Origin of the sequence: Tsukamurella pseudospumae (genome assembly GCF_001575195.1) — a bacterium.
Taxonomy (GTDB): Bacteria; Actinomycetota; Actinomycetes; order Mycobacteriales; family Mycobacteriaceae; genus Tsukamurella; species Tsukamurella pseudospumae.
The window spans coordinates 1,172,466-1,286,109 of sequence record NZ_LSRF01000058.1 but is presented as its reverse complement, the minus strand read 5'-3'; the positions used below and the strand labels follow the sequence as shown (position 1 = coordinate 1,286,109).

Here is a 113,644-nt window from a genome sequence, read left to right as displayed (position 1 = left end):
GAGCCGCCGCAGCTCGTCGAGGGTGTGCTCGCCGAGGGCGTGCGCCAGCGCGATCCGCGCCTCCTGCAGCTCGATCTCGATCGCCTCGCGCAGCTCGTGCAGCTCCCGGGCCTCCTCGACGCTCGCGGCGCCGGCGTCGCGGCACGCCGCCAGCAGAGCGCCGTGCGCCGCCTTGACCTCCGCCGCCGCGTCGGCGCTCTCGCCGCGCTGGACCACCTCGATCCGGACCGCGCCGGGCACCTCGATGACCATGCCGTTGCCGGCGACGACCTCCACCGGCTCCTCGCCGATGTTCCGGCCGTCCACGAGGACATCGGAGAATCCCAACCGCTCCAGCTGCAGCGTGGCCGCGAGCGCGGAGAACCGGGCCTGCGCCTTCTCGTGGCGCTGCTCCGCGACGGCGATGGTCTGCAGGGCGCGGCGGTCGATCGGGTTCAGCGCCAGCCGGTTCCGCGCATCCTCGACGTCCTTGCCCAGCAGCTGCGCCTGCTCGATCCGCTTGCCGAGCCGCTGGTAGCCCACGGATTCCCTGGCGTAGTCGACGGCGTACTGCGCCTGCGCCTTCCGCTCCCGCCGGTCCGCGGCGACCGCCGACAGTTCGTGCACCGTGGTCTCCAACCACGACGCCTCGGCGGTGAGGACCTCGCGGTCCGCGAGCGCCCGGTCGCGCAGCACGCGCACCTGCGCAGCACGCTCCGTGGCGAGGGCCTGCTGCTCCACGAGCCGGCGGCGGCGATTCGCGGCCTCACCCGCGTGCTGCTCCCGCAGCGTGGCGGATTCGAGCACGGCGCGGGACTGGGCGACCTGCGACTGCAGGCGGGTGATCCGCTCCTGATCGGCGCCGACCGCCTGCAGCGCCGCGGCGGCGGCGGACCGTCGGTCCACCAGGGCGGACAGACGTGCGGAGGCGAGGACGTGCTGGTCCGCGACCCGGTCGACCTCGAGCAGCGCGGCCCGGGCGGCATCGAGGGCCGCACGCGCCGCGGCCTCCCGGGCGCGCGCGGCCGACAGCTCGTTGGTGGGGCGGCCGGTGGGCGTGAAGTAGCGCGCCCGCTCGGCGGCGACGGCCTCGGCCAGGCGCTCGGCGCCCGGCTCATCGTCTCCCGCGCCGCCGGACGCCGCGTCGAGCGCCTTCGCGAACGCGGCGCTGTCGCGCAGCGAGGGCTGGCCCGGGCCGGGGCCCTGCAGCACCGTCAGCGCTTTGAGCAGGTCGCCGTCGACGTACGTGCGCATCTGCTCCGCCACCCAGGACTCCGCGCTGCCGCCCGTGAGTTGCTGCGGCGCCGGCTCGAGCACCGTCAGCACGGTGCCGGGGCGCCGGTGGTACTGCTTGGCGTAGACGAACCGGTACGGCCCGACGGTGAGCTCCGCCTCGACGAACGGCCCCGCGTCGCGATGAGCGGGGCACACGGCCTCCACGCGCTGCGACTTCGAGGTGGCCTTGACGTCGAGCAGGAGCTGCAACGCCTCGACCATCGAGGACTTGCCGGCCTCGTTGGGGCCGTGCAGGAGCGTGACGCCCGTATCGGCGAAGGAGATCTCCCGCTCCGCGACGCCGCGGAAGTCCTTGATGGCCAGGCGGTGCAGCCTCATGCGCCGACCTCCTGGCGGGTGAGGCGGTAGAGCAGGGCGAGCGCGCCCGAGGCATCGGCCGCGCGGTCACCGCCGCTGCGAGCGACGCCCAGCAGCTCCTCCGCCGCATCGGCGGCCGGGCCCGTGAGCTCGAGCGACTCCAGCTCCGATTCCCCCGGCAGCACCGCGAGATCCGTCTTGCGCTCCCACAGCTCGACCGCGGCGAACCTCGCCCGCAGGGCCTCGATCTCCGCATCCAGCTCGGCCTTCGCCGACAGCCCGACGGTGCCCGTGAACCCCACCTTGACCACGGTGCGGTCCTTGTCCGGCAACGCAGACAAGGAGCCGACAGCCGCGGCGACGTCGCGCTCCGAGGACAGCGGGAACTCCCGCGACGCGAAGCGCCACGTGCCGACCCGGACCGGGGTCACCGTCGCGCCGCCCGACTCCGGGACGTCCACGACGAGGACCGAGCCGGACCCCGTCTCCTTGTGGTCGAAGTTGGTGACCTCGGGGGCGCCGGAGTACCAGATGTCCTGCGCCACTTCGGTGACCGAGTGCCGATCCCCCAGCGCCACGTACCGCAGCTCTCCCGCGGCGATTCGGCCGGACAGCGCGGCCACGTCGATGAGCCGCTGATCCTGCGCGCCGACCGGGAGCGTGCCGCCGTGGCCGACGGCGATGCGGATCACGCCCGCGGCGGGCGGCGCGACCGCGGCGACCGCCTCCGTGAGCGGATCCCCCGCCGGGTGCTTGGAGAACCACGGCGCCGCGAGCAGTTCGACGCCCGGGCGCACCTCGTGCACGCCCGGCGCGTCCAGCACGATCACGTTGGCCGGACGGTGCCGCGCGAACACCTCGGAGGTGTAGATCGACGCCGCGTCGAGCGGATCGTGGTTACCGGGCAGCAGGTAGACCGGGCAGCCGATGCCGGCGATCCGGTCCAGGCTGCGGGCGATGACGGCGGGCGCGAGGCGGTTGTCCTCGAAGACGTCACCGCACACGACGACGAACTCCGCCTCCTGCTCCGCCGCGACCGCCCCGAGCCGGGAGATCGCGTCCAACCGGGCATCGGTGAACCGGGCCTGCGCATCCGCGTCGAGGAAGTGCCGCGTCATCCCCAGCTGCCAATCGGCCGTGTGCAGGAACCGCATCTCTCACCCCCTGAAGTCGTGTCCTCTCAGGGTAGTGACCCCCACCGACAAGTTCCGCCACCGACGCGGCCCGCCCCCGATCCTCAGTCCCCCGCCGGGCTCACGACACGCTGCGCTCGCACATCCGGCAGGTTCCACTCGGCGAGCTCGAAGTCGGCGTCGTCGTGCAGGATGACCAGGCCGCGGGCTGCCGCAGTCGCGCAGATGAGCAGATCCACCGTCGACAGCGCCCGCACCGCTCCTACCCCGACGAGTCGATGCTGCGCAGACTCAATCCAGGACCAGACCGCCTTGGGCACGGGCACGTCGGGGTACATCTCGAAGAACAATTCATTGATCTGGTCGTACTCAACCGAATTCCGGGCCGACCTCCGGAACTCGGCTCGCTGCGGCGCACACGAACCCACCGCCCCCGCGGTCAGCATCCCGAACCACCGATCTGCGAGAGCGTCATCACGGGTGATCCGCCATATCGCCGACGAATCGACGAGGTAGCGGATCACGCGCGGCCCGACTTCTCTTCCTCACGGAGAGCGCGCCAGCCCTCGTAGTCCCAGCCCTTCGCCTGCTCACGTAACCGCGCGAACGCCTCGACCCTTCGGTGCTGCGCGAGGTACTCGCGTAACGCCAGATTGACCGCTTCCTTCTTGGTCCGCACGCCGGCGACGCGCATCACACCGTCGAGAGCTTCGTCGTCAAGATCGATCTGAGTGACTGCCATGTACCCCCTCCTTGTGGGATCTGTACATAGACTACCAACATCATCAACATTTCGCAGGTCACCGCGGGTCGCAGAGGCGGTCGTAGAGCTCGGCCAGCTCGTCGGAGGCCTCCGCCACGTCGGCGGGTTTGGTGCCGGTGCGGCGCAGGGCCATGCGCAGCAGCGCCGGGTCGAGCAGCGTCATCGCGTCGATCGGCGCGGGCTCGGGCAACGGCGGGAGGTCGAGGCCGTCGCCGTAGAAGGCCGCCGGACCCGCGTCCCAAGCCCCGGGATCCCAGGCGTCCCGGGCACCGTCGCCCGACGATGCCGCACCGCCCGGCCCCGGCGCGGAATCGGTGGACACCCGCGCGAGCAGACCGGCCAGGGGCACCCCCGCGAAGTCCAGGACCAGCGAGGGATCGGTGTCCGCGGCGGCGCAGAACTCGTAGGTCAGCGCGAGTGCGTGCACGCAGGCACCCGACTCATCGGGGCACGCGCACTCGACGACCACATCGGACGCCGACTCGGGCAGCACCAACTCCCCCAACGCGCGGCCCAACTCCCCGCGAGTGACCCCCAGCAGCTCGCCGGACGCGCCCTGCCCCACCAGCAGCGAGACCACCGCGGCCGCGTCGCCCGGCACCCGCGAGAGCGCGACAGCGAAGGGATCGAGCTGGCTGCCCTGGACCGTCGCGGTGACCGACCCCGGCACCACGGCCATCGCGTACACCTGGTGCTCGGAGTACAGGCGACGCGCGTACTGGACCTTGCGCCGCTCCGTGACCTCCTCGCGCTGCTGGATCAGCCTGCGCGAGAACCACGTTCCGCCCATCGGCCGCGCAGAATCCCTAGCCTTGCGGGCCACGCCGATCACCGCCTCTCCCTGGCCGTGCGCGCCATCTACGTCACCGCCTCGTCGCGCAGGGCGATCAACTCGTACAGCTCGTCGTTGTTGAGTTCCGTCAGCCACGCCTCGCCGACCTGCACCGTCATGGACGAGAGCTCCTTCTTCGCGGCGATCACGCCGTCGATCCGCTCCTCGAGCGTGCCCGCGCAGACGAACTTGCGGACCTGCACGGCGCGGGTCTGGCCGATGCGGAAGGCCCGGTCGGTGGCCTGGTTCTCCACCGCGGGGTTCCACCAGCGGTCCACGTGCACCACATGATTCGCCGCCGTGAGATTGAGCCCCGTTCCGCCCGACTGCACCGTCGCCACCAGTGCCGGAGGGCCATCACCGGACTGGAACCGGGCCACCATCGCGTCCCGGTCACGCCGGGGCACGGCACCGTCGAGCACCGGGACCTCCGCGCCGAGCAGGCCCGTGAGCCAGGGCTGCAGCATCCGGGCGAATTCGGCGTACTGGGTGAAGACGAGGGCGCGCTCCCCCTCGGCCGCGATGGTCTCCAGGACGTCCGCGAGCAGTTCCAGCTTGCCGGAGCGGTGCTGCCCGCGGCGCAGCAGCGGCGAACCGTCGCCGAGGTAATGCGCCGGGTGGTTGCAGATCTGCTTGAGCCGGGTCAGCGAGGCCAGGACCAGGCCCCGCCTGCCCATGCCCTTCGACTCGCGCAGCTCCCGCACCAGCTCGTTGAGCACCGCCTGGTACAGCCCCGCCTGCTCCGGCGTGAGCGACGCGCGGACCGTGAACTCGGCCTTCTCCGGCAGCTCCGGGGCGATGTTCGGGTCGGTCTTCTCGCGCCGCAGGATGAACGGCGAGGTCAGCGTGTTCAACCGGCGCACCGCGGCGCGGTCCTGCTCCCGCTCGATGGGCATCGCGAACCGGTTCCGGAAGGTGCGCGCCGAGCCCAGCAGACCCGGGTTGACCAGGTCGATCACCGCCCGCAGGTCCTCCAGACGGTTCTCCACCGGCGTGCCGGTGAGCGCCACCCGGTGCCCCGCAGGGATCGACCGCAGCGCCTTGGCGGCGGCGGTGTTGGCGTTCTTCACGTGCTGCGCCTCGTCCACCACGATGCGCGCCCAGTGGTGCCCGGCGAGCAGCTCCCGGTCGCGGGCGGCGAGGGCGAAGGTCGTCAGGACCACGTCGGACTCCCGCGCGATCCGCCCGAACTCCTCGCCGGTGGGCCTATCGCTGCCGTGGTGCACGTGAATCCGCAGATCGGGGGTGAAGCGCTGGGCCTCCGCGACCCAGTTTCCGACCACCGACATGGGGCAGACCAGCAGCGTCGGGCGCACCCCGTCATCGTCGGGCGAGTCGAGCCGCTCGTGGCACAGCAGCGCGAGCACCTGGATCGTCTTGCCCAGACCCATGTCGTCGGCGAGGACCGCGCCGATGCCGGCGCGCCACAGGCTCACCAGCCATTCGAGCCCCCGGAGCTGGTAGGGCCTCAGCTGCGCCTTGAGCGTCGACGGGGCCTCCACGACGGCGGGCGCGATGGTGCCGCCCCGGTACACCGAGTCGAGCCAGCCGAGCCCGTCGACGGCGGCCAGCGGGGCGGGCAGCGCGGCCGGGTCGGCGATCATGCCCAGGAGGTCCTGCAGATCCGTGCCGGACTCCGCCGCCGACCGCTGCTCGGCCACGAACCGCGCGGCCTGCGCCAGGGTGCGACGGTCCGCGCGGACCCACTTGCCGCGCACCTCGACCAGCCCCGACGCGGCGTTCGCCAGGCCCGCGAGTTCACTCGCGGTGAGCACCACGTCGCCCACCGCGAGCTGCCACGCGAAGTCCTTGATCTCGGCGAGCCCGGCCTGCACGGTGAGCGCCGTGCGCCCCGGCTGCTCCCGCCCGACGAGGCGCAGCGCGGGCCGCACCGTCGCGATCGACGCCGGCAGCAGCACCTCGTACCCGGCTTTGGTCAACCCCGGAGCGCCCTCCAGGAACAGCGATTCGGCCTCGGTGGTGGTGAGCAGGAAGTCCAGCGAGGTCCCGTCCTGCCGGGCCCGCTTGAGCGGCGGATACACCGCCAGGGCCCGGGCCAGCTCGCCCGCCAGGTCGTCCAGGTCGACGGGGCTCATCCGTGCCGGATCCGCCCGGACCGGCGCGGCGCCGGGGACGCGGCGGCAGACCTCGAGCCGCCACGGTGTGTCGGACGGCGTGGATCGCGGGTCGAGTGGGTTCTCCCCCGGTGCGCGGCCGTCGGGCTCGACCAGACGCAGCACCAACAGCGTCTCCGCCGACCGGACGCTGCCCGACCACTCGGTCCACGCCGCAGCGGCCCCCGCATCGGCGACGGCGGCGGGCGGGAGGGGCGCACCGTCGACCAGGGCGCGCAGCGCGGGGGCGGCGACCCAGGACCACGGGCCCTCGCCGAGGCGCCGGCGCGCATAGCCATCGGCGAGCTCCGCGCCCATGTCGAGGACGGCGGCAAGGTCGCCGGTGCGGCGCAGCACCGGCGGCATCGCGGCCGCGGCGGTCTGCACCCAGGTGCGCCACTGCACCGACTCGATCGGCGCCCACCGCACGGTCCAGTCGCCGTCGTCGCTGCGCAGCGCGGGACTCACCGCACCCGCCGCGACGAAGCGCTCGACCGACCGCGCGACCCAGCGCAGGAACCGCAGGTCACCGGCACCGTCGGACGGCTCGAGCCGGTCCAGCAGGTCCAGGGCGCGGGTGGGCCCGAGAGTGAGGGCGGGTGCCACGAGACGCCCGCTCGGCCCCGTCAGCGCGACGGTGCGCCGGGGCCTCCGGTCACCGAGGATCTCGGCGATCGGCGCGGGGAGCGCCGCCGGGTCGGGCTCGGCGGTGGGTTCGCCGACCTCGTCGGTGAACCACAGCGCGAGGCCCAGGCCGGGGCGCCACAGTCCGTGTGCCGTCGGTTGCGGTCTGGGCATGGACGTCGGCCTACTCCGGAGTCGCCCGGTACGCCTCGTGCCGGTGGCGCAGACGGTGCCGCAGGTGCGCGCGGACCGAGGGCCACTCGTGACGCAGGATCGAGAACAGCACCGCGTCCTGCAGCGCGCCGTTGCGGTACCGGCGGTAGCTGCGCAGCACCCCGTCCTGCTTCGCCCCGAGGCGGGCGATCGCCTCGCGCGACTGGGTGTTGACCCACTGGGTGCGCAGCCCGATGCACTCGCAGCCCAGCACGTCGAAGGCGTGCTCGAGCAGCAGCAGCTTGGACTCCGCGTTCGTGCCCGTGCCGTGGGCCGACGCACGGTTCCAGGTGAAGCCGATCTCCATGCGCGGAACCGCGGGATCGATGTCGTAGTAGGTGGTCATCCCGAGCACCCGGCCGGCCGCGTCGATGGCCGTGAAGGGGATCATCTCGCCCTTCTCCTGCAGCCCGAGCCGGCGGTCGATCTCCGCACGCAGTCCGTCGGGCGAGGGAACGGAGGTGTACCAGCGGTCCCACAGCTGGCCGTCCTCGAGGGCCTCGACCAGCCCGTCGTACTGGTCGTGCGAGAGCGGCGCGAGCGTGACCAGGTGGCCCGCCAGCGTGACGGGTTCCAGGGGCGAGAGGAAGGTCATGCGTCGCAGGCTACGCGGCGGGGGTGACAAGCAGCCGTTCGAGCGCCGCGCGCAGGCCGTCCGGGGCGCCCGCGGGACGCCGGGTCTCGCGGTCGACGAAGACGTGCACGAACCACCCCTCCGCGGCGGGGGCACCGTCGGCCCCGAACAGCGTGACCGCGTACCGGACGCTGGACCGGCCCAGCTTCGTCACGGCCAGGCCGGCGGTGACGGGCTCCGGGAAGGCGAGCGGGGCGTCGTAGCGGCAGTGAGATTCCACACAGAGGCCGATCACGGGCCCGTGATGGATGTCGAGACCGCCCTCGCGGATCAGGTACGTGTTGATGACCGTGTCGAAGAAGCTGTAGTACTCGACGTTGTTGACGTGCCCGTACACGTCGTTGTCCTTCCACCGCGTGGGAACCACCAGGGTGTAGGGCTGCTCATCGATCGTCGGCATGCCGCCCGACGGTACGCCGCCCACCGGTCCGGCAGGCCCACCGGTGGGAACTTTCCGGGGGCCGTCGGGGGTTAGATGGGGTGCAAGGTTCCACAACCGGCTCGCGTCCCACGGAGGTCATCATGGCGAACAAGCCCGCCCCCATCTCTCCCGAGCAGCCCCGCCTTCCCGCCGTGCAGCACGACGGTGGCGGCGTCGTGGGCTCCGTCGTCGACCGTGCGGCCCGGCTGCAGGGTCCGGCGGTGGCCAAGTACGTGGCGGGCCTGCGGGCCGACAACCCCGACGACTCCCCGGCACAGATCATCGACCGCCTCGAGAAGCGGTACCTGCTGGCGGTGACCGGCAGCGGCGGGGCGGTCGGCGCCACGGCCGCGGTGCCCGGCGTCGGCACCGTCGCCGCGCTCGGCGCCGTCGGCGCGGAGACCGTCGTGTTCATGGAGGCGTCCGCGCTGTACGCGCTCGCGGTCGCGGAGGTCTACGGGATCCCGATCGACGACCGGGAGCTGCGCAGGGCGCTGGTGCTCACCGCGGTGCTCGGCGATGCCGGGCTCGGAGCGCTCCGCGCCACCGTCGGGGCCAAGAACGCGACCCTGCTCAACCTCAAGAAGAACCCCGCGCTCCCCGGCCTGGGCAACCTGAACAAGCAGCTGATGAAGATGTTCACGCGCCGCTTCATGGCGAAGAAGGCACCCTTCATGCTCGGCAAGCTCCTGCCCGCGGGCATCGGCCTCGTCGTCGGAGCGGGCGGTAACCGGGTGCTCGGCAAGGGCGTGATCAAGAACGCCCGCGCGGCCTTCGGACCGGTCCCCACCGCGTGGCCCACGCCACACCTGCGGGTGATCGAGGGGACGGCGACGAATGTGACCGGGACCGCGTTACCGGAGTAACCCGTCCCGCCTTCACAGTGGTGGACTACCCTGAACCGAGCGGACTTGCGCCGTCTGCGATCCAGTGCGGCGCGCGCCCAAGACGACGATGATGAATCGAGGCGAGGACCTGCCGTGAGCAGCAGTTCTGTATCGGATTTCGGCCAAAACGAGTGGCTGGTCGAGGAGATGTACGAGCGGTTCAAGGCCGACCCCAAGTCGGTCGACCCGAGCTGGCACGAATTCCTCTCGAACTACACGCCGGGTGCGGCGTCGAACAACGAGGCGTCCCCGAGCGCCGCAGCCCCCACCGCGGCCGCGGCGCCCGCCACCCAGCCCGTGGCACAACCGGCCGCCACCCCCGCGCCGAAGCAGGCGAAGACCACCGACACCACGCTGACCCCGGCGCCCGCCGCTCCGGTCACGCCGGCACCGTCGTCCCCCGCCAAGCCCGCCCCGGCGCCCAAGGCCCCCGCGCAGACCGAGTTCCCCGCCGAGGAGGAGCGCACCGTGCTCCGCGGCGCGGCGAACGCCGTGGTCAAGAACATGAACGCCAGCCGCGAGGTACCGACGGCCACGTCGGTGCGCTCGATGCCGGTCAAGGTCATGTTCGACAACCGCGTGGTGATCAACAACCACCTCGCGCGCACCCGCGGCGGCAAGATCAGCTTCACCCACATCCTGGGCTACGCCCTGGTGCAGGGCGTCAAGGCCTTCCCCAACATGAACCGGCACTTCGCCGAGATCGACGGTAAGCCCAACGCCGTCACGCCGCCCCACGTCAACCTGGGCATCGCGATCGACCTGGTCGGCAAGAACGGCAGCCGCAGCCTCGTGGTCGCGGGCGTCAAGGGCGCCGAGGCGATGGACTTCGGCCAGTTCGTGGCCGCGTACGAGGACATCGTCCGCCGCGCCCGCCAGGGCAAGCTCGGTGCCGAGGACTTCGCGGGCGTCACCATCTCGCTGACCAACCCCGGCGGCATCGGCACCGTGCACTCGGTGCCCCGCCTCATGGTGGGTCAGGGCGCGATCATCGGTGTCGGTGCGATGGAGTACCCGGCCGAGTTCCAGGGCGCGAGCGACGAGAAGATCGCCGAGCTCGCGGTCGGCAAGCTCACCACGCTGACCTCGACCTACGACCACCGCATCATCCAGGGCGCCGAGTCCGGCGACTTCCTGCGGTACGTCCACGAGCTCACGCTGAGCGATGACTTCTGGGACGACATCTTCCGCACGATGCACGTGCCCTACGAGCCGATCCGCTGGCGGCAGGACATCCCCGCCCACGGCATCGACAAGGACGCGCGGGTCCTCGCCCTCATCGCGGCGTACCGGGCGCGCGGCCACCTCATGGCCGACGTCGACCCGCTGCGCTACAACAACGACAGCCTCGAGTCGCACCCCGACCTGAACGTGCTCACCTACGAGCTCACCCTGTGGGATCTCGACCGCACGTTCAACGTCGGCGGCTTCCACGGCGCCGAGCGGCTCAAGCTGCGCAAGGTGCTCTCCGTGCTACGCGACGCCTACTGCCGGCACGTGGGCATCGAATACACGCACATCCTCGAGCCCGAGCAGCAGAAGTGGCTGCAGGAGCGCGTCGAGACGAAGGACATCAAGCCCACCGTCGCCGAGCAGAAGTACATCCTCAGCAAGCTCAACGCGGCCGAGGCCTTCGAGACATTCCTGCAGACCAAGTACGTCGGCCAGAAGCGCTTCTCGCTCGAGGGCGCCGAGTCGGTCATCCCGATGATGGACGCGGTGCTGGACCAGGCCGCCGAGCACGAGCTCGACGAGGTCGTCATCGGCATGCCGCACCGCGGCCGGCTGAACGTGCTGGCGAACATCGTCGGCAAGCCCTACAGCAAGATCTTCACCGAGTTCGAGGGCAACCTGAACCCGTCGCAGGCACACGGCTCGGGCGACGTGAAGTACCACCTCGGAGCCGAGGGCAAGTACTACCAGATGTTCGGCGAGAACGAGATCACCGTCTCGCTGGTCGCCAACCCGTCGCACCTCGAGGCGGTCGACCCGGTGCTCGAGGGCATCGTGCACGCCAAGCAGGACATGGCGAACCCGCCCGAGGGCGAGCACCCGATCATGCCGCTGATGCTGCACGGCGACGCGGCCTTCGCCGGCCAGGGCGTCGTGGCGGAGACGCTGAACATGGCGAAGCTGCCCGGCTTCTCCAACGGCGGCACCATCCACATCGTCGTCAACAACCAGGTGGGCTTCACCACCTCGCCGGAGCACTCGCGCAGCTCGCAGTACTGCACCGACGTGGCGAAGATGATCGGTGCGCCGATCTTCCACGTCAACGGCGACGATCCCGAGGCGTGCGTGTGGGTCGCGAAGCTCGCGGTGGACTTCCGCGAGAAGTTCGACAAGGACGTCGTCATCGACCTCGTCTGCTACCGCCGCCGCGGCCACAACGAGGGCGACGACCCGTCGATGACCCAGCCCGGCATGTACGACGTGATCGACACCAAGCGCGGTGTCCGCAAGTCCTACACCGAGGCCCTCATCGGTCGTGGCGACATCTCGACCAAGGAGGCCGAGGACGCGCTGCGCGACTACCAGGGCCAGTTGGAGCGGGTGTTCAACGAGGTCAAGGAACTCGAGAAGTTCCAGGCCGAGCCCGCGCCGTCGATCATCGCCGATCAGCCGCTCCCGAGCTCGCTCGTGACCGCGGTGCCGCTGGAGCAGATCCAGCGGGTGGGCGACGCGTACGCCAACGTCCCCGAGGGCTTCACCGTGCACCCGCGCGTGGCCCCCGTGGTCAAGCGCCGCTTCGAGATGTCCCGCGAGGGCGGCATCGACTGGGCCTTCGGCGAGCTGCTCGCGTTCGGCACGCTGCTCGAGGAGGGCCGGACGGTCCGCCTGGCGGGCCAGGACAGCCGTCGCGGCACGTTCACGCAGCGTCACGCGGTGCTCATCGACCGGCAGACCGGTGCGGAGTACACCCCGCTGGACAACCTGGGCCCCGACGGTACGCCGTCCCCCGGGCGCTTCATGGTCTACGACTCGGCGCTCACCGAGTACGCCGGCCTGGGCTTCGAGTACGGCTACTCCGTCGCCGACGAGTCGGCGCTGGTGTGCTGGGAGGCGCAGTTCGGCGACTTCGTCAACGGCGCGCAGTCGATCATCGACGAGTTCATCAGCTCGGGTGAGGCCAAGTGGGGCCAGACCTCCGGCGTCACACTGCTGCTCCCCCACGGCCACGAGGGCCAGGGACCGGACCACACGTCGGCCCGCATCGAGCGCTTCCTGCAGCTGTGCGCCGAGGGCTCGATGACGGTCGCGATGCCGTCGACCCCGGCGTCGTACTTCCACCTCCTGCGTCGCCACGCCCTCGACGGCGTGCGCCGCCCGATGGTGGTCGCGACCCCGAAGTCGATGCTGCGCAACAAGGCCGCCGTCAGCCCCGTCGAGGACTTCACGACGGGCAAGTTCCGCTCGGTCATCGACGACCCGGCCTTCGAGATCGACGGTGGCGACCGCAGCAAGGTCACCAAGCTGCTGATGGTCTCCGGCAAGCTCTACTGGGAGCTGGAGGCGCGTCGGAAGAAGGACGGCCGCGACGACGTGGCGATCATCCGCATGGAGCAGCTGTACCCGCTGCCCTCGCGGCGCCTGCCCGCGACGCTGGACAAGTACCCGAACGCCACCGACATCCGGTGGGTCCAGGAGGAGCCCGCGAACCAGGGCGCGTGGCCGTTCTTCGGCCTCGCCCTCCCGGAGCTCGACGGTCGCCTGATCGGCATCAAGCGCGTCTCGCGCCGCGCCATGTCGGCGCCGTGCTCGGGCTCGTCGAAGGTGCACGCCGTCGAGCAGGCCCAGATCATCGACGAGGCCTTCCTCGTCTAGATCGACTCGGTCACCAGCAGGGCCGGTTCTCCTTCGGGAGGACCGGCCCTGCTCGTTGCGGAGCCCAGACACACCTGCCGCGCCCGGATCTACGGCTCCCCTCGTCCCGTCGACTCTCGGATCGTGTCCACTCCGGACACGCTGTCCACACCGGTCAGAATCCGAGTGCCGCCCGAACGGCGGGAACGGAACCCCAGCGAGAAGTCGGGCACGGCACCAAAGCAGGGACGGGTGGCGGCACCGTCGTCGAGCGCATCGGAGCGAGCGAGCCGTTAGGCGAGAGAGCGAGGTTTAAGCGAGCGGCGGTGCTGCCATCCGGCCCGGCCCTGCGCACCCGGCCCGGCCGCACCCGCCCGGACCACGGCGCACCGTCGGACCTACCCCACAGTGAGATCGAGCCCGACCGCCCCCGCCATCCCCACGAACATCGTGGCGAGATGGTCCACCACCTCGTCGCGGGTCATCGCGGCGAAGCCGGCGTTCTCGTCGAGCCACTGCACGAGGGTCTCCTCGACCACGGCGATCCAGCCGTGCACGGCGAGGACGAACTGCGGCGAGGGCTGGACGCCGATGTTGCCGGCCTGGTCCACGAAGTGCCGGACGATCTGCTCCCGGACGGTCTTGACGGCCGTGCGGATCCGGGGCTCCGACCAGCTCACGCCCGCGAGCATGGGGAGCAGGGACTGCCGGTTCTCCATGATGTGATCGACGTAGGTGCCCAGCGTGGCACTCAGGATCGGCATCACCTCGGCGAGGTCCTCGGGCTCCCGCTCCGGGGTGGCGATCTCGCCGACGATCCGGGCCTGTTCCTCGACGAGCGCGACCTGGAAGTCGAGCTTCGAGTCGAAGTAGTGGAACAGCAGGCCGGCCGACACCCCCGCCTGGCTCGCGATGTCCTCGATGGACACCTGCTCGAGCGCCTGATGTTTGAGGCTGAGTAGGCCCAGGTCGATGAACTGCTGGCGCCGGGCCTGGGGGCTGAGCCGGGTACGCTTGCGCCCCACCGCTGCGGCGACGGACTTTCTGGTCACCTACTGAATCATACTCAATAGGTCGTTGACAGACGCCGGTTCCCAACCCTACTGTCGAGTAAGAACGCCGCGCAGCGGCGCATCCGAGCAGTTCAGCCTGCAGAGCGTGAGGATCACATCATGAAGAGTTTCCGCGGCAAGGTCGCCGTCATCACCGGCGCCGCCTCCGGCATGGGGCGCGAGCTGGCCCTCCAGCTCGCCGAGGAGGGCGCGAAGCTCTCGCTCTGCGACTACGACCCCACTGGCCTCGACGCCACCGCCGAGAAGGCCCGCGCCCTGGGCGCCGAGGTGCACACCAAGGTCGTCAACGTGGGCGAGCGCGAGCAGCTGCTGGCCTACGCCGACGAGGTCGTCGAGCACTACGGCACCGTCAACCTGCTGTTCAACAACGCCGGCATCGCGCACCACGAGCCGATCGAGACGACGTCGTTCAAGGACTACGACCGCGTCATGGACATCAACTTCTGGGGCGTCGTCAACGGCACCAAGGCGTTCCTGCCGGCGCTGATCGCCTCCGGCGACGCGCACATCGTCAACACCAGCTCGCTGTTCGGCCTGCTCGCCGTCGGCGGCCAGAGCGCCTACAACGCCTCGAAGTTCGGCGTGCGCGGCTTCACCGAGGCGCTGCGGATCGAGATGCTCTCGAGCGGCCACAACGTGGGCGTGTCCTGCGTGCACCCGGGCGGCATCAAGACCGCCATCGCGCGCAACGCCACCGTCGCCGAGGGCAAGGATCAGGCAGGCACCGCCGAGCTCTTCGACAAGTACCTGGCCCGCACCGAGGCCTCCGACGCCGCACGCACGATTCTCAACGGTGTCAAGCGCAACCGCGGCCGCGTGCTCGTGGGCATGGACGCCAAGATCATCGACGTCCTGGTCCGCGCCGGCGGTTCGGCCTACGAGCGCGTCAACGCCTTCGTCGACAAGCAGGTCAACAAGCGCCTCTGAGAGATCCCGCTCCGCGACGGCGGCCCCCGGACCCAGCGCGGGCCGGGGGCCGTCCTCGTAGCTGGACGGCCTCAGTGCAGCGGGTGCTCCTTGGCCCAGTCGTCGGTGGCCTGCTCGGCGGTCCGCTCCCCCGATTCGACCTTCGCGACCATCTGCGCGAGGTCGGCGGTGGTGAGCTCACCGGCGATGGCGGACAGCCGCTTCGTCTGGGCCACCGTCAGACCGTCGCGGCGCACCAGCGGGACGACGGCGCGGGAGGGGACGGCACCGTCGGGGTCCGCGACCTGCGTCAGGTCCCGGGCCGACGGCGAGAGCGTCCCGAGCTGCGCGACGGCCGCCCGTCCCTCGGTCACGGCGCGCGCGGCGGCGGCCTCGTCGGGCACGACGACGACCGGCCCCGTCGGGCACCCGTAGCGGGCCTTCAGGTCCGACGGTGACCCCGACGGGATCGCGACGCTCCCCGACAGCCCCTCGCACCCGCGCAGCGTGGCCGCGGGGGCGTCCTTCGACACGAAGAGCATGGGCTGGTCGAGCGCCAGTGTCGGGTCGCCCAGGCCCAGCCCCTCGGGCAGCACTGCGCTCAGGGCCACGAACTGCGCGTCCCACTGCTCCCGCGGGTTCTCGGACTCCGATTCCTTCGCCTTCGTCGGCTGCGCGACGCCGGGTCGGTAGCGCTCCCAGAGCTCGCCGGTCAGCGCGGGCGCGATCGTGATGTCGCCACGCTCGACCGCCGCCACCGCGGCGTCGCCGGGCCCCAGCCCCAGCTTCGTCTGCACGGGCGTCCCCGCGGCGCGCAGCGCGTTCGCGTAGAGGAGCGCCCCGATCCGGGAGGCGGCACCGTCGGACGACCCGACGGTGACGGTGCCCGGCGCGGTCCGCGGACCGAGATCGGACAGGTCCCCCGCGTCCGAGCAGCCCGCGGCACCGAGCGCGACGAGGGTCACGACCGCGGCACCGACCTTGCGAGATCTCACGCCTACTTTCTACCCGGCCGCCGTGCGAGCCGGACACCGGCCCGCCCGCGCGCCGCCGACCGTCGTTCCGCCCGACTACCATCTCCTGCATGCCCTCCATGCCGTCCATGCCCCGGCCTGGTGCGACCCGCCGTGAGGTCCCCGAGGTCGACGTCCCCCGCGTGCCCGTGGCGCGTGCCGTCGTCGACTGCGGTGTTTACGTCGACGGTGAGCGCCTGCCCGGCCGGTTCGGGTACGTCGAGGCCATCGAGGAGGTCCGGCGCCGCGGCGAGGGCTACGTGTGGGTGGGGCTGCTCGATCCCGACCAGCATCAGATGGACGAAGTGGCCCGCGTCTTCGGGCTGCACCCGCTGACCGTCGAGGACACCCTGGTCACGCACAACCGGCCGAAGGTCGACCGGTTCGACGACACGCTGTTCCTCATCCTCAAGACGGTGAACTACGTGGGCCACGACCGCACCGACCCCATGGCCCGCATCGTCGAGACCGGCGAGGTCATGGTGCTCGTCGGGCCGGACCACGTGATCACCGTCCGGCACGGCGACCACGGCAGCCTGCGGCGCGTGCGGCGCAACCTCGAGGGCAATCCCGAGCTGCTCAAGCTGGGGCCGTCGGCGGTGATGCACGCCGTGGCCGACCACGTGGTCGACACCTACGTCGCCGTGTCCGACCTGCTCGAGGACGACATCGATCACGTCGAGGAGGAGGTCTTCCGGGCCCGCTCACGCACCAAGGTCGACGAGATCTATCAGCTCAAGCGCGACATCGTCGAGCTGCGTCGCGGCATCCACCCGCTCTCCCATGCGATCAAGCGGCTGACCTGCGACTTCACCGATCTCATCCCCGGCGAGATCCAGCGCTACTTCTCGGACGTGCTCGATCACCAGTCGATGGTCGCCGACCACGTGGAGACCTACAACGACGTGCTCAGCTCGCTCATCGACGCGGCCGTCGCCAAGATCGGGATGCAGCAGAACGAGGACATGCGCAAGATGTCGGCGATCATCGGCCTCGTCGCGGTGCCCACCATGATCGCGGGCATCTACGGCATGAACTTCGACAACATGCCCGAACTGCATTGGCACTACTCGTACTACGCGGTCGTCGCGATCATGATCGTCGCGTGTATCGTCCTGTTCATCACCTTCCGGAAGATCAAGTGGCTGTAGGCCGACGCGTCGATCCGTGTTCATGAGCTACACCGCGCGGGCCGCGGGTCGGCCCGGATCGGCGGGGTCGATGCCCGCCTCGGCCCACGCCTCACGCAGCGCCTCTGCGCCCTTGAGCCGCACCCAGGCCGCCTCGTTCGCGGTGATCGGGTCGGCGCGCAGGAACCGGACGGGTTCGCCGTCCTCGCGGTGCAGGTCCGGCACCGTCGACTCCCCCAGCAGGACCGCCGTGAACGACGCCCCCGCCCACAGCGGCGCACCGAGGTCGACGAGCGCGTCGGGCGCGAGCACGAGGCCCTCGACGGCCGGCGTCGCGGCGAGGATCGCGAGCGAACGGTGCACGCCGTCGAGCGCGGCGCCCGGCCCGTCGGTGGCGGGCCGGAGCTCCAGCACCACCTCGGCGCGCGGTCCGTCGTCGACGGTGACCAGCGCGTTCGGGTCCGTCATCGCGTGCCGCGAGCATCCGACGCTGGCGAAAGCCACCACGCGGTCGCCCACCCAGCGCTGCACCGTCATCGGCTCGAGGCCGAGGAAGGTCACCGACGCCGATGCGGGCGGCGCGAAGCCGCGCTTCTCGTAGTGCGCAGCGAGGTGCTCACGGGCGGCATCGACGACGGAACTCACGGGGGTCCATCCTACGAGCCCGACCGGCCGACGACCCGCCCGGTGCTGCCGCGGTCGAGGAACATCGGCCCGCTGAGGGCCTGCAGATCCGCGGCCGACTCGCCGGCCACGCGACGGACGAGGAACTGGACCGCGCGCCGGGCCATCGCTCCGGGGTCGGGTCCGACGCTGGTGAGGCGGGGCCGCGTGAGCTCGCCGGTCTCGGTGCCGGAGAACAACGACAGCACGGAGAGGTCGTGCGGGACGGTCACTCCCCCAGCTGCCGCCGCGGAGATCAGCCCCAGGCCCGCGGGTTCGTTGCACACGACGACGGCGGTGACCGGGCCGTCGGCCAGGCCGGCGAAGGCGTCCCACCCGGCGGCGAAGGTCGACGGCACGGCGAGCACGTGCGCCCGGACACCGTGCCGCGCGACGGCACCGTCGACGGCGGCCCGCGACCGGACGTCCACGCCGGGGGCGTGCGCCCCGTCGGGGATCTCCCGGACCAGCACCGCGACGTCGCGGTGCCCGAGGCCCCCGAGATGGGCGAAGGCCTCCTCCGCCGCGGCGTCGAAGTCCGCGTCGCAGAACGCCGTCGCGGTGTTGTCGTCGGTCCTGCCGACGAGGACGAACGGGACGCCCGCCTCGCGCAGGTAGTCCACGCGCGCGTCGCGGTTGTACACCTCCATCACCACGAACCCGTCGACCAGTCCCTGGCGCGCGGTCTCGCGCACCGAATCCGCGTCGTCCGCCGGGCCCGGCAGGAGCATCAGGTGCGAGCCGAGCGCCCGGGCCTCGTCGGCCGCGGCCGTGAGGTAGCCCGCGGTGTCGAGCCCCTGACCGAGCGCGTCGGTGGTCAGCAACAGTCCCAGCAATCCGGTCCGCCGGCCGGCGAGCGCCTGCGCGAGGGCGTTGGGCGCGTAGTCCAGGGAGGCCATCGCGGCGTAGACGCGATCCCGCGTCTCCGCGGAGATCGGACGCGTGCCGCTGAGGACGTAGGAGACGGTGCTCCGCGACACCCCCGCGAGCCGCGCGACCTCGGCCATCGTCGCCACCCTGCACCTCCTCGTCGGCGAAAGCAACGCTCCTGATCCTACGGATCGGTTACGCTGGATCCAGCGTCATCGACGCGCGTCGACGATCGTCGGAATGCAGATGCCTTCGAAGGGAGTGTTGTGGTTCTCAAGGACCTCGGAACGGCCGATTGGTGGCGCCAGGCGGTGGTGTACCAGATCTATCCGCGCAGCTTCTCCGACTCCGACGGCGACGGGATCGGCGACCTTCCCGGCATCACCTCGCGCGTGCCCTACCTGCGCGACCTGGGGGTCGACGCGGTGTGGCTGAGCCCGTTCTACCCGTCCGAGCTGGCGGACGGCGGGTACGACGTGGCCGACTACCGGAACGTGGACCCGCGCCTCGGCACGCTCGACGACTTCGACGCCATGAGCGCCGCACTGCACGCGGCCGGCATCAAACTGATCGTCGACATCGTGCCCAACCACACCTCCGATCAGCACGAGTGGTTCCAGGCCGCGCTCGCCGCGGGCCGCGGCTCCGACGAGCGCGACCGCTACCACTTCTTCGAGGGCAAGGGCGAGAACGGCGACGAGCCGCCGAACGACTGGCAGTCGCACTTCGGCGGCCCCGCCTGGCACCGGGTCGACGAACCCGACGGGACGCCCGGCCAGTGGTACCTGCACATGTTCGCCCGCGAGCAGCCCGACCTGAACTGGGAGCGCGACGACGTGCGCGCGGACTTCGAGCACACGCTGCGCTTCTGGTCGGACCGCGGCGTGGACGGATTCCGCATCGACGTCGCCCACTACCTGCGCAAAGACCTGAGCGAGCCCTTCGCCCCCTTCGCCGTGGTGGGGCTGGGCGAGCTCACGCTCAACCCGGATCACCCGTTCTCGGATCGCGACGAGGTGCACGAGATCTACCGCGCCTGGCGCAAGGTCTTCGACGAGTACACCCCGCCCCGCACGGCTGTCGCCGAGGCGTGGGTGCACAAGACCAGGCTCGCGCCCTACGCGAGCGCCGAAGGGCTCGGGCAGGCGTTCAACTTCGACCTGCTCGTCTCCGAGTTCGAGGCCTCGCAGTTCCGCGAGATCATCGAGGAGAACCTCGAGCGCTCCGCCGAGACCGGCTCGTCGAGCACCTGGGTGCTGTCGAACCACGACGTGACCCGGCACGCCACCCGCTACGGCCTGCCCGCGGGCCTCGGGCACCACGCGGCGGCGTGGACGCTCGCCGGCGGCGCGCACGACGAGGTCGACACGGCGGTGGGCGAGGCCCGCGCCCGGGCGGCGACGATGCTCCTGCTGGCCCTCCCCGGCTCCACCTACCTCTACCAGGGCGAGGAGCTGGGCCTGCACGAGGTCGGCGACATCCCCGCGCAGTCGCGCCAGGACCCCACCTTCTTCCGCACCGAGGGCAAGGAGGTCGGCCGCGACGGCTGCCGCGTCCCGCTCCCGTGGTCCGGTACCGGGTCGTCCTTCGGATTCGGGTCCGACGGTGCGCACCTGCCGCAGCCCGCATGGTTCGCGGACTACGCGGTGGCCGTCGAGGCCGACGATGCCGCGTCGACGCTGAACCTCTACCGCCGGGCGCTGGCACTGCGCGGCGAGCTGCAGACCGCGGAGACGTTGACGTGGATCGAGCACCCATCCGCGTCGGTGCTGGCCTTCGAGCGGCCCGGCGGCTGGCGCTCGTTCACCAACTTCGGCTCCGAGCCGGTGGACCTCCCCGAGGGCGAGATCCTGCTCGCGAGTACGGATTCCGCGGATGGTCGACTGCCCGGCAACGCGACGGTGTGGATGCGCTGATCGACCGAACCGTGCGGGGCCGGAGTGTGCGACGCCGGCCCCGCACCGTCCGGCCTAGAAGAACCTGCCCGGCTGCCAGGGCCGGTGCCGCTCCGACACCTCGTCGATGATCTCCGGACTCCAGACGTGCTTGCGCACCAACCGGTACCGCTCGCACGCCACGAACAGGTACACCTCGGCATCGCTCGACGACGCCATGATCCCCGCGTCGCGCGCCATCGCGACGACCGGCGTGAACTCCTCCTCGTACCAGCGGCGCGCGACCTCCTCCCGGGGGAGGAACTCCTCCAGCTCCTGGCCGAGCCGGAATCCCCACGCCTCCACCGATTCCGCGAGCCGCGAGTAGTCCCAGGCGTTGGCGAACGCGATGCGCTCCCGCGCCTCCCCGGACACCGGCACCCGGTCCAGGAACAGCCGCCGGTGGTCCTTCATCAGCAGGTCCGAGCGGACCGCGATACCGCCGGCGCCGATCCGCGTGATCACCTCCGTGACATAGGCGTCGATCGTCGCGAAACCCCGTGCGAAGGCAATGGACACGCGGTGGTGCCCGTCGACCACGAAGTACAGGTCGCCGACCTTCTTCACCTCGATCGGCGGCATCGACTCGCCGCGCCGCTGCGCCGCAGCCAGTCGCTGCCAGCGTGCCCGCAGGGCCGGCGAGCGCGGCCGGAAGTAGCGATCGAAGTCCCGGGTGCGGTCCACGCTGCCGACGATCTGCGCGACCGGGACCACCTGCAGCCCGAGATTCCGCTCCGAGACGAGTCCCAGCGCCGCGACCACCTCGTCGTACGGGAGCACCTCGGTGACGTCATCCGGTTGGCCCCGGACCCAGGCCGCCAGCCGCGCGACGTTCGCACGCCGCCGGGACCGCTCGAAGTCCGTCCGGGCGTCCTCGTCGGGGAAACCGGTGTCACGCGCCACGTCGCCGCTCCAGGATGTCGAGGCCCTCGGCGCCCGCCGGGCGTCCGGGAGTGATGTCGAAGTAGGTGTACCCGACGGTGTTGAGCACCGGCACACCGTCGATCTCGCGATCCGGCCCCGGCGCGCCGAACGGGTGCACGTGCCCGTGCACGAACGCCTGCGGGCGGATCCCCGCCACCAGCGCGCCCAGCGCGGCGAGACCGCGGTGCGGCCCGTCGTCACCGTCCCCCACGCCGAGCGCGGGCGAATGCGCGAGCACGAGGTCGACGGTACGCCGCCGCGCCGCGAGCCGCACCCGCCAGGCACGGCGCGTGGCCTGCGCCTGCGTCCACTGATTCGGACCGGACCGGTAGCGGATCGACCCGCCGAGACCGGCCACCGTCAGACCGCCCACCCTGACGACCCGGCCGTCCGCGTTGACGCCCCCGCGCGGCCCCGGAGGCTCGGAGGGCATGCCCCCGCGCACGTACCCGCCGCGGGTGCTGCGGTACCCCGCGTAGTCGGGATCGTGGTTGCCGGGGACGAACACGCACGGCACGCCGTACCGGTCCATGAGCCCCTCGAGGTACTCGCCCGACAGGTCGCCCGCGCCCAGGATCAGGTCCGGGCGCAGGGTCGACGATGCCAGGGCCAGGCCCGGCACCTCCTCGTCGCTGACGGCGAGCACCCGCACGGCGACGGCTCTTCCGGCGCCCGGTTGCTACTGGGCCAGGTTCAGTCCGGTCGCGGCGTCGAACACCGCGATCTTCGTGGGGTCGTAGAACAGGTCCACCTCGGCGCCGCGGGCGGCCGTCGAGTCCGCCGACAGTCGCGCGACGACCTCGTCCACACCCGCGAGCGGCTGCTGCTGCGCGGCGTCGAGGTCGGCGAGGGCATCGGTGCGGCCGGCGCCCGCGGGGACGGCGAAGTGCACGAACTTGTCGGAACCCATCGACTCGAGGACGTCGACCTTCGCGGTGAAGGTCAGGCCGCCCACACGCTGGTTCGGGTCGAGCAGGCGAGCGTCCTCGAAGTGCTCGGGACGGATGCCGACCACCACGTCGCCGGTACGGTTCCCGGCTGCCGCGGCACGCTCGGCCAGGCGCGGCGCGTCGAGCAGCAGGATCTCGCCGAGCGCGGTCTGGATGCCCACCGAGGTGAGTCGGCCGGGCACGAAGTTCATCGCGGGCGAGCCGATGAAACCGGCGACGAACAGGTTGTTCGGGCGGTCGTAGAGCTCCTGCGGAGCGCCGACCTGCTGGACGTCGCCGCTCTTGAGCACGACGACGCGGTCGCCGAGCGTCATGGCCTCCGTCTGGTCGTGCGTGACGTAGACCATCGTGGTGCCCAGGCGCTTCTGCAGCCGGGACACCTCGGTGCGCATCTGCACGCGCAGCTTGGCGTCGAGGTTCGACAGGGGCTCGTCCATGAGGAAGGCCTTGGGGCTGCGGACGATCGCGCGGCCCATCGCGACGCGCTGGCGCTGGCCGCCCGAGAGCTGCGAGGGGCGGCGGTCGAGGTGCTGGGTGAGGTCCAGGGTGCGCGCGGCGTCCTCGACCTTGGCGTTGATCTCGTCCTTGCTCAGCTTGGCCAGCTTGAGCGGGAACGCGATGTTCTCGCGCACCGTCATGTGCGGGTAGAGGGCGTAGGACTGAAACACCATCGCGATGTCGCGGTCCTTGGGCGCCTTCTCGTTGACCCGCTCTCCGGCGATCCGCAGCTCCCCGGAGGAGATGTCCTCCAGACCGGCGATCATGTTGAGCGTGGTGGACTTCCCGCAGCCCGACGGGCCCACCAGGATGAGGAACTCCCCGTCGGCGATCTGCAGGTTGATGTCGCTGACGGCGGTGGAGCCGTCGGGGTAGGTCTTCTTGACGTGGTCCAGGACGATGTCGGCCATGTGATTGCTCCTCGAGTACTTTCCGGCGTCAGCCCTTGACCGCACCGGACGTGAGCCCGGCGACGATCCGTCGTTGGAAGATCAGGACGAAGATGATGATGGGGATGGTGATGATGACCGCCGCGGCGGCGATGGACCCGGTGGGCTCCTCGAACTGCGAACTGCCCGTGAAGTTCACGATCGCGACCGGTGCCGTGATCGACCGCTCCGTGGCCGTCAGCGAGACGCCGAACAGCAGGTCGTTCCACGCGGCGATGAACACCAGGATCGCCGCGGTCACCACGCCCGGCACGGCCAGCGGCGCGATCACCTGACGGAAGGCCTGCGCCGGCGTGGCGCCGTCCATCTTCGCGGCCTTCTCCAGCTCCCAGGGGATCTCGCGGAAGAAGGCGGACAGCGTGTAGACGCACAGCGGGAGCGCGAAGGTCACGTTCGGCAGGATCAGGCCGGGCCACGTGTCGAAGAGGCCGACGGCCCGCTCGATGTTGAACAGCGGCGTGATCAGCGAGATCTGCGGGAACATCGCGATGAGCAGCGCCGCCCCGATGAACAGCTTCTTGCCCGGGAAGTTCAAGCGCGCCACGGCGTACGCGGCGAACATGCCGATGATCACCGCGATCACCGTGGAGATCAGCGCGACACCGATGGAGTTGATCAGCGGGCGGATGAAGCCGCTGCCCTCGAAGATCGCCGTGTAGTTGTCCATCGTGAGGGCCTTGGGGATGAAGCTGCCGTCGGTCACCGTCGCCGGGGACTTGAGGGAGAGCGAGACGATCCACAACACCGGGATCAGTGCGTAACACACGACGAAGACGTCGATGACACTCCAGGCGACCTTGCGCCCTGCGGTATTCGATGCCATGCCCCGGCCCCTACCTCTGGTCCTGGTCGGCTCCCGGCACCGCGGTGCCGAACGCCTTGACGAAGATGAACGCGATGATCGCCACGCACAGGAAGATCAACACCGAGATGGCGGAGCCGACACCCAGGTTGAACGCCTTGAACAGGTTGTCGTAACCGAGGATCGACACCGACCCGGTCCCGTTGGCGCCCTTGGTGAGCACGTAGATGTTGTCGAAGATTCGGAACGCGTCCAGCGTGCGGAACAGCAGCGCCACGAGGATCGCGGGCTTCATCAGCGGGATGATGATCTTGGTCAGGCGCGTCCACGGACCGGCGCCGTCCATCGCGGCGGCCTTGATCAGGTCGTCCGGCACCAGAGCCAGGCCCGAGAGCAGCAGCAGCGCCATGAACGGGGTGGTCTTCCACACCTCCGCCAGGATGATGATGAACAGCGACGGGATCTGCTGCGTCAGCGGCGCACTGCCGTCGGGCAGCAGGTTGGCGAGGTAGCCGGTGCCGGGCGTCCAGGCGTAGAACCAGGAGAACGATGCCGCCACCGTCACGATGCCGTACGGGATGAGGACGACGGTGCGCACGATGCCCCGCCCGACGATGGTCCGGTGCATCACCAGCGCGATCGCGAGACCCAGCACGAACTCGATGATCACCGAGATCACGGTGATGAACGCCGTCACGCCCAGCGCCTGCCACCAGTACGAATCCTGCAGCACCGTGCCGTAGTTGCCGAAGCCGATGAACTCGTCCTGCCCCGGCGCCGCGAGCGACGACTTGTGCAGGCTGAGCCAGAACGCGTACACGATCGGATAGGCCGTCACGAGCAGCATCACAAGGGCGGCGGGCGCAATCAGGTACAGGCCCAGCCTGCGCTCCTCGCGCTGCCCCTGGGACAGGACGGCCTTCTTCTTCGCGGGAGCGGGCGCAGCGCCCCCACTCGTCGTCGCAGCGGTCACGGGACCAGCCCCTTCTGATCGATCGCCTTATTGGCGGCGTCCACCAACTCGTCGACGAGGGTGTCCGGGTCCCACGTGCCGACGGGGCTGAGCTTGGCCTGCAGCAGGGTCGACATGGCCTGGTACACCGGCGTCACCGGCCGCACCGAGGAGGTGTTCTCCTGCAACTGGTCCCGGATCAGCTTCGCCATCGGGTACACGGCCAGGTACTCCGGGTCGTCGTAGAGCGACGGCAGCACGGGCGGCGTGCCCGCGTCGAGTCCGTACGCCTTCTCCGCTTCGTCGTTGGTCAGGCACTCGATGGCCTTCCACGCCTGTTCCTTCTTCACCGACGTCGGCGAGACGGCGTAGTTCGCGCCACCGATCGTCGGGCGGGCCGGCACGCCGGGCGCGATGCGCGGGAAGGTGGTGAAGTCGAACTTCTTCTGGATCACCGCGTTCATCTGCTTGAGCTGGTCGTTCGTCGGCTTCTTCACCACGTCGGCGAACTTGGTCATGTCCTTGAGGAAGGGCACGGTTCCGGCGGCCGCGTTCTGCTGCATCGCCGAGAGCACGAAGGGCCAGTTCACCTCGAACAACGCGTTGCCGCGCTCCATGCTCAGCCGGATCTCCGTCTCCATCGTCTGCGTGAAGCTCGGATCCCGCCCGGGCGCGGTCGCCACGGCCTTCATCGTCTTGAGTGCCGTCAGCGCGGCCTCGCGGTTCTTGCCCTCGCCGAGCACGACCTTCTTGCCGGTCTCATCGACCACCTTGCCGCCGGCCGTTTCGAGGAGCGAGTTGAACCACACCGTCAGGCCCTCGTACTGCGCCGCGGTGACGCCGATCTGCGCGGGGCCGCCCTTGGCGAGCGACTGCCCGGTGAGCTCGAGCATCTGCGCCCAGGTGAACTTGGGCGGCGAGGTGACGGGCTTACCCGTCAGCTGGGAGACCAGGTCCTTGCGGTACCAGAGCAGCTGCGTGTTGGTCCACCCCGGAACGCCGTAGAGTTCGTCGTTGAACTTCGCCGTCTTCAGCGGCCCCGCCAGGACCCGCTTCTCGGTGCGCGCCGCCACCTCGGCCGGCACCTTCTCCGCCCAGCCTGCCTGCGCGAACTCCGCGGTCCACGTCACGTCGAGCGCCATCACGTCGAGCGACTTGTCGCCACCGGTGATGCGGCGCGCCAGCTGCAGCCGCGCGTCGTCGGCGGACTTGGGGAGGGCGTAGCCGACCACCTTGTAGTCGGACGTCGAGCACTTCGCCGCCACGCGCTGCACGGTCGCGGCGCTGTCCGCGCCGACGTAGACGCTGATCTCGGTGCCGGACCCTCCGGTGCCGCACCCCGCGAGGAGGGTGGCGCCCAGCGCGGACGTCAATCCCATCGCGCCGAGCCGGGTGGCCCGGCTCCTACGCGTTCGACTCGTTCTGCCCGTCACGCGCCGCTCCTATCCCCGCTACCGACCGGTTGCGTCGCTTCGAAAAACTAGTCGACTCCGCCGGTGACTTGACCCACATTCGGGATAATCGTGCCAGATGCGGACGGCATCCGCGGACCTGCCCGCCCTTCGGCGGGCACGACCGTCAGGTGGGCTCGACGGTGCGCGCGGCACCGTCGGGCACGAGGGTCGTGAGGACCGTGGCGAACTCGGCATCCGGATCGACCGTCACGCCCATGCCGCGGGCGGCACCGTCGAGCACGAACCACGTGATGTCCGTGAGCGATTCGACCACCTCGGCGCGCGAGCTGCCGCGGATCGCCTCCTCGCCGCGGACCCAGCTGGTGAGCGTCGCCTCCACCATCGTGAACAGCACGAACGGGATGCGGGCGAAGGGCGCGGGGTCGAGGCCGGTGACGGCGGCGACGCCGTCGACGGTCTCGTGCGCCCGGGTCACCACGCGATGGCGGAGCTCGGCGACGGCGTCGGGGGCGTCGGGATCCGTGTCGGACGGACCGGACCGCAGGAGGTCGACGAGGCGCGGGTTGTCCTCCATCCAGACGGCGGCGCTGGTGATGGCGCGGCGCAGGATCCCGCGGAGCGTGCCGGCCGAGACGTCGAGGTCGGCCTCCAGCTCGACGGCGAAGGATTCCACGACATAGCCGCGCAGGCCGCGCACCAGGTCGTCCTTGCTCTTGAACTGGCGGTACACCACGGATTTCACGAGCCCGGCCCGCTCCGCGATGTGCCGCACCGAGATCGGGGCACCCGGCGCGGACTCCTCCACCAGTTCGGCTGCGGCCCGCAGGATCAGATCGCGGCGCTGCGAATTGTGCTCGCGCCACCGCAGTCGATAGCCGGAGTCCGGCCGTCCCGCCGAGGTCATGGCTCGTGATGCTACGCCCCGGGCGAGAACCTCCGTCAGGCCGCGGCCTGCGCCCTGCGGGTCGGCTCGCCGCGATAGCGGGCCTTGTGACCGTCGATCTTGAGCACCTTCCACATGAGCTTGCCGAACGGGGTCATGAGCCCCAGATCGTCGGCGAGCGCACGCATCTCGGCGAAGTAGTCGTTCAGCAGCGCACGCGCCGCGGGCCCGCGCCAGAAGGCCTCGCGCTTGACCTCGCGCGGCACCTCGAAGCGCTCGAAGAACTCCTTGGGCGGGGTGAAGATCTCGCCGACCAGCCAGCGCATGGCCAGCGGGAACGCGAACGCGCAGATCCGCTTCTGCCGCTTCGTCATCCCCTGCAGGTGAGCGTGCAGGAACTCGTGCGCGAAGGAGATGTGCCGCGCCTCCTCGGCGACGTGGATCTCCATGGTGCGCAACACCAGCGGCGGGACCTGGCCGCCGTGGCGCATGATCGCCTTCTGGTAGTGGTCGATCGGCTCCTCGCCGCCCAGGATGCCCATGAAGAGGATGACGTGCGCGTAGCCCCCCAGCACGCCGATCATCGGCGACGCCCGGCGGAACCGCTTGCGCATGCCGGGCACGTCCACGTCGATGCGGTTCACCAGTTCCTGGAACATCTGGATGTGGTTGCACTCCTCCGTCATCTCGTGGAGGCAGTAGCGGAACTCCGGAGACTTGTTCGGGAGCTTCATGATGTACTGCATCATCCCGCGGATCAGGATGGATTCGAAGGCCGCGCCAACCTTGATCGTGTTGGCCATCCGCCACTTCCCGATCTCGATCCGCTTCTCCAACGGCAGGTCGCGGTACCACTGCGTGGCGCCGAGCGAATCGAGCGTCGCCGGCAGCACCCAGCGCGGATCGTTCGGGTCCAGCGCCAGCTCGGGCGAGTCCCAGTCGATGTCGAGGTACGGGTCGAACCGGCGATGCACGGAACCGTCGGACAGATCCTCCAGGACATCGAGGTAGCCCTGGTCGAACGGGTCCCGCCGCACGCGCCCCTGGATGTCAGCCATGAGAGTCCTCCTTATGATAACTATCACCTTCTCGCAATTTAGCAGGACTTGGCGTCTCGGTAAACAGGTTCGGGAGACTCTTGCGCGTCCCTCCCGTTCCCCCAGGTCCGACGGTGCGCCGCCCACCCCGGCGTGTCGAGTCCGGAGGGCGCGAACAGCCGCGGGGACACGTGTTTCGCGTGGCCGTGGTCCCGGCGGTGGACTTTCGGGCGCGCTCAACCCGGCGCGCACCAGAAATCACCGGACACAGCAGATTCCTCCGCTCCCCGCGCGGATACACGGGGCGCCCGGGGATATCTGCGGGGAGCGGAGCGACCTGCTGCGCCGCAGGTCAGGTCGTGAGCTCACGCAGGGCTGCGACGTGTCGCGCGAAGGCCGACCGCCCCGTGATCGTCAGTTCCACCCACTGCCGCCGCGAGTCCGCCGAGTCCCGACGGGTAGCGACGTACTGCGCCTCCTCCAGCTTCGCCAGATGCTTGCTCAACGTGGGCGCACTCATGTCCAGCGCCTTCGCGAGCACGTCGAACCGCATGTCGCGCGCCTGATCCAGCGCCGCGCAGATCATCAGCCGTTGCCGCGGGTGGATCAGATCGTTGAACGCCGGCGGCCCGTACCTACCGCCGGTCAACGCTCGGAGCGCACGGCGATGTACCGCGCCAGCAATTGGCCGAGCAGATATACGACCGCCGACAATCCGGCGAGCACCACATACGTCGTCCACGTACCGGATTCCAAGAAGATGGACACGACCTGCACCGTGAACAGTCCTGCCATCATGGACCAGAAGCTCACGCCGCTCGCCCAACTCCCCCGTTCATACGTGGTGGACCGTGCTCCGCGCACCTTCGCCTCGCCGAACAGAACCGCCGTACCGATCCCGAACACACCAAGGGCGATCACGATGTCTCGCCAGCCGTTCGTCCCTCCGTAGGCGATCGACCAGAACACCCCGAAGTTCACGGCCCACGCAACCGACACCCACCACGGCGAGGCGATGCGGCGGAACTTGCGCGCCACCGCATCGACATCAGCCAGAGAACGCGCCGCGTCGGAGTTCGTTTCCATACCGGCAACGATATCCGACCGTTTCCATCGCGGCAACGATCACTGCCGGCCAAGCCACCGGACCGCGGTCCACAGATCAGTCCTCATTCTTCATAGCGCTGCAGCGTTATGAAGAATGAAAACCGATAGCAGGAGTCACAGGCGCCCGGGCAAGCCGAGCCCGCGGCGATTCGTCTCCAGACGACCCGCCCGCCGCGCCGATGCCTTCTGGCGTCCGCGATCATCGCCGCGCCATGCAAGAAACGCATAACCGAACTCAGAAAGATGCCTGCTACCTGCGCAGATGAGGGTATGCACCGGACGCATAGCTTTCGCGAGCACCACATCCCGCGCCGACCTCGAACGCAACCCCTCACGACAGGGTCGCTCACAGCTCACCGTCGAAACTCCCCAGCGGCGTGGCGAGAAAGCCCCTACTGAATGTTCAACCGAGCCAGCATGTCGCGCGCCTGCTCGGCGACCTGGGGATCACACAGCACGTCGTACCGGCCGGCGACCAGCTGCATCGTCGACGAGAAGTCGCGCGTGCCCCGCGAGGCCCAGTACGGCACCGCCGCGCTGATCAGGCCGAAAACCACACCACCGACGATGCCGGCGATCACGGTGGGCAGCACGTTCGCACCGCCACCCACGAACAGACCTACCAGCAGACCGAGGAAAAGGCCCAGCCACGCGCCGGACGCGGCACCCGCGCTGAGCACCCGCCCCCAGGTCAGGCGCCCCGTGATCCGCTCGACCTGCATGAGGTCCACGCCCACGATCGTGACGTTCTGGACCGGGAACTCCTGGTCGGAGAGGTAGTCGACGGCGCGCTGCGCCTCTGCGTACGTGGCGAACGAACCGATCGGCCAGCCCTTCGGCGGCGTCGGCAGCCCGCGGAAGGGCTGCCCGGCGGGCCCTCCGGGGCGATTCTGCGACCCGGGACCGGGTAACGGTTGCGACATTCGACGCCCTCCCTCACATGCGATACGTAGAACGAAACTACCCTGAACACCATGTCGGCTGTCTCCAGAGTATTCGTCGCTCGACTGTCCGGCCTGCCCGTCGTGGGTCCGGACGGGGAGTCGGTCGGCCGCGTCCGTGACGCGGTGATCGGCCTGCGCGCGGATCGGAAGGCTCCACGAGTCCTCGGCCTCGCCGTCGAACTGGCCAACCGCCGCCGCATCTTCGTTCCGATGCTGCGCGTGACCAGCGTCGAACCGGCCGCCATCACGCTCAACACCGGCTCGGTGAGCCTGCGCCGCCTGCACATCCGGCCCGGTGAGGCCCTCGCCCTCGGACAGCTCCTGGGGACCAAGGTCCGGATCGAGGAGCCCGGGGAGCAGTACGACGGTGCCGACGCCTCCGTCGTGGACGTGGGGATCGAGCAGACCCGCACCCGGGACTGGGTGGTGCACCGCCTGGCCGTCAAGATCCGCGCGACGGGGTGGAGCCGACGGGGTGGCGTCCAGGTGGTCGACCTCCCCCACGTCTCCGGCTTCACCACCACCGCGCTCACGGGTGCCGATCACGACATCGCCGAGGCGCTGACCGTGTTCGAGGACATGCGCGCCACCGACGTCGCGCAGGCCCTGCGCGAGCTGCCCACCCAGCGGCGTCTGGCCCTCGCGGCGGCGTTCGACGACGAGCGGCTCGCGGACGTGCTCCAGGAACTCGGCGACGACGACCAGGCCGAGGTGATCGCGCACCTGTCCAAGGCCCGCGCCGCCGACGTCCTCGAGGCCATGGACCCCGACGACGCCGCCGACCTCCTCGGCGAGCTCCCCGACAGCCAGCGCGAGGAGCTGTTGGCCGTGATGGACCCGGAGGACTCGGGAACGGTCCGTCGACTGCTCACCTTCTCGCCGTACACCGCGGGCGGCATGATGACGCCCGAGCCGATCGTGGTCACCCCGTCGACCACCGTGGCCGAGGCCCTGGCCAGGGCGCGCAACCAGGACATCACCCCCGCGCTGGCCAGCATGGTGTTCGTCGTCCGGCCCCCGACCGCGACCCCGACGGGCCGCTACCTCGGCGCGGTGCACCTGCAGCAACTCCTGCGCGAGCCGCCCGCGGATCTGGTGGGCGGCATCGTCGACACCGACCTGCCGCGGCTCGGTCCAGACGATCCGCTCGGCGCCGTTACCCGGTACTTCGCGGCGTACAACCTGGTCACCGGACCGGTGATCGACGCCGAGAACCACCTGCTGGGCGCCGTATCGGTCGACGACGTGCTCGACCACCTCCTGCCCGACGACTGGCGCGACGAGGACGACGACAACACCGTGGAGGTCACCGGATGAAGGACCGCTCCCGGCTCGATACGCCGCGGCTCGGCCGCAGTTTCCACCTGAACCTGGGCGATGACATGATCGGCCAGGGCGCCGAGCGGGTGGCGCGGTTCCTGGGCACCGGCCGCTACCTGGCCATCCAGACGGTGATCGTGATCGTCTGGGTGATCATCAACATCAGCTGGATCGCGCTGCGCTTCGACCCGTACCCGTTCATCCTGCTCAACCTGGCCTTCTCCACGCAGGCCGCGTACGCGGCGCCGCTCATCCTGCTCGCGCAGAACCGGCAGGAGAGTCGGGACCGCGTCTCGCTCGACGAGGACCGTTCCCGCGCCGCGCAGACCAAGGCCGACACCGAGTTCCTCGCGCGCGAGCTGGCGTCGGTGCGCCTGGCCGTCGGCGAGGCCGCGAGTCGCGATTACATGCGCCGCGAACTCGACGAGGTGCACGAGAAGCTGGACGCGCTGACCGCGCTGCTGCAGACTCTCGAACATCGCAGCCACGCGCCGACGGTCTCCGAGGAGCGCACCGATGCGCCCGACTGATCCCCGCGAGCTCCTGCACCCCGTCCTGCCTGCGGAGACCTACCGTCGGCTCGGGATCGCGCCGCCGCGGCCGCCGCAGCAGTTCGCCCCGGGCGGGCCCGTCTCGTCGGCGGGTACGCCCTTCGTGACGGGGCGCGCGGTCACTGGAGTGGTCCCGAATCCGCTGCCGTCCCCACCCCTTCCGACGGTAGCGTCCGCGCCCGTGCCGACCCCGCCGTCCGCGCCCGTGCCGTCCGCGCCGACCTGGCCGGCCGCACCGTCGGGACCTCCGCGGCGCGACCGGTCCGTGGCGATCGTGATGGGCGCGACGGCGCTGATCATCGCGATCATCATCGGCGCCACGTGGTACATCCTCGCGAACCGCGGCAGCGACGACGAGCAGCAGATCCGCGATGTCGTCGCCGCCGAGACGACGGCACTCAACAACCGGGACCTGGCGGCGCTCATCGGAACTCGCTGTTCCGCCGACGCACTCCTGCTGCAGCAGCAGTTCACCGCGCAGACCTTCGCCGCCGAGATCGACTCGACGCTCGGGCCGAGCGGACGCTGGAAGGTGACCGTCGGACAGGTGCGCATCGACGCCGACGCGGGCACCGCGACCGCCGAGGAGACCACGGTGCCGATCGGCTCGGCGTCGATCGTCGCGCAGACCATCACAGACACCGCCACCCTCCGGAAGGAGTCCGGAGGGTGGAAGGTGTGCGTCAGTTCGTCGAGCGTGCGTTAGCTGTCCGACGGTGCCGATCGGCTACGGTCGCGACGGTGCCGCTCAGTAGCGGTAGTGCTCGGGCTTGTACGGGCCCTCGACGTCGACGCCGATGTACTCGGCCTGCTCCTTGGTGAGCTTGGTGAGGTTGCCGCCCAGGGCCTCGACGTGGATCCGCGCGACCTTCTCGTCGAGGTGCTTCGGGAGGCGGTAGACCTCGTTGTCGTACTCGTCGGGCTTGGTCCACAGCTCGATCTGCGCGATCACCTGGTTGCTGAAGCTGTTGGACATGACGAACGACGGGTGGCCCGTCGCGTTGCCCAGGTTCAGCAGGCGCCCCTCGGACAGCACGACGATCGACTTGCCGGTGTCGCCGAAGGTCCACTGGTCGACCTGCGGCTTGATGTTCAGCCGCACGGCGCCCGACTTCTCGAGGCCGGCCATGTCGATCTCGTTGTCGAAGTGGCCGATGTTGCCGAGGATCGCGTGGTCCTTCATCTGCTTCATGTGCTCGAGCAGGATGATGTCCTTGTTGCCCGTGGAGGTGATGACGATGTCGGCGTCGCCGATCGCGTCCTCGACGGTGACCACGTCGTAGCCGTCCATGAGTGCCTGCAGCGCGTTGATCGGGTCGATCTCGGTGACCTGGACGCGCGCGCCCTGGCCGGCCAGCGACTCGGCGCAGCCCTTGCCCACGTCGCCGTAGCCGGTGATCAGGACCTTCTTGCCGCCGATCAGCACGTCGGTGCCGCGGTTGATGCCGTCGATGAGGCTGTGGCGGGTGCCGTACTTGTTGTCGAACTTGCTCTTGGTGACCGAGTCGTTGACGTTGATCGCCGGGAACGCCAGCTCGCCGGCGGCGGCGAACTGGTACAGACGCAGCACGCCGGTGGTCGTCTCCTCGGTGACACCCTTGACCGACTCCGCGATCGTCGACCACTTGGTCGCGTCCTCGGCCAGCGACGCGCGCAGCAGGGCCAGGAACACCTGGTACTCGGCGCTGTCGGCGTCCTCGTCGGTGGGCGGAACCACGCCGGCGGCCTCGAACTGCGCGCCGCGAAGCACGAGCATCGTGGCGTCGCCGCCGTCGTCGAGGATCATGTTGGCGGGCTCACCCGGCCAGGTCAGCATCTGCTCGGCGGCCCACCAGTACTCTTCGAGGGTCTCGCCCTTCCACGCGAACACCGGTACGCCCTGCGGGGCTTCGACGGTGCCGTGCGGCCCCACGACAACGGCCGCGGCCGCCTCGTCCTGGGTGGAGAAGATGTTGCAGGACGCCCACCGCACCTCGGCGCCGAGGTCGACGAGGGTCTCGATGAGCACCGCGGTCTGCACCGTCATGTGCAGCGAGCCCGAGATCCTCGCACCCTTGAGCGGCTGCACGTCGGCGTACTCGCGACGCAGCGCCATCAGGCCGGGCATCTCGTGCTCCGCCAGGCTCAGCTGCTTGCGGCCGGACTCGGCGAGCGAGAGGTCCGCGACCTTGAAATCGATTCCGTTCGCCGTATCGGCGGTCAACGTAGAAGTCACGCGCTCCAGGCTATCGCGACCTGTGCATTCGCACGTCGGCGACCTCGTTTGCAGTCGCATTGCGCGGCGTGGCGGGTCAGGTGTCCGAGGGTCCTCCGCGAACGGAGCGCAACCCTTCGACACGGGTGTTCAGCTGATCGATCTCATCCAACAGGTAGGCCCTCACCGTTCCGGCTGATCGTGTTGTGATGTCACTCGGATCGTCGCCGTACTTGCTGTCGAACGGTAGCCACCGGACGAATCCGTCGACGGGGTCCACGCCGATTGCGCACGGCCCCCACGCCGCGAAGGGAGTCACACCACTCGCCGCCGCCACTTCACCAGCGGAGGGACGGTCCGGAGCCGGCGGCACGGATACGCCGAACTGCGCGAACGCTCTTTCCTTCTCGCTAAGCGCCTGTCGATCTCGGTTGTCGCGCTCAACGAGCGACGCACGCCAGCGCGAGCCGTCGATGATTTCATGTGTGCTGAGGAGGTACGGAATCCCGGGCCACCCGTCGGCGGTCAGCAGCAGCTCGGCGTGCTCCGGATGGAGTGGATGCCCCAGCCGGCTCTCGAGGGCGTCGATCGACTCCTGTGTAGCGGGCGGATTCGGCTGACCCGCGATGGTGCCGTCCACTGCCATCGCCTCGATTTCTCGCCTCAACTCGGCATACTTCGCGACGATAGCCTGCATCGTCGGCGGAGTTGAGTCGCCGCCCCATACTCGCCCCCACGGACCGAGCTCCTCACGGTCGAGCCACTCCGTCAACGTCGCCAACTCGTCTACGAGATAGTTCTCGAACGAGCCGGTGATCGCGTCCCCTGGCCAGAGGTGTACCGACCCGGCCGGCTCGCCCTGACTGTCCCGCATCAACAGATAGGCGGTCCAGTACGAATCCTGCGCCCTGGTGATTTGGGTCCACTCGTCGTAACCGTGCCATTCTCGCGGATCGCCAGCGATCATCACAGAGAACTCGTCCGCGCTGAGGACCCCCGCTCCGATCTCGTCACAGGACAGCAGTGTGTTGCTCTGACTCCAGTCCTTCCAGCCGTTCGCCACGGTGAGGAACTCGCGGTACTGGTTAGGTATCGGCTGGCCGAGCCGCTCCTCCGCGGCCAGCAGCTGCTCCTCCGTCGCACCGGGATTCGGCCGGGTCATCTCGTACAGGTCCGGATGGATCCGGACGAGCCGTTCCTGCTGTACCACGAACGCGTCGATCAGCTCCCGCCAGCGTGCTACCCCCACGTCGGTGTTCACGATTCTAAATCCTACGCCGCCCCTGTCCAAGATGGACGGAATCGGAGAGAGTGCCTGCCGAGTCACCCCGGCATTCGCTCGTTCGAGCCCATGCCCCGCGCCGCGCACCCGCACGGGCGTGAACGTCCACGAACACGGAACCGGGGCCGACGCACGAAGCGTCGACCCCGGTCCGAGAGGAGATGATCAGTCGGCGAGCGACTCGATGACCTCGCCACGCGCCCGCTTACCGACCAGCGAGTGGTTCATCGAGTAGAGGAAGTACACGACCACGCCGAGCAGCATCCAGCACAGGAACCGGAACCAGGTCTCGAGCGACAGGTTGAGCATCAGCCACCCGCAGGCGACCACCGAGAGGATCGGGACCAACGGCACCAGCGGCGCGCGGAAGCCGCGCTTGAGGTCCGGGCGCTTCTTCCGTAGGACGACCACACCCACCGACACCAGCACGAAGGCGAACAGCGTGCCGATGTTGATCAGTTCGGCGAGCTCGCTCAGCGGAATCAGCCCGGCGAAGATCGCGACGACCACGCCGACACCCACCGAGATCCGCACCGGCACACCCCGGTCGGAGGTCTTGGCGAGCTGACGGGGCAGCAGGCCGTCGCGGGCCATCGCGAAGAGCACGCGGTTCTGGCCCATGAGCAACACCATGACCACGGTGGTCAGGCCGGCGAGAGCGCCGATGGAGATGATCGTGGCGGCCCAGTCGACACCGTTGAGCTTGAACGCGTACGCCAGGTTCTTCCCGGAACCGTCTCCCGCGCTGGTCGCGAGGTCCTTGTAGCTGGCCATGCCGGTCACGACCACGGTGACGGCGATGTAGAGCACGGTGACGACCGCGAGCGAGCCCATGATGCCGCGGGGCACGTCGCGCTGCGGATTCACCGTCTCCTCCGCGGAGGTGGCGACGATGTCGAAGCCGATGAACGCGAAGAACACGATGCCGGCGCCGGCGAGCACGCCGTACCAGCCGTAGGACGAGCTGCTGCCGGCGATGGCCTGGAACAGCGTGGACGTCCAGCTCACCCCCTCGCTCTTCCCCGGGACGGACTCGGGGATGAACGGGCTGTAGTTCGAGCCCTTGATGTAGAACGCACCGACCACGATCACGAGAAGCACGACGGCGACCTTGATCGCGGTGATGACGGCTGAGACGCGCGAGGAGACCTTCGCGCCGAAGGTGAGCAGGCCCGTGAGGACGGCGACGATGAGCATGGCGCCCCAGTCGACCTTGAAGCTGCCGATCTCGAACGCTGCGGGCCCGGTCCCGAAGACGGTGCCGAGGTAGCTCGACCATCCGCTGGCCACGGCCGCGGCGGCGATGGAGAACTCCAGCACCAGGTCCCAACCGATGATCCAGGCGACGAATTCGCCGAACGTGGCGTAGGAGAAGGTGTACGCCGAGCCGGCGACGGGCACCGTCGACGCGAACTCCGCGTAGCAGAGGGCGGCCAGACCACAGGCGATCGCGGCGATGATGAACGAGACCGTGACCGCCGGGCCCGAGTAGTCACCGGCGGTCGAGGCACCGATCGTGAAGATGCCGGCGCCCACGACGACGGCGACGCCGAAGATCGTGAGATCCCATGCGGTCAGCTGCTTCTTCAGCCGGGTACCGACCACTTCGGTATCGGCGATGGACTGCTCCACCGATTTCGTACGCAACAGTGGGTTTGCCATCCGATGCTCCTGTGTTCGTCTGTGTGTGACGATTCATCAAACACCACAGGGCCACCACCGCGGGGCATTTCAGGCGTCTGCACCCACTGCGAGCGCCACCTTCCCCTCGACCACTCGGTAGCACCGGTCGGCGGCGTCGCGCAGCACCGGATCGTGGGTGATCACGATGACGGTGCGATGCACGGCGATCGATCGCAGGACCCGCGCCAGCCGCTCGGTGTTCGCCCGGTCCAGGCCGGTACTCGGCTCGTCGAGGATCAGCACCGGGGTCTGCCGCGCGAACCCCCGCGCCAGCGCGATCCGCCGGCGCTGCCCGCCCGAGAGTTCCGGGCCGCCCGAGCTGGTCGGGGTCGCGTAGCCGTCGGGCAGCCGGCGCACGAACTCGTCGGCGCCCGCGAGGTCCCCCGCGACACACGGATCCGCCCCGCTGCCGTAGCCGACGTTGGACGCGAGCGTCCCCGTCCGGATCACCGCGTGCTGCGGCACCAGCGTCACGAATTCGCGCAGTGCCGCGCCGCCCCGGCCCGCGCGGTCCCCGAGTTCGACGGTGCCGTCGACGTCCACCGTGCCCGCCAAGGCGGACCCGATCGTCGACTTCCCCGCCCCGGACGGGCCGACGAGGGCGGTCACGGTTCCGGGCTCGGCGGTGAACTCGGGGCAGTCGAGGACGAAGTCGCCCCGCCGCACCCGGACGCCGGTCATGCGCACCGGTACCGCCGGACGGACGAGCCGGGTGCCGGCATCGTCGGACCGGCTGTCCGGGACCGGCGCACCGTCGACCGACAGGACCCGCACAGGCGCCGCCAACGGCCCCGCGATCTCGACCAGGCGGTCCGCGCTGATCCTGGCGCCCACCAGCGCGAGCCGGCTCTCGGCGATGTCCTGGACGCGGGGATACAGGTAGCCGAGGTAACCGGTGAGCGCGATCAGCGCGCCGTAGGTGAGGTCGCCCGTGCGGACGAGGACCACCCCGGCCACCGAGACGGCGATCAGCGTCAGAGCCTGTGCCGAGCCGAGCACCCCGCCGAACGCGGCGTGCACGTTCGCCTCCCGCATGCGGGCGGCGAACAGTGCGGCGCCGCGGCGATGGACCTCGGCGCGTTCGGCCCACTCCATCGTGTGCAGGCGCACGTGCTCGACGGTGCCCGCGATCTCGCCGATCGCGGTCCCGAGCCCCGAATGCGCTGCGCGCTCACGCTCGGTCGCGCGTTCCTGCGCGCCGCGGAACGCGCGGGACAGACCCATGAGCACCGGCACGGCGACCAGCGCGACCAGCGTCAGCTGCCAGCTCAGCCAGCACGCCACGGCGATCAGGCCACCCGTCGTCAGGAGCGCGACCACCGCCTGGATCACGGACACCGACAGCGCGGTCTCGAGCACCACCACGTCCTCGGTGAGCCGGACCACGACGTCTCCCGTGGAGAGCCGGTGCACGTCGTCGAGCGGCAGGTCCAACAGCCGTCCGAACACCTCGTCGCGCAGGGCGAGGACGGTGCCCTCGGCGGCGCGACAGGTCGCGAGCGTTCCGGCGTACGTGAGGAGCGCGCTGAGCAGTGTGACCGCCACCCAGGCGGCGACGCCGCGGGCGGCGGACGAGAGCGAGTCCGACTCGAGGACCGCGGTGAGGACATCGGCCATGACCAGCACCGCCGCCACCTCGACGAGCGCCGCTGCGACCAACGCGGCCAGGCCACCGACGAGGGATCGTCGGTGGCCCGGCGTGAAGGTCCACAGCAGCCGAAGGAGGCTCGTGGACGTCATAGGTTTCCTCGGGTCACTGCCAGACCCAGTCCCAGCGGCGCGCCTGCGCGTTCCAGCGGCGCACCCGACGACGCTGCGGCTGCTGCGGCTTCGGCGCTCCCGGTCGCTGTCCCTGACCGTTGCCCTGTCCCGGTGCTGCCATGTGTTCATCTCCTTGCGTCGCGGCCTCGCGGCCTGTTTCCGTTGTGCAAGGACCACTCTGGCGTTTCGGCCTGGACGCACTCTGCCGTGAACCTGGTAAACGCTTGGCAATGCGCATGCCACCGACGAAAGTTACCGACGAGTGTTACTCGTTGGTAGTCGAAAACTGTTGGCGTACCGACGAGTAACGCTTACCGTCGGCCCTATGACCAAGACTTTCGCGCATACCACGGACCAGACCGTCGCTCAGCTCCTCAGCATCGTCGAGGGTGGAGACGATGTGCTGCTCACGCGCGACGGCAAGCCGCTCGCCGTGCTCAGCAAGGCCCAGCCGGAGGCCGTCGCGGTGTCGAACATGCAGACCTTCGACATCCCCGAGACCTTCTACGAGAACCTCGGCGGCGTCTAGCCCGTTCTCAGTGCCCGCCCACCAGCGTCCGGAAGAACTCCGCCGCCGGTGAGTGCGCACTGACCACGACGCCCGGATCGGACGCGGCCATCCACAGGCCGCTGCCCGCCGGAACATCGATCGCCCGGCCCGCACTGCGCACCGTCACCGTCCCCGACGTGACGACCAGCAGCTGCGGGCCGCGTGCGTCCAGCTCCACCGACGCGGCGCGCTTCAAGGCCGTCCCGTCGAGCCGCACCCGCGAGACCCGGAACTCGGGCGCGGGTGTCGAGAAGATCACCTCGGGCCCCACGGTCGAGGTGCGCGGTGCCAGATCCGACGGTGCGCGGGGCGTGAAGTCCAGCACGCGCAGCAGTTCCGGCACGTCGACGTGCTTGGGCGTGAGTCCGCCGCGCAGCACGTTGTCCGAGTTCGCCATCACCTCGACGGCGGCGCCGTTGATGTACGCGTGCAGGTTCCCGGCCGCGAGGTACAACGCCTGCCCCGGCTCCAGCACGATCCGGTTGAGCAGCAGTGCGGCCAGGACGCCGGCATCGTCGGGGTACCGCTCCCCCAGCGTCAGTGCGAGTTTCGCCTCGCCCTTGAACGCAGTCGCGCCGCTCTCCAGGTAGCGCACGCATCCGGCGAGCACCGCGGGCACCAGCACCGCGAGGGCGGGCTGCGGCAGCGTGATCCAGGTGGTCACCAGGGCCCGCAGGCCCTGCGAGTCCGGCTGCCCCGCGAGCAGGCCCAGGTAGCTGTCCAGCTCCGGGACGGCCAGCACGCGCAGCAGTTCGACGGTGACCGCCGGGTCCCGGAAGCCGGCCAGCGCCTCGAACCGGCTGAGCGCGATGACGACCTCGGGCTTGTGCGCGGCGTCGCGGTAGTTGCGCTCAGGTGCGTCCAGCGGAATGCCCGCGGCGTTCTCCCGGGCGAAGCCCTCCTCGGCCTGCTCCCGCGACGGGTGCGCCTGGAGCGAGAGCGGCTCGTCCGCGGCGAGGACCTTCACCAGGTAGGGCAGCCGGTCCCCGAACTCGCCACGGCACACGGACCCGAGCTGTCCGGTCAGGTCGGCACCGATCGCGGACAGCAGATCGCCGTCGGGCGCGTCGTCGGCACCGTCGTACAGCTTGGCCGGGTCCGCGGGGTGCGCCCCGAACCACAGCTCCGCCTCGGGGTGGTTCGACGGAACGGACCGGCCCTGCATGGTCGCCAGGACGGTGCGCGAGCCCCATGCGTAGGGGCGGATGACGCCCTCGATCCGCTCCATCACGCCTCCCCGGTCAGGCGCCGGTAGACCGACGCGAGATCGAACCGTACCGCGAGCGCCAGCAGCTCCTGCGCATCGGCGCGCGGACCCGCCGCGTCGGGCGCACGCCGCGCCCCCTCGTCCACCGGCAGCGGCTCCACATCGGGCAGGGCTCGGAGCCGGGCCTGCACCAGGGGTGCACGCTCCTCGGTGGTGAGCACCAGGACCCGCAGCGGAGTCTGCGCGGCCGGACCGTCCAGGAACGGGTCGTGGAACAGTGCGTCCGACCCGCTCAACGCGCCGCCCCGCGGTGCCGCGGCCAGCTCCGGCACGGCCAGCTCGACGTCGGCGAGGCCGACGGCGGCGACCACCTGGCCGCCCAGGGTCAGCGCCTGGGAGGCCGCGTGTTCGGCTACCGCGAGCCCCGCCGCCGTGTCCGCCGTCAGTGCGACCCGACGGCCCGCCATCCGGGCCGCGAGCCGCTTCGCCGGGTTGGATTCGACGTCCCGATCGGGCGCGCCGCGCAGTGCTTCGTCGTCGAGCGCCTCGGCGAGTGCGAACAGGAAGCCCTCGCCGGGTGCGGCCGCCCTGTCGGTACCGGCGATCCGGCCGAGCACCGCGAGCAGGGCGGCGGCGACGCCGATGAAGCCGAAGCGCTCCGGCACGCGCAGGCGCGGTGACAGGTCGACGGTGCGCCCCGCCGCCGCCTCGGCGACCGGGCCCTCGAGCGGAACCGCGACGACGACGGTCGCGCCGCGGCGCGAGGCCACGGCGATCGCCCGCGCCAGCACCAGGTCGCCCGCGTCGAAACCGCAGACGACGACCACGTCGAGTGCGCCCACCCAGGGCGGCAGCTCCGTCGAGCGCACGAGCGGCACGTCGAACCGGCCGGCGGTCAGCGCCTCGACGAATCCGGCGGCCGCGGCGGCCGGGCCGGCCCCGCAGACCACGACGACGGCGCGCGGAGCGATGCCGTCGAGTTGCTCCAGGGCCCCCTCGTCGACGGAGGCGGCCACGGCGCGCGCCTGCGCGCCCGCCAGGGCCGCGGCTCGAAGATGGCCGCCCACGTCGGCCGCGATCAGACCCGCCGGATCGTCGAGATCGGTGACCTGCGGCCCGCTCGGTCCGCTTCCGGCGCCGATGATCTCGGTCACGGCTTCCTCCCGTCCCACATCAGCGCGAAAGCGCGATCAGGCACGTACGATCGCCAGGATCCGCTCGGTCAGCGCGCGCACCTCGTCCGGTGTCGCGGCTTCGACGTTCAGCCGGAGCAGCGGCTCCGTGTTGGAGGCGCGAAGGTTGAACCAGGCGCCCGAAACCAACTGTACCGTCACGCCGTCCAGTTCATCGGTGCTCTGGATTTCGTCTGCGAAAGCATCGAGTACGGCGCGCGTGCGCTCCGCCTGGTCGGCCACCGTCGAGTTGATCTCGCCCGACGCGGCGTACCGGTCGTAGACCCCCATCACCTCCGAGAGCGGCTTGCTCTGCTCGCCGAGCGCGGCCAGGACGTGCATCGCCGCGAGCATCCCGGAGTCGGCGCCCCAGAAGTCGCGGAAGTAGTAGTGCGCGGAGTGCTCTCCGCCGAACACGGCACCGGTCTCCGCCATCTGCGCCTTGATGAACGAGTGGCCCACGCGGGTACGGACCGGCGTGCCGCCGTTCTCGACGATGATCTCCGGCACCGCCTTGGACGTGATCAGGTTGTGGATCACCGTCGAACCGGGGTGCCGGGCCAGCTCCCGCTCGGCGACCAGCGCGGTGACGGCCGACGGCGAGACCGGCTCGCCCTTCTCGTCGACGACGAAGCAGCGGTCGGCGTCACCGTCGAAGGCGAGGCCGATGTCGGCACCCTGCTCGACCACGAACCGCTGCAGGTCGACGAGGTTCTTCGGGTCCAGCGGGTTCGCCTCGTGGTTGGGGAAGTTCCCGTCCAGCTCGAAGAACAGGGCGCGCACGTCGAGCGCCTCGACGGGGCCCAGCACGGACGGCACGGTGAACCCGCCCATCCCGTTGCCGGCGTCGACGGCGACGCGCAGCGGTCGCGAGCCCGACAGGTCGACCAGCTTCCGCAGGTACTCGCCGTACTCGTCGAGCACGTCACGCTCCGCGAGGCGGCCGGCGGCACCGTCGTACGACGGTACGCCGTTCGCGACCTGCTCGGTGATGACGCGCAACCCGGTCTCCTGCCCCACGGGCTTGGCGCCCGCGCGGCACAGCTTGATGCCGTTGTAGGCCGCGGGGTTGTGCGACGCGGTGAACATCGCGCCGGGCCGGTCGAGGAGGCCCGAGGCGAAGTACAGCTCGTCCGTGGAGGCGAGGCCGATGAGGGTGACGTCGACGCCCTGGGCGAGGAGGCCCTCCGCGAACGCGGCCGACAGCGCCGGCGACGAGTCGCGCATGTCGTGGCCGACCACGGCGGCAGTCGCACCCTCGCCACGGACCAGCGCGCCGAACGCGGCACCCACGTCGCGCACGAAGGCCTCGTCGATCTGTTCACCGACGATGCCTCGGACGTCGTACGCCTTGATGACGGCCTGCACGGACTCCAGCGTTCGAACCACGCTCGACGACCTCCTGTGAAACGGCGTGCGGAAACCCTGCGGGCCCCCGTAACGGACGCCCCACCCTATCGGCAATCGGGCCGCGCGCCGGCATCCGGCGCGGGGGACGTGACGGCGCGGTGGTCGACTCTCAGTCGACGGGGTCCGGCAGCACCCGGAGGTGGCCACGGCGACCGGTCGGGGCCGCGTGCTTGGGGCCACCGCTACTGGGCTGAGCCGACGGGGTCGCCCGCGGGGCGGGCGGCGCGTCGTGCACGGGGCGCATCGCGCCGATCGGCGGGAGGGACCGGAGCGGGCCGTCCGACGGTGCCGGGTCGATCCGGCCGCGATCGCGGGCGGCGCGCTCGTGCACGGTGTCCGCCAGCGCGGTCAGGTCGTCGTCCAGGGCGGTGTTGCCCACCGAGGCGGCGCTGTAGGTCGGAAGGTTGCGCAGCATCTCCCAGCCGCGGGGCGCGGTCGTCCGGCCGGCATGGAACTCGCAGAGGTCCCATGCGTGCGGCTCGGCGGTGGTTCCCAGGGGGCCCAGCACGGCGATCGACTGGCGGTAGTCGAACGTCAGCGTCGCCACGGCGTGGTTCCTGCAGCCGGGGCGGCAGCACTGACGGACGGAGTTCACAGTAGGAAGGTTAACCCGTGGCCGGTTCGACGCGCTCCCGACACACCGCACGACCGCGCGCGGCGGCCTCGATCGGCGACCTCCGCCTACACTGAGAACATCATGAGAGCGAGGAGAACGGCGCCGGACAGCGGCGCGCAGCTGCGCCGCCGGGTCTCGAGGGACCGGCGTGGACACGGCCTGCGCGGCCCGCTGGTGCCACGCGGACTCCCGGCGCACCGCAGCCGGTCACAGGGCTTCGACGAGGTCGTCCTCGACGCCTTCGCCGAGATCGACGGGCTCTGGCACGATCGCTTGGCGGATCTCGACATCGCGGTCGACGACGTCCCCGGCATCCTGCCGCACGACCCGGATTCGGTGTCGTGGCCCGAGGAGGTGGAGGCCGACGGGCCGATCCCGCTCGCGCGCATGGTGCCTGCCGGCATCGATCGGCGGGGCAATCGCACGCGCGCACGGTTGATCGTGTTCCGACGCCCGCTCCAACGGCGGGCCAAATCGGAGGCCGATCTGTTGGACGAGATCCTCGCGATCCTGGTTCACCAGATCAGCGGGTATCTCGGTGTGACCGAGGAGACTCTGCTCGCGGGCCCCGACGCACTCTGACCCGACGGGTCAGATGATGCCGCGCTTGAGCTTGCGGCGCTCACGCTCGGACAGGCCGCCCCAGATGCCGAAACGCTCATCCTTGGACAACGCGTACTCGAGGCACTCGTTGCGCACCTCGCAGCCCAGGCAGATGCGCTTGGCCTCGCGGGTGGAGCCGCCCTTCTCGGGGAAGAACGCCTCCGGATCCGTCTGCGAGCACAGCGCGCGGTCCTGCCACTGATCCTCGACGGCCTCGTAGAGCTCCTCGAAACCCGTGGGCACCAGGCTCAGGTGCGCACGGCTGGACCCACCGGAGAAGCTTCCGAACGGTTCACGATGAGCGTCGATCGTCATCGGCCCGCCTCCCTCGTTGCTTTCGTGGTGTTCGATGGTCGTTCTCTTGATGTGCCCGCCGCGAGCGATCACGCCGCACTGAATGACACGGTTGTGATTACACACGCGCAAAGCCGCCACGTCAAGCTGAACCGGAAAATTAGCTAATACCACCTGGACGCCCCGAACGCAGGGCTCGACACGTGGTTGAGATGTGTTCCGCGTCACACTTCGCAGCGGCGATCCGCTCGGCGACCGAGTCGCCCCGCGCCATCGATCATGCCACTCCGAGCACCCCGATTCCCAACATCCGAGGTCATCGCTCGCGGGGCCGCCGGCGCTGCCCCGCGACCCCGTCGGCGGCCCGACCGCGCCGCGCCCACTACCCTCGGTGAGGTGAAGGTGACGGTGCTGGTGGGCGGTGTCGGCGGAGCGCGATTCCTCGAGGGCGCGCGGGAACGGTTCGGGGTCACGCCCTTTCCCGATCGAGACGGCGCACCCCCCGTCGACGGCGCCTCCGCGACCGGTGAGCACACGGTGACGGCCGTGGTGAACGTGGGCGACGACGCGTGGATGCACGGCGTGCGGATCTGCCCCGATCTGGACACGTGTATGTACACCCTCGGCGGCGGCATCGACACCGAGCGCGGCTGGGGACACCGGAACGAGACCTGGCACGCCAAGGAGGAACTCGCGAAGTACGGGGCCGATCCCGATTGGTTCGGCCTCGGCGATCGCGACCTGGCCACGCACCTGATCCGCACACAGATGCTCAGCTCCGGCTATCCCCTCACCGATGTCACCGCCGCGCTGTGCAACCGCTGGCAGCCCGGCGTGCGGCTGTTGCCCGCCACGGACGGGCGGCACGAGACGCACGTCGTGGTCGCGGACCCCGCGTCGGACGACGGCGCGAAGAAGGCCATCCACTTCCAGGAGTGGTGGGTGCGCTACCGCGCGGACATCGAGACCTTCGGCTTCGCGCAGGTCGGCGGGGCCGACGGTACGGGGTCCGGCAAGGCGCAGGCGTCACGGACCGCGATCGCCGCGATCGAGGACGCCGACGTCGTCTTCCTCGCCCCCTCGAACCCGATCGTCTCGATCGGCGCGATCCTGTCGGTGGGCGGCATCCGAGCCGCGCTGCGCACGACCCGGGCCAAGGTGGTGGGCGTGTCCCCCGTGATCGGCGGAGCGCCGTTGCGCGGCATGGCCGATCGCTGCCTGGAGGTCCTCGGGATCGAGACGAGTGCGCAGGCGATCGGCGAGCACTTCGGTGCGCGCAGCGGCAACGGCATCCTCGACGGCTGGCTGGTCTCGAACGACAACGGGGCGGACGCGGCCGTCGACATCCCCGGGCTTCCCGTCGCCGCGGTGCCGCTGCTCATGAGCTCGCCGCAGGCGACCGCCGCCATGATCGACGCCGGCCTCGAGCTGGTGGGCCTGTGAGCGCCCGGCCCGCGCGTGACGCACCGTCGCGACCCGAGCGCGACCACGGCGCACCGTCGTTGGAGATCCTGCCCGTCTTCGGCGTCCCGGAGGTGACCGAGGGCGACGACATCGCCGCCCTGCTCGCCGATGCCGCGCCGTGGCTCGCGGACGGCGATGTCGTGGTGGTCACCTCGAAGGTCTTCTCCAAGGCGGAGGGTCGGGTGCTGGCGGCGCCGTCGGACCCGGACGAGCGGGACGCGTTCCGGCGCAGGCTGATCGCCGAGGAGTCGGTGCGGGTGCTGGCCACGAAGGGGCGTACCTGGATCACCGAGAACCGGCTGGGGATCGTCCAGGCCGCGTCCGGGGTGGACGCGTCGAACGTCGCGTCGGACACCGTCGCCCTGCTCCCCGAGGACCCGGACGGCAGCGCCGCCGCGACCCGCGCGGGTCTGCGGGAGCGGCTCGGCGTCGACGTCGCCGTGCTCGTCACGGACACCATGGGCCGCGCGTGGCGCACCGGCCAGACCGATGCCGCGATCGGCGCGGCGGGCGTGGAGGTGCTGCACGGCTACGCGGGTGCGGTGGACGCCTACGGCAACGACCTGGTGGTCACGGAGATCGCGGTCGCCGACGAGCTCGCCGCCGCAGCGGATCTCGTGAAGGGCAAGCTCGGCGGCGTCCCCGTGGCCGTGGTCCGGGGCTTCGCCGTCCGGCCGCCGGCGGCGGGCTCACCGCTCGCCACCGCCCGCGGCCTGGTCCGGCCCGGCGAGGACGACCTGTTCCACACGGGCGTGGAAGCCGCTCGACGGCAGGCGCTCCTGGTCCGGCGGTCCGTCCGGGCGTTCGCCGCCGAGCCGGTCCCCGAGGACGACGTCCGAGAGGCCGTTGCGGAGGCCCTGACGGCCCCTGCGCCGCATCACACCCATCCCGTGCGGTTCGTGTGGGTGCGCGACCCGCAGCGCCGCACGGCGCTCCTGGACGCCATGAAGGAGCAATGGGCGGCGGACCTCTCGGGCGACGGACGCACGGACGAGTCCGTCGCGAAGCGGGTCCGGCGCGGCCAGTTGCTCTACGACGCCCCGGAACTCATCCTCCCGTTCATGGTTCCCGACGGTGCCCACGCCTACCCCGACGCCCGTCGCACCGCCGCCGAGGAGACGATGTTCACCGTGGCCGTCGGCGCCGCGGTCCAGTCGCTGCTCGTCGCGCTCGCCGTGCGTGGGATCGGAAGCTGTTGGGTGGGTTCGACGATCTTCGCCGCCGAGACCGTGCGTGCGGTTCTCGCACTGCCCGAGGACTACCGGCCGGCCGGCGCGATCGCCGTCGGGTACCCGGCCGATCCGTCCGTGCTGTCCGCGCCCCGGCCGCCGCTCCCGCCCGGCGACATGCTGATCGAAAGGTAGCCCAGTGTCTTTCGCGTCCCTGCACGCCTCCGCCGTCGACCTCCTCGCGCGCTTCGACGCCCGCACCGACGCCGACGACGCCCTGCGGCACACCGTGCTCGCCTTCCTCGACGCGCAACCGAACGCGTGCGCCCGCGCGAACGTGCCGGGCCACATCACGGCTTCCGTGGTGATCCTCAATCAGGACCGCACGCACGTGGTGCTCACGCACCACCCGCGAGTCGGCGAGTGGCTGCAGTTGGGCGGGCACTGCGAGGACGCGGATTCGACGGTGCCCGCCGCCGCCCTCCGCGAGGGGCACGAGGAGTCCGGCCTCGCCGATCTCGTCTTCGACGCGGACCTGCTCACGCTGCACACCCACCCCATCCGCTGTTCGCTGGGGGTGCCGACCCGCCACCTGGACCTCCGTTTCCGCGCCTTCGCGGTGGGCCCCGGGACCCCTGAACTCGCGATCAGCGAGGAGTCGAACGACCTGCGCTGGTGGCCCGTCGACGCCCTCCCCGACTCCGCCGAGCGCACCACCGTGGCCCACCAGGTGCGCGCCGCCCTGGCCCGGGATTGACGACGGAGCCTCACGGACTACGACCGCATGGGTGCCGAGGTGAGCAGCGGCGCCGAGAACCATCACCAGCGACTCTTCTGAGAGGTATTGCGCACTGTTCTATCAATCCGTACGCTCCCAACAATCGTCCGGCGCACCGTCGGACTCCTGCGGGCCCGCCCGCCCCGACCACGACGAGGTGGCACGAGATGTTGGCGTACGAACGATTCGGCTCGGGTGAGCCACTGGTGCTGGTCCACGGGATCGCGCACCGTCGGCAGGCCTGGTACCCGGTGGCGGAGCGGCTCGCGGAGCACCGCGAGGTCATCCTGTTCGACCTCCCCGGCCACGGCGAGTCCCCCGCTCTGGACCTCGCCGGCCGCACGGTCCAGGAGGCGCTGCATCAGCACCTGGTGGACCTGTTCGACGAGCTGGACCTCGTACGGCCGCACATCGCCGGCAACTCGCTGGGCGGACGGATCGCGCTCGAGGCCGCGGCGAGCGGCATCGTCAGCAGCGCGACAGGGCTCTCGCCCGCCGGCTTCTGGCGCGACGACAAGGACTTCCTCCTCATCCGCGCGCACTTCATCGCGCTGATCGCCGCGGGCCGGGCCGCCGCACCGCTGGCACCGCTGCTCACCCGGAGCGGAATCGGCCGTCGCCTGATGCTGGCCTCACTGATGACGCACGGCGAGCGTCTCACTCCGGAGCGCGTGCTCGGCGATCTGACGAACATGGTCGACTCGCGACACACGCTCGCCGACATCATCGGCGGCGCGTTCCCGTTCGAGGACGACATCGCCGCCGACATCCCCGTCACCGTCGCGTGGGGCACCCGCGACCGCGTCCTGCTCCCCTACCAGGGCCGGCGCGCGCGGCAGCGGCTTCCGCGGGCCGAGCACGTCTGGCTCCCGGGCAGCGGTCACGTCCCCATGTCCGACGATGCCGACGCGGTCGTCGAGATCCTCCTGCGCGGCTCAGCCGGCGGCCTCCTCGCCCGCGCCGACGACGCGGCCTGATTGTGACGACGATCACGTAGTCCAAATAAGCGATACTTCTCAGCAAACTTACCCAATGCTAGTATGCCTTAGTGATCATCTGGCGCGGTTGGGGCATTCTCGGCGTTCTCCTCATTCCTGTGGGGATCTTCGTCGGGTTCGGATTAGGCCGAACGAACTTCAGCATCGCCGGCGGGTTGCTGCTCGCCGCCGGCGGCTGCGCAGCACTGGGCTACTGGCTCAACATCGTCCGTCCGCGAGACAGGGCGGCGAAGTACGCCCAGCAACGCACCGCGGAGCTTGCGGGCTACATCGCCTCCGGCAACTATCAGCCGACGCCCGGCTATCAGCCCGGCTCGACGGCGGAGGCTCATGAGCTGGCCGAACGCCAGGTCATCGCGGAGCAGGTCGAGGTTGAGCGCGCGATGCGCAATCAGCACACAGTGTTCTGGATTCCGATGCAGTACTTGTCGATCGGTATCGTCGCGCTCGCCCTCGCCGAGTTGGTCGGACTGATCCACATCCACTAGCTCACACCGGTCGGGGCGCGCCGTCCGCTCCGGGGAAGTCGGCGGACCGGGCGAGATCGGCCCACCTGCGCACGCCGTCGAGGCCCGACGCGTACGCGGCGGTGAGCCGCTCGACGGCCTCGGCGCCGAGCGGCAACCGGAGGGGCACGTCGTCCGAACGGACCAGGTCACCGATGATCCGCGCGGCCCGGGCCGGATCGCCCTCCTGCGCGCCGTCCGAGCCGGTCAGGTCGCGCTGCACGGCTCCTACGGTCCGGCCGTACACCTCCGACGGCGCCGTCACCGCCAACGAACGACCGGTGTTGAAGCCGGTGCGAAATCGCGACGGCTCGACGATGAGCACCCGCACCCCGAACTCCGCGACCTCGGCCGCGAGTGCCTCGGACCAGCCCTCCAGCGCGAACTTGCTCGCCGAGTAGGCGCCGACCGCGGGGAAGGACAGGCGCCCGCCCTGGCTGCTCATCTGCACGACGGTGCCCGTCCCGCGCTCCCGCATCCCCGGCAGCGCAGCCCTGGTCAGCGCGGCGGCGGCGAAGAAGTTCAGCTCGAGTTGCTCCCGAAGCCGCTCCATCGACAGTTCCTCTGCGGCACCGGCGATCGCGCGGCCCGCGTTGTTCACCAGGACATCGATCGAGGTGCGCTCGATCATCGACGTCACCCGGTCGACCGCGTCGGCGTCGCGCAGGTCGGCCTCGATCAGGTCCACTCTCCGCGGGTGCGCGGCGACGAGGTCGGCGACACTCGCCCCGTCGCGGACCACCACGGTCACCGAGTCACCGCGCCCCAGCGCGTCCTCCGCGAGGCACCGCCCGAATCCCTGCGACGCGCCCGTGACCAGCCAGTTCAATCCGTTGCTCATGTTCATGGCCGCAACGGTAGGACTTCGAGCGCGCTCGAACGCAAGCCCTGATCCAGCAGAACTCCCCCGCCCCCGCAGATATCTCCGCTTGCCCCGTGGATTCTCGGGGCGAGCGGAGATATCTGCTGCGTGTGAAGGTTTCGGCGGCGTCAGCCGATCCGGAGGCCCTTTCCGACGGTGACCACACCGCCCGCGGAGACGTTGAAGCGCTCGCGCTCGCGCTCGAGGTTCACGCCCAGGATCTCGCCGCGACCGACCACGACGTTCTTGTCGAGGATCGCGCGCCGCACCACGGCGCCCGGCTCGATCTTCACGCCCGGCATGAGCACCGACCCCTCGACGGTGGCACCGTCGCCGATGGTGACGTTCGCGCCGATGACGGAGTTGCGCACCGTGGCACCCGAGATGATGCTGCCGGCGCCGACCATGGACTCCTGCGCGAGCCCGCCGCGGGCGAACTTCGCCGGGGGCAGGTTGTCGTTCTCGCAACGGATGGGCCACTGCCGGTTGTAGAGGTTGAAGATCGGGTACACCGATACCAGATCCATGTGCGCCTCGTAGAAGGCGTCGATGGTGCCGACGTCGCGCCAGTAGCCCGCGTCGCGTTCGGTGGCGCCGGGCACCTTGTTGTCGCTGAAGTCGTAGACCGCCGCCTCGCCACGAGCCACGAATGCGGGGATGATGTCGCCACCCATGTCGTGGTCGGAGTCCGGGTTCTCCGCGTCGGCGATGATCGCGTCGACGAGGGCCTTGCGACTGAACACGTAGTTGCCCATCGACGCGAAGGTGACCTCCGGATCGTCGGGCGTGCCGGGCGGATCCGCGGGCTTCTCGAGGAACTGCGTGATCTTCCCCGCGTCGTCGGATTCGATGCAGCCGAAGGCCTTCGCCTCGGCCCGCGGCACACGGATGCCCGCAACCGTGACGCCGGCGCCGGATTCGATGTGCGCCTGCACCATCTGCGACGGGTCCATGCGGTACACGTGGTCGGCACCGAAGACCACGATGTAGTCCGGGTCGTCATCGGTGATGAGGTTCATCGACTGGTAGATCGCGTCGGCACTGCCGGTGAACCACCGCTTGCCGACGCGCTGCTGCGCGGGAACCGGGGTGATGTACTCGCCACGGAAGCCGAACATGCGCCACGTCTGGCTGATGTGCCGATCCAGCGAGTGCGACTTGTACTGCGTCAGCACGCACAGGCGCTGGTACCCGGCGTTGACCAGGTTCGACAGCACGAAGTCGATGAGGCGGTACGAGCCGCCGAAGGGCACTGCGGGCTTCGCGCGGTCCGCGGTCAGCGGATACAGGCGCTTGCCCTCGCCGCCGGCGAGGACGATTCCCAAAACACGAGGCTGGTTGCTCACGGGTCCACGCTAACCCCAATCCGGGCGCGCGTGCAGTGTTCTGCGACAGTGCATCCGAACGCACTGCTAAGCACAGACGTACGGGCGGACAACCACAGGCGAACCGCAGCATCCGCGCTGCACGGAACCGCCCACGGACCGGCACCGCAGGCTCTAGCGTGGACGCCATGCGCGTAGCGATGATGACGAGGGAGTACCCGCCGGAGGTCTACGGCGGGGCGGGCGTGCACGTGACGGAGCTCGTCAGCCGGCTGCGCGACCTGTGCGAGGTCGACGTGCACTGCATGGGCGTTCCCCGGCCCGACATGGACGACGTGACCGTCTCCGACCCCGATCCCGCGCTGGCCGGTGCCAACACCGCCCTTGAGATGTTCTCCACGCAGCTGCGCATGGCGAACCTCGCCGCCGAGGCCGAGGTCGTGCACAGCCACACCTGGTACACGGGCCTCGCCGGGCACGTCGCCGGGCAGCTCTACGGCGTGCCGCACATCCTCACCGCGCACTCGCTGGAGCCGCACCGCCCGTGGAAGGCCGAGCAGCTCGCCGGCGGCTACCGCCTCTCCAGCTGGTCCGAGCGCAACGCGGTCGAGTACGCCGACGCGGTGATCGCCGTCAGCCGGGGCATGGCGAAGGACGTCCTGGAGGCCTACCCGAATCTGGATCCGAGCCGGGTCCACGTGGTGCTCAACGGGATCGACTCGCAGGTCTGGCATCCGGCTCCCACTTTCGGCGAGGACTCACCGCTCGTCGAGCGGCACATCGACCCCGACCGGCCGATCGTCGCCTTCGTCGGCCGCATCACGCGACAGAAGGGTGTGAAGCACCTGATCGCGGCCGCGCACCGGTTCGATCCGGACGTCCAGCTGGTGCTCTGCGCCGGCGCCCCCGACACCCCGGAGATCGCTGCGGAGACGGCCGATGCGGTTGCCGCGCTCGCCGAGTCGCGCGACGGCGTGCACTGGGTCCAGGACATGCTGCCCACCCCGAAGGTGCGTGAGATCCTCAGCGCCGCCTCGGTGTTCGTCTGCCCGTCCGTGTACGAGCCGCTGGGCATCGTCAACCTCGAGGCCATGGCGTGCGGCACCGCCGTCGTCGCCTCGGACGTGGGCGGCATCCCCGAGGTGGTCGTCGACGGCGAGACCGGCACGCTGGTGCACTACGACGAGGCCGACACCGCCACCTTCGAGGCGGACCTCGCCTCCGCGGTCAACGCGCTCTGCGCGGATCCGGCTCGCGCGGCGGCGTACGGTGCGGCGGGGCGTGCCAGGGCGGTCGCCGACTTCAGCTGGGAGTCCATCGCCGCGCAGACCCTGGACGTCTACCGGCACGCACTCGCGGCCCGCTCCTAGCGCGGTTCCCGGGCCCGACGGTGCCCCAGGCCCGACAGGTGCCCCGCTACCGCAGGCCGTAGACGCTGACGGTGCCCGATGCCGTCACGGCGGCGGCGCCGGACGCGGTGAGCCTCTCGATCGCCGCGGCGCGATCCCCCGGCGAACCGTGATGCGCGCTGGGTCCCATCGCGACCAGGTCGGTCGCGGCTGCGGCCGTCAGCTCCATGATCCACTCGTGCTTCTCGCGGGAGAGCAGTTCGAAGTCGTGCAGCGCACCGTCGAGCCTGGCGACCTTGCCCTCCTCGACGGAGATCATCCCGAGCGGCTCGACCAGCTGCCGTAGGTGATTCGGGCCCGGGGTGAGCACGACGAGTCGCCCGCCGGGCGCGAGCACCCGTGCGAACTCCGCGGCGTTGCGCGGCGCGAACACCGACAGGACCACGGCGACGGCACCGTCGGCGACGGGCAGGCGCGCCCAGCCGTTGGCGACCACCGCGCCGATCCCCGGCCCGCGCCGGGCCGTGCGCCGGGCAGCGGGCTTGGACAGGTCGAGGCCGATGCCGGTGCCACCGCGCGCCTCCACCGCCCTGGCCAGGTACTCGCCCTCCCCCGCGCCGCAGTCCAGGACCGGGCCCGCCGGGGCGTCGACGGCCGCGGCTGCGACCGCCGCGTGGAACTGCTCGTAGTGCCCGGTGGCGAAGAAGCGCTCGCGGGCGGAGATCATGTCGGCGTCGTCCGCGATGAGGCCGCTCGCGTCACCGGCGAGCAGCGAGACGTAGCCCTGGCGGGCGATGTCGAAGCCGTGTCCGCGCGGGCACAGCAGGGTTCCGCCGTCGGCCTCCAGCTCGCCGCCGCAGTGCGGACAGGCCAGCGCCGGCAGCACCGCGGCCAGACCGGGCGGGACTTGCACCACCGAACACCCCCGAAAAAGCGGAGATCCCGCGCGGTTCGCACCGCGCGGGATCTACGGAGAAAGCAGTTCCACCGACATTACGACGTGACGCCGCGCAGCTCCTCGCCGAGAGCCGCAGCCTCGTCCGGCGTGAGCTCCACCACGAGTCGTCCACCACCCTCCAGAGGTACGCGCATCACGATCCCGCGCCCCTCCTTGGTCGCTTCCAAGGGGCCGTCCCCCGTACGTGGCTTCATCGCCGCCATCCGTTGCTCCCTTCAGATCCTTCACCCGCCCCGAGCACGCCCGAACCGGGTCCGCAGTACATTCTAGCCTGTGCGCTGCGGCGATCGGCGCGGACTAGGGCGACGGCCCTGCTACTCGCGTCCCTCGGAGTCCTCCGGGACGGCCGCTCGCGACTCCGGCTCCGCTGCGAGACGCGCCCGCAGGACGTCGATCTCGCGCGCGAGACGTTCGAGGGCCCAGTCCACCTCGGCGGGCTTGTACCCGCGTACCACCTGTTGGAATCGGAGTGCGCGGACATCGGCGCCCGCCACGTCTTCCGCGGGGAGCACCGTCGGCGTGGCGCCGGTCTCCAGCGGCGGAGTCTCGTCGCCGCGCCCGAACACGAGCGCGGCGACGCCGTACAGGACCGCGGCCACGGCCAGCAGTCCCAGGGCGTACAGCACGATCACCATGGGGCCATCATGCCCGAACCTCGCGGAGGAAGAGCACACCGTCGGTCTCCGACAGGCGCACCGGTTCCAGCGGGAAGTAGGCCCCGCGCTCGTCGCGGTCCTGCCGCGCGGTCGCGTCGCCGAGGCGCCGCACGAGTTCGGCGCCGGCGTACAGGCCGGCCGGGGCGCCCTGGGTGCGGTACAGCTCGCCCTCGACGGTGCCCGGTTCCGGCACTGCCAGGCCGTGCGCCGGGGCACCGCCGATCGCCGTGGCCACGAACCGGTACGCGTCGCCGAGCCGGGCCGCCGCCTGTGCCCCCGCGCTGAACCAGCGCACCGGGTGCGGGCCCATCCGCATCTCACTCGCGCCGCGCTGCAGGTGCAGGTTGTGCGAGAGCACGACGGTGCCTCCCCGCGCGGCCTCCCGGTCCGCGATCGCCAGCAGGTTGTGCCCCATCATCACGTCGCGCTGCGCACTGAGCCGGCCGAACCGGTCGGGCGTGTCCGTCGCCATGATCGCGTGGTAGCGCAGCAGTCCGACGGCGGTGCGGGCGTCGGACTGCAGCCGCCACGCCTCGTCCTCCGCGAGGGCCGGCGCGCACGCATCGAGAACGGCGCACAAGTCGTCGGTCAGCAGACGCAGCTTCTCAGCGCCGACGGTGCGCCCCACGCCCCGGTCCGCCTCGTACATCGCCCGCTCGTCGGTCCAGCGGGAGTCCTCACCGAGCAGGTCGACGAGATCCGCCTCCCCGACGATGTTCTCGGCGTGGTCGGCGAGCGCGGCCCTCAGCGGCAGCAGGTGCTCCCGCGGGCTCGGGGCCGCCGCCATCTCCATCGGGCCGTCGAAGCCGTAGAACCGCACGGGGGTGTCCAGTGTCCGGTTGATCTCGCGGAGGCGGTCGAGCAGTTCCCGGGTCGCCGCGAGCCGGTGGACGTACGGGTGCGTGAATCCGTCGTCGAGCACCGTGTCCGGATCGAGGTCGGCGCCCACCAGGTAGTCGTTCACCAGCGGCGCCCGGTGGAAGTCGGACTCCACCGCGATCGACCGGAAGCCGCCGCGCAGCACCAGATCGACGACGACGGCGTTGCGGGCACGCGCGATCTCCTCCGAGCCGTGCATCGGCTCGCCGAGGCCGAGGAGGCGGACCGGAGTGGGCAGGGCATCGAGGAGGGCGACGAGGTCTACGGGGTGCTGATCCATTCCTTTCACGATATCGTTGAAAGCTCTATTGAAACTTTTCACCGATTGAGCTGGGAGAGGTGCCGTGAACCCTCAATCAGTTCTTCGCCCCGTCGACCTCGCGCGCCCGCACGGGCTCTCCGCTCAGGCGGTCCGCAACTACGAGGACCAGGGGATCCTGCCGCCCGCGGAGCGGACCCCGTCGGGCTACCGGGCGTACACGCCGACGCACCGTCTGGCCCTGGGCGCGTTCTTGGCCCTGATCCCCGGATGTGGGCATGCGCGGGCCGGGTCGGTCCTGCGCGCGGTGCACCGCGGCGACCTCGAGGCCGCCTTCACGCTGCTCGACGAGGCGCACGGCGAACTGGCCGGCGACCGCGACACCCTCCGGCGGGTGCGCGCCGCGCTCGACGGCCTGCACGATCCCGACGACGATCCGGGTTCCGCGCTGTTCGTCGGCGACGTGGCGCGGCTGCTCGGCGTGGTCCCCGCGACCCTGCGCGCGTGGGAGCGAGCGGGCATCGTCGAACCGCGGCGGGATCGGGGGACGGGCTACCGCATCTACTCCCCCGCCGACGTCCGCGACGCGCGGATGGCGGAGCAGCTCCGCCGCGGCGGCTTCGGCCTCGCGCGCATCGCCGAGCTCACCGAGCAGGTGCGTTCCGCGGGCGGCGTGGGGCCCTTGCGCGAGACTCTGGACGGCTGGCAGGCGTCCCTGACCCGACGGGGCCACGCCCTCGTCTCCGGTGCCGCGGCGCTGGATTCGCTGCTGCCCTCGTGACATCCGCCGATGTCGAGGCGGCGATCGACCGCGTAAACGCGACCGGAATCCTGCTGAACCCCCGGAGCTCAGCCCTCCGCGATCGCCCGCAGCGCGGCGAGGTGGGACTGGAAAGCGGTGCGGCCCTGTGCCGTCAGCGACAGCCAGGTGCGGGGACGCTTGCCCACGTAGCCCTTCTTGATCTTCACGTAGCCGGCGGCTTCGAGCTGCGCGGCCTGCTTGGAGAGCACCGAGTCCGAGAGCTCGACGGCGTCGCGGACGGCCGCGAACTCGGCGTTCTCGACCTTCGCGAGCGCCGCGACGATGGAGAACCGCACCGGGGCGTGGATCACCTCGTCGAGGCGGTGCCGGGCGTGGCCGCCCTCCGTCGCAGTCACCGCAGCGCCAGCCGCGAGATCGAGTGTGCCGCAAGCAGGGCGGGGATCATCGTCACGAGTGCTGCGAGCACCGTCCACATCCACGGCACCGCATCGTCGACCCGGACGGACTGGGCGACGACGTAGCCGGCGTAGAGCAGCATCGTGAGCCCGAGCCCGAGGTTGTACCGGAGGGTGAAGCCTCGAGGAGACGCCGCCGCGCGCCGCATCGCGAGAACCGCGACGGTGATCGCCACCACGTAGACGGCCATGACCACGCCGAAACCGCCGAACCGGATCCAGCCGGGCGCATCGAGATTCCCGACGGTGAGCCGCAGCGCCAGGACCAGCGCCGCCACCGCCAGGCCGATCGCGATGAGGCCGCGCTCGAGGCGCGTACGGTCGGCGGACGTCGCGACGGAGGCGCCCGCCGCGTGGGCGAGCGCACGGCGCGCCTCGTCGGGCGTCGGGTTCGAGAACTGCTCGGTCATGACGGATCCCCTTCCACGGTCGATGACGCAACCTTAGAAAGTACTTTCCGAATCGTCAAGTAGTTTCGGTCACGTTCCCAGCGAGTCGACGGGCGGGCGATCCTCCAGGTACAGATCCGTCGTGACCTCGGTGAAGGCGTCGTCGGGCCCGGGATCGACCAGGTACTGCGTGATGCCCGCACCCGAGTCCTCGATGCCGCAGCGCCGCAACGCGGTGCCCATGATCTGGCGGCTCATCACGCCCAGGTCGCGCAGGTCGCGGTTGCGGTGCTTGCGGACCGAGAGGTTCACCTGTGCGATCCCGGCGAGCCCGTAGCGCTCCTCCGCGTCGAGCAGCAGTCCGATCTCCACGCCGTACCCGGGCGCGAAGGGCACCGAAGCGAGGAACGCACGGGTGCCCGCGTACTCGCCGCCGAGCGGCTGCAGCACGGCGCGCAGCGGCGGCCGGAGCGCGGCCAGCAGGGGCCGCGCGACCAGCTCGGTGACGCGGCCCCCGCCGGTCGGATCCTCGCCCTGTTTGAACACGCGCAGCGGCCGCCGGTAGTAGGCCTTGACGAGGTGCACCTCGGGATGGAACAGCATGGGCCCCAACAGGCGCGGCACGTACCGCGGATCCGGCTCGATGAGGTCGGAGTCGATGAAGGCGATCAGGTCGCCCGACGATGCGGCGACCCCGCGCCACAGCGCCTCGCCCTTGCCGGGCACCGGCGGCAGCCCGGGAACCGCCTCCTCCCGGCTGATCACCGTCGCCCCCGCGGCGCGAGCCCGCTCCGCCGTGGCGTCGGTCGACCCGGAGTCCAGCACGATCAGCTCGTCCACCAGGGTGCCCACCAGGGGCGCGATCGTCGCCACCACGCCGCCGACGGTGGCCTCCTCATTGAGAGCGGGCAGCACCACGGACACCGTCCGGCCCCGCTTGGCGGCCACCAGCTCCTCGACGGTCCACGCCGGTTCGGCGAAGAACCGCTCGCTCGAATGCGCCTGCGGCGCCTCGCCGCTCACGCCAGCCCTCGGACCACGCGAGCGGGCGGACGGGCGCCGTCGATGGACGCCACCATCTGGACCACGCGCAGTGTCTCGGCCACCTGGTGCACGCGGAACATCCGCGCCCCCGCGTGCGCGGCGAGGGCCGTGGCCGCCAGGGTCCCGGCGACCCGCTCCTCCAGCCCCGCGTCGAGCGTCTCGCCGATGAAATCCTTGTTGGACAGGGCCATCAGCACCGGCCACCCGGTGTCCACGAGCACGTCCAGGTCGCGCAGCAGCGCGAGGCCGTGGTGGGTGTTCTTGCCGAAGTCGTGGGTCGGGTCGATGACGATGCCATCCTCGCGGACGCCGGCCGCGAACGCCGCCTCCGCAGCAGCGGTGAGCTTCTCGCGCACGTCCGCCACCACGTCGGGGTACCGCACGCGGTAGGGACGAGACCGGGGCACGGCGCCGCCCGTGTGGGAACACACCAGGCCCGCACCGGTGGCGGCGGCGACGCGCGGCAGGTCCGGGTCGGCGCCCGCCCACGTGTCGTTGATGAGATCGGCACCCGCGTCCACCGCGGCCTCCGCGACGGAGGCGCGCCAGGTGTCCACACTGATCAGCAGGTCGGGATGCCGGTCACGCACCTGCGCGATGAAGGGCACAGTGCGGGCGATCTCCTCGGTGGCGTCCACGGTCTGGCCGGGGCCGGCCTTCACGCCCCCCACGTCCACGACGTCGGCGCCCTCGGCGACCGCCGTGGCGACCCTCTCCAGCGCGGCGTCGACGGCGAAGTAGCTGCCGCGGTCGTAGAACGAGTCCGGCGTGCGGTTGATGATCGCCATCACCAAGGCCCGGTCCGTCGGGACCGGGCGGCCGCACAGGGTGGGGCGCACCGGCGGGCGGGAGGCCGGAGGCCGACCCGGGGGTGTCTCGGGATTCGCGCCGGGGGCGGTCATCCTAGGAACGCAGGTCCGGGACCTTGGCGGCCGCGACGTCCGCCGCGTATCCGTCGTAGGCCGGGACGTAGCCGTCCGCGCCGCCGACGAAGACGTAGAGCGGGTCGGCGCCCGTGTCCGCGAAGCCCTGCTTGCGCAGCTCGCCCTTGAGGCTCTTGAACGTGGAGGTGACCTCGAGGCTGGGCACGACCCGCGCGTACAGCGGGATCGCGTACGCGGGCAGCTCGTTCCGCAGCACCGTGGCGAGGGCGGCACCGTCGAACTCCCGGCCCTCGGAAAGCTTCACAGCGGCCATGCCGGCCTTGCCGTCCGCGCCGGGGATCGCGACGCCGTACACGATCGAGCCCTCCACCTGGTCCGCCTCGTCGAGCGCTCCCTCGACCTCGGTGGTGGCCACGTTCTCGCCCTTCCAGCGGAAGGTGTCGCCGAGCCGGTCGACGAAGGCGATGTGGTCGAAGCCCTGCTTGGTGACGACGTCACCGGTGTTGAACCAGACGTCGCCGTCCTTGAAGCCGTCGCGGATCAGCTTGGCGTCGCCCGCCCTACCGTCCGTGTAGCCGTCGAAGGGCGCGGCCTTCGTGATCTTGGTGAGCAGCAGGCCGTTCTGCCCGCGCTTGACCTGCTTCATCCGTCCGCGCGAGTCACGCAGGGGCCCAGCGGTGTCCAGGTCGTACTCGACGACCGCGTGCGGCAGGGGGCACAGCCCGACGGTGCCCTCGATGTCGAAGACGTTGACGAAGGCGATGTTCGTCTCGCTGGCCGCGTAGAACTCCATGATCCGGTCGATCCCGAAGCGCTCCTGGAACTCCCGCCAGATCTCCGGCCGCATGCCGTTGCCCGCCGCCACGCGGATCGTGTTGGACCTGTCACTCGGCCTGGGCGGCTGATTGAGCAGGTACCGGCAGATCTCGCCGATGTAGATGAACATCGTGGCCGAGTTCTCGTTCGCCTCGTCCCAGAACTTCGACGCCGAGAACTTGCGACCCACGGCCAGCGTGGCGCCGGAGACCAGCACGGAGCCGAGCGCCACCAGCGCAGCGTTGTTGTGGTACAGCGGAAGCGGGCAGTACATGACGTCGTCGCCGCGCATCCGGACGGCCGTCGCACCGAACCCGGACATGCCCTTGAGCCACCGGTAATGCGTCATGATCGACGCCTTCGGCATGCCCGTCGTGCCCGAGGTGAACACGTAGAAGGCCCGGGTGCTCGACGGCAGCGCGGCGGTCACCGGGAGGTTGTCGGTGGCGCGGGGGTCCTGCGCCCGCACCTCGCGGGCCTGCGCCGCCAGCTCGTCGATCGTGAGCAGCACCCCGTCGGCGGGGCGGTCCGCGGCGTCGAGCGAGTCGAAGGCCTCGAGATCCTCCTCGTCCGTGACGATGGTGCCGGTCTCGAGGATGCCGAGACTGTGTGCGAGGACGGCACCGCGCTGGTTGTAGTTCACCAGGCCCGCAGTGGCGCCCACCTTGACGATCGCCAGCATCACCAGGACCATCTGCGGGTGGTTGTGCATGACGACGCCGACCACGTCGCCCACCTTCACGCCGCGCTGGAGCAGCACGCGCGCGTAGGTGTTGACGGTGGCGTTGGCCTCGCCGTAACTGATGCCCTCGCCGTGGAAGCGGAGGAAGTCGCGCGACGGGTGCTGCGCGGCCCGCTTCTGGAACACCGTGCCGATCGTCTCCTTGCTGTTCTGCGTGCGCAGCAGGATCGACGGGCCCTCCTTGATCAGGAGGGGCAGGTCGGGCAGCAGCTTGCCGACGCCCCTGGCCAGGTCCGCGATGCCGACGGTGGTGTTCTTATGCGTAGAGCTCACAGCGGCGAGCCTACCGTGGGGCCGCCGTACCACGGCACGCGTCGAGGGCGGCCGTGACGTCGGTCGCCCGCTGCAGCCGGCCGAGAGCCGCGTCACCGACGAACCCCCGCGCCTTGAGGCCGACGATCCAGTCCAGCAGCGGCGCGTAGAAGCCGTCGTGGTCCAGCACCACCACCGGCTTGTCGTGCATGGACAGGTAGCCCGCGGTCCACGCCTCGAAGAACTCCTCGAGGGTGCCCACGCCGCCCGGGAGCACCAGGAAGGCCTCGGCGTTGTCGTCCATGAGCTGCTTGCGCTCGCGCATGGTGTCCACCACGAGGAGCTCGTCGGCGCCGTGGTCCGCGACCTCGCGGTCGACCAGTGCCCGCGGGATCACGCCCAGGGTGTGGGCACCGCCGTCACGAGCGGCCTGCGCGACCGCACCCATCATGGAGACGTGGCCGCCGCCCCAGACGAGGGTGTCGCCGCCCGCCGCGATGCCCCTGCCCACCTCGGTGGCGAGAGCGATGTACTCCTCGGGCACGGGCCGAGACGCGCAGAACACCGCGATCGCCGTCACGACGGGTCCACCGCGCTCGGATCGATCTCGCGAGCGGCATCGGCGTCCGCGATGATCTTGATCGCGTCGTCCACCGAGTCGGTGACCGTGATCAGGTCGGCGTCGCCGGGCGAGACCATTCCCTGTTCGGTGAGCGTGCCGCGGATCCAATCCACCAGCCCGCCCCAGTACGCGGAGCCGAGCAGCACGATCGGGAAGCGGGTCACCTTGCGCGTCTGCACCAGCGTCAGCGCCTCGAACAGCTCGTCGAGCGTGCCGAAACCGCCGGGTAGGCAGACGAAGGCCTGCGCGTACTTGACGAACATCGTCTTGCGCACGAAGAAGTAGCGGAAGTTGATGCCGAGATCGACCCAGTCGTTGAGGCCCTGCTCGAAGGGCAACTCGATCCCGAGGCCCACCGACAGCCCGTCGGCGTCCTTCGCGCCGCGGTTCGCGGCCTCCATCGCGCCCGGGCCACCGCCCGTGATCACCGCGTAGCCCGCACGCACGAGGCCCGCACCGAGCTCGCGCCCGGTGGCGTACTCGGGCGAATCCTCTTTGATCCGAGCGGAACCGAACACGGTGACCGCCGGCGGCAGCTCGGCGAGGGCACCGAAGCCCTCGACGAACTCCGCCTGGATCCGCATGACGCGCCACGGGTCGCGGTGCAGCCAGTCCGCATCGTCCGCGTTCGCGAGCAGCCGCTGGTCGGTGGTCGACGACTCCCCGGCCGCCGCGCCCTGCACGCGCACGGGCCCGCGGTAGCGCAGGTAGAGATCCTGAGGGTTCTTATCCGCTGCCATGACGCACACGCTATCCGGCGAGGAAGGCCCGCAGCACGGCGGCCACCTCGGTGATCTGCGCCGTCTCGACCTGTTCGTCGCGCTTGTGGGCGTAATTCGGGTCGCCGGGGCCGAAATTCACCGCGGGGATACCCAGGGCCGCGAACCGCGAGACGTCGGTCCACCCGTACTTGGCGCGGAACCGGCCACCGGCGGCCTCCACGAGCTTCGCCGCAGCGGGCGCCCCCAGGCCCGGGAGCGCGCCGGGCGCCGCGTCGGTCACCTCGAAGGCGAGGGCACCGTCGGCCAGCGGGCCGGCGAGGACCTCGCGGACGTGCGCGACCGCATCGTCGACGGTGCGGTCCGGCGCGAACCGGAAGTTGACGTCCATGAAGGCCTCGTCGGGCACCACGTTCCCGGCCACGCCGCCCTCGATCTTGACCGCGGAGAGGCCCTCGCGGTACTCGCAGCCGTCGATGTCGACGGTGCGCGCCTCGTACGCCTGGAGCGCGGTCAGCACCGGGCCGAGCTTGTGGATCGCGTTGTCGCCCAGCCACGACCGGGCGCTGTGCGCGCGCACGCCGCTCGCGGTGATCCGCACGCGGATCGTCCCCTGGCAGCCCGCCTCGATGAGCCCGCCGGAGGGCTCCCCGAGGATCGCGACGTCGGCGGCCAGCCAGTCCGGGAGCTCGCGCTCGATCCGGCCGAGTCCGTTGAACTGCGAGGCGATCTCCTCGCACTCGTAGAAGATGAGGGTCAGGTCGTAGGCGGGCTCGGCCATCGTGGCGGCCAGGTGCAGGAAGACCGCGTCGCCGCTCTTCATGTCGACGGTGCCGCACCCGTGCAGGATCCCGCCCTCGCGGCGGCTGGGCACGTTGTCGGCGATCGGCACCGTGTCGACGTGGCCGGCGAGCATCACGCGTTGCGGCAGTCCACGATTCGTCCGCGCGAGCACGTTGTTGCCCACCCGGAGCACCTCGAACCGGCCGAGGTCGCGCAGCGCCGCCTCCACCTCGTTCGCGATGCGCTCCTCGTCGTGGCTCACGCTGGGGATGTCCACCAGCGCGGCGGTGAGGTCGATCGGGTCCGATGCGATGTCCAGAGTCACACCCCCAGGCTATCGGCACGTCGGGCGCCCGCGCGGCACACTGGACGCGTGCCCGAACTCCTCGCGAAGCGTTCGTTCCCCGCGGTGACGGTGCTCGTCGTGGTCGTGTGCGCGACGATCGTGGCGGCCCGACCGCTCGCGGCGGGGATCGACGCCCGCCCCGAACTGCGCACAGCGGCGACGGTGTTCGTCGGGATCTTCGTCCAGGCCACGCCGTTCCTCGTCCTCGGCGTGCTGGTGAGCGGCGCCATCACCGGTTTCGTCTCGGCCGACGCCCTGCGGCGGGTGCTGCCGCGGCGACGCGCCGCAGCCGTCGTGGTCGCCGGGGTCTCGAGCGCGGCGCTGCCCGGGTGCGAGTGCTCCGCGGTCCCGGTCGCGGGGCGGCTGCGCGACCGCGGAGTGCCCGACGGGGTCGCCCTCACCTTCCTGCTCGCCGCCCCGGCCGTGAACCCCGTGGTGATCATCGCCACGGCGGTCGCCTTCCCGCAGGCGCCGATCATGGCCGCCGCGCGGCTCGCCGGATCGCTGACGACCGCGCTGATCGTGGGCTGGTTCTGGCTCCTGGTCGGCAGGCCGGAGTGGATCCGGCGGCCCCCGGACGCCGCGTTGGCCGGGGCGCTTCCTGCGGGCGTGCGCGGGAAACTGGCCCTCGCGGGCGAGACGGCCCGGCACGACCTCGTGGAGTCGGCCGCCTACCTCGCGGCGGGTGCGGCGCTCGCGGCGGCGCTGCACGTGCTGGTGCCCGCGTCGTGGATCGACCACCTCTCCGGGAACATGGTGCTCACGATCGGGGTCATGGCGGCTCTGGCCGTGATCATGGCGCTGTGCAGCGAGGCCGACGCCTTCGTCGCGGCGTCGCTCAACGCGCTGCCGCTGCTCCCGCGCCTGGTCTTCCTCGTCGTCGGGCCCGCCGTCGATCTGAAGCTCATGGCGATGCAGACCGGCGTCTTCGGCCGGCGGTTCGTCGCCCGGTTCGCGCCCCTGTGTCTCGTCGTCGCCGTCGGGTGCGGCACCGCAGCGGGCGCGCTGTTCGTCGGGTGGCGGTGAGATGAACCGACCCGCCCGGAACCTGCTCCTGCTGCTGTTCGGCAGCGCCGTCGCGATCGCTACCGCGACCGGTACCTATCTCAACTACGTGCGACCGGTGATGTTCTGGTTCCTGGCGGCCTCGGCCGTGGTGATCGTGGTCCTCGCCGTCAGCGGGATGGCGGCCGACATCGGCGAGGCGCGTGCGGACGAGGACTTCGAGGACGACATCGGGTTCGCCGGCACGCTCACGCCCGTCGCGCACCGTCCCCACGACGACGCTCACGGGCACGCGCACGGTTCCGGCCGCGTCGGATGGGTCCTGCTCGTGCCGGTACTGCTCCTGCTGTTCTGCGCGCCGCCGGCCCTCGATCCCGGGGCCGCGCAGCGCACCGTCGTCGTGGCTGCGACGACCGACGAGTCCGGGCGCGCCTATCCACCGCTGCCTCCGGGAGTCGCCCCTCACATCGCTCTCAACGACTTCCAGAACCGCGCCGTGTCGGACACGGCGGGAACCCTCGACCGGGACGTGTCGATGACGGCCTACGTCACCCACATCGACGGGCGCCCCTTCCTCGCGCGGGTCATGATCTGGTGCTGCGTCGCGGACGCGCGTCCGATCGACATCGAGGTCGCAGGAACCCCTGCGCTGCCGCCGGACGGCGGTTGGGTGACGGCGGTGGTCCGGCTCGTTCCCGGAACCGCGACCCGTGCCCGCCACTACCGGCCGATCGTGCGTCTAGTGAGCGACCACCCGGTGCCGCAACCGAGCCCGCCCTACGACTCCTAGTCGAGTACCGTCCAGAATCACTCGTTCGGGCTGTCGCGGAGCGCGGCCGCCACCACCCGGTCGAGCGCCACGCCGACGTCGTCGAGCGTCGCCGTCGAGCGTGTGGCCCGGCACACGACCACCGCCCCTTCCACGGAGGTGACGATGAGTGCGGCGAGGGTGCGGGCCTCGGTCGCCGCCACACCCGCGTCGGCCAGAGCGTCGGCGATCCGGCCTGCCCACCCTTCGAACGCCGTCGCCGCCGCGGCGCGCGGAGCGGCCGCATCCGGCGACGCGTCGACGGCCACCGCGACGACCGGACATCCCGCCTCGAAGTCACTGTCCACCAGGATCATCCGCCACGTATCCACGAACGCGGCCAGCCCTCGCACCGGCCCCTCCGCAAGGCTGTCCGTGAGCATCTGCACCGTGATCCGGTCGGCGAGGCGCACCGCCTCCGCGGCGAGTTCCGCCTTGCCCTCGGGGAAGTAGTGGTAGGTCGAGCCGAGCGGTGCACCCGATCGCTTCGCCACCTCCCGCACCGAGGCCGCGGCGAACCCGCGACGGCGGAGCATGTCCGCAGCGCCGATGACGAGCTTGGCACGCGCATCCGATCCTGAGCGGGGCATCGTCGACCTCCTGATCTCGTCACGGGTTGTTATTACGCTTGTCATAGCGTAGCGTCCGACCCGTTCTATAACGACTGTCATAGGAAGATGCGATGAGCAACGACACAGACGATGACGGCCTCGCGAGGGTCCGCGCGCTCGCGATCGACTACGTCACCCGGATCACCGCGTCCCCGCTCCAGTTCGGCGTCTTCCTCCTCGCGGCCTGGCTCACGTCGAACGGCCCCGGCGCCTACCTCCTGTGCCCACAGATGCTGTTCTCCCCGCTGCAGACCTGCACCGTCACGGTGTTCGGATTCATCCCGGTCACGGTCAATGCGGTCCACGCGCTGATGCACCTCATCAGCGGGGCCGTCGGGCTGATCCTGGTGATGGACGCGACTCATGCACGTCTCTACGCGATCTTCGGCGGTCTCTACTACGCGTTCTGGGGAGTCTCGATGCTCCCGGTCGGTGACGAGGTTCGGGACGCGCTCGGCGTCGACGTCTTCGGCAGCTGGGTGCACGTGATCGAGGGCGCACTCCTGCTGGCACTGTTCCTGTTCACTCGGCGGAACCGGCCGACGGTACCCTTGTCGACGTGACGAATCGTGGAGCGAAGGCGTACGGACTGGCCACCCTCACCGACGACGGGACGGTGCTCGACACCTGGTACCCCGCGCCGGCGCTGACGGACGGTGGCGGCACCGTCGGGTCGGTCCAGGACCCGGCCGGCGTGCCCGCCGAGCTGACCGCCCTCGCGGGCCCGGACGCGGACCGCAAGGTGCGCACCGTCGTCGTGGAGACCACGATCGCCGACCTCGCGGCCGCGCCCGTCGACGCGCACGACGTGTACCTGCGCCTGCATCTGCTGAGCCACCGCCTGGTGCAGCCGCACGGCCTGAGCCTGGACGGCCAGTTCGGCCTGCTCGCGAACGTGGTGTGGACCAACTTCGGGCCCTGCTCCCCCGCCGGCTTCGAGGTGGTCCGCGCGGCGCTGCGCAAGCGGGGCACCGTCACCGTGCTCTCCCTGGACAAGTTCCCGCGCATGGTCGACTACGTGCTGCCCACCGGCGTCCGGATCGGCGACGCGGACCGCGTGCGCCTGGGCGCGCACCTCGCCGAGGGCACCACCGTGATGCACGAGGGTTTCGTGAACTTCAACGCCGGCACGCTCGGCACCGCGATGGTCGAGGGCCGCATCTCCGCGGGCGTCGTCATCGGCGACCACTCGGACGTGGGCGGCGGCGCGTCGACCATGGGCACCCTGTCGGGCGGCGGCAAAGAGATCATCGCGCTCGGCGAGCGGTGCCTGCTGGGCGCGAACTCGGGGCTGGGCATCCCGCTCGGCGACGACTGCGTGCTCGAGGCTGGCCTCTACCTGACCGCCGGCACCAAGGTCACCGGCCCCGACGGCACCCAGGTCAAGGCCCGCGAGCTGGCCGGCCGGAGCAACCTGCTGTTCCGCCGCAATTCCGTGACCGGCGCCGTCGAGGTCGTGCCGTGGAAGAGCGAGGGCGTGGAACTCAACGCCGCCCTGCACAAGAACTGACGCTCGACAGCGAGAGCGGCGGCCGACGCTCGTCGGCCGCCGTTCTTCGCCCGTCCTCAGTGAATACTATTTCACGGAGACGCGCGCCGGGGCAGGCGCTCCGCAGCCCAGTCGCGACAGCATGGTGTCGAGGACACCGAGCGTGGCGCGATCGTCGACCGTGACGAGCACGCCGGGCACCGCGCGGGGCGAGCCCGCGCCGCCGCAGTCCGAATCCTTCGAGACCAGGCGCGATTCTACGACCCACAGCCCCACGCCGCACAGCACGACGGCGAGGCACAGCGCCGACACCACGGTGAACCGTATTCGCGTGAATCTCATCTTCACCTCCCGACCACAACCGAACCTCGATATGCTTTGCGATAGCGTATCACGCAATCGCAGAACGTGCAGAAGAGGCGAGAACGGCGCGGTGACCACGCCGCCGTCGTTATCCTGAGCAGGTGCGCCCGGAGATCGAACTGTCGTGGCGCAGGTCCCGGATGTCAGGACTCGCGCCGGCGAACACCGCCGTCCCGGTCGACGAACAGGCCGTCGACCGCAGGTCCGCACTGCTCCGCGCGGCGGCACCGGTCCTCACCGACCTGACAGAGCGGATCGGCGACGCCCCGTACGGCGTGATCCTCTCCGACCGCGACTCGCGCGTGGTGGACATCCAGGCGCGCGCACGGCCCCTGCACCGCGAGTTCGACGGGCTCGGAGCCGTTTTCGGTGGGGTGTTCCTCGAGGAGACGACCGGGACCAATTCGATCGCCACCGCGCACGAACTGCGTAGCGGGGTCGCGGTGCGCGGGGAGGAGCACTACCTCGACCGGTTCAAGCACCTGAGCTGCTACGGCCACCCGATCTTCCACCCGATCACCCGCAGGCTGCTCGGCGTCGTCGACATCACCTGCCGGACCGCCGACGACTCCCCGTTGCTCGCCGCCCTGGTGCAGCGCGCGGTCCGCGACATCGAGGAGCGCGCCCTGGCCGACTCGCCGCGCAGCCGTCGGCGGGTGTTCGAGGCCTTCACCCTGGCCACGACGGGGCACGACCGTGCGGTCCTCGCCCTCGCGGGCGACCTGGTGCTGTCGAACTCCGCCGCGGCCGACCTCGTGGCGCCAGCGGATCACCACCTCCTCGCGCAGCTGACCGCCGGAGCCGGGCCCGTTCGCCTCACCCTGCAGTCGGGGTCGGAGGTGTCCGTCCTGGCGCGCCGCGTCGGCGATGGCGCAGATGGCACCGTCTACGAGTTCCGGCGGATCGACGTGCCGTCCCGTGCTGCGGGGACCGCCGGGACCGGACCGGTGTACATCGGCGGCGGACCCGGCACGGGCCGGACCACGGCGGCCCGGACGGCACTGTCCGCGCCGGTCACCGAGTTCGACGGTGCCGCCGCCGCGGCCGACCCGCAGGCGTGGCTGCGCGCACTCGCGCTCGCCGACCCCGCCCGGCCGCTCCTCGTCGAGGACATCGACAGACTGCCCACCGACTGCGCGACCCGACTGCTCGGCGTCGTCGACCGGCCCGCCGGACTGGTGCTGACCGGGCCCGTGGCGTCGGTCCTGGAGGGCGCCGCAGCGGCGCTCGCCGCGGCGTGCGAGCGGCACGTGGACCTGCTGCCGCTCGCCGACCGCCGCACGGAGTTCGCCGATCTCGCGACCGGCATGCTCCGCCGACTGCCCGGCGGGGACCGGGTCCGGCTGACCCCGTCCGCGCTGGCGGCGCTCTCCGCGCAGGACTGGCCGGGCGAGCTGCACGAGTTGCGCTCCGTGCTCAGCTCGACGCTGCGGTCCCGGTCCGCGGGCGATCTGACCGTGAGCGACCTCCCGGAGCGCTACCGAGTGAGCCCGCAGCGGCGCGATCTGGGCCCGCTCGAGCGCGCCGAGCACGACGCCATCGTCGTGGCCCTGCATGCGGCGGGCGGGAACAAGGCGCGAGCCGCCGCCGCGCTCGGCATCAGCCGCACGACGCTCTACTCCCGGTTGCGGAGCCTGCGGATCGGCTGAGCCGCGGGCCACGGAACCGCGGGCCGCCGCGACGAGAAGTGTCCAACTTTTGAACAGTCCGTCCCGCCCGGCGGTTCCTACCGTGATGGTCATCACGTCCGATGAAGGGATCGCCATGACCACCAGCACCGCCACCACCGCCTACGACCGCCTGTACGTGGGCGGCGAGTGGATCATTCCCAGCACCGCGCGCACCATCGTGCCGATCAACGCGAGCACCGAGGAGCCACTGGGCTCCGTCCCCGAGGCCGCGGAGGCCGACGTCGACCGGGCCGTGGCCGCGGCACGGGCCGCCTTCGCCGCACCGGACGGCTGGGCCACTTGGGAGCCCGACCGTCGTGCCGCCGCGATGGAGCGCTTCGCCGACGAGATCGAGGCCCGCTCCGCGGAGTTCGCGTCCCGGGTGAGCCTGCAGAACGGCATGCCGATCGCCGTCGCCACCCAGCTCGAGGGCGCCTACCCGGCGCTCCTGCTGCGCTACTACGCCGGCCTGATCCGGCAGCCGGCGGCACAGGACCTGCGCGAGGGCGTGTTCGGCGGGACCGTGGAGGTACGCCGCTCCCCGATCGGCGTCGTCGCCGCGATCGTGCCGTGGAACTTCCCGCAGGCGCTCGCGATGTTCAAGCTCGCCCCCGCCCTCGCCGCGGGCTGCACGATGGTGATGAAGCCCTCGCCGGAGACGGTGCTCGACGCCTTCCTCCTGGCCGAGGCCGCCGTCGCCGCCGGACTGCCCGCTGGCGTACTCAACATCGTGCCCGCCGGCCGGGAGGTCGGTGCGTACCTGGTGTCCCATCCCGGCATCGACAAGGTCGCCTTCACCGGCTCGACCGCCGCCGGCCGATCGATCGCCGAGACCTGCGGCCGCCTGCTGCGTCCCGTCACGCTGGAACTGGGCGGCAAGTCCGCGGCGATCGTGCTCGACGACGCCGACCTCGATCTCGGCACCATCGGCGAGGGCCTGTTCACCTCGACCATGCTCAACAACGGGCAGACCTGCTTCCTCGGCACCCGGGTCCTCGCGCCACGCTCGCGGTACACCGAGGTGGTCGACACCTTCACCGCGTTCGCGCAGTCGCTGCAGGTCGGCGACGCCGCCGACGAGAGCACGCAGATCGGTCCGCTCGCCACCCGCAACCAGCGCGAGCGCGTCGAGGGCTACATCGCGCGGGGCATCGCCGACGGTGCGCGGCTCACCGTCGGGGGCGGGCGCCCCGGACGCGACCGCGGCTGGTTCGTCGAGCCGACCGTCTTCGCGGACTCCGAGAACGTGGCGGTGACCTCGCACGAGGAGATCTTCGGTCCGGTGCTCTCGGTCATCGCCTACGACGACGTGGACGACGCGATCGCGCTCGCCAACTCGTCCGAGTACGGCCTGGGCGGCACCGTCTGGACCTCCGACCCGGACCGTGGCGCGGCGGTCGCCCGGCGGGTGCAGACCGGCACGATCGGCGTGAACCGGTACATCCCCGATCCCGTCGCGCCGTTCGGCGGCGTGAAGTCGAGCGGCATGGGGCGGGAGCTGGGCCCCGAGGGCCTCGCCGCGTACACGAACCTGCAGACGATCTACCGCTGAGACACCCCGTCCGACTCCGCCGCGAGCTCGCCGCCGTACCGCGCGGCGAGCTCGCCGCGCGTCGTCACGCCGAGCTTGGCGAAGATCCGGGTGAGGTGGAACTGCACCGTCTTCGGTGACAGGTAGAGCTGTTCCGCCACTCGCCGATTGGTGCCGCCGGCCACCACGAGGCGGGCGACGTTGAGTTCGTGCGGCGTCAGGACCCCCACATCCGCGTCCGTCGGGTCGCCCGTGGTGCCGCGCTCCCGGTCGATCGTCCGCAGAGCGGCCAACGCGCCCAACGACTCGAAGGCTGAGGCCGCCTCGCCGAGATGGTGCGCGGCGTCGCGGCGATGGCCGCTGCGCCGCAACAGCATCCCCAAGTCCAGGTGCAGGCGAGCCGTCGCCACGGGAAAGGGCTCGGCGTCCTCCAGGCAGGCCCGCAGGGTTCTCGCCGCGGCCTCCGCATCCGGCTGCGCGGCCGCCCGAGCGGCGGCCATCCGGATCCGGGCGGGCGCACTCTGCGGGGCGGGCGCACCGTCGAGCAGGACGACCGCTTCGTCGCTCCGCCCCGCGTCCACGAGCGCACGGGCCGCGACGGAGTGCCACGGCCAGAAGTCCGGCCCCACCGCCCGCGCGGCGGGATCCGCAAGGAGGGGCTGCACCGCCGCGAGCACCGCCCGCGGACCACCGGTCGCCGCTGCGGCCTGCGCCAGCGCGGCCGGGATCCGTTGCGTGAGATAGCCGGTCGGGGCGACACGCGCAGCGGCGGCGTGCCGATCCGCGCCGTCGGAGTCGCGTCGGAGCGCGAGGACCTCCGCCGCGGTCCAGTGCGCGAGTGGGGAGCAGAGCACGATCCCGGTGCCGTCGCCGAGCTCCACCGCCTCGCGAGCACTCTCCAGTGCGGCGTCCCAGTCGCCGATCTCGAACTGCACCCGCGCCAGCCAGCCGAGGGCCCACAGCGAGACCCGGTGAGCGCCCCCGACGGCCTCGCGGGCGGCGGTGAGCGCGGTCCGAGCCCGGTCGAGATCGCCGAGCCCGTACTGGATCCAACCCACGCCGAGCATGAGCCGTTGGGACACGGCCACCGGTAGCCCCGTCTCGGCGAGCCCCGCGTCCACGGCGCGGACAGCGCCGACGAGGTCGCCTGCTGCGGCGGCTCCGAGCCCGCGGAACGCCCTGGATTCGATGGCGGGCGGTGCATTCCCGCCGAGTTCGATCGCCCTGTCCGCCCAGGCGATGAGCGCGGGACCGTCCCAGCGCACCAGCGCGTCCAGGCCCCGCCGGTGCGCGATCCGCGCGGCGGTCAGCGGGCTGAGCCGCGGGTTCACCGCGTTCCAGGCCCGCTCCAGCCGATCCTGCGCCTCCGCCGGCCGTCCCGATTGGATCGCGACGTAGCCCAGCACCGAGTCCCGTTCGGGGCTGGCCGGGAGCGCCTCGATGGCGGGCACCAGCTCGCGGGCAGCATCGAGGTCGCCCGCGCTGACATAGGCGTCGACGGCCGCGATCCGCAGCCCGCGGGCTGTCTCGGTGTCGGCCGCGACGCCCGTGGCGGCGGCGAACGCGGTGGCGGCCGAGGACCATTCGCCGCGGGCCGCCAGGGCCGAGCCGTCGTCCGCCAGGGCCGACGCGAGCGCGGCGTCGGTCCCCAGCGCCGCCGCCGCGCGGTGACGGAGGGCGCGATGCGGATCGACCACGTCGGCCGCCGCGGTGTGCAGGCGTGCCCGATCGGCCCACGAGGAGGCCTCCTCGATCGCGAGGGCGACGATCGGGGCCGGCGGCAGGAGCCGCACCCCGTCCCGGTCGCGGCGGGCGGTCACCAGACCACGGGCCGCGAGCGCGTCGAGTACCTCTGCGGTCACCTCGGCGCCGGCCACGGCGGTGAGATCCGCCGGAACACCGCCGCCGAGGACCGCCGTCGCGAGCGCGATGCTCGCCGCGGGCTCGCCGACCTCGGCCAATGCCGCGGCCACCCGCTGCCGCTCGCCGGCGGGCACCGCGTCCGGAAGGTGCCCGCCGGACCGCGCGGCCTCGTCGAGCGCGGCCAGCGTCGCCGCGATCGCGCCTCCGGTCCGACGATGCAGGCGCGCCGCGGTGGCGCCGGAGAGCTCGAGCCCGAGGCTGCGGGCGAGCACGCCGACCTCGTCCGCGGTGAGGACGTCCAGCGCGAGGTGGACGTCGGCGCCGAGAGCGCGGGCGTCATCCGTCCAGAGGTCGGCGACGGGCCGCTCAGAGGTCGCCCGGGCCAGGACGACCCGGGTCCCGCGCTGCGCCGCGGCGGCGAGCTCGCCGAGATCGGCAGGCGCGAGCCGCTGCGCGTCGGCGACCACGACGGTGCCGGCGGCGAGCGCCTCCCGTACCCGGGCACCGTCGTTCGTTCCGAGCCCGCCGAGCGCCTGCACGATGGGTGCGCCCGGGTGCGCCAGCGTCGCGAGCGCCCGCGCGCCGCGGCCGGACGGGTCGCCGACCACGGCCAACCGGGCTCCGCGGATCCGCCGCACCGACCAGGGGTCCATCGCCCCACGATAGGCGGGCGGCGGGGCCGCGAGGCGGCGGTTCAGCCGAGATCCCCGCCGCCGACGGGGAGCACCGAGCCGGTGAGGTAGCCGGCCTCGTCGCTGGCGAGGAAGCAGATCACGGCGGCCTGCTCGTCGAGCGTCCCGTACCGGTGCATCAGGCTCGACTCCAGCGTCTGGTCGATGTGCGCCTGGAACCAGGCCCGCTCGGCATCGGTCTCGGGGACGTCGCCGTCCCGCGGGATGCGCCGCGGCGGCGCCTCCGTGCCGCCGGGCGCGGACGCCACCACGCGGATCCCGCTGTCGGCGTACTCCATCGCGAGTGAGGCGGTGAGGGCGTTGACGCCGCCCTTCGCCGCCGAGTAGGGCACGCGGTGCACGCCTCGGGTCGCGACGGACGAGACGTTGACGATGACGCCGTGCCCGCGGCGCTGCATCGACGGCAGCACGGCGCGGCAGGAGAACAGCGTGGTCAGCAACGAGCGGGTGACCTCCGCGCCGATCTGGGCCTCGGTGAACTCGGTGAAGGGCTTGAACCACATCGCCCCGCCCACGTTGTTGACCAGCACGTCGATCCGGCCGAAGCGCTCGAGCGCCTGCGCGGCGACGTCCTGTGCGCCGGTGAGCGATTCGAGGTCGGCCACGGCGGCGAGCGCCTCCGCCCCGTGCCGCGTGAGCTCGTCCGCGAGCTCCCTGACCAGGTCGGAGCGGTCGACGAGCAGCACCGCACCGCCCTCCGCGTGCACCCGGCGGGCGACGCGCTCGCCGATCCCCTGCGCGGCCCCCGTCACCACGACGACCTTCCCGGCGAACCGGCCGGGATGCACGAACGCCGGCGTGCGGGCCACCTCCTGCTCGTGCATCGCTCGGCGGGTGGTCTCCATGGACCGCTCGGCATGGTCGGCGACCAGGGTCCGCGCCGTCTCCCTGTCGCCGGCGGCGATCGCCTCGACGATGTCGAGGTGGTCCTGCGCGCACCGCGGGTGGATCCACGTCGCGCTGCGCAGGGTCGCGTCCATGTGGTTGCGGACGCCGAGGCGCTGGTACGCGGCGAGGAGGTGCTCGTTGCCGGTGAGGGTGAACAGGTAGTCGTGGAAGGCGGCGTTGGCCTCGGTGTAGCCGGCGGAGTCGGTGAGCCGGTCGCCGTCGAGGTAGGGCACCGTCGCCTCCGCGAGCAGACGGTAACCGGCGAGCTGGGGCGAGCTCAGCCGCCCCAGGATCAGTTCCAGCGCGCCCAGCTCCAACGCCTTGCGGGCCTCGAACACGGCGTCCGACTTACGGATGTCGGGGTGCTCCTCGCCGATCTCGTAGCCGTCCGCGACATCGCGCTCGGGCGGCGCCGTGACCGGCTGCAGGTCGCGTGCGGCCAGCAGCGGTTGTCCGGCGAGACCGCGAGCGTCCGGGTTCTCCACGAGGGAGCCCCCGGCGTCGACGAGCAGGCCGTCGAAGGACAGCACGCCCGAGGTCGGTGCCGAGACGACGACCTCCTCGCGGACCGGCGCGGCGGGCGGGGGTGCGGGGGCAGGCACTTCGGCGGCGGGAGCCTCCGCGACGGGTGCGGGTGCCGCGGCGACGGCGGGCAGGAACTTCTCGTAGTAGAACCCCGTCGGCGTGATGCCGAGGCGGTCCAGTTCCGCGCGGAAACCCTCGATCATGGGCGGCGGACCGCACAGGTACACGGCGACATCACCGCCGTGCAGGTGCGCGGTACGGAGGATGTCGGTCACGTGCCCGCGATGCGCGGCGGTGCTGTCGGCGGCGGAGACGCAGTGCTCGAAATCGAAGGCGGACAGGTCCTCCCGGAGCTGGGCCAGCACGTCGAGCTGCGTGACATCCCGGTCCTGCGAGACACCGTAGAGCAGTTGGACGGTGCGCCCCGGGTCGCGGGTGCGCATGGACCGCAGCATCGACAGCATCGGGGCGAGCCCCGTGCCGCCGGCGACCAACAGAGCCGGGCGATCGGCCTCGCGGAGGAAGAACGAGCCGAGCGGCCCCCGGAAGGTCACCCGGTCGCCGACGGCCGCCCGGCCGGTGAGCCAGTCCGACATCGCGCCGCCGCCGGGGATGAGCTTGACCAGGAACTCCAGTCCCTCGTCGTCGGGGTGCGAGGCGAAGGAGTAGGACCGCTCGGCGTCGGGCGCACCGTCGACCCCCGATCCGGGGACGGCGATGTTGACGTACTGCCCGGGTAGAAAGGCCAGGCGGTCCCGCTCGTCGGCGCGCAGCCGCAGCCCGACGGTGCTCGGGGTGAGGCGATCCAGGCCGGTCACCGTCGCGGCGAACTCGCCCACCTGCGTCTTCGCCACCGCCGAGGTGCTGGCGATCTGCAGCACCAGGTCCGAGGTCGGCGACATGGAGCACGGCAGGCAGTAGCCCTGCTCCGCCTCGGCGGCGGTGAGCGCGTCCTCGACATAGGTCCCGCCGTCGTAGCTCCCGGATTCGCAGCGGGCCTTGCACGTTCCGCAGGCCCCGTCGCGGCAGTCGAGCGGGATGTTGATCCGCTGTCGGTACGAGGCGTCCGCCACCGTCTGGCCCGGGTCGACCGAGATGAACCGGGTCACCCCGTCCTCGAAGGCCAGTGCCACCTGATGCGCCATGATGAGATCCCTTCCGCCCGTTCAGACGTGGTAGATGTCGACGACGTGGTGGATGTAATCGTTCTTGAGCACCACCGTCTTCCGGCGGAACAGCGGTTGCTCCCCCGAGAAGTCGAGCGTCGCCAGGGTGGTGCCGTAGTACGGGTCGACGGTGTCGTACCGGAAGTACATGGTGTGCCAGTTGAACCGGACGTCCACCAGGTCGCCGCGGCGCTCGATCACCTCGACGTTGGTGATGTTGTGGCTGGTGCGCGGCTCCGGCAGCGAGGTGGCGGAGGAGCGCTCGGTGCGGATCCGGAAGACGCGGTCCGTGAGGCCGCCCTTGTCCGGGTAGTACACCAGCGAGATCTCGGTCTGCGGGTCCTCTGTGAGCCTGTCGTCGTCCGCCCAGGCGGGCATCCAGAACTCGCAGTCGTCGGCGTAACAGTCGAGCCACTTCTCGAACTCGCGGTCGTCGAGGTGGCGCGCCTCGCGGTACAGGAACTGCTCGATGACGTGCTGGTCGACGGCGCGCGATCCGGTCACGGCGGCGGAGGTCGACGGGGCGGTCGGGACGGTCGGGACGGTCGGGGCGCTCATCGCACGATCCCCTTCGCGGCGTCGGCGGCGAGGCCGGTCTGGAGGGCTTCCTGCCAGTACTTGTGCTGCACGGGATACAGGCCCTCGTCCTCGTTCTTCACGCCCGAGGAGACGACCCCGGTCATGCCGAGCACGTTCGCCACCTCGTCCGGTCCGGTGAGCCAGTGCTCCGCGCCGCGGCTCATGTCGTTCCACTGGGACGCGGTCGCGAGGAAGGTCTTCTGGCAGCTGCGGAACTCCTCGAGGTCGTCCGGCGTCGCCATGCCCGAGGCGTTGAAGAAGTCCTCGTACTGGCGGATCCGCCAGGAGCGGTTCTCCTTCGACTCCCCCTTCGGGGCGATGCAGTAGATGGTGACCTCGGTCTTGTCCACGCTGATGGGGCGGAAGTGCCGGATCTGCGTGGAGAACTGGTCCATCAGGTACACGTTCGGATACAGGCACAGGTTGCGGGAGCCGCGGACCATGAAGTCGCCCTTGGCCTCCCCGAACTGCTTCTTGAGGGAGTCCATCCGGTCCCAGAGCGGGCGGTCCTGCGGGTTGCCGGCCCAGGTCCACAGGCACAGATGCCCGTTCGGGTACGACCAGTAGCCGCCGCCCGATTTGCCCCACTGCCCGGCGTCCAGGGTCTTGGTGGTGTTGCCCGAGTCGCCCGTGTTGCGGCGGCTGGTGGTGGCCGCGTAGTTCCAGTGGGTCGCGGTCACGTGGTAGCCGTCGGCGCCGTTCTCCGCCTGCACCTTCCAGTTGCCGTCATAGGTGTAGGTGGACGCGCCGCGGAGCACCTCGAGCCCGTCGGGCGACTGATCCACCAGCATGTCGATGATCGTCGTGGTGTCGCCGAGGTGATCCTCCAACGAGAGCACGTCCGGGTTCAGCGAGCCGAACAGGAAGCCTCGGTAGTTCCCGAACTTCGCCACCTTCGTCAGATCGTGGCTGCCCTCCTGGTCGAACTGGGCGGGGTAGCCGGCACCGTCGGGGTCCTTGACTTTGAGCAGCCTGCCGTCGTTGCGGAAGGTCCAGTCGTGGAACGGGCAGGTCAGGGTCTTGCGGTTGTCGGTCTTCTTGCGGCACAGCATGGCGCCGCGATGCGCGCAGGCGTTGATGAGGAGGTTCAGCTCGCCGTCGGCGCCGCGCGTGATCACCACGGGCTGCCGGCCGATGTACGTGGTGTAGTAGTCGCCCGGCTCGGGCACCTGACTCTCGTGCGCGAGGTACACCCAGTTGCCCTCGAAGATGTATTTCATCTCCAGTTCGAAGGTCTCCTCGTCGGTGAAGATGTTGCGGTTCACCCGGTAGACGCCGTCCGCGGGGCGCTCGTCGATCGCGCGGTCGAGCACGTCCGCGGACGGGGTGGGCGAGGGGTCGGTGACGGTCATCGGGGACCTCCGGTCGGCTGGCTGGCTGTGATCCCCATCACCGTCGCGCGCGGCACGCCTTCCGCGCGCCGGGCATATCGCTAGCAACCCACTAGGGTGTCTTTCTCGCATCCTGGGCACTAATCAGGTTGAAATAGGTCCTGGTCTTTCCCAATCGATCCCCTTACCGTGAGATGCAGATCACATCGACATCGGCAGGAGGACATCATGGAGCTGCGGCACCTCCGCCAGTTCCTCGCCGTCGCGCAGACCGAGCACTTCGGCCGCGCCGCGGACGGGCTGCACATCGCCGGACCGGCCCTGTCGCGCACCGTCCGGCAGCTCGAGGACTCCGTCGGCACCCCGCTCTTCGCACGCACCACCCGGCAGGTGGAGCTCACCGAAGCCGGCCGGGTCTTCGCCGGCGAGGTCCGGCGCATCCTCGCCGAGCTCGACGGCGCCGTCGGCCGCGCCCGCCTGATCGGGCAGGGCGCGAGCGGCGTCCTGCGCGTCGGCGTCACCGGCTCCGCCTCGTACGGCGTACTCCCCCGGGTGGTGCGCCGCGTGAAGGCGGCACTCCCGGACGTCGAGCTCACCATCGACACCGAGATGCTCACGCCGCTGCAGGCCGCCGCCCTCACCGACGGCCGGCTCGACCTGGCGCTCCTGCGCACCCCCGTCGCCGTCGAGGGCATCGCGCACCGCGTCCTCTTCGCGGAGCCGCTGATCCTCGCCCTCCCCCAGGGGCACCGCTTCGACGGCGACCCCGAGGTCACCGTCGCCGACCTCCAGGACGAGGCCTTCGTGACCTACCCGGCCGACACCGGTTCCGTCGTCGACGGTGCCGTGGTCCGGACCTGCGCCGCCGCGGGCTTCACCCCGCGCCGCGCGCACCAGGTGTCGCAGACCTCCACCCTGCTCGCGCTCGTCGCGGCGGGGCTCGGGATCGCCCTGGTCCCCCGCACCGCAAGCTCCATCCAGCTCCCGGGCGTGCACTTCGTCGACCTGCCCGCCACAGAGAGCGTCGAGCTCGCCCTCGCGTGGCGCGCCGCCGACGACTCGCCTCTGCTCGCCCGCGTCCTCGAGGCACTGGGCGGGACCGACCTCACCGACGATCGGGAGACCGCGGCATGACCGACCTGCGCATCACCGCCATCGAGGCGATCCCGTACCGGATCCCCTACGTCAAACCGCTGAAATTCGCCTCCGGCGAGGTCAGCCACGCCGATCACGTGCTGGTCCGAGTACGCACCGCGGGCGGCCTCGTCGGCCACGCCGACGCCCCGCCGCGGCCCTTCACCTACGGCGAGACCCAGGCCGGGATCGTCGCCGTGATCGACGGGATCTTCGCCCCGCACCTCGTCGGGCTCGACGCGGACCGGCGCTCGGTCCTGCACGTCCGGATGCACCGCACCGTCGGCAATCCCGCGGCGAAGGCGGCCGTGGACATGGCGGTGTGGGACGTGCTCGCGCAGGCGTGGGGCACGTCCGTCAGTCGCGCCCTCGGCGGCTTCACCGACCGGATGCGGGTGTGCCACATGCTCGGCTTCGACGCCCCCGCCGCGATGGCACAGGAGGCCTCCGCCATCCGGGACCGCTACGGCATCACCACGTTCAAGGTGAAGGTCGGGCGCCGCCCCGTCGACCTCGACGTCGACGTGGTCCGCGCCCTACGGAACACCTTGGGCGACAAGGCCGAGCTGTACATCGACGGCAACCGCGGCTGGACGCCGTCGGAGTCGCTGCGCGCCCTCGACATGCTCGCCGACGCGGGCCTCACCCTCGCCGAGGAACTCTGCCCCGCCGACGACGTGCTCGGCCGGCGGCGGCTGGTGGCGAACTGCCGCATCCCGTTCGTCGGCGACGAATCCGTCACCACCCCCGCGGAGGTCACCCGCGAGTTGCTCGGCGGCGGCGCCACCGCCGTCTCCATCAAGACCGCCCGCACGGGATTCACCGGCTCGCAGGAGATCCTGCACCTCGCCACCGGCCTCGGCGTGGAGGTCGTGATGGGCAACCAGATCGACGGCCAGCTCGGCACCGCCTGCACCGTTGCGTTCGGCGCCGCCCACGCCGCCACCAGCGCCCGGGCCGGCGAGCTGTCCAACTTCCTGGACATGGCCGACGACCTGCTCACCGAGCCGCTGCGCATCGTCGACGGCGAGCTGGCCGTCCCGGCCGGACCGGGCATCGGGGTCACCGTCGACCCCGACAAGCTCGCGCACTACCGGCTCGACGGATGACCCCGTCCACGCCCCGCACCACCCCGATCAGCCGAACCGCAGTATCAGCCCACCCGAGGAGAACATCATGACCACCACCGAATTCGATGCCAAGGCCGCCGATTCCGGAGCCGGAGCCACCGCCGCGTTCATGAACAAGCAGGGCGGCGCGGCCGGCACCCCGCCGGAGCGCGTCTCGCAGCTCGCGACCGAGGTGCTCACCGCCGTGCACGACGTGATCCGGCGCCACAAGGTGACCTACCCCGAGTACGACGCCCTCAAGTCGTGGATGATCGGGGTCGGCCAGGACGGGGAATGGCCACTGTTCCTGGACGTGTGGATCGAGCACGTCGTCGAGGACGTCAACAATGCACACCACAAGGGCAACAAGGGGACCATCGAGGGCCCGTACTACGTGCCCGACGCGCCCGTGGTCAGCGAGAACGGCAAGGGCACTCTGCCGCAGCGCGACGACGAGGCGGGCACGCCGCTGCTGTTCACGGGCCAGGTCCGCGATCTCGACGGTGCGCCCCTGCCCGGCGCCGCGGTCGAGATCTGGCACGCCGACGCGCACGGCTTCTACTCGCAGTACGCTCCGGGGCTCCCGGAGTGGAACCTGCGCGGCACCGTCATCGCCGACGACGAGGGCCGGTTCGAGATCAACACCGTCCGGCCGGCGCCGTACATGATCCCGACCGACGGCTCCTGCGGCAAGCTCATCTCCGCGGCCGGCTGGCACGCCTGGCGTCCCGCCCACCTGCACCTCAAAGTGTCCGCCCCCGGGAAGGACCTGCTGACCGCTCAGCTCTACTTCCCCGGCGATGCGCACAACGACGACGACATCGCCTCGGCCGTCAAGCCCGAGCTGGTGCTCGATCCGCAGCCCGCCGCGGACGGCAACGGCGAGACCGTGGTCTACGACTTCGTGCTCGACCCGGAGACCCGCTGATGGCGCTGTACGCGGTGCGCATGGACGTCGCCATCCCCGACGACGTGGACCCGGCAGTCCGCGCCGAGACCATCGCGACCGAGAAGGCCTACAGCCAGGCGCTGCAACGCGGCGGCGAGTGGGTGCACATCTGGCGCATCGTGGGCCAGTACTCCAACATCTCCGTCTTCGACGTCGCCGACAACGAGCGGCTGCACGAGATCCTCTGGGGCCTTCCGCTGTTCAAGTGGATGACCGTGGACGTCACTCCTCTCGCCGGCCACCCGTCGGACGTCGCGTTCGGTGGCTGAGCGGATCCTCGGGACGCGGCACGGACCCGTCGGCGTCACGACGGCGGGCGACGGCCCGACGGTGCTGCTGCTGCACGGCTTCCTGCTCTCCCGGGACATGTGGGCGCCCCAGCTCGCGACGCTCGCGGGCGCCGGATTCCGGGGCGTCGCGGTCGACCTCCTCGGGTTCGGTGACAGCGCGCCCGCACGGGCCGGCGGCGAGATCCCGCTGCATCACCACGCCGAGTCCGCCCTCGACGTGCTCGACGCGCTCGACGTCGACCGGTTCGCGGCCCTCGGGTACTCGATGGGCGGGCAAGTGGCGCTGGAGATCGCCGACCGCGCCGGCCCGCGGCTCTCGCACCTCCTGCTCAGCGACACCTTCGCCGGCCTCGACACCCCTGACGTCCGCGTCGGACGGCTCGCGCTCGCCGACCGGCTGGAGGCCGAGGGCACCGTCGCCTACGGGGAGGAGTTCCTGCCGGCCGTCCTCGGGCCGACGACGGTCGCGACGCGGCCCGCGGTGTGCGACGCCGCGCGCGCCATGATCGCCGCGGCGCCGTCCTTCGGGGCCGCCGCCGCCCTGCGCGGGCGGGCCGGGCGGCGTGATCTCACCGCGGTCGCCGGTGCGTTCGAGGGGGCCGCGTGCGTCGTGGTGGGTGCGGAGGACGTCTTCGACGGCGGCGTCCTGGGCGCGGGGCTCGCCGCCGCGCTCGGCACCGTCGACCTGCACGTGCTCCCGAGCACGGGACACAGTCCGTCGCTGGAGACGCCCGACCTCTTCGACGCGCTCCTGCTCGCCCTCCTCCGGGACGGCTGAGCCCCGTCAGGCCAGGCGCTCGGCGGCGGCGGCGATCCGCTCGTCGGTCGCGGTCATCGCGATGCGGACGTGCTGCGCGCCCTGCGGGCCGTAGAACTCACCGGGCGCGGCCAGGATGCCGCGCGCGGCGAGCCAGTCGACGGTGTCGCGGCAGGGCTCGCCGCGGGTCGACCACAGGTACAGGCCGGCCTCGGAGTGGTCCACGGTGAATCCCGCGCCGCGGACCGCGTCCAGCAGCACCGCTCGGCGGGCGGCGTAGCGGGCGCGCTGCTCCGCCTCGTGCTCGTCGACCGACAGCGCGTAGGTCATCGCGGCCTGCACCGGGAAAGGCAGGATCGCGCCCGCGTGCTTGCGCACGGCCGCGAGGTCGGCGACGAGCGCCGGGTCGCCCGCGAGGAATCCCGCGCGGTACGAGGCCAGGTTCGAGGTCTTCGACAGCGAGTGGATCGCGATGAGCCCGGTGAGGTCGCCGTCGGACACCCGCGGATCGAGGATCGAGACCGGCTCGGCCTCCCAGGCCAGGCCCAGGTAGCACTCGTCGGAGGCGACGATCGCGCCGCGCTCGCGCGCCCACTGCACCACCTTGCGCAGGTGGTCGACACCCAGGACCTTGCCGGTCGGGTTCGACGGCGAGTTCACGAACACCAGCGCGGGCCGCTCCGGGCCGAGCTGGGCGGTACCGTCGGCCCGCACCGGCCGCGCCCCGGCCAGCAGGGCACCCACCTCGTAGGTGGGGTAGGCGACCTCCGGGATGACGACCACGTCGCCCGCGCCGAGCGCCAGCTGCGTCGGCAGCTGCGCGATCGCCTCCTTGGTCCCGATCACGGGCAGGATCGCGTTCTCCGGCAGGTCGACGGTCCCGTACCTGCGGCTCAGCGCCGCCGCGGCAGCCTCCCGCAGCCCGACGGTGCCGATCGTGGCCGGGTAGCCGGGGAACGCGGAACCTTCGTACAGGGCCCGGCGGATCGGCTCGGCGACCGGGTCGACGGGCGTGCCCACCGACAGGTCGACGATGCCCCCCGGATGCGCCGCGGCCTTGGCCTTCGCGTCCGCGAGGGTGTCCCACGGGAAGTCCGGCAGCCGCGAGGCGAGCGACGGACGACTCATGCGCTCAGTCCCGTCAGTGCTCGGTGTTCATGGGCGGAAGCGCCTTGATGAAGGGGTGGTCGTAATCGATCTTCCCCTGCTTGGCGGCGCCGCCGGGCGAACCGATCTCGTTGAAGAAATCGATGTTCGCGCTCACGTACTCGGCCCACTCGTCCGGCACGTCGTCCTCGTAGAAGATCGCCTCGACCGGGCACACCGGCTCGCAGGCACCGCAGTCCACGCACTCGTCGGGCTGGATGTACAGCATCCGGTTGCCCTCGTAGATACAGTCGACGGGGCACTCCTCGATACATGCCTTGTCGAGCACATCCACACAGGGCTCTGCGATGGTGTACGTCACCTGTCATCTCCTTCGCACCGACTGCTTCCACTGCACAGTATTCCGGTCGGCGGGAACGTGTCACAAAGAAGTGTCGCCTAACTTGCCGGGGTGTGATTTCATTCACTCGTGCACGTAATCGTCGGTGTGTTCGGATTGCTCGTCTTCCTGTTCCTCGCGTACCTGCCCACGCGGAACACAGCCCTTCTGAAGAAGAAGGCGCCCTACATCCTGGGCATGCTCGCCATCCAGTTCGTGCTGGGGCTGATCATGCTGAAGACGCCCGTCGGCAAGTCCGTGATCGACTGGCTCTCACGGGGCTTCAAGAACCTGCTCGGGTACGCGCACGAGGGCACCTCGTTCGTCTTCGGCGGCCTGGTCGACTTCAAGGCGAACCCCGACGGCGCCGGCCCGTTCTTCATGAACGTGCTGCTGCCGATCATCGTGATCTCCTCGCTCATCGGCATCCTGCAGTTCATCAAGCTGCTGCCGCTGATCATCAAGTACCTCGGCCTCGCGCTGTCGAAGATCACGGGCATGCCGAAGCTGGAGTCCTTCAACTCGGTGAGCTCCGCGATCATCGGCCAGTCCGAGAACTTCATCGCGATCAAGAAGATCCTGCCGACGCTGCCGCCGAACCGGCTCTACACGCTGTCCGCCTCGGCGATGTCGACGGTGTCGATGTCGATCGTCGGCTCGTACATGGTGATGATCCAGCCGAAGTACGTCGTCGCCGCGATCGTGCTGAACCTGTTCGGCGCGTTCATCGTCGTCTCGCTCCTCAACCCCTACGAGGTCGCGCCCGAGGACGACGTCTTCGCCGCCCCCGAGCAGAAGAAGCAGTCCTTCTTCGAGATGCTCGGCGAGTACATCATGGACGGCGCGAAGGTCGCGCTCACGGTGGCCGCCATGCTGATCGGCTTCGTCGCGCTCCTGGCCCTCATCAACGGAATCTTCGACGGGATCTTCGGCATCACCTTCCAGGAGGTCCTGGGGCACGTCTTCGCGCCCCTGGCCTGGCTCACCGGCGTGCCCTGGAGCGAGGCGTCCACCGCCGGCCAGATCATGGCCACCAAGCTCGTGAGCAACGAGTTCGTGGCCATGCTGTCCTTCACCCCGCAGAACCCCGGCGGTGCCGTGGTGATGAGCGATCGCGCCACCGCGATCGTGCAGACCTTCCTGGTCTCCTTCGCCAACTTCAGCTCGATCGGCATCATCGCCGGTGCCGCGAAATCCCTGGCGCCCGAACAGGGCGACCAGATCGCCAAGTTCGGCCTCAAGCTGCTCTACGGCGCGACCCTGGTCTCGTTCATCTCCGCCACCGTCGTCGGCCTTATCTCGTAGTTTCCCGACGGTGCGCGCCGGGCCGGGTGGGCCGAGTGGGCTCCGGGGTGCGCCGGGCCGGGCGAGGGCATCGCCGCTCGCTTAGACCTCGTCCACTCGCCTGGCGGCTCGCGGACTCCGATGCGCTCGACGGCGTTGCCCTCGCCCGTCCCTCGTCAGTCGGCTCTCGCCCGTCCCTCGTCAGGTCAGTGCGGTCGGGTCCATCGTGAGATTGAACGGCGCCGTGGCCTCGAATTCACTTGTGTAGATTGAGCCTTCGTAGGACCCGTCGCGGAGGGTGAGGGCTCGATGCTCGGGCCGGCGTCGAGGTCGACGATCCAGTAGTGCGGGATGCCCGCAGTCGCGTACTCGCTCCGCTTGGTGACGCGATCGAGCAGCCGCGTGCCGGGCGCGAGGATCTCCACCACGATGATCACCTCGTCGGCAGCGACCTCATCACCTGGACGGTCCCGCACTACCACCAAGACACGCGCTGGGGTCAGTTCTCCCGGTCGGGGTCCGGCTTGTCGCCGGTCACGGCGGTGCCGGCGAACACGGCCTCCAGACCGAGGATCTTGGCACCGTCGGACGCGCGGGCCTCGACGACGCGCAGCGTCGCGAACTCGCCCAGGTACCCGGCCACCGCGCCGACGACGGGCAGCTTGCTCATCGTGTCGAAGACGCCGCCGGGACGCGGGCGGGATTCCAGCGCCGAGCGCGCGGACTTCACGGTGTGCAGCACGTCGCGGACCGCGCCGAACGCGGAGAAGACGCCGCTGCGCGCCTTGTCGGCGGTCGCCCGCACGGGAACGAGGTCCTGGAAGCCGGGCCGGTCGCCCAGCAGCGCGCGGGAGTCGATCTGCCGGCGCGAGAGCACCCGCGCGACGAGGTCGATCTGCTCCGGCACCTGATCGACGCCGTGCTCCCCCGCGACGCCGACGACCACGACGGTCTGGTTGGCGAACCCCAGGTAGGTCTGCACCGGCAGCAGGCGCGCGACGATGCCGAGCGCGCCCGGCCAGGCCACCGCCACCGTCGACACCGCGCCGACGGGGATCACCCACCACCGGGAGCGACCGTTCGCATCGCGCTTGAAATAGTCGTTGACCACCGGGATCGGCGTCAGGCCGGCGAGCGTCGAGACGAACCGCGCCCCGGCCACCGCCGGACGGGCCACCGCCACGAACACCCCGACGGTGCGCGCGAGCTCCAGGTCGGTCACCTCGCCCGTCACGGCACCGCCGCGCGGCTCCAGCGCGTTCACGCGGCACCCCGCTGCGCATGGGTGGTGGTGCGTTCCCGCGCCGGACGCCCGATCCCGTTCGCGATCGCGTGCAACTCCGCCACCGTCTTCTCCGATCCGTGCGCCGAGCCCGCCATCCGCGAGATCGTCTCCTCCATCAGCGTGCCACCCAGGTCGTTCGCGCCGCCCTGCAGCATCGCCTGCGTGCCCGCCGTGCCCAGCTTCACCCACGAGGTCTGGACGTGGTCGATCCGGCCGTGCAGCATGACCCGCGCCAGCGCGTGCACGGCGCGGTTGTCGCGCTTGGTCGGCCCCGGCCGCGCCGCGCCCGCGAGATACAGCGGGGCGCTCTGGTGCACGAAGGGCAGCGGCACGAATTCGGTGAAACCGCCTGTGCGGTCCTGGATGTCACGCAAGACGTTCAGGTGCGTGACCCAGTGCGACGGGTTGTCGACGTGGCCGTACATCATCGTCGAGCTGGAGCGGATGCCCACCTCGTGCGCCGTGGTGACCACGTCGATCCACGCGGAGGTGGGCAGCTTGCCCTTGGTGAGCACCCACCGCACCTCGTCGTCGAGGATCTCCGCGGCGGTACCGGGGATCGTGTCCAGGCCCGCCTCACGGAGCCCGATCAGCCAGTCCCGCACCGACTCCCCCGAGTGGGCGGCACCGTTGACGATCTCCATCGGACTGAAGGCGTGCACGTGCATCCCGGGCACCCGATCCTTGACGGCACGCACCAGGTCGGCGTAGCCCGTGGCGGGCAGGTCCGGGTCGATGCCGCCCTGCATGCAGACCTCGGTGGCGCCCACCTGCCACGCCTCCTCGGCGCGGTCGGCGACCTCCTTCATCGACAACGTGAAGGCGTCGGCGTCGCCCTTGCGCTGCGCGAAGGCGCAGAACCGGCAGCCGGTGTAACAGATGTTGGTGAAGTTGATGTTCCGGTTGACCACGTAGGTCACCACGTCACCGACGGCGTCCTTGCGGAGCTGATCCGCCAGCGCCACCAGGGCTTCCAGGCCGGCGTCATCGGCGTACGCGAGCGCCCGGTACTGGTCGTCGGACAGGCCGCCGGGATCCTTCTCGGCCGCACGCAGGGCCGAGAGCACATCGGACTCGACCTTCTCCGGCGCCGACAGCGACAGCACCTGCTCGCGCACCGACTCCCAGTCGCCGAACGCCGAACCGAGGTCGGAACGGGTGTCGGTGTTCCGGCCGTCGATGTCGATCGCGGTGTTGAGATCGGTGCGGCCCGACGACGCCCACTCCTCGTCCGGCTCCTGCCAGGGCAGCCCGACGGGGATCGCGCCCGCGTCGGCGAGGCCGGTGCCCGGGTCCGCGAGTGCGGCGACGTGGGGCGCGACCCGGGGGTCGATCCACGGGTTGCCCGCGCGCACGTACTTGGGCTGCGCCGTGAGCCGCTGCCGCAGTTCGAATCCCGCATCCGCCGTGATCTGCGCCAGCGCGTCGAGGTCGGGCCACGGGCGCTCGGGATTGACGTGGTCCGGGGTGACCGGCGAAACGCCGCCCCAGTCGTCCACACCCGCCTCGAGCAACAGCCGGCACTCGTCCGCGGAGACGAGGTTCGGCGGTGCCTGCACGCGCATCGCGGGGCCCAGCACCATCCGGGTCACGGCGATCGCCGCGCGGTAGACCTCGAGGTCCGCATCCAGGGCCGACCGCATCGCGGTATCGGGCTTGGCGCGGAAGTTCTGGATGATGACCTCCTGCACGTGGCCGAAGGCCTTGTGCACCTTGCGGATGGCCATGATCGATTCGGCGCGCTCGCGCTCGTTCTCGCCGATGCCGATGAGCAGCCCCGTCGTGAACGGCACCGACAGCCGGCCGGCGTCCGTCAGCGTGCGCAGCCGCACCGCGGGGTCCTTGTCGGGCGAGCCGTAGTGCGGCTGTCCCTTCTCGGTGAACAGCCGCTCGGAGGTGGTCTCGAGCATCATCCCCATCGACGGTGCGACGGGCTTGAGCCGCGAGAGCTCCTCCCAGCTCATGACGCCCGGGTTGAGGTGCGGGAGCAGGCCCGTCTCCTCCAGCACGCGGATCGCCATGGCGCGCACGTAGTCCAGGGTGGAGTCGTAGCCGCGTTCGTCGAGCCAGGTCCGCGCCGCCTCCCAGCGGTCCTCCGGCCGGTCGCCCAGGGTGAACAGGGCCTCGTGGCAGCCGAGCTCGGCACCGCGGCGCGCCACCTCGAGGATCTCGTCGGGCTCCATGTAGGCGCCGTGGCCCTCGGCAGCCAGCTTGCCCGGCACCGTCACGAAGGTGCAGTAGTGGCACTTGTCGCGGCACAGCCGCGTGATCGGGATGAAGACCTTCTTGCTGTAGGTGACCTGCGGCGTACCGTCGGCCCCCGTCAGCCCGGCCTCGAGCAGACCCGCATCGCGCACCCGCGCGGCGGAGCGGCAGAGGTCGTCCAGGTCGTCGCCGCGGGCGGCGAGGAGGACCTGGGCCTCGTCGACGTTGAGCACGGCGCCGTCGCGTGCCCGGCGCAGGGCGCGGCGCATCGCCGACGCCGTCGGCACGTACGGCTCCGCCGCTCGTTTCGGCACCGAGGGCACCGGGAGGAGAGCGGGGGTCTGCTCAGAAGCGTCCGTCACTCTTTCGATGATGCCAGGTATCCCGCAGCGACCGGCATCCCGATTCCACAAACCACGACGAGCAGCAGCCGCCAGTCGTAGAAGACGGTGCTGTTCCCGGGCCCACCCAGCAGGAACGCGACGATCACCACCAGGAATGCGATCACGGGAAGCGCAGCGTGGAAGGACTCTCCCCCGAGTCGGCGCGCCGCGACCGAGATCAGCGACAGGAACGCACCGAACACCACCGCCGACAGGGGCAGCGGCACAGACCCCGCGTAGGCGTACAGGTACATCGTGGCCCCCACTGCGCAGACGGCGCCGCCGAGCACCGCCACGCCGAGCAGCGCGCGGTCCAGCGGTGCCATCAGGCGATCCCCGCGAACAGGTCGCGCTCGACACCGTCCGGCCCCGGCGCCGCGACGCCGCGGGCGAGCACGAAGGCCTCCTCGCGGAACACGGGCTGCGCGATCCGGTTGGTGAGGGCGAACGCGGCCCCCGTCGGGTCCACCGCCAGTTGCGTCTCGTGCGCCCGGAGCGCGGCCGCCTTACGCTCCGCGACGGCGGACACGTCGATCCGGGCGGTGACCGCGGCGTCGTCGTGGGCGGGCAACTCATTTGCGGCGGCCACGCGCCAGTCCGCGGGTAGCTCCGCGCCGCGCAGAGCATCGAGCCCGGCGTCCAGGTCTCCGCGCGCCGTCACGGTCCAGTACAGCTTCGCGACCCGCCACGGTTCGCCCGGCAGGGACGGGTCCGCCGCCACCTCGATCGCCGCGTGCGTCACGGCGTGCGCGGCGATGTGGTCGGGGTGGCCGTAGCCGCCGACCTCGTCATAGGTCACCACGACCTGCGGACGCCGGTCCCGGAGGATCCGCACGAGCGCCGCCACCGGCCCACCGTCGGGCCGCCCGGACGCGACGGCGGTCGCGAAGGCGCGCGGGTGCTCCGCCGCCGGGGTCCCCGCCATGCCGGAGTCGCGCCAGCGCCCCATGCCGCCCAGGAACAGCGGCCGCAGCACGGGCCCGGCCGGGTCGCTGAGCGCCGCGAGCGCCGCGGTCAGCTCGCCGATCCGGTACCCGCCCAGCTGGTCGGCGTTGTCGGACGTCAGCTCCGCGAACCGGGGCTCCATGACCTCGCCCTCGTCGCCCAACGTGCAGGTCACCACCGTGACCTCGGTTCCTTGCGCCAGGTAGCGGGCGATCGTGCCGCCGGTGGTGATGGTCTCGTCGTCGGGATGCGCATGCACCAGCAGCAGCCGGCGCGGTACCGCGTCGGGTGCCGTCACTTCCGGGCCCACCCTTCGACGCCGCTGAACACGCCGTCCTGCGGCGGCCCCTCGAGGGTGACCCCCTGCACCGTCGGGCCCACGGCCGAGAGCGTGACGTCCTGCAGGATCGGCAGGACCGTGGCCCGGGACCACAGGTCGGCGTCGATCGCGCCGAGGTCGACGGTGCCGCCGCGCAGGCCCACCTGCGCCTCGCCCTGCAGCTCGGCGTCGCACAGGCCGGCCAGGTTGCCGCCGACAGTGGTCGCGGCGGGGTCGTTCTCCGGATTCGGCGCGGCGGGAGTCGTGGTACCGGTCCGCCCGGAATCCTCCGAGGGCGGCGCGGGGCACGCGACCCGGGCCGCGAACCGCTCGACGGGCGTCGGGCCGGTCCCCGACCAGCCGACGACCGCGTCGACGGCCCCGTCGAGCAGTGCCGTCCCGGCCACCACCTGCGGGTCGAGCGCGACGACGGACGCGAAGACGCCCATCGCGCGCAACTGATCGGTGGCATTGCTGGCCACCGCGAACGCGGGGACATTGCCCTGCGGCACGCCGATCCGCAGGAACATCGGCACCCCGTCGCGCACGTACTGCTGCACGCTCTCCCCCGGCGACGGGGACGGCGGCACCGGCAACGCCGACGGATCCGTGCTCGTGGACGGCGCCGTGGTGTTCGCGGGCGGGGGCGGCGTGGGCGGCACGCTCTGGCTCGGCGGGATGGGCGCGGTCTGCAGCGAATAGCCCGCCGCCGCGAGCGCCGTCTCCAGCTTGGCCTTGGCCTCGGCCGCCGGGGGCCGGGTCGGCATCGTCGGCGCGTATCCCGGGTCCGACGGTGCCAGCACCTGCGCGCGGGCGGGCCGGACCGTGTCGCCACCGGAGCCGACCGTGGTGAGCAGGTCGACGTTGACCGCATCGAGCAGGGCGCGCCGCACCGCGACATCGGTGAGGAACTTCGAGCGGGTGTTCAGTGTCAGGGACAGCACGCGCGGGTCGACCTGTTCGACCGCGCGGACCTGGTAGATCGAGGTCAGCTGGGCCAGCAGCGACGGTCCGCCGTGGACCGAGACGACCTGGACGTCGCCGGTGCGCACCGAGTTGGCGAGCTGCGTGTCGCTGCCGCCCTTGCGCAGCACGATGCGGTCCACCAGGGCGGGCTTCATCCAGTAGCGGTCGTTCCGCTCGAGGGTCACCTCGTCCCGCGCGACGTCGACCTTCTTGACCAGATAGCCCGCGCCGGACGCCGGGATCTTCTCGCGCATCGCGCCGTTGAAGCCGCCTGGTGAGCCCTTGATGAGGTGGCTGGGGAGGAGGTTCTGGAACAGCGTGCGCCACCCCGGCAGGGGCGCCTTGAGCGTGACGATCACCCGCTTGCCGCCGGCGCCGGACGCCACCGATTCGATCTGCCGGTAGGGCGCCGAGCCGACGGTGTCCGGGGCGGTGATCATCGACTGCCACAGGTAGACGAAGTCCTCGGCCGCGATCGGCGCACCGTCGGACCACTGGGCGTCCTGCCGGATGGTGTAGGCGATCTGGAGCGGCGCCGGGTGCTCGATGGTCGGGATGAGATCGGTGTTCTGCGCCAGCACGACCCGCCCGTCCGGGGCCTTGGCCTCGCGGAACACGCTGGGCAGCGTCATCGCCGCGAGCGCCCGCGCCGCGGCGGACGAGTTCGACGCCAGATGCGGGTTGAACCCGGCCCCCAGACCGTCGATCGCGACCTGCACGGTGGCGCCGGTCGTGGTGGGCACCTGCGGCGGCGCGGAGGTCTCCGAACCGGGGACCGCCGGCGGCGGGTCCGCGACGCACGCGGTGAGGGTCGCCGCCAGGACGGCCGACGACACCGCCAGCCCCAGGGACCTCCGCCGCACCGCGCCTCCTACCGCTCGCTGTCGTTCCCGCCCGACCGGTCACCGTCGGGCCGTGTCACCGCCACCCGCCCCGGATCCGCTCCGGGGCGTCGGCCCTCGGGCCTAGCCCGCGGACTGGTCCCGCGACTTGGCGCGCGACCGCTCGCGGGCGCGCTCGGTGGCGTTCAGGTGCACCTTACGCACCCGGACGACCTCGGGCGTGACCTCGACGCACTCGTCGCCGGCGCAGAACTCCATCGCCGCCTCGAGCTCGAGCTTGATGGGCTTGGCGAGGGTCTCCATCACGTCGGCGGAGGACTGACGCATGTTGGTCAGCTTCTTCTCCTTGGTGACGTTGATGTCGAGGTCCTCGGCGCGCGGGTTGATGCCCACGACCATGCCCTCGTAGGTCTCGGCGCCGGGCTCGACGAAGAAGGTGCCGCGGTCGGCCAGCTGGATCATGGCGAACGGGGTCACGCTGCCCTGGCGGTCCGAGACGAGCGAGCCGGTGTGGCGGGCGCGGATCTCGCCGGCCCACGGCGCGTACTCGTGGAAGACGGCGTTGGCGATGCCGGTACCGCGGGTCTCGGTGAGGAAGTCCGTGCGGAAGCCGATGAGGCCGCGCGAGGGCACGACGAACTCCATGCGGACCCAGCCGGTGCCCTGGTTGGCCATGGTCTCCATGCGGCCGCGACGGTTCGCGAGCAGCTGGGTGACCGAGCCGAGGTACTCCTCGGGCACGTCGACGGTGAGGTGCTCGTAGGGCTCGTGGACCTTGCCGTCGATCTTCTGCGTGACCACCTGCGGCTTGCCGACGGTCAGCTCGAAGCCCTCGCGCCGCATCTGCTCGACGAGGATCGCCAGCGCCAGCTCGCCACGGCCCTGCACCTCCCACGCGTCGGGCCGGCCGATGTCGAGGACCTTGAGCGAGACGTTGCCGATGAGCTCGGAGTCGAGGCGCGACTTGACCATGCGGGCGGTCAGCTTGTGGCCGGAAACCTTGCCGACCAGCGGCGACGTGTTGGTGCCGATGGTGACCGAGATGGCCGGCTGGTCGACGGTGATGCGCGGCAGCGCGACGGGGTTGTCGAGGTCGGCGAGGGTGTCGCCGATCATGATCTCGGGGAAGCCCGCGACGGCCACGATGTCGCCGGCGACGGCCTCCTCGGCGGGCTTGCGCTCGACGCCATCGGTGGCCAGCAGCTCGGTGACCTTGGCGGTCGTGACGACGGGCTCGCCGTCGACCTCGCGCATCCAGGCGACGTTCTGGCCCTTGCGCAGGGTGCCGTTGTGGATGCGGACCAGGGCGAGGCGACCGAGGAAGGCCGACGCGTCGAGGTTGGTCACGTGGGCCTGCAGCGGCGCGGCGGCATCGCCCTTGGGGGCGGGGATGTGGTCGTGCAGGATCTCGAACAGCTCGTCGAGGTTCTCCGCGTCCGGCACCTCGCCGTTGGCGGGCGCGGTGGTCGACGCCTTGCCCTCGCGGCCCGAGGCGTAGATCACGGGGAGCCCGAGCGCCAGCTCGGCAGCCTCGGCCGCCTCGTCGGACAGATCGGACGCGAGGTCGAGCAGCAGGTCCTGCGCCTCGGTGACGACCTCCTCGATGCGGGCGTCCGGACGGTCGGTCTTGTTGACCACCAGGATCACGGGCAGCGAGGCGGCGAGCGCCTTGCGCAGCACGAAGCGGGTCTGGGGCAGCGGGCCCTCGGAGGCGTCCACGAGCAGGACGACGCCGTCGACCATCGACAGGCCGCGCTCGACCTCGCCGCCGAAGTCGGCGTGGCCGGGGGTGTCGATCACGTTGATGACGGTGGTGGTGCCGTCGGCGTTCACACGGTGCACGGCCGTGTTCTTCGCCAGGATCGTGATGCCCTTCTCCTTCTCGAGGTCGCCCGAGTCCATCACGCGGTCGACGAGCTCGGCGCGCTCACCGAAGGCGCCGGACTGCCGCAGCATGGCATCGACGAGGGTGGTCTTCCCGTGGTCGACGTGCGCGACGATGGCGACGTTGCGGAAGCTGGGCTGGCTCACAAGGGTTCTCCTGCGGTTGGCGTCCGCGCACACGGGCGGCTCCGTCGTGACGGAACGCGTCTCGCGGACACGAAAAAGGGACGTGCGGACACGCCTGGTCGATACCAGTTTAGGGGGAACAGGCGGTCCGGCCCGAATCGTGCGCGGGCGGTGTGACGATTGACAACTCCTCATTAGGTTGCGCTAACCTATTGAGGTGAGTAAGACCAAGGCGCACGAACTCGTGGGCAGCAAGCCCAAGAAGAAGTGCTGCCGCAAGAAGACGCGGTGCATGAAGTGCCCCGTGGTCATCCACAAGCTCAACCGCCTGGCCGCGGACGGCGCCTCCAAGAAGGACCTCAAGAAGTCCCTGAAGACCGTGCGCGACAACCCGAATCGCACCCGCGCGGCATAGCTACGCCGAATCCTCGGCGCGCTCGGCCCGCTCCGCCTCCTCGACGGCGGCCAGCTCTCCCTGCTTCGCCTGGAGCTGGTGCATGGCCAACCGCGCGTAGACCATCTGGCTGGTGATCGCCATCTGGCCGCGGCTGTGGCTGGAGAAGGTGATGAGCCAGGTGAGGAGCGTGCTGAACCGGTTCTTGAAGCCGACGAGGTACACCAGGTGCAGCGCGAGCCACATCAGCCAGGCGATGAACCCGCCGAACTCGATCCTCCCGACCTTGACCACGGCGTCGAACCGCGACACCGTGGCCATGCTGCCCTTGTCGAAGTACTTGAAAGGCTTCCGGTTCGCCGGGTCGTCGCGGCCCTCGAGTGACTCCTTGATGAGCTTCGTCACGTACTTGGCGCCCTGGATCGCGCCCTGCGCCATGCCCGGGACGCCCTTGACGAACATCAGGTCGCCGATGACGAAGGCGTACGGGTGCCCCTTGACCGTCAGGTCGGGCTCGACGACGACACGGCCCGCGCGATCGACCTCGACACCGTCCACCTGATCCGCGATCAGCTTCCCCAGCGGGTTGCCCTGCACGCCCGCCGACCACACCTTGCACGCGCTCTCGATCCTCCGCTCGGTGCCGTCCTTCTCCTTGACGGTCAGCCCCTGGTAGTCGACCTCCGAGACCATGGCGTTCAGCTGCACCTCCACCCCGAGCTCCTCGAGGCTGGCCTGCACCTTCTTCCCGAGCTTCGGCCCCATCGGCGGAAGCACGGCGGGCGCCGCATCGAGCAGGATCACCCGGCAGTCCGACGGATTGATCGTGCGGAACGCGCCCACGAGGGTGCGCTGCGCCAGCTCGGCGATCTGCCCCGCGAGCTCGACGCCCGTCGGTCCGGCACCGACGACCACGAAGGTCAGTCGCCGACGGCGCTCGGCCTCGTCCGTCGACACCTCCGCGGCCTCGAACGCGCCCAGGATGCGACCGCGCAGCTCGAGTGCGTCGTCGATGGTCTTCATGCCGGGCGCGAACATCGCGAAATGATCGTTCCCGAAGTAGGACTGCTGCGCGCCCGCCGCCACGATCACGCTGTCGAACGGAGTGACCGTCTCCATCGTCATCAGCTTCGAGGTCACGGTCTTCGCCGCGAGGTTCACATCCTCGACCTCGCCCAGCACCACCCGGACGTTGTCCTGGTCACGCAGGACGAGGCGCGTGCTCGGCGCGATCTCGCCCTCGGACAGGATGCCGGTGGCCACCTGGTACAGGAGAGGCTGGAACAGATGGCTCGTGGTCTTCGCGATCAGGGTGACGTCGACGTCGACGTTCTTGAGCGATTGGGCGGCCGTCAGGCCTCCGAATCCGGATCCGACGATGACGACGTGCTGTCGTCGGCGGTTTCCGGACTGCGCGGGCCACGGTGCAACGGTCATGGTTCCTCCGGATGGTGGGCGGGCGCCTCAAGTAAAGCCCGCCTCCGTCCCGTTCGCACCGAGAAGGGCGTTTTCGAGCGCAGGTGCGCAGCCCAGCCGGCGAGGACCGCCGTCAATTCCTGTCCGACGGTGCGCCCACCAGCAGGTCCGTCAGGACGGACGTCAGGACGTTCACCAGTTCGGCGGGGTCGGAATGGTCGTCGGAGTGCTGCCACCAGGCCATGAGGAACTCGTTGACCGACGGGATGAACGCGGCGTACGCCCACGGCGCGGCCGCGTGCACGCCGGCCTCCTCGGCTGCGGCCCGCACCATCGCGGCCCACCCCGCGCGATTGTCCATCCGGAACCGCTCGAGCTCCGCGCTCACACTCACCACCTCGACGAACGCGACCCGCAGGCCGCGGGGATCGGCGAGCACCGCGTCGATGTACGCGGCCAGACCGCGGGACACCAGGTCCCGCACGGCCTCGGGGCCGGCGCCGGAGGCACCGTCGACCAACGCAGCCGCGACGGCTGCGCGTCCCCGCGCCTGCACGCCGTCGTACAGGTGTCGCAGCAGCGCCTCCCGATCGCCGAACTGCTCGTAGAAGTGCCGGCGCGAGACCCTGGCGAGCTCGCAGATCGCGGCCACCGTCGTCTGCTGATAGCCCGCGGTCGCGAAGAGCTCCAGCCCCGCGTCCTCCAGGCGCGCGAGCCGCTCGGCGTGCCGCGTCCGCGCGTCGGCACCCGCGTACACCCGCCCGACGGTGCCCGTTCCCGAGCCCGATGCCGCCCCGGTCACGGTGTCGATTCGGTGGCGCCCCACCAGATGTTCACGCCACCGTCCACGGCGAACTCGTCGATCGCGGCGAGCTCCGCATCGGAGAAGTCGAGGTTCGCCACCGCACCGACGCTGTCCTCGAGCTGCGCCACACTGGACGCACCGATGAGCGCGGAGGTCACGGCCGGCGCGCGCAGCACCCACGCGATCGCCATCTGCGCCAGCGTCTGCCCACGCGCGGCCGCGAGCTCGGCGAGGCCGCGCACCCGCGCGAGGTTCTCCTCCGACAGCATCCCACCGGAGAGGCTCTTTCCGGCGGCTGCGCGCGAGTCCTCCGGCACGCCACCGAGGTAGCGATTCGTGAGGAGGCCCTGCGCGAGCGGGGAGAAGGCGATCACGCCCATCCCCTCGGCGGCGGTGGTCTCGAGCAGCGACCGGCTCGCAGTGCCCTGCGGCGTCTCCTCGCCGCGCTCGACCCAGCGATTGAGCATCGAGTAGGACGGCTGGTGGATGAGCAGCGGTGTGCCGAGGTCGCGCATGATCTCCTGCGCGCGGGCGGTGAGCGACGCGCCGTACGACGAGATGCCCACGTACAGCGCCCTTCCCGAGGTCACGGCGTGGTGCAGTGCGCCCATGATCTCCTCGAGCGGCGTCTCGGGATCCGGCCGGTGACTGTAGAAGACGTCCACGTAGTCGAGCCCCATGCGCTGCAGCGACTGGTCCAGCGAGGCGAGTAGGTACTTGCGCGATCCGCCGAAGCCGTACGGTCCCGGCCACATGTCCCAGCCCGCCTTCGACGAGATGATCAGCTCGTCGCGGTAGGGGCGGAAGTCCTCGGCGAGCAGGGTGCCGAAGTTCCGCTCGGCGCTGCCGGGCGGCGGCCCGTAGTTGTTCGCCAGGTCGAAGTGGTTCACGCCGAGGTCGAACGCCCGGCGCAGGATGTCGCGCTGGGTCTGCAGCGGCTTGTCGTCGCCGAAGTTGTGCCACAGGCCGAGCGAGACCGCCGGGAGCTTGAGCCCGGACTCCCCCACGCGACGGTACGGAACGCCCTCGTAACGGCGGTCGGCGGCGACGTACGGATCGAATGCACCCATGACCACCATCATGCCCGGCGCGCGTCGCCCGCGGGCCTACGATCGGCAGCATGAGTGACGACGCGCAGGACGGGCCGGCTCCGCAGGGCGAGTCCCAGGACGAGAGCCTGCTGACGGTGCTCATCGCGTTCGGCGCCAACGTGCTGATCGCGGTGGCGAAGTCGGTCGCGGCGGTGGTCACCGGGTCGGCGGCGATGGTCGCCGAGGCCGCGCACTCGTGGGCCGATACGGGCAACGAGGTCTTCCTGCTCATCGGCGCGCGGCGCGCCGCGAAGCCGGCGGACCCGACCCACCCGTTCGGGTACGGCCGCTCCGGCTACGTGTGGTCGATGTTCGCGGCGTTCGGCCTGTTCAGTGTCGGCGCGGCGGTGTCGGTGTGGCACGGCATCTCCGCCATGGCCGCGCCCGAGGAGACCTCGGACTACGGCTGGGCCTACACGGTGCTCGCCATCGCGTTCGTCCTCGAGGGCACGTCGTTCCTACAGGCGCTGCGGCAGACCAGGGCCGGCGCGGAGGAGCGCATGATGCATCCGTTGCGCTACGTGCGGATCACGTCCAACCCGGTGCTGCGCTCAGTGTTCGCGGAGGACCTCAGCGCGCTGATCGGCATCGTGATCGCCGCCAGTGCGCTTGCCCTGCACCAGATCACCGGGAACGCGGTGTGGGACGCGATCGGGTCGATCGCCGTCGGGATCCTGCTCGGCTTCGTCGCGATCTTCCTGATCCGGCGCAACATGGACTTCCTCACCGGCGAGGAGGCGACGCCGCTCGCCCGCAACCGGATGCTGGAGGCTCTGCTCGCGCACCCGGACATCAAGCAGGTGAGTTTCCTGCACATGGAGTGGGTCGGTGCCGATCGACTGTTCCTCGTCGCCGCCGTCGACCTTGAGGGCGACCTGCCGGAGTCCCAGGTCGCGGCGCGGCTCGCCACGATCGCGGACGACATGGATCGCATCCCGCGCATCCAGCGCGCCGTCTTCACCCTCACCCGGCCCGGCGACGCGACGACCCTGCGCCCCGGTCCCCTGCCCGACTGGTACCTCCCCGGCAGCGCACCCCGGCCCTGATCCTCGACCGGAGCGTCGACTCGGAACTCACTCCCGCTGAAGCTCAGAGTGATGGTAGATCCACCACGAAGTAGCTGGTGCCGCCGACCGCACCCGAGGTGCAGTGGTCCGCGTAACGCTGCGCTTCCTCTCGTGTAGAGAATCTCCGCGCCCGGTTCTCCCACGGTCCCCACGGCCGATCCCCCTCGCCGTCGGAGTGGTAGAGGGTGCATCCGTCGCGCAGCTTCACGACCACCGCCCACGCACGGGTGGACGACGCCTTTCGGCTTGTGGTTTTACGCAATCTGGACATGGCACCAGCGTAGCCAGCTATCCGCAATTGCGAATCTCTGATTCGACGCCGCAGCGGCCCGGCCGCGAAAGAAACATGACGCTTGGTGTCGTCTTTCGCTGACAGCGTTGACCTGGCACAGATCCCAACGACCAGAAGGCTTCCGATGAGTGCGCCCAACCTGTTCCTGATCTACGTCACCGATACCGAGCGTTCGACGCATTTCTATGCCGACCTGCTCGAGATCGAACCGGTGTTCCGTTCGCCGTTCTACGTCGCTTTCGAGGTCGCGGAGGGCGTCCTCTTCGCCCTGTGGAGTCGCCGCCGAGAGGCGGTGACGCCGGAAACTCCGCGCCTGTCCGAGGTGGGACTCATGGTTCCGGGTTCAGCCGCGGCGATCGACGAGCTCTACGGCAGATGGACGACGAACGGCCACAGGATCGTCGAGGACATCCATGACGATGTCTTCGGGCGCACCTTCGTGATCGCCGATCCAGACGGCAACCTCATCCGCGTCTCACCGATCGACTGAGCACCCGGGCGTAGTCCTGGACACCCCGACGAGGTGACCTACGCCAGGTGGGCTGCCAGCCGCGAGGCGTTCATGTGGGCGATGGCCTCGATGGAGATCATCGGGTTCACGCCGCTGGGCGTCGGGAAGCACGAGGCGTCCGCGACCACGAGATTCGGCACCTCCCAGGTCGCGCCGTCGGGGTCGGTCGCCGAGGTCTCCCGGCTGCCACCCATCGCGGCGGAACCCATGATGTGCAGCGCGATCATCATGCATCGCGCAGGACCGTAGCCCTCGCGCTGCGCGGCGGCGGCGAACCCGTCGAGCGACCCCGGCAGCCGCGCATCGACCCGGTTCTGGTGCGAGCTGCGCACCGACCGCGCGCCCGCGGCGGCGAGGATCTCGGCCGCACCCACCACGCCGCGGTGCATGTGCGCGGCGTCGTGGTCGCTGAGGCGGTACCGCACGACGGGCTCGCCGTCCCGCCCGACGGTGACCCGCCCACTTCCGGTGTCCCGGACGATCACGCCCACCTGCACCGTGTTGCGCAGCGCGCGCATGTCGGCCGCGTGCTGCGCGGCGGACTGCCAGGGCTGGAACAGGGTGATCGCGCCGGGGCTCGCCGGCCCGGTCTCGTAGATGACGCCGTAGCCGTCGCCGTCGAGATCCGCGTGCTCGGTGGAGTAGCGGGTCTGCAGGCCGCCCTCCCAGGGGCGGACGTCCTCGTCGAAGACCCCGGCGACCGCGGTCACGGGGTGCAGCCGCAGGTTCTCCCCGATCCGCTTGTTGCGCAGGCCGGAGCGCCGCAGCAGCGGCGGGGTCTGGAGCGAGCCGGCCGCGACCACGACCGCCTTCGCGGCGACGGTGACCGAGGCACCGTCGGGCCCGATCGCCTCGACGCCGGTCGCACGCCCCCGCTCGACGATCACCCGCCGCACCTCGACGCCCACGGCGATCCGGGCACCGTCGGCGGCGGCGTCCTGCAGCCAGGTCTTGACGGTGGACTGCTTGGCGCCGATCCGGCAGCCGTAGCCGCAGCGCCCGCACTCGATGCCCTGGTCGCAGCCGAGCACGTTGCGCGGCATGGCCTCGCAGTGCCAGCCGAGGGTGGTCAGGCCCCGCTCGAGGATCGCGTCGCGCGAGGACGCGCGGCCGTGATCGGTGTTCACACCCAGGCGGCGCTGCACCGCGTCGAGCGAGCGGGTGAACTCGTCGCCCGCGAACTGGCGCGCGCCGTGCGCGGCCCACTCGGCGCGCACGTGCTCGGGCGTGGTGAAGGAGGTGGACCAGTTGACCACCGTGCCGCCGCCCAGCGTGCCGCCGGCCATGAACGAGGAGAACTGTCCCTCGGCCGAGATCGCGGGGGCGCCCGCGTACAGGGTGGTCAGGGTGTCGAGTTCGCCAGAACCGAAATCGCGGTCGTCGTGGTAGCCGCCCTTCTCCAGCACCAGCACGTCCAGTCCCGCCGCGGCCAGCACCGCGGCCGCGGTCCCACCCCCGGCACCCGAGCCGACGACCACGACGTCGGCGGACAGGGCCCGTCCGGCCGGCAGGTCGATCGGGTGCAACGACGGTGCCGGGGCGTCCGGCAGCGGCCCGGGCGCCTCCGGATAGCCGATCGCGGCGCGGGCTGCGGTGGCGCCCGGAGCGATGTAGTACGACCCGATGAGCAGCGACCGCAGCCCCTGGAACACGGAGCGCGCTGCGGGCGCGGGTGACTCGCCCCAACCGAACAGCGTCTCCTCGCGCCGCGCCTGCGACTGCGCGGAGAACCGGCGAGGCCCCATCTTGTTGACCACGCCCATCCCGCGGGTGTCCCACAGGTCGAGGAAGATCTTCAGCTCGCGCAGCTCTCGCGGCAGCATCTTGTGCGCGGCGGTGCGGGAGACCGACGCGACGATGTCGATGTCGCGCGCGCCCGGCACACCGTCCCACCCCGGGACGAGCGTGTCGGCGATGGCGATGAGGGCACGGGCCTGGCGCGGGCTGAACACGTCGGTCGTCACGGCCTCATCCGATCACGGCGACCCGCCGCGGGTTGAGCGCGACGCGCACGATCTCGCCGTCCGCGGGCGCGGCGTCGCCGAGCGCCTCGACGAGCAGCTCGCCGTCGTCGGTGTCGACGCCCACGGTGATCCGCACCCCGTCGGCGGTGGGGACCGAGCCGACCACCCGGGCCGGGACCCCGTGCGCCTGGAGCACGACGGATCCGGGTCGCAGCCCCAGCTGGAACCTCCCGTCCGGGCAGTCGACGATGACCTGCCCCAGCGCGCACGTCGCCTGCTGGCGCTCGACCTGCGCGTCGAGCAGCACCGTGTAGCCGAGGAACCGCGCGACCTCGGGCGTGCGGGGGCGCCGCCACAGCCGGGCGGGCCGATCGATCTGGGCGATCTCGCCGGCGTCGAGCACGGCGACGGTGTCGGCGAGCTCCACCGCCTCGTCGTGGTCGTGGGTCACGACCAGCGCGGGCGTGGCGGTCTCGCGGAGGATCCGGCGCAGGTCGCCGACGAGGCGGTCGCGCAGCCGGCGGTCCAGCGCCGAGAGCGGCTCGTCCAGCAGCAGGAGGCGCGGGCGCGGGGCCAACGCACGGGCCAGGGCGACGCGCTGCTGCTGGCCGCCGGACAGCTCCCCGACGGGGCGCGCCCCCAGGCCCGGCAGCCCGACGAGCTCGAGCAACTCCTCGACCCGGGCGTCGGCCTCGGCCCGCGGGACGTGCCGGCGCTGCAGGCCGTAGCGGATGTTCCCGGCCACGTCGCGGTGCCCGAAGAGCTGGCCGTCCTGGAAGACCATGCCGAAGCCGCGCTTGTGCGTGGGCACCCGGGCCAGGTCGGCGCCGTCCCACAGGATGCGGCCGGAGGCCAGCGGCTCGAGGCCGGCGACTGCGCGCAACAGCGTGGACTTGCCGCAGCCCGACGGGCCGAGCAGCGCGGTCACCGACGAGGATTCACCGGACAGGACGTCCGGAGCCCCGGCTCCCGTCGCGTCATGCCCGACGGTGAGCGACACGTCGCGCACCGCCGTCTCGGCGCCGTACCGCACGCTCACGCGGTCGAGCGTCAGCACGTGTCCCCTCTCCCGGATCCCCGACCGCACCCGGTGCGCCCGGTCAGAACTCTGCCCTCGCGGTGTCGTCCCGGCGGAGCACCTCGACGAGCCCGATCACCAGCACCGTCGCCACGATGAGCAGCACGGAGCACGACGCCGCCAGCGCGGCGTTGTCCCACCCCGGGCGGCCGGAGATGCGGCCGATCAGCACCGGCAGAGTCATCTGCTCGGGCCGGACCAGGAAGCTGGCCGCCCCGAACTCCCCCAGCGTAACCACGTACGCGAAGCCCGCGGCGACGGCCACGGACCGCCCGACGACGGGAAGGTCGACCGAGGTGAACACGCGCAGCGGAGAGGCGCCGAGCACGGCCGCTGCCTGCCGCTGCCGAGGGTCGACCGCGGCGAGCGCGGGCACCAGCACACGCACCACCAGCGGCAGCGCGACGAGCGCCTGCACGAAGGGCAGCACCGCGGGCGATTCGCGCACCGTCGGGAGGGATTGCAGCGCAAGGAGATAGCCGAAGCCCAGCGTCACAGCGCTCACGCCGAGCGGCAGCATCACCACCGCGTCGGCGAACCGGCTCAGCAGACCGCGCGAGCGCGAGATGGCCAGCGCGGCCAGCGTTCCCACGACGAGCGCGATCGCGCCCGCCTGCGCGGCGGTCACCAGCGACATGACCATCGCCTTCGTCGGCACGACCCCGCCGAAGTCCTCCGTCAGGCGGCGGTAGGCGTCCAGGCTCAGTGCCCCCGACGGGTCGGGATGCAGCGACCGGAGCAGCAGCGCGACCAGGGGGAAGAGCAGCGCGACCACGGCCGTCGGCACGCCGACGAGCACGCCGATCCGCGCCGCGCCGCTCGGCCGGGCGGGCTGCGGGCGCGCCGCCGAGGAGGGGCGCGAGGCCCGCACGCGCAGCGCGCCGCTGAGGGTCACGGCGAGGATCACGACCACGATCTGCACCAGCGCGAGCAGGGCCGCGGTCCGCAGGTCGAAGGCCCCGACGACCTCCTGGTACATCGCCGTCTCGAGCGTGCGCAGGCGGCTGCCGCCGACCACGAGGACGATACCGAAGCTGGTGGCGCAGAACAGGAAGACCACCGCCGCCGCGGACGCGATCGCCGGGAGCAGCGCGGGCGCCGTGGCGGTGAGGAAGGCACGCGCCGGCCCGGCGCCGAGCGTGCGCGCGGCCTGCTCGGCGCGCGGGTCGACGGCCGACCAGACGCCTCCGACGATCCGCGCCACCACCGAGACGTTGAAGTAGGCGTGCGCGAGCAGCACCGCCCACACCGTCTCCGAGAGCCCGAGGAAGCCGAGACCTCCGCCGGGCGCGAACATCGTCCGGAAGGCGACGCCGACGACGACGGTCGGGAGCACGAAGGGCACCGTCACCAGTACCCGGACCAACCACTGCCCGCGGAACTTCACGCGCGCGGTCAGCCACGCGAGCGGTAGCCCGAGGATCACGGTGAGCAGCGTCGACGCCGCAGCCTGCCAGACGGTGAACCAGACCAGGCCCAGCCCGCCCGCGCCGGTGAAGCCCTCCCAGAGGGAGACACCGTCGGACGAGAGCCCGCGCCCGATGATCGCGGCGACGGGCCAGACGAAGAAGACCGCGACGAACAGCAGCGGCGCCGCCAGCAGGGCGAGCCGCCCGAGGGAGGCCGAGGGCGCGACGCCGCGCAGCACCCGGAAGGTCACCGCCCCATCAGCTGGCGCCACTGCCGCACCCAGCCGTCGCGCTCGTCGGCGAGCCGCTCGGCGGACAGCGTCGCGGCCTTCGGCGGGACGGGCGCGTACTTGGCCCACGCCTCCGGCAGCGCGACGCCGCGGGTCACGGGGTAGACGTACATCTCGTCGGGGATCGTGGCCTGCGCCGCGGGCGAGAGCAGGAAGTCGATCAGCTTGCGGGCACCGTCGGGGTTCTTGGTGCCGCGCAGCACGCCCGCGTACTCGACCTGCCGGAAGCAGGTGTCGAGCAGCGCCTTGGTCGGCGGGGCGGAGCCGTCCTTGCCGACCTCGGCCGCGGGCGAGCTGGCGTACGAGACGACGATCGGCTTCGGGCCCTTGCCCGACGATCCGGAGAAGTCGGTGGAGTAGGCGGTACTCCAGTTCGGCGCGACAGCCACGTCGTTCGCGCGCAGCGAGCGCCAGTAGTCCTGCCAGCCCTCGCCGAGGGTCGCGACGGAGCCCGCCAGGAAGGCCATGCCGGGCGATGCGAGTTCCGGGTTCTCGACCACGGTGAGCCCGCGGTACTCGGGCTTCGCGAGGTCCTGGTAGGTGACGGGCTCGGGCAGGTTCTTGTCCTTGAAGTACCGGGTGTCGATGTTCACGCACACGTCCCCGAAGTCGACGGCCGTCAGCTGCGGCATGCCGGCGAGCGCGTACTCCTGCGCGCCGTTCGCCGCAGCGGGCGAGACGTACTCGTCGAACACCCCGGCGCGCACGGGCCGCGCGGCGTACGTGTTGTCCACGCCGAAGGCGACGTCGCCGGGCGGGTTCCCCGGGGTCAGCGAGAGCTTCGTGGCCAGCTCGCCGCCGTCGCCGAGCTCGACGGTCTTGATCTTCAGGCCGGTCTGCTTGGTGAAGTCGGCGAGCACGTTCTCGGGCAGGTGGAAGCTCGAGTGGGTCACGAGGGTCACGGTTCCGGTGGCCGACGGTGCGTCGCTCGAGCCCGACGGGGCCGTGGACGTCGCGCAGGCACTGGTCGCCAGAGTCGCAGCGCTCAGGATCGCAAGGCCGAACCGGCCGAGGTTGTTCATCCGCTCAGAGTACGGCCCGCAGGCGCCCACGCTGCGCGAGGATCAGCGCGACCAGGCCGAGGGCGGCGAGCACCCCCTCGGCGAGAAGAACGGCACGCACGACCCCGTCGTGCAGCCCCGCCAGCTTGAGCAGGTCGTCGGTGAAGTGCACCCCGAGGTAGTACATCGCGGCGAGCGCGACGGCGAGCACCGTCGACCAGCGGGTGTACGCGGCGCCGGGGCTCGTGAAACCCTCGCCACCGGCGCGGCCGAGGGGACCGTGCACCACCCAGATGAGCAGCGGCACGACCCAGACGAAGTGGTGGATCCACGAGATCGGCGAGCCGAGCAGCCCCAGCAGCTGGACCAGGACCAGCGCGATGAGGGCGTCGCCACGACGCACGACCCACCACGCGGCGAACAGCAGTGCGGCCGCGACGGCCACCGCGACGAGCCAGGCGACGCCGGTCCCCACGTCGTGGCCCACGAACCGCGACACCGCGCCGCGCAACGCCTGATTATCGGGCTTGGCGGGATCGCCGATCGGCCCGGTGTCGCCGAGCAGCACCGTGAAGTAGCGGCGCGTCTCGCTGGGCAGGAGCAGGTAGCTGATCCCGACGGTCGCGCCGAAGGTCACACCGGAGAAGACGGCGGCCCACACCCGGCCACGGGCGAGCAGGAACAGCCCGCCCACCGCGGGGGTGAGCTTGATGCCGGCCGCGATGCCGATCAGGAGGCCGGAGGCACCGTCGACCGTCCCCGGCCTGAGCGCGAGCACCGGCCCGGGGGCGTTCCGGGCCACGAGGTAGGCGGCCCACACGCCGAAGGTCATGAGGACCACGTTGATCTGGCCGTAGTCCAGGTTGGTGCGGACCGGGTCGATCCAGAGCGCGCCGGCCGTCCAGAGCAGGGGCAGTTCGCGCGGCACGTCGCCCAGACGCGACGGTGCGCCCCTCCCCGCGGCCAGGATGGCCAGGCACATGCGGATGACCAGGAACAGCAGCCCGGCGGTGAGCGCCACCCAGCCGACCGCGACCACCGGGAAGGGCAGGAAGCGCAGCGGGAAGAAGAACAGGCCCGCGAACGGCGGGTACGTGAAGGGCAGCGGCTGGTCGGGCGTGTAGTCGCGGAGGGCGAAGTCGTAGAGCCCGCCCTCCGAGACGCGCCGCGCCGCCTCGTAGTAGACCCGCAGGTCCACGAAATTGAAGTTGTGCCTGCCCGCGAGGATCCACACGATGCGGGCCCCGACCGCCGCGAGGAAGAGCGGGAGCGCCGCCCGGCGCAGCCCGCCGGCGAGACCGCCGTCGGCCTGCGCGATGCGGTCCTTGGTCACGGGTGGACACCTTAGCGATGCTCACACCCGTTGCGCGAACCGCCGCACTTCTGGACCATGGAGCGAGTGACCACCGCACAGACGAGCGTTCCCGATCACTCCGCCCTCCGTTCGGCGGTGTCCGGGGCGCGCGCGATCGTCGACGTGGGCGTGGTCGTGGCGGTACTCGTCGCCACCAATCTCATCGCGCACTTCACCGGGAGCTGGGCCGCGCTGCTGGCCGTTCCCCTGTCCGCGGTACTGCTCATCGGCATCGCCCGGCACCGCGGGCTGGACTGGCACGAACTGGGGCTGGGGCGCGAGCACTGGCGGTCGGGCGCGAAGTACGCAGCAGCGGCGGTGTTCGTGGTAGCGGCGGTGATCGTGATCGGCGCCCTGCTGCCGGTGACCCGCGGGCTGTTCCTCAACGACCGCTACGCCACCTTCTCGACGGCGATCATCGCCTCGATGGTGATCATCCCGCTGCAGACCGTGATCCCCGAGGAGCTGGCCTTCCGCGGCGCGCTGCACGGCACGCTGTCGCGGGCGATGCACTTCCGCTGGGTCGTGGTCACGGGTTCGCTGCTCTTCGGCTTCTGGCACATCGCCTCGTCGCTGGGGCTGACCAGCGGCAACGCGGGCCTGACGAAGCTGCTCGGCGCCGGCGCGCTGGCGCAGTTCCTCGGCATCGCCGGTGCCGTGCTGGCCACCGCGTTCGCCGGGTGGGTGTTCACCTGGCTCCGCTCCCGCAGCGGCTCCCTCATCGCCCCCATCGCGCTGCACTGGTGCCTCAACGGCGCGGGCGCGCTGGCCGCCGCCTTCGCCTGGCAGCTCCTGCGCTGATCCCCGGCCGTCCTCGCTTCGCTCGGGGCTCGCTCCCTAGCGGGGCGGCCACCTCCCCAGGTCCATGGACATGGGGAATGCACGACACGCGGTGGCGCAGCACGTCCCGCTAGGGCGCGCCGACGGTGCCTGGCCGGCCTGAGCCCGTTCGTCCCCGGGGAGTCCCGACGATGACCGCGCGTCGGGTCACGCCTCTCAGCCCGGGAATCGCGGGATAGAGGCGATCACGCCCGTGTTGAACATCTGCGTGGTCAGGATGGTGTGGAACCGCCTCCGGTCCAGCAAGTCCTCCCACTTCCAGTGACAGACGGTGATGCCGATGGTGGCGAAGTCACTGTCCCGCCGCTGCTCGTACCGCCGACGGTCGGCGCCGGACCGGTACTTGTCCTCGCCGTCGAACTCCCCGACGAGCCGCCCCCAGAAGAAGTCGACGTAGTACGTCCGCCCCCTGATCCGAAAGATGCGCTGCAGTTCCGGGTGCGGCAGCTTCCACTGGATCATCCGTGCCCGTGACCACGACTCGCCCACCGATTCGCTGCACTCCACGGAATCCCCGAGGGCACGCAGCACCATCTCACTCCCGGTTCGTCTGCCGAGGCCGGAGACGACCCGCACCAGCTCCGCGAGCGGCACCGTCGGCCGGTCTGTGGGCTTCGGGACGCGCGGAACCAGGCGCGCACCGTCGAGCAGGGCGAGCGCCTGCTCGTAGTCACCGGCCATCGCACCGTCGATCGCGGTCCGAGCGAGCGACGTGACCCGAATCGCGTCCAACAGAACGATGTCCTCGGGTGGCAGCGGCCTCGGATGCACATGCCGCTTGCCACTGACCAGCCCGCCCTTGTGCCTGTCGTCGATCGTGGTGTGCACGCGGGAGTAGTCCGGCCTGAGCATGGGCAGGCCCCACAGGACCGCAGCGCTCTGATGGCTGATCACACCCCAGCCTCCGACGGTGCCGGCGGCGCGCACCATGCGCGCGTACTCCACCCACACTGTCAGTTTCAGAAGAGAGCAGCACGATTTCGAGAGTGCACTGCACTGATGCGGTTCAACGTACTCTGTCAGAGCCCAAGTTCAGGACATTCGATTCCGGGCTCGTACACTGCGATGGTTTTGTGCGCGGACCTTTTTCTACCCTCAGGTCCGACATAGTCACGGTCATTTCAGAAATTGCGCACCATCCAATTACCCCTGGGGGTACTCTGGCGGATTCGAGTACTACCCGGTCCGTGTTTTGGAGGAATGTGCGTAGATGGATTCATCTGAGTGGGATGCGCGTTACAGCAGCGTCGAGCATCCGTGGGGCTCGGCCCCGGCGGCTGCCCTGTCTGCGCGGTTCGCGGAGCTGACGCCGGGCCGGGCGATCGACCTGGGCTGTGGAGACGGCCGCCACGCTCGATGGTTGGCCGACGCGGGCTGGACAGTGCGCGCTGTCGACTTTTCTTCTGTGGCAATCGAATTGGCACGCAGCGGCGGCGAGGATCGGGCGATCGACTACACCGTCGCCGACGCCCGGACCTGGGAACCATCCGAACCGGTGGATCTGGTGGCCATCGGCTTCCTGCATCTACCGGTCGACGAGTTGGTCGCCGTCATTGCCGGTGCAGCGAGTTGGCTCGCACCGAGCGGACGGTTGCTGTATCTCGGCCATGCGCTCGAGAACTTCACTCACGGCGTCGGGGGCCCACCCGATCCGTCGATCCTGCCCGCCATCGACGACCTCGCCCGCGCCGCGAGCGGACTGCAGGTCCGCGAACTGGGACACCTGGTCCGCCCGGTCGGCGAGGGTCGGGCCATCGATGTCCTTCTCCACGCACAGCCCTGGGGCACCGCAGCTCACCGCGATCTGAAGAACGGAACCTTCACGTGACCGATCATCCCACTCCCCTGCGCGTGGTGTTCGCGGTGAACACCACACCCACCGCCGTGGTGCGAGCGATCCACAACCTTCTCGATGCTGCGACAGAGCCGGTGACGATCGAAGTCGTGTGCTTCGGACCGGGCCTCGATGCGGCCTTGCGCTGTTCGGATATCTCCCTGGAGATGCGGGCGTTGATCGACTCTGCCTCCATCACGGTGAAAGCATGCCGCAACAGTCTGGAGGGCAGAGGGCTCGGTGACGACGATCTGCTGATGGGTGTCGAAATGGTTCCCGCTGCAGTGCTCCATCTCGCTCGACGTCAGCGAGATGGATGGTCACAGCTCTACACCTGACGTCACATCCCCGCTCCAGTGTCGTAGGCACACCGTCTCAGAGAGTTCGGTCCTCGCGTTCACCGAGCTCGGAGGACTCGGCTGCGGTGTCGCGGTCTCGACCACGGACGATGCGCACCGTCAGCACTGCGATGATCACCAGCACTGCGATCAGGAGCACTGCGGTGTTCGGTACCGCGTCGGCCACGTCGCTGATCCAGACCTGCAGCGAGTACTGACTGTCGACCCCCATGACGCCGCCGAGGTTCGCTGTGCCCTCCGTGAGCAGGAACAGCACTCCGATACCGATGAAAAGCACCCCCGATATCAGAGACGTCGTGTGCGTTTTCAGCGGTCCTATGCTGATTTCCTTGCCGCGCAGCCACGTTCGTGATCCGAGCGAGAATCGGTCCCAGACCAGCGCCAGCACGAACAGGGGTATCACCATCCCCGCTGCGTAGAGTGCCATGAGCACTCCGCCGTATACGGCCTGACCGCCGGCGACGGCAACGGTCAGGACCGCGCCGAGCAGGGGTCCCGAGCAGAACCCTGCGAGCCCGTAGACCGCGCCGAGGGCGAACACCGATCCGGTGGAGGAGACGTCGATGCGCGCGGCTGCTCTCTGAGCGGACCCCAGCGCGAAGCCGCGACCGACGATGATCATCACTCCGAGGGCGATGATGACCACGCCGCCGATCATCGTGGTGACCTCGCGATACCGGGTGATCGCCGAGCCGATGGCCCCGACTCCAGCACCGAGGGGCACCAAGACCGCTGCCAGCCCGAGGTAGAAGATCCCGGTGCGGCCGGCGAGCTTGCCGGCCCCGTCGAAGGCGTACGCGAAGAAGGAAGGAAGTAGCAGGGCCGAGCATGGACTGAGAAGTGCCAGCAGCCCGCCGAGAAATGCTCCGAGAAGTCCGATCTGCGACATCGCGGGCCGCCCTACGCGCCGGCTGCCGCGTCGATCAGATCGACGAACTCCGAGAACGGTTGCGCGCCCAGAACCGGATCACCGTTGACCGAGAACGCCGGAGTGGCCGGGATACCCAGCGACTGCGCTTCGGTGGAGTCGGCGGTGATCGCGGCGTCGAATGCCATGCCGGTGGCGTCGGCGGTGAACCGAGCCATATCCGGTACCCCGGCCTGTTGCGCGTAGCTCTGCAGCGACTCCAGTGTCAGGTCCGCGTGACCGGTCTCGGGAGCATCGGCGTAGACGGCGCGGGTGAACTCCCAGAACTTGCCCTGGGCGGCGGCGGCGCGTCCGGCCCGGGCAGCATCGAATGATTGTTGCCCGAAAATGGGTAGGTCTCGCCATTCGATGCGCAGGGTGCCGGTATCGACGTATCGATCGATCAGCTGCGGCTCGGTGTCCCGGCTGAACTGGGCGCAGAACGGACACCGGAAGTCCGAGAAGGCGATCATCACCACCGGGGCGTCGACGTCGCCGAGGGCCATCGGATCATCGGTCACACGGTGTGCCAGATCGCCGAGCGGTCCCATCACCGGCGGTCCGCTCGCGCTGCTCGACCCGGCGGCCGGTGCCGCCTCCGACTGCTCGCCGCCACCGGTCGTTCCGAGCACGAGAGCTCCCACGAGCACGGCCGCCACCACCACGGCGATGGCCAGGAGCACGATGTCGCGGCGGCGAGTGGAGCGAGATGTCGAAGTCATGCAATACCTTTCGGCAGTCGGATACTGGCAGCGATACCCATCTGGGTATAGCCTCACAGTGTCACCCTACTCACACAACTACACCCCGTAGGAGATCCCAGCCGATGACAGAGCCCGCCACCTCCGACCGTCTCGACGTCGATGCTGCCGGCCGTTCCGGTGACGGGGTGATCGCCGAGTCCGATCGTTTCCGGGGTTGGGGGGCGCGGGTACTGCGCGGCACCGTCGCCGGTGTGGTCACGGTGTTGGTGGTGGGCATTCCCACCGACATCATCGACACGCCGGTCTTCGGCCGTGAGGTGCCGGTGCGGGCGTGGGAGCTTCCGGTTCTGCTGGCCACGGCCCTGTTGACCGCACTGTGGTTCGGGATCGACAAACCCGCGCGGGTCGAGCGGACCGGCACACCCGCCGCTCTCGGTGTGGTCCTGACCTTCTTCGCCGTCGGATGTCCGGTGTGCAACAAGCTGGTACTTCTTGCGCTCGGCACCTCGGGTGCACTGGGGTTGTGGGCACCGATACAACCCATCCTTGCCGGGGTGTCCCTGGCAATGCTGACAGCAGCGGTGATGGTGCGATGGCGCAAACGCGACTGCACCTCCGCGTCCTGCGCAGCATGACCGGGCGACGCCTGCTCACCCGTGCACCGACCATCGAGTGACCGACACCCGAACCGATCGAAAGGAACCGAACGAACTATGACCGAACTGGCCATCGGCACCCGCGTGGACATGCCGTTCGAGGAAACCGTGGACGCAACCCGTGAGGCACTCGCCGAACAGGGATTCGGAGTACTCACCGAGATCGACATGCAGTCGACGTTGAAGAGCAAGATCGACGCCGACATCGAACGCTACGTCATCCTCGGAGCATGCAATCCGCAGCTGGCGAAGGCTGCGATCGACACCGATCGGCAGGTGGGGTTGCTGCTGCCGTGCAACGTGGTGGTGCGAGCCGATGGCAGCAGCACGATCGTCGAAGCGATGAACCCCCAAGTGATGGTGGGACTCTCGGATGCAGCGGGCCTGGCCGAGGTCGCCGACCGGGCCACCGCACTGCTGCAGAGCGCGATCATGGCACTCGGCGGAGACAGCACCACCACATAGATGGGTGCGCACCGTATCGGCAGAGCGGCGGCAGTGATCGGCACCGTTGCACTGTGCGCCGTCGCGCTGGCGTCGGGATGCAGTTCCTCACCTGCTCCCGACACCACGGGCACCGATCCGGCGGCACATCCGTTGTCGCCGGCCGCGCCGCCGCCGGGCTTCGGAGACACGGCCCTGTGGTCCATCCCGTTCCTGTCGCAGCCGCACATCGTCGAGGACGGGTTCGTCGGAGTCGTCGACTCCTCGGACGCATCCGGTTCGCACCGGGTGCAGGTACTCGACGACACCGGCACACCACGATTCGGCGTGGACGTACCCGCCGATCGCGACGAGTTCGCGGTGACCAGCACACACAACCGTGAGCTGTTGATCACCGAGGACATCGATGATCCCGGTTCGGGTGCACCGGCCACGATGACCGCCCGCGATACCCGCACCGGCGACCTCGTATGGGGTCCGGTCTCTGCTGCAGGCTGCCTGACCGGGTCCGGACTGCTGATCGACGCCGACTGCT

At 70.8% G+C, this 113,644-nt stretch carries 110 protein-coding genes and 1 pseudogene (2 of these 111 only partly in view); 38 read left to right on the top strand and 73 right to left on the bottom strand.

Going from position 1 to position 113,644, the window contains the following annotated elements:
- The 8 genes and pseudogenes from AXK60_RS24865 to AXK60_RS24830 form a co-directional block, all read right to left on the bottom strand.
- Positions 1–1,593, bottom strand: partial view of an AAA family ATPase gene (locus AXK60_RS24865; protein ID WP_068575179.1) — the 5' portion only. 1,047 nt of this gene lie to the left of the window's left edge; the window shows 1,593 of its 2,640 coding nt (coding positions 1–1,593); the start codon lies at positions 1,591–1,593; its stop codon lies beyond the left edge, outside the window.
- Positions 1,590–2,726 carry a metallophosphoesterase family protein gene (locus AXK60_RS24860; protein ID WP_068575178.1) on the bottom strand — a complete coding sequence of 379 codons (1,137 nt, stop codon included), beginning with the start codon at positions 2,724–2,726 and terminating at the stop codon, positions 1,590–1,592. Before AXK60_RS24860 ends, AXK60_RS24865 begins: the two co-directional genes overlap by 4 nt.
- 83 nt (positions 2,727–2,809) lie before the next feature.
- The gene (locus tag AXK60_RS24855) at positions 2,810–3,229 is read right to left on the bottom strand and encodes a PIN domain-containing protein (RefSeq protein ID WP_068575177.1); all 420 of its coding nucleotides are present in this window, start codon (positions 3,227–3,229) and stop codon (positions 2,810–2,812) included.
- Positions 3,230–3,294: 65 nt separating this feature from the next.
- Positions 3,295–3,447, bottom strand: a pseudogene (locus AXK60_RS24850) (type II toxin-antitoxin system VapB family antitoxin); the annotation flags it as partial.
- 58 nt (positions 3,448–3,505) lie between these two features.
- Entirely contained in the window at positions 3,506–4,300 is a 795-nt protein-coding gene (locus AXK60_RS24845) for a hypothetical protein (protein WP_139058124.1), read from the bottom strand.
- A 26-nt stretch (positions 4,301–4,326) separates the two neighbouring features.
- Positions 4,327–7,212 carry a DEAD/DEAH box helicase gene (locus AXK60_RS24840; RefSeq protein WP_068575174.1) on the bottom strand — a complete coding sequence of 962 codons (2,886 nt, stop codon included), beginning with the start codon at positions 7,210–7,212 and terminating at the stop codon, positions 4,327–4,329.
- A gap of 10 nt (positions 7,213–7,222) precedes the next feature.
- Positions 7,223–7,846 (bottom strand): GNAT family N-acetyltransferase, encoded by a 624-nt coding sequence (locus AXK60_RS24835; protein ID WP_068575173.1) that lies wholly within the window; start codon positions 7,844–7,846, stop codon positions 7,223–7,225.
- A 10-nt stretch (positions 7,847–7,856) separates the two neighbouring features.
- On the bottom strand, positions 7,857–8,285 hold the full coding sequence (locus AXK60_RS24830) for an acyl-CoA thioesterase (RefSeq protein WP_068575352.1): 429 nt from the start codon (positions 8,283–8,285) through the stop codon (positions 7,857–7,859).
- A gap of 122 nt (positions 8,286–8,407) precedes the next feature.
- On the opposite strand from AXK60_RS24830, the gene AXK60_RS24825 reads away from it, so the two are divergent.
- Positions 8,408–9,172, top strand: coding sequence for a hypothetical protein (locus AXK60_RS24825; RefSeq protein ID WP_068575172.1), 765 nt, complete (start codon positions 8,408–8,410; stop codon positions 9,170–9,172).
- A 114-nt stretch (positions 9,173–9,286) separates the two neighbouring features.
- A complete protein-coding gene (locus AXK60_RS24820; protein ID WP_082778240.1) occupies positions 9,287–13,018 on the top strand; it encodes a multifunctional oxoglutarate decarboxylase/oxoglutarate dehydrogenase thiamine pyrophosphate-binding subunit/dihydrolipoyllysine-residue succinyltransferase subunit in 3,732 nt (1,243 codons plus the stop codon).
- A 377-nt stretch (positions 13,019–13,395) separates the two neighbouring features.
- On the opposite strand, the gene AXK60_RS24815 is transcribed toward AXK60_RS24820, so the two are convergent.
- Positions 13,396–14,049 carry a TetR/AcrR family transcriptional regulator gene (locus AXK60_RS24815; protein WP_082778239.1) on the bottom strand — a complete coding sequence of 218 codons (654 nt, stop codon included), beginning with the start codon at positions 14,047–14,049 and terminating at the stop codon, positions 13,396–13,398.
- A gap of 120 nt (positions 14,050–14,169) precedes the next feature.
- Here AXK60_RS24815 and AXK60_RS24810 point away from each other — a divergent pair, with 120 nt between their 5' ends.
- Complete coding sequence (locus AXK60_RS24810) at positions 14,170–14,997, top strand: SDR family NAD(P)-dependent oxidoreductase (protein ID WP_068575169.1); 828 nt, start codon at positions 14,170–14,172, stop codon at positions 14,995–14,997.
- Between the two features lie 71 nt (positions 14,998–15,068).
- On the opposite strand, the gene AXK60_RS24805 is transcribed toward AXK60_RS24810, so the two are convergent.
- Positions 15,069–15,971: a glycine betaine ABC transporter substrate-binding protein gene (locus AXK60_RS24805; RefSeq protein ID WP_082778238.1), complete on the bottom strand. Its 903-nt coding sequence runs from the start codon at positions 15,969–15,971 to the stop codon at positions 15,069–15,071.
- An 80-nt stretch (positions 15,972–16,051) separates the two neighbouring features.
- Between AXK60_RS24805 and corA the strand changes: the two genes are divergently transcribed.
- Positions 16,052–17,140, top strand: a complete 1,089-nt coding sequence (gene corA, locus AXK60_RS24800) for a magnesium/cobalt transporter CorA (protein WP_425315235.1) — start codon at positions 16,052–16,054, stop codon at positions 17,138–17,140.
- 27 nt (positions 17,141–17,167) lie between these two features.
- On the opposite strand, the gene AXK60_RS24795 is transcribed toward corA, so the two are convergent.
- Both AXK60_RS24795 and AXK60_RS24790 read right to left on the bottom strand, forming a co-directional pair.
- Positions 17,168–17,764, bottom strand: a complete 597-nt coding sequence (locus AXK60_RS24795; protein ID WP_068575166.1) for a suppressor of fused domain protein — start codon at positions 17,762–17,764, stop codon at positions 17,168–17,170.
- An 11-nt stretch (positions 17,765–17,775) separates the two neighbouring features.
- Positions 17,776–18,789 (bottom strand): LacI family DNA-binding transcriptional regulator, encoded by a 1,014-nt coding sequence (locus tag AXK60_RS24790; RefSeq protein ID WP_231855650.1) that lies wholly within the window; start codon positions 18,787–18,789, stop codon positions 17,776–17,778.
- A 129-nt stretch (positions 18,790–18,918) separates the two neighbouring features.
- On the opposite strand from AXK60_RS24790, the gene AXK60_RS24785 reads away from it, so the two are divergent.
- On the top strand, positions 18,919–20,568 hold the full coding sequence (locus AXK60_RS24785) for a glycoside hydrolase family 13 protein (RefSeq protein ID WP_068575164.1): 1,650 nt from the start codon (positions 18,919–18,921) through the stop codon (positions 20,566–20,568).
- A 54-nt stretch (positions 20,569–20,622) separates the two neighbouring features.
- Here the strand turns inward: AXK60_RS24785 and AXK60_RS24780 are convergent, their stop codons facing one another.
- The 11 genes from AXK60_RS24780 to AXK60_RS24730 form a co-directional block, all read right to left on the bottom strand.
- A complete protein-coding gene (locus tag AXK60_RS24780) occupies positions 20,623–21,489 on the bottom strand; it encodes a ParB N-terminal domain-containing protein (RefSeq protein ID WP_068575163.1) in 867 nt (288 codons plus the stop codon).
- On the bottom strand, positions 21,479–22,162 hold the full coding sequence (locus tag AXK60_RS24775) for a metallophosphoesterase family protein (protein ID WP_068575162.1): 684 nt from the start codon (positions 22,160–22,162) through the stop codon (positions 21,479–21,481). Before AXK60_RS24775 ends, AXK60_RS24780 begins: the two co-directional genes overlap by 11 nt.
- Before the next feature lie 27 nt (positions 22,163–22,189).
- Positions 22,190–23,368, bottom strand: coding sequence for an ABC transporter ATP-binding protein (locus AXK60_RS24770; RefSeq protein WP_068575161.1), 1,179 nt, complete (start codon positions 23,366–23,368; stop codon positions 22,190–22,192).
- A 28-nt stretch (positions 23,369–23,396) separates the two neighbouring features.
- Complete coding sequence (locus AXK60_RS24765) at positions 23,397–24,230, bottom strand: carbohydrate ABC transporter permease (RefSeq protein WP_068575160.1); 834 nt, start codon at positions 24,228–24,230, stop codon at positions 23,397–23,399.
- A 10-nt stretch (positions 24,231–24,240) separates the two neighbouring features.
- Positions 24,241–25,182: a carbohydrate ABC transporter permease gene (locus tag AXK60_RS24760; protein WP_068575159.1), complete on the bottom strand. Its 942-nt coding sequence runs from the start codon at positions 25,180–25,182 to the stop codon at positions 24,241–24,243.
- Positions 25,179–26,594 (bottom strand): extracellular solute-binding protein, encoded by a 1,416-nt coding sequence (locus AXK60_RS24755; RefSeq protein WP_244881171.1) that lies wholly within the window; start codon positions 26,592–26,594, stop codon positions 25,179–25,181. Before AXK60_RS24755 ends, AXK60_RS24760 begins: the two co-directional genes overlap by 4 nt.
- A 145-nt stretch (positions 26,595–26,739) precedes the next feature.
- A complete protein-coding gene (locus tag AXK60_RS24750) occupies positions 26,740–27,480 on the bottom strand; it encodes a TetR/AcrR family transcriptional regulator (protein ID WP_068575157.1) in 741 nt (246 codons plus the stop codon).
- 35 nt (positions 27,481–27,515) lie between these two features.
- Positions 27,516–28,517: an AurF N-oxygenase family protein gene (locus tag AXK60_RS24745; RefSeq protein WP_068575156.1), complete on the bottom strand. Its 1,002-nt coding sequence runs from the start codon at positions 28,515–28,517 to the stop codon at positions 27,516–27,518.
- A 331-nt stretch (positions 28,518–28,848) separates the two neighbouring features.
- Positions 28,849–29,145, bottom strand: a complete 297-nt coding sequence (locus tag AXK60_RS24740) for a transcriptional regulator (RefSeq protein WP_197466894.1) — start codon at positions 29,143–29,145, stop codon at positions 28,849–28,851.
- The gene (locus AXK60_RS24735; RefSeq protein ID WP_068575154.1) at positions 29,142–29,582 is read right to left on the bottom strand and encodes a hypothetical protein; all 441 of its coding nucleotides are present in this window, start codon (positions 29,580–29,582) and stop codon (positions 29,142–29,144) included. The genes AXK60_RS24740 and AXK60_RS24735 overlap by 4 nt, the downstream gene beginning before the upstream one ends.
- A gap of 413 nt (positions 29,583–29,995) precedes the next feature.
- A complete protein-coding gene (locus tag AXK60_RS24730; protein WP_068575153.1) occupies positions 29,996–30,526 on the bottom strand; it encodes a YflT domain-containing protein in 531 nt (176 codons plus the stop codon).
- A 51-nt stretch (positions 30,527–30,577) separates the two neighbouring features.
- On the opposite strand from AXK60_RS24730, the gene AXK60_RS24725 reads away from it, so the two are divergent.
- Genes AXK60_RS24725 through AXK60_RS26695 form a run of 3 tightly spaced genes read left to right on the top strand, consistent with a single transcriptional unit; the run spans position 30,578 to position 33,124 of the window.
- Positions 30,578–31,864 (top strand): magnesium transporter MgtE N-terminal domain-containing protein, encoded by a 1,287-nt coding sequence (locus AXK60_RS24725; RefSeq protein ID WP_068575152.1) that lies wholly within the window; start codon positions 30,578–30,580, stop codon positions 31,862–31,864.
- Entirely contained in the window at positions 31,861–32,397 is a 537-nt protein-coding gene (locus AXK60_RS24720; protein ID WP_068575151.1) for a DUF1003 domain-containing protein, read from the top strand. Before AXK60_RS24725 ends, AXK60_RS24720 begins: the two co-directional genes overlap by 4 nt.
- Positions 32,384–33,124: a nuclear transport factor 2 family protein gene (locus AXK60_RS26695; RefSeq protein WP_139058123.1), complete on the top strand. Its 741-nt coding sequence runs from the start codon at positions 32,384–32,386 to the stop codon at positions 33,122–33,124. The genes AXK60_RS24720 and AXK60_RS26695 overlap by 14 nt, the downstream gene beginning before the upstream one ends.
- 42 nt (positions 33,125–33,166) lie before the next feature.
- On the opposite strand, the gene ahcY is transcribed toward AXK60_RS26695, so the two are convergent.
- The 5 genes from ahcY to AXK60_RS27870 all read right to left on the bottom strand — a co-directional run bounded on the left by ahcY (position 33,167) and on the right by AXK60_RS27870 (position 39,459).
- Positions 33,167–34,633: an adenosylhomocysteinase gene (gene ahcY / locus AXK60_RS24705; protein WP_231855633.1), complete on the bottom strand. Its 1,467-nt coding sequence runs from the start codon at positions 34,631–34,633 to the stop codon at positions 33,167–33,169.
- 76 nt (positions 34,634–34,709) lie between these two features.
- On the bottom strand, positions 34,710–35,873 hold the full coding sequence (locus AXK60_RS24700) for an SMI1/KNR4 family protein (protein ID WP_139058122.1): 1,164 nt from the start codon (positions 35,871–35,873) through the stop codon (positions 34,710–34,712).
- 186 nt (positions 35,874–36,059) lie between these two features.
- A complete protein-coding gene (locus AXK60_RS24695) occupies positions 36,060–37,556 on the bottom strand; it encodes an amino acid permease (RefSeq protein ID WP_068575147.1) in 1,497 nt (498 codons plus the stop codon).
- A 69-nt stretch (positions 37,557–37,625) separates the two neighbouring features.
- Positions 37,626–39,317: an ABC transporter ATP-binding protein gene (locus AXK60_RS24690; RefSeq protein WP_068575146.1), complete on the bottom strand. Its 1,692-nt coding sequence runs from the start codon at positions 39,315–39,317 to the stop codon at positions 37,626–37,628.
- A 13-nt stretch (positions 39,318–39,330) separates the two neighbouring features.
- Entirely contained in the window at positions 39,331–39,459 is a 129-nt protein-coding gene (locus AXK60_RS27870; RefSeq protein WP_269451183.1) for a hypothetical protein, read from the bottom strand.
- A gap of 204 nt (positions 39,460–39,663) precedes the next feature.
- Here AXK60_RS27870 and AXK60_RS24685 point away from each other — a divergent pair, with 204 nt between their 5' ends.
- Positions 39,664–39,867, top strand: coding sequence for a hypothetical protein (locus AXK60_RS24685; RefSeq protein WP_068575145.1), 204 nt, complete (start codon positions 39,664–39,666; stop codon positions 39,865–39,867).
- Between the two features lie 7 nt (positions 39,868–39,874).
- Here the strand turns inward: AXK60_RS24685 and manA are convergent, their stop codons facing one another.
- The 4 genes from manA to AXK60_RS24665 all read right to left on the bottom strand — a co-directional run bounded on the left by manA (position 39,875) and on the right by AXK60_RS24665 (position 44,272).
- Positions 39,875–41,116 (bottom strand): mannose-6-phosphate isomerase, class I, encoded by a 1,242-nt coding sequence (gene manA / locus AXK60_RS24680; RefSeq protein ID WP_068575144.1) that lies wholly within the window; start codon positions 41,114–41,116, stop codon positions 39,875–39,877.
- Complete coding sequence (locus AXK60_RS24675) at positions 41,116–42,249, bottom strand: hypothetical protein (RefSeq protein WP_068575143.1); 1,134 nt, start codon at positions 42,247–42,249, stop codon at positions 41,116–41,118. The genes manA and AXK60_RS24675 overlap by 1 nt, the downstream gene beginning before the upstream one ends.
- A gap of 36 nt (positions 42,250–42,285) precedes the next feature.
- On the bottom strand, positions 42,286–43,656 hold the full coding sequence (locus AXK60_RS24670; protein WP_068575142.1) for a phosphomannomutase/phosphoglucomutase: 1,371 nt from the start codon (positions 43,654–43,656) through the stop codon (positions 42,286–42,288).
- A 130-nt stretch (positions 43,657–43,786) separates the two neighbouring features.
- Positions 43,787–44,272 carry a DUF3499 domain-containing protein gene (locus AXK60_RS24665; RefSeq protein WP_068575141.1) on the bottom strand — a complete coding sequence of 162 codons (486 nt, stop codon included), beginning with the start codon at positions 44,270–44,272 and terminating at the stop codon, positions 43,787–43,789.
- Positions 44,273–44,374: 102 nt separating this feature from the next.
- Between AXK60_RS24665 and AXK60_RS24660 the strand changes: the two genes are divergently transcribed.
- Complete coding sequence (locus AXK60_RS24660) at positions 44,375–44,875, top strand: metallopeptidase family protein (RefSeq protein ID WP_068575140.1); 501 nt, start codon at positions 44,375–44,377, stop codon at positions 44,873–44,875.
- Between the two features lie 9 nt (positions 44,876–44,884).
- Here AXK60_RS24660 and AXK60_RS24655 read toward each other — a convergent pair whose 3' ends face one another.
- Positions 44,885–45,211, bottom strand: a complete 327-nt coding sequence (locus AXK60_RS24655) for a WhiB family transcriptional regulator (protein WP_068575139.1) — start codon at positions 45,209–45,211, stop codon at positions 44,885–44,887.
- A gap of 375 nt (positions 45,212–45,586) precedes the next feature.
- Between AXK60_RS24655 and cofD the strand changes: the two genes are divergently transcribed.
- The 5 genes from cofD (at position 45,587) to AXK60_RS24630 (ending at position 50,087) form a co-directional block, all read left to right on the top strand.
- Entirely contained in the window at positions 45,587–46,633 is a 1,047-nt protein-coding gene (gene cofD / locus AXK60_RS24650; RefSeq protein ID WP_068575138.1) for a 2-phospho-L-lactate transferase, read from the top strand.
- Positions 46,630–48,018, top strand: coding sequence for a coenzyme F420-0:L-glutamate ligase (locus AXK60_RS24645; RefSeq protein ID WP_068575137.1), 1,389 nt, complete (start codon positions 46,630–46,632; stop codon positions 48,016–48,018). Before cofD ends, AXK60_RS24645 begins: the two co-directional genes overlap by 4 nt.
- A gap of 4 nt (positions 48,019–48,022) precedes the next feature.
- Positions 48,023–48,580 carry an NUDIX hydrolase gene (locus AXK60_RS24640; protein WP_068575136.1) on the top strand — a complete coding sequence of 186 codons (558 nt, stop codon included), beginning with the start codon at positions 48,023–48,025 and terminating at the stop codon, positions 48,578–48,580.
- A 188-nt stretch (positions 48,581–48,768) separates the two neighbouring features.
- Positions 48,769–49,578: an alpha/beta fold hydrolase gene (locus AXK60_RS24635; protein WP_068575135.1), complete on the top strand. Its 810-nt coding sequence runs from the start codon at positions 48,769–48,771 to the stop codon at positions 49,576–49,578.
- A 71-nt stretch (positions 49,579–49,649) separates the two neighbouring features.
- On the top strand, positions 49,650–50,087 hold the full coding sequence (locus tag AXK60_RS24630) for a hypothetical protein (RefSeq protein WP_068746965.1): 438 nt from the start codon (positions 49,650–49,652) through the stop codon (positions 50,085–50,087).
- A 1-nt stretch (position 50,088) separates the two neighbouring features.
- Here the strand turns inward: AXK60_RS24630 and AXK60_RS24625 are convergent, their stop codons facing one another.
- Together AXK60_RS24625 and glgC are read right to left on the bottom strand one after the other, a co-directional pair.
- The gene (locus AXK60_RS24625; RefSeq protein ID WP_068575133.1) at positions 50,089–50,952 is read right to left on the bottom strand and encodes an SDR family NAD(P)-dependent oxidoreductase; all 864 of its coding nucleotides are present in this window, start codon (positions 50,950–50,952) and stop codon (positions 50,089–50,091) included.
- A gap of 143 nt (positions 50,953–51,095) precedes the next feature.
- Positions 51,096–52,313 carry a glucose-1-phosphate adenylyltransferase gene (gene glgC, locus AXK60_RS24620; RefSeq protein WP_068575132.1) on the bottom strand — a complete coding sequence of 406 codons (1,218 nt, stop codon included), beginning with the start codon at positions 52,311–52,313 and terminating at the stop codon, positions 51,096–51,098.
- Positions 52,314–52,480: 167 nt separating this feature from the next.
- Between glgC and glgA the strand changes: the two genes are divergently transcribed.
- Entirely contained in the window at positions 52,481–53,662 is a 1,182-nt protein-coding gene (gene glgA / locus AXK60_RS24615) for a glycogen synthase (RefSeq protein WP_068575350.1), read from the top strand.
- 46 nt (positions 53,663–53,708) lie between these two features.
- On the opposite strand, the gene AXK60_RS24610 is transcribed toward glgA, so the two are convergent.
- From AXK60_RS24610 to AXK60_RS24600, 4 genes are all read right to left on the bottom strand, one after another.
- Positions 53,709–54,554 (bottom strand): putative RNA methyltransferase, encoded by an 846-nt coding sequence (locus AXK60_RS24610; RefSeq protein ID WP_244881170.1) that lies wholly within the window; start codon positions 54,552–54,554, stop codon positions 53,709–53,711.
- 80 nt (positions 54,555–54,634) lie between these two features.
- Positions 54,635–54,802: a DUF3117 domain-containing protein gene (locus AXK60_RS25505; RefSeq protein WP_068532479.1), complete on the bottom strand. Its 168-nt coding sequence runs from the start codon at positions 54,800–54,802 to the stop codon at positions 54,635–54,637.
- 111 nt (positions 54,803–54,913) lie between these two features.
- Positions 54,914–55,234, bottom strand: a complete 321-nt coding sequence (locus tag AXK60_RS24605) for a DivIVA domain-containing protein (RefSeq protein ID WP_068575131.1) — start codon at positions 55,232–55,234, stop codon at positions 54,914–54,916.
- A 7-nt stretch (positions 55,235–55,241) separates the two neighbouring features.
- Complete coding sequence (locus tag AXK60_RS24600; protein WP_068575130.1) at positions 55,242–56,414, bottom strand: erythromycin esterase family protein; 1,173 nt, start codon at positions 56,412–56,414, stop codon at positions 55,242–55,244.
- Between the two features lie 64 nt (positions 56,415–56,478).
- Here AXK60_RS24600 and AXK60_RS24595 point away from each other — a divergent pair, with 64 nt between their 5' ends.
- Positions 56,479–57,174 (top strand): MerR family transcriptional regulator, encoded by a 696-nt coding sequence (locus tag AXK60_RS24595; RefSeq protein WP_068575129.1) that lies wholly within the window; start codon positions 56,479–56,481, stop codon positions 57,172–57,174.
- 68 nt (positions 57,175–57,242) lie between these two features.
- Here the strand turns inward: AXK60_RS24595 and AXK60_RS24590 are convergent, their stop codons facing one another.
- From AXK60_RS24590 to dapE, 8 genes are all read right to left on the bottom strand, one after another.
- Positions 57,243–57,551: a winged helix-turn-helix domain-containing protein gene (locus tag AXK60_RS24590; protein WP_068575128.1), complete on the bottom strand. Its 309-nt coding sequence runs from the start codon at positions 57,549–57,551 to the stop codon at positions 57,243–57,245.
- Positions 57,548–58,021 (bottom strand): hypothetical protein, encoded by a 474-nt coding sequence (locus AXK60_RS24585; RefSeq protein WP_068575127.1) that lies wholly within the window; start codon positions 58,019–58,021, stop codon positions 57,548–57,550. The genes AXK60_RS24590 and AXK60_RS24585 overlap by 4 nt, the downstream gene beginning before the upstream one ends.
- Before the next feature lie 69 nt (positions 58,022–58,090).
- Entirely contained in the window at positions 58,091–59,023 is a 933-nt protein-coding gene (locus tag AXK60_RS24580; RefSeq protein ID WP_068575126.1) for a glucosyl-3-phosphoglycerate synthase, read from the bottom strand.
- The gene (gene folP, locus AXK60_RS24575) at positions 59,020–59,946 is read right to left on the bottom strand and encodes a dihydropteroate synthase (RefSeq protein ID WP_068575125.1); all 927 of its coding nucleotides are present in this window, start codon (positions 59,944–59,946) and stop codon (positions 59,020–59,022) included. Before folP ends, AXK60_RS24580 begins: the two co-directional genes overlap by 4 nt.
- Before the next feature lies 1 nt (position 59,947).
- Positions 59,948–61,759 carry a long-chain-acyl-CoA synthetase gene (locus tag AXK60_RS24570; protein WP_082778234.1) on the bottom strand — a complete coding sequence of 604 codons (1,812 nt, stop codon included), beginning with the start codon at positions 61,757–61,759 and terminating at the stop codon, positions 59,948–59,950.
- Positions 61,760–61,769: 10 nt separating this feature from the next.
- Positions 61,770–62,318: an LOG family protein gene (locus AXK60_RS24565; protein ID WP_068575124.1), complete on the bottom strand. Its 549-nt coding sequence runs from the start codon at positions 62,316–62,318 to the stop codon at positions 61,770–61,772.
- Positions 62,315–63,100 carry an LOG family protein gene (locus AXK60_RS24560; protein ID WP_068575123.1) on the bottom strand — a complete coding sequence of 262 codons (786 nt, stop codon included), beginning with the start codon at positions 63,098–63,100 and terminating at the stop codon, positions 62,315–62,317. The genes AXK60_RS24565 and AXK60_RS24560 overlap by 4 nt, the downstream gene beginning before the upstream one ends.
- Positions 63,101–63,110: 10 nt before the next feature.
- Positions 63,111–64,187, bottom strand: coding sequence for a succinyl-diaminopimelate desuccinylase (dapE, locus tag AXK60_RS24555; RefSeq protein ID WP_068575122.1), 1,077 nt, complete (start codon positions 64,185–64,187; stop codon positions 63,111–63,113).
- 48 nt (positions 64,188–64,235) lie between these two features.
- Here dapE and AXK60_RS24550 point away from each other — a divergent pair, with 48 nt between their 5' ends.
- Together AXK60_RS24550 and AXK60_RS24545 are read left to right on the top strand one after the other, a co-directional pair.
- A complete protein-coding gene (locus tag AXK60_RS24550) occupies positions 64,236–65,234 on the top strand; it encodes a permease (RefSeq protein ID WP_068575121.1) in 999 nt (332 codons plus the stop codon).
- A 1-nt stretch (position 65,235) separates the two neighbouring features.
- Positions 65,236–66,003 (top strand): TIGR03943 family putative permease subunit, encoded by a 768-nt coding sequence (locus AXK60_RS24545; RefSeq protein ID WP_068575120.1) that lies wholly within the window; start codon positions 65,236–65,238, stop codon positions 66,001–66,003.
- Positions 66,004–66,020: 17 nt separating this feature from the next.
- Here AXK60_RS24545 and AXK60_RS24540 read toward each other — a convergent pair whose 3' ends face one another.
- Complete coding sequence (locus tag AXK60_RS24540; protein ID WP_068575119.1) at positions 66,021–66,611, bottom strand: TetR/AcrR family transcriptional regulator; 591 nt, start codon at positions 66,609–66,611, stop codon at positions 66,021–66,023.
- Positions 66,612–66,703: 92 nt separating this feature from the next.
- On the opposite strand from AXK60_RS24540, the gene AXK60_RS24535 reads away from it, so the two are divergent.
- Together AXK60_RS24535 and dapD are read left to right on the top strand one after the other, a co-directional pair.
- Entirely contained in the window at positions 66,704–67,195 is a 492-nt protein-coding gene (locus AXK60_RS24535; RefSeq protein ID WP_068575118.1) for a DUF4383 domain-containing protein, read from the top strand.
- Positions 67,192–68,142 carry a 2,3,4,5-tetrahydropyridine-2,6-dicarboxylate N-succinyltransferase gene (gene dapD, locus AXK60_RS24530; RefSeq protein WP_068575117.1) on the top strand — a complete coding sequence of 317 codons (951 nt, stop codon included), beginning with the start codon at positions 67,192–67,194 and terminating at the stop codon, positions 68,140–68,142. Before AXK60_RS24535 ends, dapD begins: the two co-directional genes overlap by 4 nt.
- Before the next feature lie 66 nt (positions 68,143–68,208).
- Here dapD and AXK60_RS24525 read toward each other — a convergent pair whose 3' ends face one another.
- Positions 68,209–68,463, bottom strand: a complete 255-nt coding sequence (locus AXK60_RS24525; protein ID WP_139058121.1) for a hypothetical protein — start codon at positions 68,461–68,463, stop codon at positions 68,209–68,211.
- A 122-nt stretch (positions 68,464–68,585) separates the two neighbouring features.
- Here AXK60_RS24525 and AXK60_RS24520 point away from each other — a divergent pair, with 122 nt between their 5' ends.
- Both AXK60_RS24520 and AXK60_RS24515 read left to right on the top strand, forming a co-directional pair.
- Positions 68,586–70,133, top strand: a complete 1,548-nt coding sequence (locus tag AXK60_RS24520; protein WP_139058120.1) for a helix-turn-helix domain-containing protein — start codon at positions 68,586–68,588, stop codon at positions 70,131–70,133.
- Positions 70,134–70,248: 115 nt separating this feature from the next.
- A complete protein-coding gene (locus AXK60_RS24515) occupies positions 70,249–71,706 on the top strand; it encodes an aldehyde dehydrogenase (protein WP_068575347.1) in 1,458 nt (485 codons plus the stop codon).
- On the opposite strand, the gene AXK60_RS24510 is transcribed toward AXK60_RS24515, so the two are convergent.
- From AXK60_RS24510 to benA, 4 genes are read right to left on the bottom strand one after another with little or no spacing between them, the layout of a single operon-like run.
- A complete protein-coding gene (locus tag AXK60_RS24510) occupies positions 71,697–74,201 on the bottom strand; it encodes a LuxR C-terminal-related transcriptional regulator (RefSeq protein ID WP_068575114.1) in 2,505 nt (834 codons plus the stop codon). The two genes, AXK60_RS24515 and AXK60_RS24510, sit on opposite strands and share 10 nt — an antisense overlap.
- Before the next feature lie 41 nt (positions 74,202–74,242).
- A complete protein-coding gene (gene benC, locus AXK60_RS24505) occupies positions 74,243–76,798 on the bottom strand; it encodes a benzoate 1,2-dioxygenase electron transfer component BenC (protein ID WP_068575113.1) in 2,556 nt (851 codons plus the stop codon).
- A gap of 21 nt (positions 76,799–76,819) precedes the next feature.
- Positions 76,820–77,377 carry a benzoate 1,2-dioxygenase small subunit gene (gene benB, locus AXK60_RS24500; RefSeq protein WP_082778233.1) on the bottom strand — a complete coding sequence of 186 codons (558 nt, stop codon included), beginning with the start codon at positions 77,375–77,377 and terminating at the stop codon, positions 76,820–76,822.
- Positions 77,374–78,750 carry a benzoate 1,2-dioxygenase large subunit gene (benA, locus tag AXK60_RS24495; protein ID WP_068575112.1) on the bottom strand — a complete coding sequence of 459 codons (1,377 nt, stop codon included), beginning with the start codon at positions 78,748–78,750 and terminating at the stop codon, positions 77,374–77,376. The genes benB and benA overlap by 4 nt, the downstream gene beginning before the upstream one ends.
- A gap of 207 nt (positions 78,751–78,957) precedes the next feature.
- On the opposite strand from benA, the gene AXK60_RS24490 reads away from it, so the two are divergent.
- The 5 genes from AXK60_RS24490 (at position 78,958) to AXK60_RS24470 (ending at position 82,989) form a co-directional block, all read left to right on the top strand.
- Positions 78,958–79,863 (top strand): LysR family transcriptional regulator, encoded by a 906-nt coding sequence (locus tag AXK60_RS24490; RefSeq protein WP_068575111.1) that lies wholly within the window; start codon positions 78,958–78,960, stop codon positions 79,861–79,863.
- A gap of 5 nt (positions 79,864–79,868) precedes the next feature.
- Entirely contained in the window at positions 79,869–80,972 is a 1,104-nt protein-coding gene (locus AXK60_RS24485; protein WP_068575345.1) for a mandelate racemase/muconate lactonizing enzyme family protein, read from the top strand.
- 67 nt (positions 80,973–81,039) lie between these two features.
- A complete protein-coding gene (catA, locus tag AXK60_RS24480; RefSeq protein WP_068575110.1) occupies positions 81,040–81,900 on the top strand; it encodes a catechol 1,2-dioxygenase in 861 nt (286 codons plus the stop codon).
- Positions 81,900–82,190 carry a muconolactone Delta-isomerase gene (gene catC, locus AXK60_RS24475; protein WP_068575109.1) on the top strand — a complete coding sequence of 97 codons (291 nt, stop codon included), beginning with the start codon at positions 81,900–81,902 and terminating at the stop codon, positions 82,188–82,190. The genes catA and catC overlap by 1 nt, the downstream gene beginning before the upstream one ends.
- Positions 82,183–82,989 carry an alpha/beta fold hydrolase gene (locus tag AXK60_RS24470; RefSeq protein WP_068575108.1) on the top strand — a complete coding sequence of 269 codons (807 nt, stop codon included), beginning with the start codon at positions 82,183–82,185 and terminating at the stop codon, positions 82,987–82,989. The genes catC and AXK60_RS24470 overlap by 8 nt, the downstream gene beginning before the upstream one ends.
- A 6-nt stretch (positions 82,990–82,995) precedes the next feature.
- On the opposite strand, the gene dapC is transcribed toward AXK60_RS24470, so the two are convergent.
- Entirely contained in the window at positions 82,996–84,096 is a 1,101-nt protein-coding gene (gene dapC, locus AXK60_RS24465; RefSeq protein WP_068575107.1) for a succinyldiaminopimelate transaminase, read from the bottom strand.
- A 13-nt stretch (positions 84,097–84,109) separates the two neighbouring features.
- Positions 84,110–84,436, bottom strand: a complete 327-nt coding sequence (gene fdxA, locus AXK60_RS24460; RefSeq protein ID WP_068575106.1) for a ferredoxin — start codon at positions 84,434–84,436, stop codon at positions 84,110–84,112.
- Between the two features lie 108 nt (positions 84,437–84,544).
- Between fdxA and AXK60_RS24455 the strand changes: the two genes are divergently transcribed.
- Positions 84,545–85,759, top strand: coding sequence for a NupC/NupG family nucleoside CNT transporter (locus tag AXK60_RS24455; RefSeq protein ID WP_068575105.1), 1,215 nt, complete (start codon positions 84,545–84,547; stop codon positions 85,757–85,759).
- 185 nt (positions 85,760–85,944) lie between these two features.
- Here AXK60_RS24455 and AXK60_RS27470 read toward each other — a convergent pair whose 3' ends face one another.
- The 7 genes from AXK60_RS27470 to typA all read right to left on the bottom strand — a co-directional run bounded on the left by AXK60_RS27470 (position 85,945) and on the right by typA (position 94,714).
- Entirely contained in the window at positions 85,945–86,214 is a 270-nt protein-coding gene (locus AXK60_RS27470; protein WP_425315232.1) for a Uma2 family endonuclease, read from the bottom strand.
- Positions 86,215–86,237: 23 nt separating this feature from the next.
- Positions 86,238–87,002 (bottom strand): hypothetical protein, encoded by a 765-nt coding sequence (locus AXK60_RS24450; RefSeq protein WP_068575104.1) that lies wholly within the window; start codon positions 87,000–87,002, stop codon positions 86,238–86,240.
- Positions 86,999–89,590, bottom strand: a complete 2,592-nt coding sequence (locus tag AXK60_RS24445; RefSeq protein ID WP_068575103.1) for a bifunctional FO biosynthesis protein CofGH — start codon at positions 89,588–89,590, stop codon at positions 86,999–87,001. The genes AXK60_RS24450 and AXK60_RS24445 overlap by 4 nt, the downstream gene beginning before the upstream one ends.
- The gene (locus AXK60_RS24440; protein ID WP_068575102.1) at positions 89,587–89,937 is read right to left on the bottom strand and encodes a hypothetical protein; all 351 of its coding nucleotides are present in this window, start codon (positions 89,935–89,937) and stop codon (positions 89,587–89,589) included. The genes AXK60_RS24445 and AXK60_RS24440 overlap by 4 nt, the downstream gene beginning before the upstream one ends.
- Entirely contained in the window at positions 89,937–90,854 is a 918-nt protein-coding gene (gene mshB / locus AXK60_RS24435) for an N-acetyl-1-D-myo-inositol-2-amino-2-deoxy-alpha-D-glucopyranoside deacetylase (protein WP_068575101.1), read from the bottom strand. Before mshB ends, AXK60_RS24440 begins: the two co-directional genes overlap by 1 nt.
- Entirely contained in the window at positions 90,851–92,704 is a 1,854-nt protein-coding gene (locus AXK60_RS24430) for an ABC transporter family substrate-binding protein (protein ID WP_068575100.1), read from the bottom strand. Before AXK60_RS24430 ends, mshB begins: the two co-directional genes overlap by 4 nt.
- A gap of 102 nt (positions 92,705–92,806) precedes the next feature.
- Complete coding sequence (gene typA / locus AXK60_RS24425; protein ID WP_068575099.1) at positions 92,807–94,714, bottom strand: translational GTPase TypA; 1,908 nt, start codon at positions 94,712–94,714, stop codon at positions 92,807–92,809.
- A gap of 196 nt (positions 94,715–94,910) precedes the next feature.
- Here typA and AXK60_RS24420 point away from each other — a divergent pair, with 196 nt between their 5' ends.
- The gene (locus tag AXK60_RS24420) at positions 94,911–95,108 is read left to right on the top strand and encodes a hypothetical protein (RefSeq protein ID WP_068575098.1); all 198 of its coding nucleotides are present in this window, start codon (positions 94,911–94,913) and stop codon (positions 95,106–95,108) included.
- On the opposite strand, the gene AXK60_RS24415 is transcribed toward AXK60_RS24420, so the two are convergent.
- From AXK60_RS24415 to mgrA, 3 genes are all read right to left on the bottom strand, one after another.
- A complete protein-coding gene (locus tag AXK60_RS24415; protein WP_068575097.1) occupies positions 95,109–96,524 on the bottom strand; it encodes an NAD(P)/FAD-dependent oxidoreductase in 1,416 nt (471 codons plus the stop codon).
- 112 nt (positions 96,525–96,636) lie between these two features.
- Positions 96,637–97,305, bottom strand: coding sequence for a TetR/AcrR family transcriptional regulator (locus tag AXK60_RS26690; RefSeq protein ID WP_175400101.1), 669 nt, complete (start codon positions 97,303–97,305; stop codon positions 96,637–96,639).
- Entirely contained in the window at positions 97,302–98,378 is a 1,077-nt protein-coding gene (mgrA, locus tag AXK60_RS24405) for an L-glyceraldehyde 3-phosphate reductase (RefSeq protein ID WP_068575344.1), read from the bottom strand. Before mgrA ends, AXK60_RS26690 begins: the two co-directional genes overlap by 4 nt.
- Before the next feature lie 50 nt (positions 98,379–98,428).
- Here mgrA and AXK60_RS24400 point away from each other — a divergent pair, with 50 nt between their 5' ends.
- Both AXK60_RS24400 and AXK60_RS24395 read left to right on the top strand, forming a co-directional pair.
- A complete protein-coding gene (locus tag AXK60_RS24400; protein ID WP_068575095.1) occupies positions 98,429–99,445 on the top strand; it encodes a cation diffusion facilitator family transporter in 1,017 nt (338 codons plus the stop codon).
- A 377-nt stretch (positions 99,446–99,822) separates the two neighbouring features.
- Positions 99,823–100,248 (top strand): VOC family protein, encoded by a 426-nt coding sequence (locus AXK60_RS24395; RefSeq protein ID WP_231855652.1) that lies wholly within the window; start codon positions 99,823–99,825, stop codon positions 100,246–100,248.
- 38 nt (positions 100,249–100,286) lie between these two features.
- Here AXK60_RS24395 and AXK60_RS24390 read toward each other — a convergent pair whose 3' ends face one another.
- Genes AXK60_RS24390 through AXK60_RS24370 form a run of 5 tightly spaced genes read right to left on the bottom strand, consistent with a single transcriptional unit; the run spans position 100,287 to position 107,344 of the window.
- Positions 100,287–102,233, bottom strand: a complete 1,947-nt coding sequence (locus AXK60_RS24390; protein ID WP_082778232.1) for a GMC family oxidoreductase N-terminal domain-containing protein — start codon at positions 102,231–102,233, stop codon at positions 100,287–100,289.
- Between the two features lie 4 nt (positions 102,234–102,237).
- Entirely contained in the window at positions 102,238–103,290 is a 1,053-nt protein-coding gene (locus AXK60_RS24385) for an ABC transporter ATP-binding protein (protein WP_068575093.1), read from the bottom strand.
- A 43-nt stretch (positions 103,291–103,333) separates the two neighbouring features.
- Positions 103,334–104,992, bottom strand: a complete 1,659-nt coding sequence (locus tag AXK60_RS24380; RefSeq protein WP_082778231.1) for an ABC transporter permease — start codon at positions 104,990–104,992, stop codon at positions 103,334–103,336.
- Positions 104,968–106,032: a thiamine ABC transporter substrate-binding protein gene (locus AXK60_RS24375; protein ID WP_068575091.1), complete on the bottom strand. Its 1,065-nt coding sequence runs from the start codon at positions 106,030–106,032 to the stop codon at positions 104,968–104,970. Before AXK60_RS24375 ends, AXK60_RS24380 begins: the two co-directional genes overlap by 25 nt.
- Positions 106,033–106,036: 4 nt before the next feature.
- Positions 106,037–107,344, bottom strand: coding sequence for a glycosyltransferase 87 family protein (locus AXK60_RS24370; protein WP_068575090.1), 1,308 nt, complete (start codon positions 107,342–107,344; stop codon positions 106,037–106,039).
- A 57-nt stretch (positions 107,345–107,401) separates the two neighbouring features.
- On the opposite strand from AXK60_RS24370, the gene AXK60_RS24365 reads away from it, so the two are divergent.
- Positions 107,402–108,166 (top strand): CPBP family intramembrane glutamic endopeptidase, encoded by a 765-nt coding sequence (locus AXK60_RS24365; RefSeq protein WP_082778230.1) that lies wholly within the window; start codon positions 107,402–107,404, stop codon positions 108,164–108,166.
- A 195-nt stretch (positions 108,167–108,361) separates the two neighbouring features.
- Here the strand turns inward: AXK60_RS24365 and AXK60_RS24360 are convergent, their stop codons facing one another.
- Positions 108,362–109,135: a hypothetical protein gene (locus AXK60_RS24360; RefSeq protein ID WP_217491795.1), complete on the bottom strand. Its 774-nt coding sequence runs from the start codon at positions 109,133–109,135 to the stop codon at positions 108,362–108,364.
- A gap of 280 nt (positions 109,136–109,415) precedes the next feature.
- On the opposite strand from AXK60_RS24360, the gene AXK60_RS24355 reads away from it, so the two are divergent.
- Both AXK60_RS24355 and AXK60_RS24350 read left to right on the top strand, forming a co-directional pair.
- The gene (locus AXK60_RS24355; protein WP_006898208.1) at positions 109,416–110,033 is read left to right on the top strand and encodes a class I SAM-dependent methyltransferase; all 618 of its coding nucleotides are present in this window, start codon (positions 109,416–109,418) and stop codon (positions 110,031–110,033) included.
- Positions 110,030–110,377, top strand: a complete 348-nt coding sequence (locus AXK60_RS24350) for a DsrE family protein (RefSeq protein WP_006898207.1) — start codon at positions 110,030–110,032, stop codon at positions 110,375–110,377. The genes AXK60_RS24355 and AXK60_RS24350 overlap by 4 nt, the downstream gene beginning before the upstream one ends.
- A 37-nt stretch (positions 110,378–110,414) precedes the next feature.
- Here AXK60_RS24350 and AXK60_RS24345 read toward each other — a convergent pair whose 3' ends face one another.
- Together AXK60_RS24345 and AXK60_RS24340 are read right to left on the bottom strand one after the other, a co-directional pair.
- Positions 110,415–111,287 carry a cytochrome c biogenesis CcdA family protein gene (locus AXK60_RS24345; RefSeq protein ID WP_068575088.1) on the bottom strand — a complete coding sequence of 291 codons (873 nt, stop codon included), beginning with the start codon at positions 111,285–111,287 and terminating at the stop codon, positions 110,415–110,417.
- A gap of 11 nt (positions 111,288–111,298) precedes the next feature.
- On the bottom strand, positions 111,299–112,027 hold the full coding sequence (locus AXK60_RS24340; RefSeq protein WP_068575087.1) for a DsbA family protein: 729 nt from the start codon (positions 112,025–112,027) through the stop codon (positions 111,299–111,301).
- 104 nt (positions 112,028–112,131) lie between these two features.
- Here AXK60_RS24340 and AXK60_RS24335 point away from each other — a divergent pair, with 104 nt between their 5' ends.
- The 3 genes from AXK60_RS24335 to AXK60_RS24325 form a co-directional block, all read left to right on the top strand.
- Positions 112,132–112,644, top strand: a complete 513-nt coding sequence (locus AXK60_RS24335) for a hypothetical protein (protein WP_068575086.1) — start codon at positions 112,132–112,134, stop codon at positions 112,642–112,644.
- A 78-nt stretch (positions 112,645–112,722) separates the two neighbouring features.
- Positions 112,723–113,130: a DUF302 domain-containing protein gene (locus tag AXK60_RS24330; RefSeq protein ID WP_058253875.1), complete on the top strand. Its 408-nt coding sequence runs from the start codon at positions 112,723–112,725 to the stop codon at positions 113,128–113,130.
- A gap of 33 nt (positions 113,131–113,163) precedes the next feature.
- On the top strand, positions 113,164–113,644 hold the 5' portion of the coding sequence (locus AXK60_RS24325; RefSeq protein WP_244881169.1) for a PQQ-like beta-propeller repeat protein. It continues 659 nt past the right edge of the window; the window shows 481 of its 1,140 coding nt (coding positions 1–481); it begins with the start codon at positions 113,164–113,166; its stop codon lies off the right edge, out of view.

Bases quoted from the DNA above. Each gene is read 5' to 3' on its own strand.
- AXK60_RS24735 (WP_068575154.1), bottom strand. From the start codon at position 29,582: ATGGAAACGAACTCCGACGCGGCGCGTTCTCTGGCTGATGTCGATGCG.
- AXK60_RS24400 (WP_068575095.1), top strand. From the start codon at position 98,429: ATGAGTGACGACGCGCAGGACGGGCCGGCTCCGCAGGGCGAGTCCCAG.
- folP (WP_068575125.1), bottom strand. From the start codon at position 59,946: ATGACCGCCCCCGGCGCGAATCCCGAGACACCCCCGGGTCGGCCTCCG.
- AXK60_RS24525 (WP_139058121.1), bottom strand. From the start codon at position 68,463: ATGAGATTCACGCGAATACGGTTCACCGTGGTGTCGGCGCTGTGCCTC.
- AXK60_RS24860 (WP_068575178.1), bottom strand. From the start codon at position 2,726: ATGCGGTTCCTGCACACGGCCGATTGGCAGCTGGGGATGACGCGGCAC.
- AXK60_RS24355 (WP_006898208.1), top strand. From the start codon at position 109,416: ATGGATTCATCTGAGTGGGATGCGCGTTACAGCAGCGTCGAGCATCCG.
- AXK60_RS24540 (WP_068575119.1), bottom strand. From the start codon at position 66,611: ATGCCCCGCTCAGGATCGGATGCGCGTGCCAAGCTCGTCATCGGCGCT.
- AXK60_RS24730 (WP_068575153.1), bottom strand. From the start codon at position 30,526: ATGTCGCAACCGTTACCCGGTCCCGGGTCGCAGAATCGCCCCGGAGGG.
- AXK60_RS24835 (WP_068575173.1), bottom strand. From the start codon at position 7,846: ATGACCTTCCTCTCGCCCCTGGAACCCGTCACGCTGGCGGGCCACCTG.
- AXK60_RS25505 (WP_068532479.1), bottom strand. From the start codon at position 54,802: ATGGCGGCGATGAAGCCACGTACGGGGGACGGCCCCTTGGAAGCGACC.
- AXK60_RS24345 (WP_068575088.1), bottom strand. From the start codon at position 111,287: ATGTCGCAGATCGGACTTCTCGGAGCATTTCTCGGCGGGCTGCTGGCA.
- AXK60_RS24825 (WP_068575172.1), top strand. From the start codon at position 8,408: ATGGCGAACAAGCCCGCCCCCATCTCTCCCGAGCAGCCCCGCCTTCCC.
- AXK60_RS24765 (WP_068575160.1), bottom strand. From the start codon at position 24,230: ATGGCATCGAATACCGCAGGGCGCAAGGTCGCCTGGAGTGTCATCGAC.
- benB (WP_082778233.1), bottom strand. From the start codon at position 77,377: ATGAGCGCCCCGACCGTCCCGACCGTCCCGACCGCCCCGTCGACCTCC.
- AXK60_RS24535 (WP_068575118.1), top strand. From the start codon at position 66,704: ATGAGCAACGACACAGACGATGACGGCCTCGCGAGGGTCCGCGCGCTC.
- AXK60_RS24810 (WP_068575169.1), top strand. From the start codon at position 14,170: ATGAAGAGTTTCCGCGGCAAGGTCGCCGTCATCACCGGCGCCGCCTCC.
- manA (WP_068575144.1), bottom strand. From the start codon at position 41,116: ATGGAGCGGATCGAGGGCGTCATCCGCCCCTACGCATGGGGCTCGCGC.
- AXK60_RS24415 (WP_068575097.1), bottom strand. From the start codon at position 96,524: ATGACCGTTGCACCGTGGCCCGCGCAGTCCGGAAACCGCCGACGACAG.
- AXK60_RS24545 (WP_068575120.1), top strand. From the start codon at position 65,236: ATGAACCGACCCGCCCGGAACCTGCTCCTGCTGCTGTTCGGCAGCGCC.
- AXK60_RS24605 (WP_068575131.1), bottom strand. From the start codon at position 55,234: ATGGTGATCGTGCTGTACGCCCTGGGACTGCTGGCCGTGGCCGCGGTC.
- AXK60_RS24790 (WP_231855650.1), bottom strand. From the start codon at position 18,789: ATGGCCGAGGTCGCGCGGCTCGCGGGGGTGTCGCGGAGCACCGTCTCC.
- AXK60_RS24635 (WP_068575135.1), top strand. From the start codon at position 48,769: ATGTTGGCGTACGAACGATTCGGCTCGGGTGAGCCACTGGTGCTGGTC.
- AXK60_RS27870 (WP_269451183.1), bottom strand. From the start codon at position 39,459: ATGGCAGCACCGGGACAGGGCAACGGTCAGGGACAGCGACCGGGAGCG.
- catC (WP_068575109.1), top strand. From the start codon at position 81,900: ATGGCGCTGTACGCGGTGCGCATGGACGTCGCCATCCCCGACGACGTG.
- AXK60_RS24720 (WP_068575151.1), top strand. From the start codon at position 31,861: ATGAAGGACCGCTCCCGGCTCGATACGCCGCGGCTCGGCCGCAGTTTC.
- AXK60_RS24750 (WP_068575157.1), bottom strand. From the start codon at position 27,480: ATGACCTCGGCGGGACGGCCGGACTCCGGCTATCGACTGCGGTGGCGC.
- catA (WP_068575110.1), top strand. From the start codon at position 81,040: ATGACCACCACCGAATTCGATGCCAAGGCCGCCGATTCCGGAGCCGGA.
- AXK60_RS24660 (WP_068575140.1), top strand. From the start codon at position 44,375: ATGAGAGCGAGGAGAACGGCGCCGGACAGCGGCGCGCAGCTGCGCCGC.
- AXK60_RS24360 (WP_217491795.1), bottom strand. From the start codon at position 109,135: ATGGTGCGCGCCGCCGGCACCGTCGGAGGCTGGGGTGTGATCAGCCAT.
- dapC (WP_068575107.1), bottom strand. From the start codon at position 84,096: ATGAGTCGTCCGTCGCTCGCCTCGCGGCTGCCGGACTTCCCGTGGGAC.
- AXK60_RS24585 (WP_068575127.1), bottom strand. From the start codon at position 58,021: ATGACCGAGCAGTTCTCGAACCCGACGCCCGACGAGGCGCGCCGTGCG.
- AXK60_RS24365 (WP_082778230.1), top strand. From the start codon at position 107,402: ATGGAGCGAGTGACCACCGCACAGACGAGCGTTCCCGATCACTCCGCC.
- AXK60_RS24515 (WP_068575347.1), top strand. From the start codon at position 70,249: ATGACCACCAGCACCGCCACCACCGCCTACGACCGCCTGTACGTGGGC.
- AXK60_RS24830 (WP_068575352.1), bottom strand. From the start codon at position 8,285: ATGCCGACGATCGATGAGCAGCCCTACACCCTGGTGGTTCCCACGCGG.
- AXK60_RS24840 (WP_068575174.1), bottom strand. From the start codon at position 7,212: ATGCCCAGACCGCAACCGACGGCACACGGACTGTGGCGCCCCGGCCTG.
- benC (WP_068575113.1), bottom strand. From the start codon at position 76,798: ATGGCGCATCAGGTGGCACTGGCCTTCGAGGACGGGGTGACCCGGTTC.
- AXK60_RS24340 (WP_068575087.1), bottom strand. From the start codon at position 112,027: ATGACTTCGACATCTCGCTCCACTCGCCGCCGCGACATCGTGCTCCTG.
- AXK60_RS24440 (WP_068575102.1), bottom strand. From the start codon at position 89,937: ATGGCACCGCTGGACCGCGCGCTGCTCGGCGTGGCGGTGCTCGGCGGC.
- AXK60_RS24490 (WP_068575111.1), top strand. From the start codon at position 78,958: ATGGAGCTGCGGCACCTCCGCCAGTTCCTCGCCGTCGCGCAGACCGAG.
- mgrA (WP_068575344.1), bottom strand. From the start codon at position 98,378: ATGGGTGCATTCGATCCGTACGTCGCCGCCGACCGCCGTTACGAGGGC.
- AXK60_RS24745 (WP_068575156.1), bottom strand. From the start codon at position 28,517: ATGGCTGACATCCAGGGGCGCGTGCGGCGGGACCCGTTCGACCAGGGC.
- benA (WP_068575112.1), bottom strand. From the start codon at position 78,750: ATGACCGTCACCGACCCCTCGCCCACCCCGTCCGCGGACGTGCTCGAC.
- glgA (WP_068575350.1), top strand. From the start codon at position 52,481: ATGCGCGTAGCGATGATGACGAGGGAGTACCCGCCGGAGGTCTACGGC.
- AXK60_RS24690 (WP_068575146.1), bottom strand. From the start codon at position 39,317: ATGACGTCCACGAGCCTCCTTCGGCTGCTGTGGACCTTCACGCCGGGC.
- AXK60_RS24600 (WP_068575130.1), bottom strand. From the start codon at position 56,414: ATGGATCAGCACCCCGTAGACCTCGTCGCCCTCCTCGATGCCCTGCCC.
- AXK60_RS24330 (WP_058253875.1), top strand. From the start codon at position 112,723: ATGACCGAACTGGCCATCGGCACCCGCGTGGACATGCCGTTCGAGGAA.
- AXK60_RS24695 (WP_068575147.1), bottom strand. From the start codon at position 37,556: ATGGCAAACCCACTGTTGCGTACGAAATCGGTGGAGCAGTCCATCGCC.
- AXK60_RS24770 (WP_068575161.1), bottom strand. From the start codon at position 23,368: ATGGCCGACATCGTCCTGGACCACGTCAAGAAGACCTACCCCGACGGC.
- AXK60_RS24625 (WP_068575133.1), bottom strand. From the start codon at position 50,952: ATGAACATGAGCAACGGATTGAACTGGCTGGTCACGGGCGCGTCGCAG.
- AXK60_RS24655 (WP_068575139.1), bottom strand. From the start codon at position 45,211: ATGACGATCGACGCTCATCGTGAACCGTTCGGAAGCTTCTCCGGTGGG.
- AXK60_RS24335 (WP_068575086.1), top strand. From the start codon at position 112,132: ATGACAGAGCCCGCCACCTCCGACCGTCTCGACGTCGATGCTGCCGGC.
- AXK60_RS24725 (WP_068575152.1), top strand. From the start codon at position 30,578: ATGTCGGCTGTCTCCAGAGTATTCGTCGCTCGACTGTCCGGCCTGCCC.
- AXK60_RS24685 (WP_068575145.1), top strand. From the start codon at position 39,664: ATGACCAAGACTTTCGCGCATACCACGGACCAGACCGTCGCTCAGCTC.
- AXK60_RS24560 (WP_068575123.1), bottom strand. From the start codon at position 63,100: ATGGCAGCGGATAAGAACCCTCAGGATCTCTACCTGCGCTACCGCGGG.
- AXK60_RS26695 (WP_139058123.1), top strand. From the start codon at position 32,384: ATGCGCCCGACTGATCCCCGCGAGCTCCTGCACCCCGTCCTGCCTGCG.
- AXK60_RS24510 (WP_068575114.1), bottom strand. From the start codon at position 74,201: ATGGACCCCTGGTCGGTGCGGCGGATCCGCGGAGCCCGGTTGGCCGTG.
- AXK60_RS24375 (WP_068575091.1), bottom strand. From the start codon at position 106,032: ATGAACAACCTCGGCCGGTTCGGCCTTGCGATCCTGAGCGCTGCGACT.